Source organism: Noviherbaspirillum autotrophicum, from assembly GCF_000818395.1.
GTDB classification, from domain to species: Bacteria; Pseudomonadota; Gammaproteobacteria; order Burkholderiales; family Burkholderiaceae_D; genus Noviherbaspirillum; species Noviherbaspirillum autotrophicum.
On the sequence record NZ_JWJG01000028.1, the window covers coordinates 4,140,945 to 4,256,287 of the forward strand.

Genomic DNA, 115,343 nt, shown 5'->3' on the forward strand with positions numbered 1-115,343 from the left:
TGCGATCGGCCGCAAGCGCCCCCCTCGGCAAGGCCCTCCGGCGCATCGGCCGGTTTCCGGGGTATAGATTGCTCCGTGCGTGGAGCACATCAGATACAGCCCGCTCGACTCGAAAAAATCCCCTTGATTCCAGTCGAGTTCGATCGGCACATGCGCGCACCGATTCAAGTAGCCATATACGACATTGTCATAACGGACGACAAATCCGGTACTGTCTTCGCCTCCCGCCGTCACGGGAAAGCGCACACCCTTCCCCCCTTCCACCAGCTCGCTGGAGGCGCAGATGGGGATCGCTATATCGTCCATAGGGCAATCATGCATTTTCACTCAGCCAGGTGTGCAATTCGCCTACCGAATTGGCCGCATACAAAGGATTCAATGCCCGCAGTTCAGCGGCAGAATGAGCACCGTAGTGCACGGCAACACCTGACGCGCCGGCATTGATTGCCATTTGCAAATCATGCGTGGTATCGCCGATCATCAGGGTGCGACCAAGATCCTGCCCCAGTTCGCGCGTTAATTCGTGCAGCATGGCAGGATGAGGCTTGGAAAATGTTTCATCTGCGCAACGCGTGGCATCGAATACGGACAGTAGGTCAGCCACGTCGAGCGCACGGTTCAGCCCGACGCGGCTTTTTCCGGTGGCGACCGCAAGGAAATAGCCTTGCTGCGCCAAGTCTTCCAGCATTTCCCGTACTCCATCAAAAAGTGCCAGATCGTGATCCTTGGTCAGATAGTGATAACGATATCGCTCGACCATATGCGGATAATGCTTTGGATCGAGGCCGGGCAAAACCGCCTCCATCGCGTCATGCAAGCCCAATCCAATGACATACGATGCAGCCTTCTTGTCCGGGATCGGGAGTCCAAGATCTTTGGCCGCGGCTTGGATACAGGCAACGATCGTCGCCGTGCTGTCCATTAGTGTTCCATCCCAGTCGAACACGATTAAATCAAACTTCTTTCTTGCCATATATATAGTTAGGCAGCAATTGCTGCAAATTCATTAGATTATTACGAGTCGACCTGCGCGGAAAATTTGCCAAGGCTCTGAAGGAAATTCTCGCATTCCGGCGGCAACCCAGCCTTGAGCGTCACCGGAATGCCAGTATCCGGATGCAGAAAGGTGATCTGATATGCGTGCAAGAACATGCGCTTAAGCGCGATCCGCGATCCGTCCGCCTTCTGCAAGGCCTTGTTCAGGCCAAAGTCGCCATACTTGTCGTCGCCTGCAATCGGAAAGCCGGATGACGCAAGATGCACCCGGATCTGATGAGTGCGCCCGGTTTTCAATTCGGCTTCCAGCAACGCAAATTCGCCATAACGCCTGATCAGATTGAATACAGTATGTGACGGCATCCCGTCCGACTGCACGCGTACGCGACGCTCGCCTTCCGACGTCGTATATTTAAACAATGGCAGTTTTACATGCTGTCGGGAATTTTGCCAATCGCCATGCACCAAGGTCAGATAACGCTTATCGAGCCGGCCTTCCCGGATCTGTTCATGCAGGTTGGTCAGCGCGGAACGTTTTTTGGCCAGCAGTAAGATACCCGACGTTTCGCGATCGAGACGATGGACCAGCTCCAGGAATTTCGCCTCGGGCCGGGCGGCACGCAATTGCTCAATTACGCCGTAGCTCACTCCCGAGCCGCCATGCACGGCAACGCCGGCCGGCTTGTCAATCACCAGCAGGTGCGGGTCTTCCAGCAGTATCTTAAATTCCGCGCCTGGCACCACTTGAGTTGCCTTCTCAGCAACCCTCACCGGCGGCACACGCACGACATCGCCGGCCACAAGCCGGTATGTCTGATCGATGCGTCCCTTGTTGACCCTGACCTCGCCCGAGCGCAGGACACGATAAATATGGCTCTTAGGCACCCCTTTACAAATGCGCAAAAGAAAATTATCAATACGCTGCCCGGATTCTTCGTCAGAAATGGTAACCAGTCGAACTTGCGGCAAGACTTGTGAGGATTGGTTAACCAACCCTGATTCCTTTCGCCCCTCAGAAAATCTCGCTAAGTCCTTCATTTTGAATATATAATTGTTTCGCGTCGGTTACAGATCCAACGCGAGTGTAAGAATAAAAAGCACATTCTACACAGGGGCGTCTCCACCCGCCTCGCCAGATTGCAAAATCGATGGAAAGATGTGTACGCATCATTCACGCGCGAATCAGGGTTGCACCGCTGTTGCAATCGGGTAGCGCGCATGAATGCTGGACAAGATTGCTTGAATTGTAAGGATACGTCCGGCAAGCACTTCCTCTTGAAGGATGCTCGCTGGTTGATGTGGTTGGTTCCTGTTTGCCGATTTCGTTGAACCCGATGTTTCGTTTGGCTCAAATAAGCTGCTCATTGCCAGTCGCTGTGCCCGTCCCGGTCTCTGAACCGGTCGATATGCGCGGCGAGGATGAAGCACGCCGTCGGCATCCGTCCCAACCACATCCGCGCCCCGTTGCGACCGTTGCGCATTTCGCGCCCGCCGCACACTAAGGCAGTTCCCTCCCTCAAGCACTCCGACCTCGCGTACATCCCTGTACTTTAAAAAGCTGGCCTCAAAGGTCACGGAGTAAAAAAATGAAACGTATGTTGTTTAACGCTACGCAGCAGGAAGAGTTGCGCGTAGCTATTGTCGATGGGCAAAAACTCATCGACATCGACATCGAGACAAGCGGACGCGAGCAGCGCAAGTCCAATATCTACAAAGGTGTGATCACCCGCATCGAACCGTCGCTCGAAGCCTGCTTCGTCAATTACGGCGAAGAGCGCCATGGCTTCCTGCCGTTCAAGGAAGTGGCGCGCAGCTACTTCAAGGAAGGTGTGGATGTGCGCAATGCATCGATCAAGGATGCACTGCGCGAAGGCCAGGAAATCATGGTCCAGGTCGAAAAGGAAGAGCGCGGCAACAAGGGCGCTGCGCTGACTTCCTTCATTTCGCTGGCGGGCCGCTACCTGGTTCTGATGCCGAACAATCCGCGTGGTGGTGGCGTTTCGCGCCGGGTCGAAGGCGAAGACCGCCAGGAACTGCGCGAAACCATGGACAAGCTGGATCTGCCGAACGGCATGTCCGTCATTGCCCGCACCGCAGGCATCGGCCGCAATGTCGAAGAACTGCAGTGGGACTTGAATTACCTGATGCAGTTGTGGCGTGCGATTGAAGGTGCCGGCACGTCGGCGCCGGGCGCCTTCCTGATTTACCAGGAATCGTCGCTGGTGATCCGCGCGATCCGCGACTACTTCCAGCCGGATATCGGCGAAATCCTGATCGACACCGACGACATCTACGAACAGGCCCAGCAGTTCATGAGCCACGTGATGCCCGACATGGTGCACCGCGTGAAGCGCTACCGCGACGACGTGCCGCTGTTCTCGCGTTTCCAGATCGAACACCAGATCGAAACCGCCTATTCCCGCACGGTGCCCCTGCCTTCCGGCGGCGCCATCGTGATCGACCACACCGAAGCACTCGTTTCGATCGACGTCAACTCGGCCCGCGCCACCCGCGGCAGCGACATCGAAACCACCGCACTCCATACCAATCTCGAAGCCGCCGACGAAGTGGCGCGCCAGTTGCGCCTGCGCGACCTTGGCGGCCTGATCGTGATCGACTTCATCGACATGGAGAACGCGAAGAACCAGCGCGAAGTCGAAACCCGCCTGAAGGATGCGCTTCGCTATGACCGCGCCCGCGTCCAGATGGGCAAGATTTCCCGTTTCGGCCTGATGGAACTTTCGCGCCAGCGCCTGCGTCCGTCGCTGTCCGAAGGCAGCCATGTGACCTGCCCGCGCTGCAACGGCACCGGCCATATCCGCGATACCGAATCGTCCGCCTTGCAAGTCCTGCGCATCATCCAGGAAGAGGCAATGAAGGAAAACTCTGCCGCGATCCACGTGCAGGCGCCGGTCGATGTAGCCGCGTTCCTGTTGAATGAGAAACGCGGTGAAATCCTGAAGATCGAAACGCGCCATCGCGTGACGGTCATCCTGATCCCGAACAAGCACCTCGAGACCCCGCATTACAAGCTGGAACGCATCAAGCACGACGATCCGCGCCTGGAAGATGCGCAAGCCAGCTATTCCATGGCAGAGGAAGCCGATACCGATATCAGCTACGGCAAGCGCCAGAAAGAAGAAGTGCGTCCGCGCCAGGAAGCCGTGGTCAAGGGCATCACGCCCGACCAGCCGGCGCCGATCGTCGAACGCAAGCCAGTCGAGCCTGCGCCGGCTCCGGCACCGATTGCCCAGCCGGCCGAAGAAGGATTCTTCAGCCGCATGTTCGGCTTTTTCCGCCGCAAGCCGGTCGTACCGGCACCGGCTCCGGCCCCCGTAGTGGAAGAAAAACCTGCACAAACCCGCAGCGATCGCGGTGACCGCAATGGCCGCAATCGCAATCGTGGCCGAGGCCGCAGCGGCCGGGAACAGGAACGCGAAACGCCGCGCAGCGAAGGCCGTCAGGAGAATGTGAAGGCGACGACAGCAGCACCGGTCGCCGAAACCACGCAGCGCCCGCCACGGCCACCGCGTGAACCACGCGAGCCACGTGAACAACGCGAACCGCGCGAGCAACGTGAAGCGCGCGAAGGCGGCGAACCGCGCCGCGAACGCGCGGAGCGCCCGCCACGCCAGCGGGAAGAACGCAAGGAAGCGCCGGTGGACGAGCTGCTGAATGCAGCAGTCGAGCCGATTGCTCCTGTTGCACCAGTCGCGTTGACAGCGGTATCCGATACCGAAGCGCCTGAAGGCATTCCGTTTGCCGAAGACGGCACCGGCGAACAAAGCGAAGAACGCCGCCGTCGCCGTCGTCGCGGTGGACGCAATCGCAATCGTCGCGACCGTGAGAACGGTGAGGCCATCGCAGCCGGCGGCGAGCTGGAAGCCGCCGACGAAGCGGCTGCGGAAGAAGCGGCCGCACCGCAGGAAGCGGCACAGCCGGAAACTGCTGAAGCTGTCACTCCGGCGCCTGTGGTCCAAGAGCCTGCCGTACCGGCTGCCCCGGCGCCCGCAGTTGCCGAGGAAATTGCCGAGGAAAGCGTGCCGGTTCCGGCACCAGTGGAAGTCGCCGCAATCGAGCCGGCCCCCGAGGAAGCCGTCGCTGCAGCACAGGAAATTGCCACGCCGACAGCAACTGCTCCGGCAGAACCGGTTCCGGTCGCGGTAGCGGTGGAGCCGCAGCCGACGCCGGCAGCACCGGCACCGGTAGCGGCGCAGACGGAGGCGGCTCCTGCAGCCATGCCGCTGGATCATCTGCGCGGCATGCTGGCCGAGGCTGGCCTGACGCTGGCAGTCACCGATCCGGAAAAGCTGCGTGCAGCGCAGGAAGCTGCTGCGAAAATCGTTCCGCAGCCGCGCGTGCCGCGTGAGCGCAAGCCGTTGCCGCCGCAGTCGACCGAGCCGCTGATCCAGGTCGAAACGCGTCGTTAACCTTGCGTCCCGAAGCGCCGCAAGGCGCTTCGGGGGAAAAATAGCCACAATAAAAAAGGGAGCGCATGCTCCCTTTTTTATTCCAAGCCACCGTGCATCACCTTTTCCAATTCGACAAACCATGACGACTAACTCGCCCCGGCGTCCTGCGGCGGTCAGCATGGGCGCGGCATTCCGTTACTGGCTGAAGCTCGGCTTCATCAGTTTCGGCGGCCCGGCCGGACAAATCGCGCTGATGCATGCCGAACTGGTGGAGCGGCGCCGCTGGATTTCCGAGCACCGCTTCCTGCATGCGCTGAATTACTGCATGCTGCTGCCGGGCCCCGAAGCGACCCAGCTTGCGATATATATCGGCTGGCTGATGCATCGTACCGCCGGCGGAATTATCGCGGGTAGCTTGTTCGTGCTGCCGTCGCTGCTGGTCCTGATAGGCCTGTCATGGATCTATCTTGCATTCGGCCAATTACCGCTGATTGCTGGCGCGCTATATGGAATCAAGCCGACGGTGGTAGCGATCGTGCTGGCCGCGGCTTGGCGCATCGGGTTGCGCACCTTGAATGGCTCCTGGCTGATCGCACTGGCGGTGGCTGCATTTGTCGCCATCGCCGCCCTGCATGTTCCGTTTCCGGTCATTGTGATTGGCGCCGCCGTGCTTGGCATGATCGGTGGCCGGATCGTGCCCGCGCAATTCAGCCACCGCACAACTCATGCGGCGGCAAGCATGCCCTCGTTCGGGCCGGCGCTGATCGATGACGATACACCGACACCGCCCCATGCCCGTTTTTCCTGGATGCGGCTGGCAATCGTCGTCGGCAGCGGCATCGTACTGTGTGCCATCGCATGGGTTCTGATTGCGGTCCGCTATGGCGCCACCGGACCGCTGGCGCAAATGGGATGGTTCTTTACCAAGGCCGCGTTGATGACCTTCGGCGGCGCCTATGCGGTGTTGCCGTACGTTTATCAAGGCGCCGTGGAAACCTACCACTGGCTGACGCCGGCCCAAATGGTCGACGGCTTGGCGCTTGGAGAAACGACGCCCGGCCCCTTGATCATGATTGTCTCGTTCATCGGATTCGTCGGCGCCTGGAGCAAGTCGGTATTCGGTCCCGACAGCGTGCTTCTGGCCGGCGTCGCGGGCGCCTGCGTCGCGACCTTCTTCACCTTCCTGCCGTCGTTCGTGTTCATTCTCGCCGGCGGGCCGCTGGTCGAATCCACCCGCAGCGATATCCGGTTGAGCGCGCCGCTGATGGCAATTTCGGCGGCGGTCGTTGGCGTGATCGTGAGCCTTGCCGTCTTTTTCGCAGAACACGTGTTCCGATTGACCGAGGACGTGCGGTCCTGGGATTGGCTAGCGATCGTGATTGCTGCCGCCGCCACGCTCGCCTTGATGCGTTTCAAAACAGGAACAATCAAGGTAATCCTTGCCTGTGCACTGGCTGGGCTCGTGGTATCTTATCTGCGTTAGTCTCCGCCCCAGCGAACGCCGGCCTCCTGGCAATTGCAACAACACATGGCAGAAAAATTCATCCCCGTCGCCGACCACCGCAATGTCGTTCCCGTCGTGCCTTCCGTGCCGGAAGCACCGACCGGGCACCTTGCGGATACGCTTGCGCGCCCCTTGCAGGACTTGCGCATCTCGGTGACCGACCGCTGCAATTTCCGTTGTGTCTACTGCATGCCCAAAGAGGTGTTCGACAAGGACTACGCGTTCATGCCGCACTCGTCCTTGCTTTCGTTCGAGGAAATCACGCGCATTGCCAGGATCTTTGTCGCGCACGGCGTGCGCAAGATCCGCTTGACCGGCGGCGAACCGCTGCTGCGCAAGAACATCGAACACTTGATCGAAATGCTCGCCGCGCTGACGACGCCCGACGGCCAGGCGATCGATCTGACACTGACGACCAATGCATCGCTGCTCGCACGCAAGGCACAGGCATTGAAGAATGCTGGATTGCAACGCGTCACGGTATCGCTCGACGCGCTCGATGAATCGACTTTCCGGCGCATGAACGATGTCGACTTTCCAGTCTCGGCTGTTCTCGACGGCATCGCCGCTGCCCATCAGGCCGGGCTCGGCCCCATCAAGGTCAACATGGTTGTCAAGGCCGGGATGAACGATGCCGAAATCGTGCCGATGGCGCGGCACTTCAAGGGGTCGCCGTTTATCGTGCGCTTTATCGAATACATGGATGTCGGCGCCAGCAATGGCTGGAAAATGGATGAAGTAATTCCATCGGCGCAGGTGGTGCGGCGAATCAGCGCCGACATGCCCCTGGAACCGATCGATCCCAACTATCCGGGTGAAACGGCGCAGCGCTGGCGCTACGTTGACGGCAGCGGCGAAATCGGCGTCATTTCCAGTGTCACGCGCGCCTTTTGCCGCGAGTGCACGCGCGCGCGCCTGTCGACCGAAGGGAAGCTGTATACCTGCCTGTTCGCCACCCGTGGCCACGATTTGCGCGCGCTGCTGCGCGGCGGCCGCAGCGATGACGAGATCGCGGGCGCGGTCGCGCAGGTGTGGCGCGCGCGCGCTGACCGGTATTCGGAACTGCGTACGGCAAATACCGCCGGGCTGGAGCAGCCACTCAGAAAAGTCGAGATGTCCTATATCGGTGGATGAGCGCGGGGTTTCGCAAAGCATGCTTTGCGCCGCGCGAATCCGAACCGCTTGCAAGCGGCAAGGTGGATAGCCGCGATCCGACTCACGTCTTTGTAAATTCCGGACCGCACCTCGTCCCCCTATCCGCCCAGCTGCGACAACGCCTCCTCCGAACTTGCATACAGCCCGGGATCGGCCTGATGCCTGCGGAATGCCTTGCCAAAGTAGCTGCGCATGAAGGCGCTGCTGGTGTAGCGCGTGACGCGGCTGTAATAGTGTTCGGTCAGCTCCTGCACCATGTCGACGTACCCGTCCATCAGGTCCGGCAGGATCGAAAAATTATCGTAGTTCACTACGGCCGGCACTTTCCTGCCCAGTGGCCGCAGGCGCTCTTCGACAGCAGTGCGTATCTCCTCGATATCGGCGACGTTCTTCACCTCGTAGCCTTCGAAGTTGACGAAAAACAGGTTGCGCCGCGCGTCATACACCAGGCGCTGCTCGAGCGGCAGGTACAGGATGTCGTTGCGCAGCCCCATCGGTACCGGGCTGAAGATGCGTGCGTCCATGAGCTTCAACTGCGGGCTGACCACCGGCCGGAAACGCATTTGCGACAGTACGTCGCGCTCTAGGTCGATGCCTGGTGCGACTTCCACCACTTCCAGCCCCGCCAGCACCAGCCGGAACACGCAGCGCTCGGTTACATACAACACTGTCTGCCCGCGCTGCAGCGCGTATTCGCCACTGAAGGTGCGATGCTCAACCTCGTCGACGAACTTCGGCGCAGCACCCTCGTGCCGGATGGCGAGCTTGCCGTTGGCGATCTCCACGCTCAGCTTGCCGGCGGTGAACGTACCGACGAAGACAACCTTCTTCGCATTCTGGCTGATGTTGATGAAACCGCCCGCCCCCGCCAGGCGCGGGCCGAATTTGCTCACGTTCAGGTTACCGTGCCGGTCGGCCTGCGCCAGCCCGAGAAAGGCGACGTCGAGTCCGCCCCCGTCATAGAAATCGAACTGGTACGGCTGGTCGATGATCGCCTCGGCATTGGTGGCCGCGCCGAAGTTGAGGCCGCCGGCTGGTATGCCGCCGATCACGCCGGGTTCGGCGGTGAGCGTCACCAGGTCAAGGAGCTTTTCTTCCGCCGCCACGCTGGCAACGCCCTCGGGCATGCCGATGCCGAGGTTGACCACATTGTTCGGCTTGATCTCCAATAGCGCGCGCCGCGCGATGATCTTGCGCTCGCTCATTTCCATCGGCTTGATGGACGACACCGGGACGCGAATCTCGCTGGCGAACGCCGCGCTGTACGGCTCGATGAAGGTCTGCATATGGAACTCCGGCTTTTCCGCCACCACCACGCAATCGACCAGGATGCCGGGCACCTTCACCTGGCGCGGATTGAGCGAGCCGGCCTCAGCGATGCGCTCCACCTGCACGATCACGATGCCGCCACTGTTGTGCGCGGCCATGGCGATGGCCAGCGCTTCCAGCGTCAGCGCCTCCTTTTCCATCGTCACATTGCCATCGGGGTCGGCGGTAGTGCCGCGGATGATGCCGACGTTGATTGGCAGCGTCTTGTAGAACAGGTATTCCTTGCCGCCGACCGTCATCAGTTCGACCAGGTCGTCGGTCGTGACCGCATTGATCTTGCCGCCGCCGAAACGCGGGTCGACGAAGGTCCCGAGCCCCACATCCGTCAGCAGCCCCGGCTTGCCCGCCGCGATGTCGCGAAACAGGTGGGTAATCACGCCCTGCGGCAGGTTGTAGGCCTCGATCTTGTTGGCGATCGCGAGCTGCTGCAGCCGCGGGACCAGGCCCCAGTGGCCGCCGATGACGCGCCGTACCAGTCCTTCATGCCCGAGATGGTTGAGGCCGTGCTCCTTGCCGTCGCCCTGGCCGGCGGCATAGATCAGCGTGAGATTGCAGGGCGTGCCCTTGCCCAGCAGTTCCTCCTCGCTCTCGAGGAAGCGCTTCTCCAGCGCGACGGCGATGTTTTCCGCAAAGCCGATGCCGACGAAGCCGCCGGTGGCGATGGTATCGCCGTTGTGGATCAGGCGCACCGCTTCGGCGGCGCTGACAATCTTGTGGCGGTGCAGATGGCGCGACGCGCCGGCGATCTGCGCCAGAATGGGATGGGCCACGATTCCTCCTTCAACATGTGGCGCACCGCCATCCTGTGCCCTACCTGCGCGCAGAACGCCGGCGCATCAGCAGGTAAACCGCAGGAATCACGAACATCGACAAGAGCGGCGCAGTAATCATCCCTCCGACCATCGGCGCAGCGATACGTTGCATGATTTCCGAGCCGGTGCCGGCACCGACCATGATCGGAATCAAACCCGCGATGATGACAGCCACGGTCATTGCCTTGGGCCGCACGCGCAGCACGGCCCCGGCACGGATTGCGTCGAGCAAATCGGCTTCGCTGGTCTTGCCATCCATCACACGCTCTTCCCACGCATGCTTCAGATACAAGAGCATGATGACGCCGAATTCAGCCGAGACGCCGGCCAGCGCAATGAAACCGACGCCGCTGGCCACCGACAGGTGATGGTCCAGCAGCCACAACAGCCAGATGCCGCCGGCCAGGGCGAATGGCAGCGTGGCCATGATCAGCGCCGCTTCGTCGGCACGCCGGAAGGTCAGGTACAGCAGCACGAAAATGATGAGCAGCGTGGCCGGCACCACGATCTTCAGCTTGGCGGCGGCGCGTTCCATGTATTCGAACTGGCCGGACCAGGACAGCGCGTAACCGGCCGGCAGCTTCACCTCCCGGGCCACCGCTTCGCGCATGTCGCGCACCACCGATTTCATGTCGCGCCCGTGAATGTCGACATAGACCCAGCCGGACAGGCGCGCATTTTCGCTCTTGAGCATCGGCGGGCCTTCGTTGATGCGGATGGCAGCCACGTCCGACAGACGGATCTGCGCTCCGCGCTCGGTGAGCACCGGCAGCTTGCGCAGCCGCTCCACCGAATCGCGCAGCTCGCGCGGATAGCGCACGTTGATCGGGAAGCGCTGCAAGCCTTCGATGGTTTCGCCAATGTTGTCGCCGCCGATCGCAGCCGACACGATGCCCTGCACGTCGGCGATGTTCAGTCCATAGCGCGCCGCCGCGCCGCGGTCGATATCGACATCGACATAGCGTCCGCCGGTGAGGCGTTCGGCCAGCGCCGAACTCACGCCCGGGACCGCTTTTACAACGTGCTCGATCTCGACCGCGATGCGATCGATTTCCTGCAGGCTGGCGCCGGACACCTTGATGCCGACCGGGCTCTTGATCCCGGTTGCCAGCATGTCGATGCGGTTGCGGATCGGCGGCACCCAGATGTTCGACAGGCCCGGCACCTTGACGGTGCGGTCGAGCTCCTCGACCAGCTTATCCGGCGTCATGCCGGGACGCCATTGGTCACGCGGCTTGAACTGGATCGTGGTTTCGAACATTTCCAGCGGCGCCGGGTCGGTCGCACTCTCGGCACGCCCTGCCTTGCCGAACACGCTCTGCACTTCCGGCACGGTCTTGATCAGGCGGTCGGTCTGCTGCAGCAGCTCCGACACCTTGCCGGCGGATATGCCGGGCAAGGCCGACGGCATGTAGAGCAGGTCGCCTTCATCGAGCGGCGGCATGAATTCGCCACCCAGCCGGCTTAAGGGCCAGGCGGTCAGCCCGGCCACCAGCAGCGCCAGCGCAACGGTCGTCTTGGGATGGCGCAGCACGCGCTCCAGCATCGGCCGATAGGCGGCGATCAGGAAGCGGTTGAGCGGATTGCGCTGCTCATCGGGGATGCGTCCGCGGATCAGGTAGCCCATCAGCACCGGGATCAGGGTCACGGACAAGCCGGCCGCCGCCGCCATTGCATAGGTCTTGGTCCATGCCAGCGGCGAGAACAGGCGGCCTTCCTGCGCTTCCAGCGTAAATACCGGGATGAAGGACAGCGTGATGATCAGCAGCGAAAAGAACAGTGCAGGCCCGACCTCGGCGGCGGCATCCCCGACCACCTTCCATTGCTCCTCGCCTTCCAGCGCGTGTCCCGGATGGGCATGCTTCCATTGCTCGATATGCTTGTGCGCGTTTTCGATCATCACTACAGCGGCATCAACCATCGCGCCGATTGCGATGGCAATGCCGCCCAGCGACATGATGTTGGCATTCACGCCCTGATAACGCATCACGATGAAGGCGGCCAGCACGCCCAGCGGCAGCGACACGATGGCGACGAAGGCCGAACGCAGGTGCACCAGGAAGATCGCGCACACCAGCGCCACCACCACGAATTCCTCGATCAGCTTGTGCTGCAGGTTATTGACCGCGCGATTGATCAGGCTTGAGCGATCGTAGACCGGTACGATCTCCACGCCCTGCGGCAGGCTGGTCTGCAGGACCTTGAGCCTGGCCTTGACTGCGGCAATGGTTTCCAGCGCGTTTTTCCCGCTGCGCATCACGATCACGCCGCCGGCCACTTCGCCCTCGCCGTTCAGGTCGGCGATGCCGCGTCGCATCTCGGGACCGATCTGCAGGTGCGCGACATCGCCCAGCAGCACCGGCACGCCGGCGTCGCTGGTCGTCAGCGGAATTTTACGGAAGTCGTCGAGCGACTTCAGGTAGCCGGAGGCGCGCACCATGTATTCCGCCTCGCCCAGTTCCAGCACCGAGCCGCCGGTTTCCTGGTTGGCCTTTTGCACGGCTTCGGTCACCTTGGCATGCGTGACGTTGTAGGCGCGCAGCTTGCCGGGATCGAGCACGATCTGGTACTGCCGCACCATGGCGCCGACCGATGCGACTTCCGACACGTTGGGCACCGCCTTCAGCTCGTACTTCAGGAACCAGTCCTGCAATGCGCGCAGTTGCGACAGATCCATCCGGCCGCTCTTGTCGACCAGCGCATATTCGTAGACCCATCCTACGCCGGTGGCGTCCGGCCCGAGCGCGGCCTTGGCCTGCGCCGGCAGGCGCGACTGTACCTGGTTCAGGTACTCCAGCACGCGCGAGCGCGCCCAGTAGGGATCGGTACCGTCTTCGAACAGGATGTAGACGAAGGAGTCGCCGAAGAAGGAATAGCCGCGCACCGTTTTCGCACCAGGCACCGACAGCATCGTGGTGGTCAGCGGATAGGTGACCTGGTTCTCGACGATCTGCGGCGCCTGGCCGGGATAACTCGTGCGCACGATCACCTGCACGTCCGACAGGTCGGGCAGCGCGTCCAGCGGCGTCTTCGACAGCGACCACACGCCCCAGCCGGCCACCATCAGCGTGGCGAGCAGCACCAGGAATCGGTTGACGATCGACCAGCGGATCAGTCGGGCAATCATTTGTGCCCCCCGGCTTCGTGCTGATGCTCGTGTTCGTGTTCGTGTTCGTGTTCCTGCGGCGCCCCCGCTGCCTGCCGCGTCATTGCGGCGATCTCGAATTCGCCGTCGGCGGCCTGGCGGAAATCGAAACCGACGATATCGCCCACGGAGATGTTCTTCGGCAGTCCGCCGGCCGGCAGCTTGAAGTCCATCGTCATCGCATCCCACTGCAGGGATGCAATCGGTCCATGCGAGATGGTGATCGAGTCCTGGCTGATGAATTCAACCTTGCCCTCGCCGTGATGCAGCGGCAATCCGCCCTTCTTCGCCTCCGGCGCCTGGTCCGCGCCCATGCGGGTCGCGGTTCCCTTCAGGCTGGCTTCGGAATCGATCAGGAACTGGCCGGAGACCACCACCTTCTGGGCCGCATCGAGCCCCTTGCGGATCTCGGTCCGGCCATTCGCTTCGTCGCCGGTGTCGACATCGACCGGCGCGAACCTGCCATCGTCTTGCGCGACGATCACGACGCTGCGCCGCCCGGTCCGGATCACCGCTTCAGTCGGCACCAGCAAGACATCCTTGCCGGCCTCGGGAGCAAAGCCGACTGTGACGAACATGCCGGGCACCAGCTGTCCGGCGGTGTTGGCCAGTTCCACGCGGGCCTTCAGCGTGCGGGTGGACGGATTCACATCAGGCAGGATGGCGCTGACGCGGCCCTTGAACAGGCTTTGCGGCAAGGCCGCGGAACGCGCTTCGATTTCCATGCCGGGGCGCAGCCGGGATGCGGCATTCTCCGGCACTTCCGCATTCACCCACACCGTGTCGAGCCCGTTGATCCGGAACAAGGGGGCGCCGGCCATTACCGTCATGCCCTCGCGCGCGGCCAGCTCGGTGACGACACCGCTGATAGGCGCGGTGAGCGTCATGCGCGCATGTGTCTTGCCGCTGGCCTCCACCTGCCGGATCTGAGCTTCGGACATGCCGGCCAGTGCCATGCGCTGACGCGCGGCGGCCACCAGTTCGTCGCCGCCGCGCATGCGCCGCACCGCCAGGTATTCTTCCTGCGCCGCGATCCAGTCGGGCACATACAGTTCGGCGAGTGTCTGGCCACGCCGCACGCGATCGAGCGGCGCGCGTACCGCCAGTCGTTCAACAAAGCCGTTGCTGCGCGCTTGCACCAGCGCCACGTCACGCTCGTTGTAGGCGACGCTGCCGACCGCTTCCAGGGTCGCTGCCAGCCGCCCGCGGGTCACCAGCGCGGTCCGTATTCCCAGGTTCTGCTGCACACGCGGGCTGATACTAACCATGCTGCCGTCGCCGCCGGCATCGGCGTAGACCGGCACCAGCGGCATATCCATGTAGGGGGACTTGCCGGGCTTGTCGAACCTGGTACCCGGGACCATCGGGTCGTGCCAATAGAGAATCTGACGGCCGGTCGCCGGGTCGGTCATGCCGGCCTTCGGTTCTGCCGCCGCAGTCTGCGGCGGCACCTTCTGCGCGCCCTGGCTGACGCCCAGCCGGTACAGCCCGTAGCCGCCGGCGCCGAGCAGCGCGCACGCGCCGAGTGCGAGAACAATATCCCTGGTTTTCATTTGCTGTCCTTGTCCATCATTGTCCGGGATGCGGCGCCGCTCGCCGGAATAAGGAAATTGATCTGTGCCCACAGGCGGCCGATGTCCGCGTCGAGCTGCAGCGCCAGCATGCGCACGTCGATTTCATTGCGGCGCGCGGCCAGCACATCGGCCAGCCCAGCCTTGCCGCCACGATAGGCGGCCAGCACCACCGCCGAACGCTCCCGGCTGAACGGAATCAGCTCGCGCTCGTAGCGGGCGCGGCGCTCGCGCGTGCTTTCCCATTCGTTGAACATGGCCTGTATTTCGGCGACATGGGCGCGCAGCGCATCGTCGCGTTCCGCCCTCGCCTGCTCCAGTTGCTCCAGCTTCGCCGACAGCTCGCGATCCTGCCGGTTTTTCCGGTCCCACTGCAGCGGCATCGACACGCCGACCGAAATCATGTTGTCGTAAGATGGCCCGCGCTGGCTGAACATCACCTCCACGGCCCAGTCGGACTGGCGGTTGGCTTCTGCAAGGCGCGCTTCGGCCTCGGCAATGGCTTCCTGCCTGCCCAGTGCCGTAATTTGCGGATGGTGAGCGAGTTCGCCTTCGATCTCTGCACCGCTAAGCCGGACGCTGCTGGTGTCCGGTGCGCCTGAGAGCGCCGTACCGGCCGCCTCGCCAATCCAGCGCGCCAGCATCGTCTTGGCGTTACGCACGCGATTTCTGGCCTGAGCCGCCCGCTCTTCCAGCGCGGCCAGCCCGCTGCGCGCGTTGACAAGGTCGGCCTGCACGCCGCGTCCGCCACGGTAGGCGCCTTGAGCGGCTTCGACTTCCTGCCGGGCCTGAGCGATCTGCTCGTCGAATAGGCGCACCGTTGCTTCCGCGTAGTAGCTGTCGAGCCAGGCAAGTGCGGTGTCGCGTTCGATGGCGGCAGCCATGGCCGCCGTCTCAGCCTGGATTTTTTCCGCTTCGCGCACGAAACGTTCGGCCCGCCAGTGGCGCTTGTCGGCGCGAGTGAATTCCTGCATCACGCCGATCCGGCGCATGGTCATGGAATCGCGCGCGATGCTGTAGCGGTCCGGTCCTTCGACCGGCAAGTTGTCGATGCCGACCTTCAGCACGGGATCGGGCAACTGCCCCGCAGCGGCGGCCATGTCGCGCGAAGCCGAGGCGGCGTGATCCTGCGCCGCCAGCTTGCGCGAACGTTCAAGCGCGATACGTTGCGCCTGCTCCAGCGTGAGCGCATCGCCGGCGGCGAATACGGAATTGACGCAGGCAAGCCCCAGCAAAGCAGCGCCGCAAACAAGAAATGATCGTCCACGCAGGGACGCGTTGAGATGCAATGACATGAAAATCCTCCAGACAAGCGTCAGCCGGCCGTGCATAACAACAATGCTCGGCAATTCAAGCGGCCCGGGGTTTCAAATGCGCAAACAGCAGTGGTCTATCGCATGTGGCGGCGCGGTCGCCCGCGTCAGGACGACATCATCGGGAGGCGCGTGCCTGGGCTCCTGCCGCATGGCGGCAACGACGACTTCCCGCTGCAATGCGGCGGGAACGAACGGCTGAATGTCCGGGGATGGCGGCTTGTCGAGCAACTGACTGCCGGCCTGCTGATGCGCCTGGCACAGGTTCGGCTGCGCCGTATCCATGCCGTGGCAATCTTGCATGCCCTCATCGGCGGCTGCAGCGATCCGCAGGGGATCGATGCCCGGACAGGCATATGCCGCCACTGCCAGTTGCAGGAACAGCAGGCTGGCAAGCGCCAGAAGCGCGGCAAAGCGGCGAGTTTGATGAAACCGAACCATATGCGCCGATTTTATCAATAGACCTTGACGATGGCACTGCGCCGCAGCGCAATTGGCGCATCCAGATCAAGCAAGGGCAATATATTTCAGGCTTTATCGCTAACGTCCGGCACTTCCGGTGGCTTGGGCGATGCCAGTACCTTGTCGATCCGCTTGCCGTCGATATCGACGATTTCGAAACGCCAGTTTTCCCACTCGCAGCGGTCGCCCGTTTGCGGCAGCCTCCCGAGGAGGAGCATCATCATTCCGCTCAGCGTGTTGTAGCGCCCGCGCTCTTCTTCCGGCACGCCATTCATACTCAGGCGGTCCTTGAGTTCCGGCACCGGGATCAATCCGTCGAGCAGCCAGGAGCCATCCTCGCGTTGCACTGCCCAGGCTTCTTCGGCGCGCGGCGTCTTGAACTCGCCGGTAATCGCTTCCATCACGTCCTGCAGCGTGACGATGCCCTGCACCTGGCCGTACTCGTCGACGATGAACGCCAGCTGCACGCCGGAGTTCTTGAAGTTTTCCAGCAGCTCCATGCCGGTCAGCGATTCCGGCACAAAGACCGCCGGCTGCAGGTGCTCCGTCAGGTTCGGCTGTTCACCGCGCAGCGTCTGGGCCAGAAGCTGGCGCGCGCTGACTACCCCCAGCACCTCGTCCCAACCGCCGCGCAATACCGGATAGCGCGAATGATCGGTTTCTTCGAAGCGCTTGAGATTGGTCTGCAGCGAAACGTCCACGTCGAAATACACGACGTCACTGCGCGGCACCATGAGCGATGCAATCTGGCGGTCGTCCAGGCGGAACACATTGCGCACCATCTGGTGCTCATGGTGCTCGATCACGCCGGCGCTCGATCCTTCGGCCAGCAGCAGGTTGATCTCTTCCTGGGTCACGCTCGGCTCGGACCGCTCGCTCACGCCGATCGCATGCAATACCAGCTGCGTGGAGCCGGACAGGAAACGCACGAAGGGCTTCGAGATTGCCGCCAGCCACAGCATCGGCCGCGCCACCAGGCGCGCGATCGGTTCCGGGCTGATCTGTCCGACCCGCTTGGGCACCAGTTCGCCCAGCACGATGGAAAAATAGGTAATGCTGAACACCACCAGTCCGGTGGCGAAATACTGCGACACCGACTGCCGCATGCCGAGGCCCTGCAGCCAGAGCGCGAACGGCTGCGCCAGCGTCGCTTCGCCGACGATACCGTTCAAAATGCCGATTGAAGTGATCCCGATCTGCACCGTGGACAGGAAGCGATTCGGATCGTCGCCCAGCTGGATTGCGGCGCCGGCGGCCGTATCGCCGGCATCGGCCAGTTTTTGCAGGCGCGCCCTGCGGGCAGTGACCAGCGCAATTTCGGACATGGCAAACAAGCCATTCAGCAGAATCAAACCGAACAGGATCGCTATTTCCATATGTGTTGCGCGGCAAGGCGTGTGAAATGTGGAAGATCAGAGCTTGGCGCAGGCCGCCCGCCCGGCAGCACTGGCGTTTCTAGGAGCATCTTAGTCTTCATTCGCTTCGGATGCCTCGGTCCCCAACAACAGTTGCGCAGTTTCGGAAGGCAAGGCTTCCACCGACTTGAGCTTGCGCGACATCTGGCGCGTGCGGGTTTCCGCCTGCTCGATGTTCTTTGCAGCACGTTCAAGCGTATTCTTGGTGGCCGCCAGCACGTCGCCGAACTTGCCGAATTCAGTCTTGACCGCGCCCAGCACTTGCCAAACTTCGGACGACCGTTTCTCCAGCGCCAGCGTGCGGAAACCCATCTGCAGGCTGTTGAGCAAGGCCGACAGCGTCGATGGGCCGGCAATGCTGACACGACACACGCGCTGCAATTCGTCAGCTAGGCCGGGGCGGCGCATGACTTCCGCATACAAGCCTTCGGTCGGCAGGAACAGGATGGCGAAATCGGTAGTCAGCGGCGGCGACAGGTATTTTTCGGCAATGGTCTTGGCTTCGAGACGCACCGCCCGCTCAAGCTCCTTTCCGGCCGCGGCCACGCCGTCGGCGTCGGCCAGCTCGGCAGCTTCGGCCAAGCGCTCGTACTGCTCTTTCGGGAATTTCGCGTCGATTGGCATCCACACCGGCCGTCCGCAGTCCTCCTGCCCCGGCAGCTTGACGGCGAACTCGACACGCTCGCCGGTGCCCGGCACCGTCTCGACATTCTTGGCGTACTGGTCTGGCGTGAGCACTTGTTCCAACAGCATTTCCAGCTGCACTTCGCCCCAGGTGCCGCGCGTTTTCACGTTGGTCAGTACCCGCTTCAGGTCGCCCACGCCGATGGCGAGCTGCTGCATCTCACCCAAGCCCTGGTGCACCTTATCCAGCCGGTCCGACACCAGCTTGAACGATTCGCCCAGGCGCTGCTCCAGCGTGGCATGCAGCTTCTCGTCGACCGTCTTGCGCATTTCTTCCAGCCGTGCGCCGTTATCGGTCTGCAGGTCGCGGATCTTCGCTTCCAGCGTGGCGCGCACTTCCGCCATGCGCTGCGCGTTCGATTCGGTCAGCACCGTGAGCGACTGGTTGAGCGTGTCGCCGAAGCGCTTGAGCGCCGCCGACTGCTCTTCACGACCGCTTTGCGCCTGCGCTGTGATGGCTTGGCGCATCGCATCGAGCTGCTGGGCGTTCAACTCGCTCATCTTGGCAAGCTGTTGCGCAAACGAGTCGATCTGGTTGTTCTGAATCGTGGCCATACTGGTCAGCTGTGAAATCAGCGCTTGCTGGAATTGCCCGATATTGGCGCCCAGTTCCTGGCGCGTGCTCTGCGCCGTCGTCTGCACCTGGTTGCGCAATTCGCGCTCGACGCGCTCGCCGGTTTGCTGCTGGTGGCGCTGCAGATCGTCCTGCAATTGCAGCAGCTGGGGCGACACATCCTTGGCGCGGGTGCGCAACAAGATGACGAGTTGCAAAATAATGACTGCCGCAATCAGCAGCAGCGTAATGAGCGTTATTGCATTCATGAAAATATCCGTATAACAGGAAGGACGAGGAGCCAGGCTCCTTGCTCGTCAGATAGGCGGGCGTCAGCCAGCGCGGTTGCGCATCCAGTCGGCCGTCTGGTAGAACGACTGCATCATGCGCTCCTGCAGGCTTTCCTCAACGCCCACGTCTTGCATGGCCCACGCCATGCAGCGCAGCCACTGGTCGCGCTCGTCCGAGGCAATTGGATACGGCAGGTGCCGGGCGCGCAGACGCGGATGGCCAAAGCGTTCGATGTACATGTCCGGACCTCCCATCCAGCCGGAAAGAAACCAGTACAACTTGTCGCGTGAGCTATCCAGCGGCGTCGGGTGCATGGCACGGATGCCGGCGAATTCCGGTTCGAGTTCCATCAAGTCGTAAAAGCGGTCGACCAGTTCGCGCAGCTTGGTCGCTCCGCCAATCAATTCGTACGCCGTACGTTCTTGAGCTTCATCAATATTCATGGAAACGAATGATAGCGCATCGACCGATTGTGCGGATCATTCTGCTGTTCATTGGAACAGTCAATCGCCGGCCCTGGCGGACGCCTTATCAGGGGCGCCGAAGGGGCATTTTTCACCCTTGGCGATGCCGCGTTGCCTCACAAATTTGCATCCTTAGATCGCGCGCAACACCCTGTTTGACGCACAGCATTCTGCTTTTTGAGACGGCGCAAGCAAACCCTACTTAGCAATTTCTCCTTTGCTTTAGTGACTACCATTGTCTAAAAGGTAATAGCCTTTTGAGCAGCGAGAGCACTTCGGCGGCTTTATGTCGAAACCGCAACAAGCCTACCGCGCCGGGCCATCGCGGGTATGGATCTGTTGCAAACGATGAGACTCCAGAAACGCCATGCAAGATTTAATAAGCAATAATTCTTCCCGGATGGAATTATCGATGAGGCTGATGGATGTTGTGGCGCTTGAGCTTGCCGGCGCCGTCGCCAGCCAACTTCATTTTCAGGTTCCCTTGCTCGACGCAGAGCCGATTCATGCAGTGTTGCTCCATTTCTGCAGTGCCCTCGCCTTCCTCCTGTTTCCACAGCTTGAGCTGTATGGATCATGGCGCGGCCGCTCCCTGCCCGACCTGTTCCTGCGCCTGGCAGCGTCATGGGCGCTCGTGCTGATGATCGGGTTGTTCTTCAGCTTCATGATCCATCACGTCGGCCATGTGTCGCGGCTCTGGCTTTTCTACTGGTACGCCATAGGCGTTGCCATGCTGATGGCGTATCGCTCCGCGGTCTACTTCGTGCTGCGCTACTTGCGCACCAAGGGCTTGAACAGCAAGCGCGTGGTGCTTGTGGGCTATGGCACCACCGGACAGGAATTGCACCGTCGAGCACACGACCTCGACTGGGCCGGCTACGACGTGGTCGCGGTTCATGCTGCTCCGGAAGACGCCTGCAAGATTACCGATCCCACGATCGTACGCATCCCCGACCTGCAAAAAATCCATGAATACGTCGTGGCAAATCACATCCACGAAATCTGGATCACCCTGCCGCTGATGGAGTCGCCCAAGCTGCAGCAGCTGCAGTACCTGTTGCGTAATACGCTGGTCGACATCCGCTGGGCGCCCGACATCCTCGGCCTGCAAATGCTCAGCAACAAGATGACCAACTTCCTCGGCTTCCCGGTGGTCGATCTGAATCAGCCCATTTCGAGCGGGTTGAACGGTATCGTCAAGGATATCTTCGACAAGGTATTTGCGCTGGTTGCGCTGATCCTGCTGATTCCACTATTCGTGGTGCTGGCGGTGCTCATCAAGCAGTCATCGCCGGGACCGATATTCTTCAAGCAGCCGAGGCTGGGACTGAACGGAAAAAAATTCAACGTCTACAAGTTCCGCACGATGAAGGTCCACGAAGAACATGGCACGGTGACGCAGGCGACCAAGAACGATCCGCGCATCACGCCGATCGGTGCCTTCCTGCGGCGCACCAGCCTGGACGAGCTGCCCCAGTTTATCAACGTCCTGCTGGGAGACATGTCGGTTGTTGGTCCGCGGCCACATGCGCTGCAGCATAACGAGCTGTACAAGGATTTGCTCGAAATGTACATGCTGCGCCACCGCGTCAAGCCGGGCATCACCGGCTGGGCGCAGATACATGGGCACAGAGGCGAAACCGACACGGTGGACAAGATGGCCAAGCGGGTGCAGTTCGATCTGCACTATATCCAGAACTGGTCGTTATGGATGGATATACGCATCATTGTCTGGACTGCTTTCAAAGGATGGACGGGAAAGAACGCATATTGATGAGACGCAGAGCGTGAGTCCGGTCCCACCCTGGTGCAGCAGCCGAACCGGCATCCGGTCCCGGCAACAGCACTATCTTCCGCGCCGCCCGCGCCTGCGCGGCCTCAGATTGCAGAAGAAATGCTCAGCGAACCAGCAGGTCGCGCCAGCAACATGACACACGCCAATCATCCCCGTCGCACGGCTGGCTAAAATGCATGATGCATCGTGCCATGACAATTCAAGAGGAAGAGCATGAACAAGGAATCAGACAAGCGCATTTATGTTGCCGGACATCGCGGCCTGGTGGGATCGGCCATTGTGCGAACGCTACGCAAGCGCGACTACAGCAACATCGTTACCCGCACTCATGCGGAGCTGGACCTCACCCAGCAGGCGCAAGTACGCGCCTTCTTCGAATCGCAATCGATCGATGAAGTGTATCTCGCTGCTGCCCGCGTCGGCGGTATCCATGCCAACAATACCTACCCGGCAGAATTCATCTACGACAACCTGATGATCGAGGCCAATATCATTCATGAGGCGTGGCGCGCCGGCGTCAAGAAGCTGCTGTTCCTCGGCTCATCCTGCATCTACCCGCGCATGGCGCAACAGCCCATGAGGGAAGAATACCTGATGACGGGACCGCTAGAAGCGACCAATGAGCCTTACGCGATTGCGAAGATCGCCGGGATCAAGATGTGCGAAAGCTATCGCCGGCAGTATGGCGCCGACTTCCGCAGTGTCATGCCAACCAATCTCTATGGCCCCGGCGACAACTACCACCCGGAAAACAGCCATGTCATTCCCGCCCTGATCCGCCGTTTTCATGAAGCGAAAATGAATGGCGCGGAAAGGGTCCTTATCTGGGGCACCGGCACGCCTAGACGCGAATTCCTGTATGTCGACGACATGGCGGATGCCAGCGTCCATGTGATGGAAATGGAGCGTTCCATCTATGAGACCAATACGACGCCAATGTTATCCCACATCAATGTAGGCACAGGCGAGGACGTCACAATACGCGAGATTGCAGAGCTGATCAGCAAGGTTGTCGGCTATCAGGGGAACATCGAATTCGATACTTCCAAACCAGATGGTACGCCGCGCAAATTGATGGACACGTCGAAGCTGGCCCGGCTGGGATGGCATCCCAGTGTCTCCCTTCAGGCAGGGCTGATCGAAACCTATCGGCAGTTCCAGGAGAGCGTGACCGGCAATTAGGAAAGCGCAAGACGTATCGTGAAAACACCTGCGATTGCCGGCCTTGCGTGCCCGGCCCCGGCAATCTCCCCGCGCCGCCACGCCTTGCGGCTGTCTCTTCTGACTACCTCTTCTTTATCGGAGCTGAAAGACGATACATCGACAAGAAGCTGCATTCTCGCCCACCGCCTTTCACATCGCACAATCCGGTATGGATAAAAAAGCCAATCTATCAAGCAAGGGAATCACTGCCGTATTCTGGGGCAGCTTCGGTTCGGTATTGCGCGCACTGCTGCAGATCATTACGCAAATCATTCTGGCGCGCCTGCTCGGACCGTCCGAGTACGGGATTTTCGCCATTGCATCCATCGTCCTCAGCTTCAGCAAATTTTTCTCCGACGTCGGCATTTCCTACGGCTTGATCCAGAAAAAGACCATCAGCGACCTGGACATCAAATTCGTATTCACATGGCAAGTCATTCTCGGCGCGACAGTCTCCTGCATCGTGTATTTTCTGGCTGCTCCGCTGTCACATTTCTTCAACGAGGCGCGCGTCATCCCTGTCATCCGCGTCGCGTCCGTCATCTGCTTCATCACCGCGCTCGCGTCGCTCTCGATCAACCTGCTGAAGCGGGAGCTCGATTTCAAGTCGATCCAGACCGCGCAGGTCTTAAGCTATATCGTCGGCTACATTTTCATCGGCATTCCGCTTGCGGTGCTCGGCCAACAGGTCTGGGCGCTGATTGCCGCCTTCATCAGCAGCGAAGTGCTGAATCTGGCACTGATGTTCCGGAAATCGCGGCATCCGATCGGCATCGTGCTATGGCGGCGCGACGAAAGCCAGCTGGTCGTGTACGGCGCGCGCGTTTTCCTTACCAATGTCATCAACTGGATCATCGGCAATGTCGACCGCGTCATCATCGGGCGTGCCTTCCCAGCGGCGCAAATCGGTCTTTACTCGCTTTCGTACAACCTGGTGTCGAATCCGACGCTGACTATCATCGCCGTCATTCAATCCGCCCTGTTTTCCACCAGCGCGCGCGTGCAGGACGACTTCGACCGATTGCGCAAGGCGCTGCTGACGATGATGGGCGTTGTGACGCTGGTGCTGTTCCCGGTATTTGCGGGCATCGCCGTCGCCTCCGAAACAATCCTGCAAGCGCTCTACGGCAATGCATGGCTGGGAGCGGCCGACGTCCTGCGACCGATCGCGCTGGCCATGCCGCTATACCTGCTGCTGGGGATGGCAACGCCCCTGCTATGGGTTTCAGGACAAACACAAAAGGAATTCCTGATCCAGATCCCGGTCGCAATCGGCTTCGTGATCATAGCGGCATTTGCGGCCATGGTCTCGCTCGATACGGTCGCATGGGTCGTGTTCGGCATGTATCTCGTGCGCGCCACCGCGATCGTCGCAACCACCTGCCATGCGCTCGATCTCGGGTTACGGCGCGTCTTTCGGTCCATGCGGGGCGGCGTCGTTACCACTGCCATCACGGCCATCCTGATTGCCGTCGTCGATCTCGCCGCACGACAAACGGTGGAACTGCCGTTGCTGTGGCTCGGTGCCGACATTGTGGCCGGCTTGGCAGGAATGCTGCTGTCGCTATGGATATTCCCCAACCTGGTGAATCACCATGTTGCGCAACTCTTTGAAAAAATCGCGATGCGCCTGCCGAAACGCAGCAGCGAAAAGATCGTGCGCTTCCTGTACCGGGGGCACTTGAAAAGATCCATCTGAAAGGTCGAGAAAAATGGTTGACAATCAACTTTCCACGATGCTGCTCTATTTTTTCGGCGCCATCGTGATGTGTGGAATTGGAATGCTGGCAGTGGGCTTCTTTGTCGACATCAACCGGCATTTCAACAAGTGGCTGCTCGCCTTGATCAGTCCCGTCGTTCTTGCGGCAACTGCGGCCAGCAGCGTGCTTTCCGACCGCAACATCACGAATGCGGAATTCGAAATCGGCACCGCCTCGGGCGAAGAATCCGCCATCCTGGTCTGGCTGTTGCGACTGGTAACTGCCCTGGTGCTCGGCATTTGCATAGCGCGGCTGATTTCTACCTCACAGTCCCATGAAAGCCGGCCGCGGCAAGGCGGCGCCTTGTTTGCCGCCTTCTTGTTTTTTTACGTCACCAATGCCGTTCTCAACAATATTTTCGGCATCAAGCCTGTCTTCGACCAGCGTCTTATCTATCCGGCACTGGTCTTCCTCGTGGTGTATTTGAGTCGGGGCAAGGGTTTCACGCCAATGATCGACGCCACCAAATGGGGCCTGCTGTTGTTCTGCATCGCCAGCGTGGCCGCCATTCCGCTCTTTCCACAAGCTGCGGTTCAGCAAAACTATGCGGGCGTCCTGCCATCGATCCATATCCGCCTGTGGGGACTGGGCTCGAACCCGAACAGCATCGGCCCGCTTGCGCTGGTCCTGCTGCTCCTGCAGATTTACCGACCGTTTAGCAGCCGTCTGCTGCAGCTGGCCGGATACGTTGTGGGCTTGATCGTGCTTGTCCTGTCGCAGTCCAAGACGGCATGGTTTGCCGCAATCATCGCCATCCCGACGCTGTGGTGGGGACACTTGCTGTATGCGGCCGAAACGCGCGGCCGCCCACGCCATTCCGCGTATACGCTGCGCAGCTTTTCGCGTCCTATCCTGGCTTGCCTGCTCGGACTGGCAGCGGTGACGGCGCTGGCCTATATTTTCATTCTGGACCCGTTCGCCAAACTGGCCAACGATGAACAGGTCACATCGCTGACCGGGCGTACCGACATCTGGGCGCTCGCCATCGATACCTGGAAACAAAACCCGTTGTTTGGCTATGGAACCTCGATGTGGGACGTGGAGTTCCGCCGCTTGAGCGGAATGAATTACGCTTACCATGCACACAACCAGTTTCTGCAATCGCTGTCGGTTGCCGGCCTGCTCGGCCTGCTCGGGCTCCTGGTCTACACATTCGTGCTGTTTCGCCAGGCATTTGCATCGAATACGGCGACCCGGGGATTTTCACTCGCCCTGTTCTGGGTCATTTTCATTCGCTACTTTACTGAAGCGCCGCTCAACATGAGCAGCATATTCAGCGGGGAATTCGTCACCCACTTGCTGCTGTTCTCACTGGTGCTGACCAGGGGACGGGAACCTGCAGCCATACCGCATGCCCAGCACGATTACGAGCCGTTACAGAATTTACAGTGGCGATGATGTCCATATCTGTCAGGCTTGTGGGAAATCATACCGCTGCCAACGACATCGATGCATTCTTTACAGGAACGTTTCGACAAGCAGGACGCTGGTAATCCGTTCAACCTAATCTCGCTTCATTCGATTCTTCATGCGACCACTTACGTTTTCCATCATCACCTGCACCTGGAACAGCGAACCTTACCTGGCGCAGTCGATCCAGTCGGTGCTGGCACAGGACTATCCGCATGTCGAATACATCTTCGTCGACGGCGGCTCGACCGACGGCACGCTGGAGCGGATCGCGTCGGTGCCGCGCCCCTACCGCCTGCTTGAAAATGTCGGCGGCGGAATCAGCCGCGCGATGAATGAAGGCGTACGCATTGCCACCGGAGATGTAATCGCGCATCTGCATTCCGATGACTACTACACCGGCCCCAATGTGCTGTCGACGGTCGCACGGCATCTGGAGTTAAGCCGGAGAAACTGGCTGTTCGGCCGTATCCTGCGCGATGTCGGCGGCCAGCTGGAACCGGAAAAATACATTTCGCCGCGCTACAGCTATTCACGCCTGCTGCGCACCAATTTCATCCCCCATCCGGCCACCTTCGTGCGCCGCGAATTCATCCAGCAAGCCGGCGGCTTCGACACCCGGCTCAAGTACGCCATGGATTACGACCTGTGGCTCAAGCTGGGCGAACTGGGCGAACCGGTGCAGCTCGACGAACCGCTGGCGGCCTTCCGCGAGCATCAGGGCAGCCTGTCGACGCGCGAGCGCCTGCCCGCCCTCGACGAAGATTTCCGGGTGCGCCTGTCGCACGTCGGCGCCAATCCGTTCGCGCGCGCGCTTCACTATGCGCGCTATCTGGTACGCCGCAAGCGCATTCTCCAGGCCGGAGCCCATGCATGACGACACCCGCCGTTTCCCTGATCCTCGCCACCGTCGGCCGCACGGATGAGCTTGATCGCATGTTCGATTCCCTGGCGGCGCAGACTTTCGGGGATTTCGAGGTGATCGTGGTCGATCAAAACCAGGACGAGCGCCTGCGGCCGCATCTGGAACGCGCCAGGCAACGTGGTCTTGCCATCCGCCACCTGAAACAGTCGCAGCCCAACCTCGCCGCGGCACGGAACACGGGCATTGCCGCCGCCAGCGGAAAATGGGTCGGTTTTCCCGATGACGACTGCTGGTATGCGCCGGATCTGCTGCAGCGCGTCGTTGACCGTTTTTTGCGGCAGGACGAACCTTCCGGCGTGGTGGTGCGCTGGGTCGAGCAGGACGAGCAGCCCATGGTCGCCGGCAACCTGTCTTGGGAGCGTTCGAGCGCGTTTCGCGACATTCCGGTCAGCTCCATTACGCTGTTCTGCAGCCGCACGGTCTGCACCAGGATTGACGGCTTCGATAGCCGGCTGGGCGTCGGCCAGTGGTTCGGCGCCGGCGAGGAAACCGATTTCGTATTGCGCGCGCTGCGCACCGGGGCCGTGTTCACTTACGATCCCGCAGCCGAAGTGCACCACGCCGTTTCATCGGAGACGCCGGAGGCGACGCCGCAGGTGCGCCAGGCTGTGCGCTGCCGCGCGCGCGGCACCGGAGCGCTGTATGCGAAACATCATCTGCCGCTGTGGGTAATCGCGCGCGGCCTGATTGCACCGGTGCTGCGTCCGCTGTTGAAGGGCTCGTTCGGCGCCGACCTGGCGCTCGGCTGCGCCGTCATGCGGGGCCGCCTGGATGGGCTGCTCGGCTGGCACCGCCGCCAATCATGAGATAACCGTGACTTTCCAACTCAAAGACATGTACAAACCATACGACAATACCAATCGGCTGGTCAGCACGGAACACTCTTCATACGAGCCTACAAGTATCCGGAGCGCGCCTCCGATGAGGCTCGCGATCATCACCAACCATCCGCCGCCGTTCCGTATCCCGGTCTATGAAATCATCGGAAACATGCCCGGCATCGAACTGCAGGCCATTTTCTGCAGCAGGCGCGAACCGAACCGGCAATGGCGGCTGCCGCCGCTGCGCTTCAACCACGTGTTCTTGCGCGAACACTTCGTGACGCGCGGCGACAACTTCATTCACAACAACCTGGATGTACTCTCCGCCCTGCATCGCTTCGCGCCGGATGCGATCGTGACGACCGGGTTCAATCCGACCTATCTCTACGCATTCAGCTATGCAATGACAAAGGGGATCGCCCATGTTCCGATGACCGACGGCACGGACGTATCGGAGCGGGCGCTGAGCGCCTGGCACAAGCGGATACGCCGTTTCGTATATCGCCGCTCGCAGGCGTTCATTGCAGCCAGCGCCGGCGGGCAGCGCCTGTACGAAAGCTACGGCGTCGCTCCCCAGCGCTGCTTCCGTTCCTGCCTGTGCATCGATAACGAAGAGTATCTGCGCGACGCGACGCATGAAGAAAAGAAGTACGACTTCATTTTCTGCGGCCGCATCGTCGAGGGAAAGAACCCGCTGTTCGCGCTTCGGGTGGCGCACGAGGCCGCCAGGAGCATGGGCCGCAAAATCAGCATCCTGTTCGTCGGTTCGGGCAGCCAGGAGGACCGTGTCAGGAAAGAGGCGGCTCTGATGGCCGACATGGTGCAGGCGGATTTCAACGGATTTGCCGGGCAAAACGAGTTACCTGCGTTGTACCGCTCCGCGCGGCTCTTCCTGTTCCCGACCCTGGCCGACGTCTGGGGCGTGGTGGCGAACGAAGCGGCGGCAGCCGGCCTGCCCATCATCGTGTCGCCGCATGCCGGCGTGGCGGGAGAGCTGGTGCAGCACGGCGACAACGGCTTTGTATGCGAACTGGATGTCAAGCTGTGGAGCAGGCACGCGGTCCTGCTGCTGACACAACCGGCCGTCTACGAGCGCTTCGCCCTGCGCAGCCGCGCCCTGGTGAGCCAGTACACCTTCGAGCAAGCGGCAGCCGGCCTGGTGTCCGCATGCCGCGTGGCGCTGGACGGGAGTGAAACGGAAAAGCACCTGAGGCCCGTCAACGTAGTGAAAGGCAGCTGATGGCTGACCGATCCCGCTTGCAACGCGTCCTGAGCTGATCGAGGGCTGCCCATGAAAATCCTGGTTGCGCATAACGCGTACCAGCAGCGCGGAGGCGAAGACATGGTTGTCGATGCCGAAATCGCGCTGTTGCGCGGGCAAGGTCATCGCGTGAAGGTATACACGCAGCACAACGATGCGCTCAACGGCATGTCCCACAGCGCTGCGGCGATGGCGGCCGTCTGGTCGCGGCAATCGGCCGGCGAGGTCGAGCAGCTTTGCGATGAGTTTCAGCCGGAGGTCATTCATGTGCACAACACCTTCCCTCTCATCTCGCCGTCGCTGTATTGGACGGCATCGAGAAAAGGGATACCGGTAGTGCAGACCCTGCATAATTTCCGGCTACTCTGCCCGCAGGCGGTCTTCCTGCGCGACGGGAAAATCTGCGAGGACTGCATCGGCCGGGTGCCGTGGCGCTCCATCGCGCACAAGTGCTACCGCGAGTCGGCGGCACAATCGGCGGTCGTTGCCGGAATGCTTGTCACGCACCGTCTCATCGGCACCTACCGCGAGCGCGTGACGCGGTACATCGCCTTGAATGAATTTGCACGCAACAAATATGTGGAGGGCGGGCTGCCGCATGAACGCTTTCGCGTCAAGCCCAACTTCGTCGCGTCTTCCGCCATGCCGCAGTGGGAAACACGCAATGGGGGGCTGTACGTGGGCCGGCTTTCCTCCGAAAAGGGGTTCGAGATTCTGGCGCAGGCGGTACGCGGCCTGAACGAACATCTGCTGCAGGTCATCGGCGGTGGCCCGCTGGAAGCCATGGCGCGCGCCGCATTCGGTGACCGCTATCTCGGCTTCGAGCCGCTTACCCGGATCATGGAGCGCATGCAGGCGGCGCGCTATCTGGTGGTGCCCAGCATCTGCTATGAAAATTCCCCGCGCGCCATCGTGGAAGCGTTTTCCTGCGGCGTACCGGTCATTGCCAGCCGACTCGGCGCGCTGGCCGAAATTGTGCGGGAAGGCGTGACCGGCTTGCTGTTCAAGGCCGGCGATGTCATCGACCTGCGCGCCAAAATTGCGTGGGCAGAGACGCATCCGCAGGAAATGGTCCGCATGGGGCGCGCGGCGCGCGCCGAATACGAGGCGAAGTACACGCCGGAACGAAACTATGCAACTCTGATGGATATCTATAACGATGCAATTGCTGCGACACGAAGAGAGCCACATGCCGCGTAACGGACATGCCATACTTGAAGCCTTCATCGATGCCCTGACATGGGACGAGGCGATTGGCCGCATCACACAATGGGGCGCGGCGCGCGAGTCGCGCTACGTCTGCATCTGCAATGTGCACTCGGTGGTGACCACGACCCAGGACGTCGAATTCAAGGTGGCCGTCAACAATGCCGACATGGCGACGGCGGACGGCGCCCCCATCGCGTGGACCCTGCGCCGCCTCGGCTTCCCGTCGCAGGAACGCATCAACGGCCCCGACCTGATGATGAAGTACCTCGAGCAAGCCGAGCGGCTTGGCCAATCCGTGTTTTTCTACGGCAGTACCGACACTACGCTGGCCCAGTTGCGCACCGCGCTGTCGGCCCGCTTCCCGCGCCTGCGCATCGGCGGCACATACTCTCCCCCCTTCCGCCCGCTGACCAAGCAGGAAGACGAGGAGGTCGTCGAACTGATCAACGCCTCGGGCGCCAATGTCGTTTTTGTCGGCCTCGGCTGTCCGAAGCAGGAGATCTGGATGGCGGAGCACAGGGGCAGGATTAACGCGGTCATGGTGGGTGTGGGCGCTGCCTTCGACTATCATTCCGGTGTACTGAAACGCGCGCCGCTATGGTGGCAACAGCATGGGCTGGAGTGGCTGTACCGCCTCGCCCTGGAGCCGCGCAGGCTGTTCAAGCGCTACCTTGTCACGAATACCCTGTTCGTGATTGGCCTTCTGCGGCAATTCGCCACGGGGAAAGTTACGTACGGCGATGCGGCGCCATGATTCGCGTCGATGGCCATGCTTTCCATAGGCACGGCCATCCGCGTTGCTTGGGTCCGGGTTTCCGGACGCAGGCATTCTCAGCGTGCATTGGTTCCCCCTAGACGCGGCCTCCTGCGCTCTTTCGCTGCGCCGCCTGCTAGGCGCGGCAATCCTGCATGATCACCGGGCTGTAGGCGCGTTGTGCCAGCTGGTGGTTGGTGAGGCGATCGTGCAAGGCGACCTTTCCTGACACATACGAAAAGAAGGCATCGAGTTCCGGCCAGGCATGCAGCTCATCGATCTGCTTGGAGTGGCCCCAGAGATGAAACGCCGTGCCATGTTCGCATGCGTAATCGAACAAGGCATATAGCCGCTCGATCCAGTTCTCCGACTGCATTACATAGAACAGTGGCCCGACGCGCTTGAGCCAGTGGCCCGACTTGACGAAGTTGCGGATGTACACACCACGTTCGTGCGGATAGAACTGCACGGTGGTCGGCATTTCGAACGGCCTGTTGCCGGGATCGAGGCACAAGTTGACCGTGGTGCGTGCGTAGCGGAAGCCGCAAGCCTTGACGAGATCAACATCCTTGCGGCGATATTTTCCACCTGGGTAGCAAAATCCGGTCACCTCGGCGCCAAGCATATCCTCCAGCTGCCTTTTCCCCTCCGCGATCTGATAATAGGTGCGGCGCACATCCAGATTTTTCAGGTAATAATGGTCATGGGTATGCGATCCGATTTCGAAGCGGCGGGCCAGTTCCAGCAGCGCCTGGCGCGACATGACGTTGGAGCCTTCCCGATTCTTGATCGGAACAAAGAAGGTGCCGTTCAAACCATGCTTATCCAGCAGTTCTGCCATCTTCATGTCCAACGGATGGCCGTCGTCGATTGAACACGTAAATACAAGTCCCATCATGGCCCTGGTCTATAGTTATTGTAATGATTCGGCGTTACAGCGCCGGCATGATGCCGTTCATGTCTTCCACTGCAATCAACCATCCCACAGAAGGCGCGAGCTTGCCTTTCAAAGCCAGGCATCGCGCTTGTCGCCGCCCCAAGCATCGCATCGTCACTCAAAGGCAGCACCCCGCATCAGACCGGCATCTTGATTTTGACCGGCTCGCCTACCGAAAGGGAAAAGCGGCAAGCCTGAGCGATGCCATCGGCGGCGTTATCGTAGGTATATTCCCCAACGAGATGGAGGCTGCGGCGCGAAAACTCGTCCCAGAGATCCTGGCGCGACAGCAGCAGCGCGGCCTTTTCCGCCCACACATCCACGTTCAAGGGACAGACAAATCCGTTTTCTCCATCGCGCACCAGTTCGCCGCATACGCCGGCAGCGGGCGATACCAGCACAGGCAATCCAGCCGCGCAGGCTTCGTTTGCCACCACGCCCCACGGATCCCACAGTGTCGGAAACAGGAAGAGCCTGGATGAGCGGTACAGCCCGGGCAGCTCGCGCTGCGCGGCAAACCCATGAAAGGTCGCGTCCACCAGGTCGGCACTGGCGCTCGCTGCGGCGCGCACGCTTTCCTGCAGGCTGCCGGAACCGGCAAACAGGATGCTGACTTTCCGCCCCAACCGCCTGGCGGTTTCGGCTGCCACCCGGATGGCGAACTGCGGATTCTTGACCTCTTCGATACGACCGGAAAAGATGAAGTCGAAACACTTTTGCTGGTCCGGACGGGGCGAGAATGCCTTGTTGTCGATACACAGGCAAGACGTGAAGCAGCGCTCGGCGGGAATGCCGTAATTCTCGTAGTGCCGCTGTCCGCCGGCACTGGCCGGCATGAACGCACTCGATCGGGCGTAGATGAAGCGGCGCACCGCCTTATGCAGCCGGCTCAGTCCCTGCTCGGAGATGTCCGTGCCGTCGGTCATGGCGAGATGTGGCAGGCGTTTTATCCAGGCATAGGAAAATGCGTACAGATGGGTGGGATTAAAGCCATCGGTAATGACCACGTCGGGCCCAAATCCCTGCAGCGCGGAGACTACGTCCGGATTATTGTGAATGTAGCGGCCGTTGACGGTGACGAAGCGCTCGCGCAGGAAGACATGATCGAAGTCCAGCGGCGGCAGATCCCACTGGCGGTTCGGTTCGCGCCGCGCACAGAAGATCGCCTGGAAGGTAATGTCGGGCATATTCCCGAGACGGTGGAATACCGGAACACGGTAAGGCGGCGGCGTATTGGTGACAAGGGCAATTCTCAGCATCGATAGGTCTCGCTTGATAGTGACGCGCTTGACTATGCATGTCGAAAACGAACCGGCGTGGCGGATGTATCGGCGTTACTGCCTGCGCACTTCAATCCTTTCGATCGTCCAGGAAAATTTCTGCATGTTCACAAGCCATTGACAGCGGCTGCCGTTTTTGCGTGCAGCGTCGGGTACGCCTGTCGGGATGCGCTTCGCTTACCAAGCAGTGTAGGAGAGGACAGTCAGGCGACCGATGACGCATGTCATAGGAGGAACCGGATTTATGACAGCAATTGCGCCAGCTCATGCGGGTATCGAACCGCCGTGCAATCGGTCACTTGAACTTCCATGCCCGCACATAGTTCACCTCGAACGCATTGTCTTTCCCTTGAGGAGTAGTGTCGTCGGGAAGGCCAGATGCGCCGCCGAACCAGAGGTCGAGGATGATGTACATTGGATCGGACATGCTCACATGCACCGTCATCGTCGGCTTGCCGTCGAAATAAAAGGTTTGCTTGTGCGGCTCCCATTTGACCGCGTACTTGTGAAAGCCGGTCGAGAGATCGGTATGTGTCTCATACATCACGAAGCCTGCCGCCTTGCCTTCCGGATTCGTTTTGCCGTCACCGGGCCAGACCGTCGCGGCATACACGTTGGGATGGTACGTGCCGGTGCGGTCCATGAAGCCCCATCCTTCGCCGGCCGGATACGCTTCCATGATGTCGATTTCGGGGCGGCGTTCGCCGGGATGGGCAAACAGCCAGAAGGCGGGCCAGACGCCGCGCCCGCGCGGCAGCTTCGCTTCCATTTCGAAGTAGCCATAGGTCTGGTGATACTTGCCGTCGGTATCCAGGGTCCGATTGAAGAACTGGCCGGATGCGTCCCGCTGCGGCCAGATCTTTAATACGCCGTTTTCAACGGCATAGTTTTTCGTGGGATTGGAACGCTCATACCAGATGTGGTCATTCCACAGCCTGCTGTTGAAACGGTCGAACTCTTCGGAAAATGTCAGCACGTAGTCATCCGGGCTCTGGCCGTAGGGTGCGATCGGTTTCGACGCGCTCTGTCCTTCAGCCTGCGAGGACGGCTTTTTTTTTATCCTGGACGAGACGGGCAAGACATCTGCGCCAACTGCCTGCGACAGCATGGCGTACCGTGCGACGTGCATGAGGGATGGCAAGTACCGGGGGGGGTTGATGCTGACAGAAGGTCCGCAGGATCCGAGAATGACGGCAAGGCTGGCGCAGCACAGTACGGACATGAGGGGCAGTAAAAGTGGGCAATACGCACGATCATTTCCCGTTTCACATTGGCCGTGATTGATTATGCTCAATTGCAATCACTAGTGCCCCTCCTCCCGCACAACAGTGTGCGGCATTGCAATTGGCTGACACAAAAAAAGAGGCCAGCATTGCTGGCCTCCCAAGAATTGCATTCAATGTTATATCGATCGCTTGCGTGGTTCTTATTTGAATTTCCAGGCGCGGACGTAATTCACTTCATACGAATTGTCCTTGCCCTGCGGCGTCGAATTGTCCGGCGTGCCGCTGGCGCTGCCAAACCACAGGTCAAGCATGATGTACATCGGATCGTTCATGCTCACATTGACGGTCGTGACTTCCTTGCCATCAAAGTAATACGTCTGCTTGCCCGGCTCCCACTTCACCGCATACTTGTGGAAGCCAGCCGACAGATCCGTGCCTTCGGTGTACATCTTGAAACCCGCCTGGTGGCCGTCATAGTCGCCAACCCATACGGTGGCTGCATAAGTGTTCGGATGAGCAATGCCGGATGCATCCGTGTAGCCCCAGCCATTGCCGCCGGCATACGCTTCCATGATGTCCATTTCCGGACGGCGCTCGTTGATGTGGTTGAACAGCCAGAATGCGGGCCAGGTGCCCTTGCCCTTTGGCAGCTTCGCTTCCATCTCGAAGTAACCGTATTGCTGATAGTACTTGCCATCGGTATCGATGGTACGGTCGAAGAAGTTGCCGGATGCATCACGCTGCGGCCAGATCTTCAGCTTGCCGTCTTCCACTGTGAAATTCTTGGTGGCGTTCGACCCGGCGTACCAGATGTGGTCATTCCAGAGATTGCTGTTGAAGCTGTCGAACTCTTCGGAAAAACTCAGCGTGTACTGGCTCGCTTCCTGGCCGAATGGGGCGACGGCGGCTGGAGCCGGAGCCGGAGCCGGAGCCGGTGCTGGTGCTGGTGCTGGTGCTGGTGCTGGTGCTGGTGCTGGTGCTGGTGCTGGTGCTGGTGCTGGTGCTGGTGCTGGTGCCGGAGTCGTAGCCTGCGCCGGGGCGGGAACCGCTGCGACAATCGGCTGCGCCGTTGTTGTTGCCGTATCAGTAGAGCTTGCTGCATTGGAAACCGTGCCCTGCTCCAACGAGGATGCCGCGACTTGGCTCGAAGCAGAGGTATCGGTGCTGGCAGCCACGCCACTGTCGCCTGAGCCGCCGCAGGCAGCCAACAATACGGTTGCGCACGTACAAGTTAATGCGGCGATCGAGAAACGATGAAACGATGGTTTGGACAAGATACTTCCCTTTCACATGAACCGGGCTTGAAGATTCTCAAGCGCAAGAGTTTCCTCTGAGCATTGCAGCTCAGAAATAGTTCCGTGGGGAATGTGAAAACCAGCCAAATGTTTTTTGCAAGCGCGAACGCGCGGGCGAAAAAAAGGCCAGCATTGCTGCCGGCCTGGAATACCTTCCTGGGTATGGAGCAGGCAATTTGCCTGCATCCCGCACTACATTTTTTCTTGCTTATTTAAACTGCCATGCACGAACGTAATTCACTTCGTACGAATTGCCTTTTCCTTGCGGCGTCGAGTCGTCCGGCGTGCCGCTGGCGCTGCCAAACCACAGGTCAAGCATGAGATACATCGGATCGGTCATGCTCACGTTGACGGTCGAGACTTCCTTGCCATCGAAGTAGTACGTCTGCTTGCCCGGTTCCCACTTCACCGCATACTTGTGGAAATCGGCAGACAGATCGACGTCGGCCTTATGCATTTTGAAGCCGGCCTGATGGCCTTCGTAGTCACCCACCCACACGGTTGCCGAGTAGGTATTCGGGATAGCGACGCCAGATGCGTCCTTGTATCCCCAGCCGTCGCCGCCGGCATAGGCTTCCATCACATCCATTTCCGGGCGGCGCTCGTCGATGTGGTTGAACAGCCAGAAAGCAGGCCAGGTGCCTTTACCCTTCGGCAGCTTCGCTTCCATCTCGAAGTAACCGTATTGCTGATAGTACTTGCCGTCGGTATCGATGGTGCGGTCGAAGAACTTGCCGGACGCGTCGCGCTGCGGCCAGATCTTCAGCTTGCCGTCTTCTACCGCGAAGTTCTTGGTCGCGTTCGACCCGGCGTACCAGATATGGTCATTCCAGAGACTGCTGTTGTAGCTGTCGAACTCTTCAGTGAAGGTCAGCGTATAGTCGCTTGCATTCTGGCCAAACGGCGTCATTGCGGCGCCAGAAGCAGCAGTCTGTGGAATGGCACCTGAAGAAGAAGCATTCACTTCGGATGCGGCAGCAATGTTCGGCGAACCAGCGGCTTGAGAGACATCGGCACCAGCGAGATCACCACCGCCGCCACCACATGCAGTCAACAACGCAGCAGCGCAAGCGCATGCGGAGAGGGACAGGGAAAAACGGGAGAGAGAGAATTTAACCAAAACTAATTTCCTCATTTGATCTTTTAAAAGGGCCGGCAATTCTCGCCAGCAAGTACATCTCTGAGCCTTGCGTCAAAGAAATGGTTCCGGGAAATTTAAAGATTATGGGAAATTTTTTCCGCGTAGATACCTGCATAATGAATGCCGTTTGGAAACATTAAAGCGATGTTATGCACATTCGCTCAATACCCATTGCATTCATCAGTGCAATAGAAATCACCTCAATGGCATGTTCTATTTGGGAAATCTTGTGGCGCAAATGCCATGTGAAGCGGTCGCTAGTGGAAATGGGCGAGCAAAAAAAAAGGCCGGCTTTCATGCCGGCCTTGACGCTTAGGGAAAGAGTCATCTTTCCGGTGTGCCTGGTCTTACTTGAATTTCCAGGCACGCACGTAATTGACTTCGTATGAATTGGTCTTGCCGGTCGGAGTGGTGCCATCCGGCGTGCCGCTGGCGCTGCCAAACCACAGGTCGAGAATGATGTACATCGGATCGGCCATTGCTACGTTCACCGTCAGCACTTCCTTCCCGTCGAAGTAGTAGGTCTGCTTGTTTGCCTCCCATTTCACGGCGTAATTGTGGAATGCGGCGGACAGGTCGACACCGCTGTCGTACATCTTGAAACCGGCCTGATGATTGGCATAGTCGCCAACCCACACTGTTGCACCGTATGTCGTCGGATGCGCAATGCCGGATGCATCGGTATAACCCCAGCCATTGCCGCCGGCATAGGCTTCCATGATGTCCATTTCTGGCCTGCGGTCGCCAGGATGCGCGAACAGCCAGAAGGCGGGCCAGGTGCCCTTCCCCTTCGGCAGCTTCGCTTCCATCTCGAAATAGCCATAGGTCTGCGCATACTTGCCGTCGGTATCGATGGTACGGTTGAAGAAATTGCCCGAGGCATCACGCTGCGGCCAGATCTTCAATGCCCCGTTTTCCACGGCATAGTTGATGGTGGGGTTCGAGCTTTCGTACCAGATATGGTCGTTCCAACGACTGGTATCGAAACCACTGTTGAATTCCTCTGCAAAGCTTAGCGTGTACAGGCTGGCATCTTGGCCGAATGGGGCGACGGCGGCTGGAGCTGGAGCTGGAGCTGGAGCTGGAGCTGGAGCTGGTGCTGGTGCTGGTGCTGGTGCTGGAGCTGGTGCTGGTGCTGGTGCTGGTGCTGGTGCTGGTGCTGGTGCTGGTGCTGGTGCTGGTGCTGGTGCTGGTGCTGGTGCTGGTGCCGGGCTCTGCGTTCTCCATTGCCGCGACAAGCTCTTGAAGCCCCAGCTTGCTGCCGTCTGCCCCGGGCTAGAATCGGCGGCAGCCACGGGCGCTGTATCGCTGGCAGTGTCTTCGGCCCCGCCGCCGCAGGCAGTGAGCAGGACTGCGGCACATGCGCAAGAAAGTGCCGATATTGAAAAACGATAAAAAACAGATTGATCCACGTGAAGTCCTCCAAGGTGAATTGCTCCTGATTATTCTTAAGAGCAATAGTTTCCTGAGAGCACTTCTATTGGAAATTGGTTCCAGGTAACTTTTTCCGATCGCACGCGAGCGAGCACTAGGCGTTACCAAAAAAACATTTTGAAAAGGATGATCGACCTGACAGGTCAGCCACGTGCCGGCGCTGAAAATGGAAACGAACGTCCCCGAGGCACGAAATAATGAGAAGGAAAAATTGGCAGGCTAAGTTGGTGCCGCAAAGCTAAGACGCCTGCCAAAGAGGGGAAGTCTTTACCGGCTACAAATCCTCACCCGTCACATAAGAATTCTCAGGCGGCCTTAATGATGCGCGACGAAAACTGCCGCAATCGCCTGCCGAAGGGGTAAGCAAGGTCCCATATGGATGAAAGATGGCTGGTTTGCAGCCACAACTGACGCTGGAATTGGGAAAAAGGGCTTGCATCAAAACAGGTGCGGGGAATCTGGTCCAGCGGGCCGTTTGCCTTGGCCGCCTGACGCGACACCCCATACTGATATTTGAACCCTATTGCGGTGGCCACATCCCTCCATGCTGGCCGTGATAATCCCCAGGGCCATGCCAGATGCGAGAAGTGACTTTTCGGCAGCTTCAACTCCGATGCGAGTATATCCATCGACCTAGCAAGATCATGCCTGAGCTTTTCCTGTGAATAGTCAGTGAAATTGTTGTGCCAATGGCTATGCGACTGGCAGTCGACGATACCGCTCAATTGCAATTCGCGCGCCTGCTGCCACGAAAGATAATGTTCCGGATGTGCGATATTCGACAGGGGGACGCATTGATCGCCGGGATTGCGCAAGAACGCCGTGGACAGGAAGGCGATGGCCTTGAAGTCGAATTCGCGCAAGATATCGAGCGCCACGCTTCGGATACTTTCATAACCATCGTCGAAAGTAATCAGAAAGGACTTTGCCGGGATTGACCGACCGCTCACCATCATCAAGCCAAATTCGTCGGCTGACAGCGAGCGCCAGCCGCGTTCCTTCAGCCACTGCAGATGCTGCCGGAACAGCAAGGGCGAAGTGGACGTGCTGTACTTCGCATCGTCGATGCGATGATATAAGAGGATTGGAATCGGCAGGCTCAAGAGACATCCTTCAGGAACAAAGGGGGCAGGCCGGGGACAGCCGGCGCTGCTTGACGGCGGCTACTGAAAACCGGTCGGATTCATGCTCTGCCAGCGCCAGTGGTCGGCACACATTTCCTGCAGCCCCTTCCTCGCTTGCCAGTCGAGCACTTCGCGCGCACGCGTCGGATCTGCGTAGCACACTGCAATATCCCCCGGCCTGCGGTCGACAATTCGGTAAGGGACCGGGCGTCCGCTCGCCTGTTCGAATGTGCGCACCATCTCCAGCACGCTATAGCCGCGCCCGGTCCCCAGGTTCAGCGTGAAGCCGCGCCCGCTACGGAACAGTTCGGCCAGCGCCGCGACATGGCCACGGGCCAGATCCACGACATGGATATAGTCCCGCACCCCGGTGCCATCCGGCGTCGGGTAATCGTTGCCGAACACCGACAGTCGCTCGCGCCGGCCCACAGCTACCTGGGCAATGTACGGGACGAGATTGTTAGGAGTGCCGCGCGGATCCTCTCCGATCAGGCCGCTTGGATGCGCCCCTGCGGGATTGAAGTAACGCAACGTTCCGATGGCCCAGGAGGCATCTGACCGGCCCAGATCCTCCAGCACCTGTTCCACCATCAGTTTCGAACGGCCATACGGATTGGTGGTGGTCAGGCGGGCAGTTTCCTTGATCGGCACTGCTTCCGGATCGCCATATACGGTAGCCGACGAACTGAACAGAAAGCGCTTGACGCCGGCATCGCTCAACGCCTGCAGCAAGGTGATCGTGCCACCGACATTGTTTTCGAAATAGGACAACGGCTGGTCGACCGATTCGCCAACTGCTTTAAGGCCGGCGAAATGTATGGCCGCATCGATGCGATGGGTGCGCAGCAGCGCCGTGAGCGCCAGCCGGTCCCGCACATCCGCTTCGTAGAACGGTATGACGCAACCGGTGATTTTTTCGACGCGCCTGAGCGCTTCCGGCGAACTGTTGCATAAGTTGTCCAAGGCGACGACGGAATATCCTGCGCCGAGCAGCTCGACGCAGGTATGCGACCCGATGTAGCCGGATGCTCCGGTAACGAGGATAGTCTTGTGTTTACTCATCGTTGCCGGAGCTTTACGCCGCCTCCATGGAAAAATTTGTGCCGGCGCTCCTGACTTCCATCACGATGTGCTCCGCCAATCGGAATGCGAGGGCTGCCAGCGTAATCGTCGGGAAATTCGCGCCCGCCGTCGGGAATACCGAACTGCCTGCGACATACAGATTCGCCATGCCATGCACCTTGCAGTTGCGGTCGACAACACCATGTTTGGGAGAGTCATGCATCCGGGTGGTTCCCATGTGATGCCATGTTCCTTCGAGATCGGCGGGCCATTTCTTGCCCTCGATCGGCGGATCGAGCTCGACCTCCGCCACACCGCTGCGGCGCATATCTTCGGCAAGAATTTCCAGCGTTCGGTCGAAAGTGCGCTGCACATTGGACGTCAGTCGCCAGTCGACCCGCACCCGGTTCATACCGAGCTGGTCTCTTTGCGAGGGCGAAAGCATTACCCTGCTGTTCGGATCTGGTTCCGGCTCGACGATGAGCTGGAATTTGACGCCCTGGATAAGCCAGCGCGGCTGGAACAGGCGCGTATAGCCATAGGCCATGGTATCCAGCGGGTGACCCAGCATCGTCATCAAATCCTTGCTGAACTTCCAGCCAGCCTGCTCCTTCTTAAGAAGTGCCTGCTTGCAGCGGAATAAGGCTTGTGCGCCTTCACTCCCCTCTCCCGGAAACACCGACGAAAACCAGACGCGCGCGTTGAGCAGCCTTTCTTCCCGCAACGTGTCTGCGGTCAATGCAAACTGATGGGCGATGCACGTGCCATGCGCTGCCACTGCAGCGTTCATGTAGTGATACTTCACATCGGAAAGTTTGTTGCGGGACCATTGCTTCCCGAACTTGATGTTGCCGGAGAATAGACGAGGATGGTCCATGAAAAAGCGTCCGACCAAATCGTTCGCGTTGCCGAGGCCGGCGCGCTGGACTTTGTTCGATGCGAGCAGCATGCGGGCATTTTCGATGCCGCCAGTAGCCAGCACATACAGTTTTGCGGAAACCTTGATCCTGCGTCCACTCAGGGTCGCGACGTCAATGTGAGTGACCGACTGCCCGCTTTGGTCAGTGTCGATGTTGGTCGCATTCGCATAAAGGAACACGCGCACGCGCTGCGAACGCTTCAAGGTATCCCGGTACAGCTTGCCGAAACGCGCAGGCGGGCTGAACTGTGAAATCGTGTCGCGTACTTTGCCCGTCACGAGCGGTATGCGGCGCACATCGGGACGGTTGATTGAACGTTCCCAGAATTCGGGGTCGAAATTATTCGGGCCAAGCTTCAGGAGGGCATGGGTGCGCTCATAGTAAGGTGTCAGCTCGTTCAAGCCGATCGGCCAGCCGCTATGGGCAATCCATTCGCGCTTTTCGAAATCCCACGGATCAAGCGGACGGCACCAGCCTCCCCAGCAATTGCTGCTGCCGCCGAGGAAACGGCTGCGACTTCCATCTGCAAAGTTATAGCGCCATTCCCCGACGTCTTCGCCCCGGTACAGATCGCGGGTATCGTCGTCTGGATTGAAGCCGCCACTTTCAAGCAGGCACACTTCGATCCCCTTCTTGTCCAGCTCCATCGCCAGCGTGATGCCCGCCACCCCGCCGCCGATGATGCAGACTGTCGTTTCTACGACTGCGCCTTGCTCAACACGTCGCGTATCGATAAACATTATTGCTTTTTTCCCCAGGTTGATCTGACACATCCGCCGCTCGCGCATCCCTGCTTCGGAATGGCGTCTACGTACCTAAGAACCATTTCGCGGTCGCGAATTCACCTGTGCCGCCAGGGCCTCTGCACTTGACACGCTCCCCGCGTGGCATGGCAATCACACTCTTCCCAAGTTTTCGAAAGAGCGCGCCGAGTCGCGACACAGATAAAAAATAGGCCATGAGTCACTGATGGATATTGATATTCGTTATGAAGAATTCAAAAATCCATTTGCAACAAAGTGGAGACAGATGCGGAAAAGTCGACTTGCCGGATAAGCCTGCCTGGGGAGAAAACTGGTGGCGCACAATTGTGCATGTCGTGTTGCGCGTGCATGCAGCGCACGACGGCTATCGCAGTGCGAAGCGGTGATTTGGCACCATACAGGCGCAAGCGAACTGATCCATGATCATTTCACGGGCAAAGCGTCGCCACGGCTATAACGAACACCGCAGCGACGCGCACTGGCACAATGCCCCCTGTTGCCTCCTGTTGTCAGCGTTACCTAGAAGGGCAATGCAGCGTTCGCCTTGCCGGCGAGGATGACACGCTTGAATTCATTCTGGATGCGCCTGAGCGCCTCTTCCGACTCGCCTTCGAAGCGCATCACGACCACCGGCGTGGTATTGGACGAGCGCGCCAGCCCGAAGCCGTCCGCATACTCGACCCGCAAGCCGTCGATCGTCACCACCTGCTGTGCCCCCGGAAAGCGCGCTTCCTTTTGCAGCTTCGCAATCAGTTCAACGTTCTCGCCCTCTTCCAGCTTCAGCTGCAGTTCCGGCGTGCTCACCGATTGCGGCAAGGCATTGAGTACCGCCGACGGATCCGCGACGCGCGACAGCAATTCCAGCAGCCGCGCTCCCGCATACAAGCCATCGTCAAAGCCGTACCAGCGGTCCTTGAAAAACAGGTGCCCGCTCATCTCGCCGCCCAGAGGAGCGCCCGTCTCGCGCATCTTTGCCTTCACCAGCGAATGCCCGGTCTTCCACATCAGCGGCTGCCCGCCATGCTGTTTCACCCACGGCGCCACATGCCGCGTGCACTTGACGTCGTACAGAATCTCGCGCCCCGGATGGCGCATGAGCACGTCCTGCGCAAACAGCATCAGCTGCCGGTCCGGATAAATAATCTGCCCATCCTTAGTCACCACGCCCAGCCGGTCGCCGTCACCGTCGAACGCCAGGCCTATCTCCGCATCCGTGTCCTTCAAGCAGCGGATCAAGTCCTGCAGGTTTTCCGGATGGGCCGGGTCGGGATGATGGTTGGGAAAGTTGCCGTCGACGTCGCAAAACAGTTCGCGCACCTCGCATCCCAGCGCCCGGTACAAGTCGCCGGCAAAGGCGCCGGCCACACCGTTGCCGCAATCGATGGCAATCTTCATCGGCCGCGCCAGCTTCACATCGCCGGTGATGCGTTCCAGGTATTGCTGCCGGATATCGTGAGTGCGGTAGCTACCGTTGCCTTGCGCAAAGTCTCCCTTGACGATCGCCTGGTACAAGCCCTGGATCGTATCGCCGTAAATGGCTTCGCCAGCCAGCACCATCTTGAAGCCGTTGTAGTCGGGCGGGTTGTGGCTGCCGGTGACCATGATGCCGGACTGGGCATCGAGCACATGGGTGGCGAAGTACAGCATCGGGGTGGCGACCACGCCGAGGTCGATCACGTCGACGCCGGCGCGTTGCAGGCCGGAGGCCAGCGCCTTGGCCAGTTCGGGGCCGGACAGGCGGCCATCGCGGCCGATGACCACCGTTTGCTCGCCCTTGATGCGGGCAGCGGTGCCGAAGGCTTGGCCGATCTGGCGGGCGATGCCGATGTCGAGGGTTTTGCCGAGAATGCCGCGGATGTCGTAGGCTTTGAAAATTGATCGGGAGAGTAGCAGCATTATGCAATAACCGAATTAAACATACGATTAATCATAACCCAACAGACCAATCGGCGATATTGCATCAAGTTTTTAATTATATTTCTCAAATGCAATAGTTAATACTCGTGCTTCGCAGAATGATTGCAAATTACGCAATATCCGAAGCCCCCTCCGCGTTCGCGACTGTTTGCATTAATAATCTCTCCCAACTTTAGTCCCGTCTGCAACGATATGTTATTTACCACCAGAAATAAGCAGTTTTGAAAGTAGAATTTTTTAACATTGAATCGAGGAAGTCTTGCATGAAGAAGTCAAGTTTTTCGGAGAGCCCGATCATCGTCATTTTCTTAAGCAGATTGAGAGTGGTACGATCATCCCAAAGATGTATCGTGGACAAGGAATGAGTTCAGTGCAGTTTTACAAATGGTGCAGCCAGTATGGCGGCATGATTGCATCCACGATGGCGCGTTTGAAGGAACTCGAAGAAGAGAACTGGCGGCTAAAGAAAATGTATACCGAAATGTCGAAGAAAGGCTTAAGGCCAAAATCGTGGCCAAGGCAATGCCCAAAAATGGTAGCTTCGCAACAACACCGGGAGATGGGCTGCGCGCAAGACAGGAAAAAGCTGTGAGCATCTAGCCTGCTAGGCAGACGTTCCGCATTAGCCAAACTCTGACGCTAAACACCAAGGATCGAGGTTGACGGTTGAGCAGCTTTGCCTTTTAGAAGGCAGCGACTCGACGCTGCAATAGTTAGCAGCTTGTCGAGGCATGGCAATACTTGCATAATACGGGCTCGATTTTAAAACCAAAAAGCAACTTGTTACCCCCTAAGCCGGAAATAAATTAGAGATGAAAGTGCTAGTGGTGTTCGGAACCCGACCTGAAGCAATCAAAATGGCGCCGGTGGTTGAGGTTCTGAAAAAAAATCCTGCATTCGATGCAAGAGTGTGCGTTACGGCCCAGCATCGTGAAATGCTCGACCAAGTTCTGGCGCTGTTTAACATCCGACCGGAATTCGATCTTAATCTTATGCAACGCGGTCAGGACCTAACCGATATCACGGCGCGTGTCCTGATCGGCCTGCGAGATGTATACGCCCAATGGCGACCGGACGTCGTCCTAGTCCATGGCGACACCACTACGACTATGGCGGCGGCGCTGTCCGCCTACTATCAGCGAATTCCGGTCGCGCACGTCGAGGCAGGACTTCGGACGGGCAACCTATATTCGCCATGGCCGGAAGAACTCAACCGCAAGGTTGCGGGCGCGCTGTCGACCATTCACTTTGCGCCTACCAAGCAGGCGCAAAGGAATCTGCTGCGTGAAGGCATCAACGAGGAAACTATCCATATCACGGGCAATACCGTGATCGACGCCTTGCTGGAGGTCAATGACAAAATCCGCACCGATACGGCGCTGGCGTCTAGGCTCGCAAACCGCTTCCCGTTCCTAGACGCCAGCAAGAAGTTGATCTTGGTAACCGGCCATCGGCGCGAGAATTTTGGCAAGGGCTTCGAAAACATCTGTGCGGCGCTAGCCGAACTAGCGAAGCGTCCAGAAGTGCAGATTGTCTATCCCGTGCATCTGAATCCCCAAGTCCAGGAACCGGTAAACCGACTGCTCGGCGGACTGGCCAACGTGGTCCTAATCGAGCCCCAGGACTACCTGCCTTTTGTCTACCTGATGGGCGCCAGCACACTGCTTCTCACGGACAGCGGTGGTGTTCAGGAAGAAGCCCCGTCACTCGGCAAGCCGGTCTTGGTAATGCGCGAAACGACCGAGCGCCCAGAAGCCGTCGAGGCGGGGACTGTGCGTTTAGTAGGTACTGATCCTGCAAAGATCCAGCGTGAAGCGAATATCCTGCTTGATAATTCAGCAGCTTACGATGCCATGGCGCGCTCCCACAATCCCTACGGCGATGGCCGAGCGGCAGTAAGGATTGTCAACATACTTGAGAATGGAGTTTCGATTTAATGACCAAATTTGAGAAGATTGCCGTAGTGGGCCTCGGCTACATCGGCTTACCCACCGCTACTGTGATTGCCAGCCAAGGCGTTAAGGTGGTGGGCATCGACGTTAATCAGCACGCTGTTGATACAATCAACCAAGGTAAAATTCATATCGTCGAGCCCGACTTGGCAGGATTGGTCAACATCGTGGTACAGAAGGGCACTCTGGTTGCCCGCACCGCTGCTGAGCCGGCGGATGCGTACTTGATCGCTGTTCCTACGCCGTTCAAGGAAGGTTACAAGCCCGATCTCTCGTATATCGAAGCCGTTGCCGAGTCCATTGCGCCGCACCTAGTGCCGGGCAACCTGATCATTCTCGAGTCCACCTCCCCGGTTGGCACTACTGAGCAACTGGCAGGCTGGCTGGCCTCACATCGTCCGGACCTGACGTTTCCGCAACAAACGGGCGAGAATGCGGACGTCCAGCTTGCCTACTGTCCTGAGCGAGTCCTGCCCGGCCATGTTCTGCGTGAACTGGTGCAGAATGATCGCATCATCGGCGGCATGACACAACGCGCAGCAAAAATGGCGTCCGACCTCTATGACATCTTCGTGCGCGGCGAATGCGTGCTTACCGATTGCCGTACTGCGGAGATGACCAAACTGACTGAGAACTCGTTTCGTGACGTGAACATTGCCTTCGCCAACGAACTATCGCTGATCTGTCACGAGCTCGACATCAATGTCTGGGAACTGATCCGACTAGCCAATCATCACCCGCGCGTCAACATCCTGCAGCCGGGACCCGGGGTCGGCGGTCACTGCATTGCCGTCGACCCTTGGTTCATTGTTGATTCGGCCCCCGAGACATCGAAGATCATCCGTACGGCACGCCTAGTCAACGATGGTAAGCCGCAGTTTGTGCTGGACCGCATCGAAGAAGTCGCACGCAAGTTCACCAACCCCGTGATCGCCTGCCTCGGCTTAGCATTCAAGGCCGATATTGACGACCTGCGTGAAAGTCCTGCGATCGAAATCACCCATGCGCTGCAGGCCAAGGGCCTTGGGCGAGTACTCGCCGTCGAGCCGAATATTACCGAACTGCCGAGCTCGATGGCAGGGAAGGTGGAACTCGTATCGCTTGAACTCGCACTAGAGCAAGCCAATATTTTCGTCATCCTAGTCGACCACAAGCAGTTTCTCCATTTCGACTGGTCCAACGTAAACCAAAACGCCATCGTCGATACACGAGGCGTGCTTAGCCGGCACCTTGGCGCCACTATCTCTGGCTCATCAGCCTCCTCCACGACCCAGGCGACACGTTGCATTGCGTGACACCACTGTTGTGCGACAAACCTGCGATCGCTTGTTTGCTCGCACATTCACTATTTCACTCATGATTAGCCTATTGGTCCAAATCCTGACCCTACTTTGCGCTCTAGTCGTGAACTTCGCGGTGCCGGCGCTGTTCGGCCTCACGGAGTACGGGCTATTCCTGCAGGCAAACATTCTGGTATTCGTGTTTCAGAAGCTGACAGACATCGCCAACGAGCCGCTGCTTAGCAGACTCGATGCACCTGCGATCTTTCCGGTGTCGCTATGCGTCGGCGGGGGTGTGCTTGTTGTCTTTGCGACCGTGAACCTATTATATCCGCTAGGAAGTGTACTACTGCTCGCCGCTATGTTGCTTAGTTCGTGCGTGCTGCTGTCGATGTACGCGATGCGACAAGCCAAACGTATTTTGGTATATCTGTGCGCCTTCTTGTCCATGTTTGGTGTGTCGATCGTGCTAAACCTGACCAAGGTCTACGAAATGGATATCCAGCATATCCTGATTCTTACGAACCTTGTCCCTGCCTTGGTTGCAGCTGTCTTTTTGATTCCGTCATCCCGTGTATGGCCGGGCGCCGGAAGCCTAGCTGGAGTGGTGGGCAGCCTGTGGAAGTCAGTACCCTCGATGCTGTCGCTGACGTTGGTGTACAACCTTTTCACCAATATCTTCCCGTTCCTGCTGTCAAAGACATTACCAGCCGATAGCCTCGGTTTGTTCCGCGTAATGGCGTCACTTGTGCAATCTGCTACGAGTTTCTTTCCACTGAATATCAAGACGATTTTTGTTGCACTGTTACGTAGTGACGATCGAGAGCGGCATTACGCGACAATCATGTCATTCTCATTGTGCTACTTTGCGACGGCCGGGCTGGCAACCTATGCATTAGTAACCATCTTGCCGAAGTTCCAGCCATATACAGCGCTAGTTTGTAGCCTGCCAGTGCTCTACTGGGCAGTATTGTCGGAGCGTTATTTGCTGGCAATGAACAAGGTACGCTACGTACGTGCCATTAATATACTAGTAGGTATATCTTTCTTGATCGCGATGTTCTTCGTCAAGAATGTCCATCAGGCCATCTTGTGCTATGGGCTAGGTTTTTCGGTGTATGCTGCGCTGCTACTCTATGAAGTTTCCAACCGAATCCATTCCTTGGTCGCTATTTGGGTATGCGGCGTGGCGCCAGTGACTGCGTTCAGCCTCTGGCATACAGCATTGCCCGCCCTGATCTATCTTGTCGGCTGCCTAACACTGGCACTTGGCATCATCCGATTCAACCTGAATGACTTGCGCGCTCTCAAGGAGGCAATATGAACGCGATCCATCTCTATCGGATTGCTAACTGGTTTTATCATAAGCGCATTCCGGTCATCCCAGCAGCGATGAAGAACATTATGTTTCTTTTGTTTAATTCCTATATTCCGCCGAGTGCAACCATTGGAAAGGGTACCGTCTTTGCATATGGAGCAATCGGAGTCGTATTACATGCCGACTCAAAGCTGGGTTCGGGCTGTGTGATTGGACAAGGCGTGACAATCGGCGCAAGCGAAGCATTCTTTTCCGGCGAGCCCAACAAATGTCCAATCATTGGGAATAACGTTTATATCGGTGCAGGCGCTCGCATTCTCGGTAACATTACCATCGGCGACGGGTGCCAAATTGGTGCCGGAGCAGTTGTCATACGCGATGTGCCGCCACATTCGATAGTGGTAGGCGTTCCCGGCCGTGTAGTTGGTAAGACTCCTACGGATTACCTGGCTATCCGTTCCTGAGCGTCGTTTTACAAAAAATTCGAGGCTTCCAGACTTGCAAGAGCGAGACATAAGTAAAGAGCAAGACATGTATACAACAATTAGACAAGCATTATTGCCGCCATTTCGCTCCCCAGCGTTGGTATTGAGTGCCTCGGTCATCGCAGCGGCCCTCTTACAGCAAACCAGTTCCGTTGCCCACATTACGGCGCTGGTACTGGTTTTGGCACTGATTGCCGCCACCATGGCTGAACCGTGGCTCGGCATCCTTGCGCTGTTTCCGCTGGTCATTCCAATTGCGGCACCTTCAGAAGCACCGGGCATCAAGGAAGCTGCTTTTGCAATCCTGACAACGACCGTCCTTGGTAGGTCATTAATGGGAGCAATTGCAAGAGACGGGATTACCCCTTTGGCCAAGGAATTTGGTTTTCCCCTACTAATCGGGCTGGCACTGCTTGCAGTCAATCTGTTTGCCGCCGTAAACGTTGGCACTAACCTACACGATTGGGTACGGGGCGTAGTGCCTTACACGTTCTTGGTGATGACAATACCCATTACGTTAGAGTTGCGCGACGATATAAGGCGCGTGCATTGGATTGGAATTGCCATAGGTGTGGCAATCACGCTGCATTGTGTGCACGTGCTGGGCTACTACCTCTTAAACCGGATGTGGGAGTACCAGTGGTACGTAAATATCGACGGAGTGCTGACCCGCGTTACAGAGGAAGCGGCCAAGGCCGATCCCGAACACGTATTAGGTCCATTTATTGATCGTATTACGATGAAGCTTCCGAGCTCCACCGATGCGTTCATTCCACTGGGGGTGAGTCTCGGTTTCATCATCGCGGTCATCGCACCGGGGAGACGCGAACGTTGGTTTGGCATGGTGCTTGTCACGTTGGCGTTGCCGACCATTCTTGTGACTTACACCCGTAGTATGCTGCTGAGTCCCTTGCTAGTGATCTGTGGATTCTGCATTTATCTTGCGTTTTTCCGCCGAGCGCAATTGAAGTTTGCCGCATTGCTACTGGCCGGATTCTCGCTTTATGCGGTCGCCGTGATTTTCTTTTTCGGACTTGAGCTTGTTTGGCTCAAGCGTGTGTTGATGCTCTTGGATGCAGCTAAACAATCAATTGCATCTTTTGGAGCGTATTTCAATATAGGCGGGGGCGCAAGTAGTGGTACTGATAAGCAATTGAGTGGACAGTTGATGGCCTTGTCTTCATCGCCTGGTGCTATTGATGACAATGTCACGACGCGCATTGAGGAGTACCGGATTGCTTGGTCAATGTTTCTTGAACATCCAATTTTCGGAAATGGCCTAGGTACGCGCCACGAAATATCATTCGTCAGAAGCGCTGGCGACATCATTCGCCAATCAGTTGGGTATATTCACAACTGGCCACTCTATATGCTTATGGCTGGCGGGGTTCTCGGCTTCGTATTTTACGCGGTGCTACTGCTAGGGCCGGTTTTCCTTCGGGCAGGCACTGATTGTAAGGCAACGTTTGAGAAAGTGCTGCTACACAGTATGCCGGCGACTCTGGCAATTTACGGCCTATTCTTCGCTGTAGCTCGACTAATTACCTTCAATCTGCTAATCGCAGCAACATGGGGAATCTTGCTGGCCCTAGGTGTGTCGATCCCTGCGCTCGCCAATAGAGGAAAAGGGCGGTCAACACACCCCTTTGAACGTGGCGCTTCTAGCGTACGATCAGATTAAACACCTAACATGTCAGATTTAGATCTGGTGTTTGACGGTGTCATGTACTGCCTGGTGTGCGGCAGCGATAAGCACAACTATTACGACAGTACGTCAGACAACTTGTGTCTCGAACTGAATCGATATCTGCTACCGCACCAGCCGCGTACTCCGGCGATTTGCAATATGCGTCGTCTTTTCAAGGGCTGCCTCCCTGGCATTTCTTTCGCCGCAATTCAATACGCTAAGTCCCCGAAGCTATACCGCCCCTGGCACGACTATACATACAACGTCATCTTCAACGATTCGGGGATAGTTGCACGGAGAACCGGCGAGATTCAATGTTATCGCTTGTGGCCGCTTCATCGTTTCGCCTCGCCCCCCTATTTGAACAACGCTCAGCAGGTTCATCACGGCGGACGGAATTATGTTGTGGCGGTCGGCAAAGTGCACACCGACGGCTTTATCGTAACAATTGCCGGCGCAGCAGCCGCATTGGCACGGCGTCTGGCGCTGTTAATCCTGTGGAAGCCGTTGATGATTATGGCGCCCCAGGGTCTGAATATACGATTAGTACGAATGTCCTGACAATCTCATAAGCAAGGGGTAGAGTGTGTGCGGAATTAACGGTTTGATTTCCACTGGCGACTTGAATGGCCTAGAGGAATCGCTCCAGATCATGAGGCATCGTGGCCCGAATGCCACCGGCATCTGGCGTGGCAAGTCCGGGGGCTTCAATGTCGGATTGGGGCATTTGCGTCTAAGCATCATCGACCTGAGCGCGGCGGCAAACCAGCCGTTCCTCGCTGGAGACGGACAGACCATCCTGGTCTACAACGGTGAAATCTACAACTATCGTGCGCTACGCGAGGAATTGCGCAAGCATGGTTGTCATTTTTCGACAGAATCCGACACGGAAGTACTTCTGCAAGCCTATCTGATCTGGGGTATCGATTGCGTACGCCGTTTCGACGGGATGTTCGCATTTGCGGTGTTCGACGGCAGGCGCAACGAGCTGAGCATTGCACGCGATCCGCTCGGCATCAAGCCGCTCTATGTCTGGACCAATGATTCGAAGCGCGTCGCCTTCGCATCTGAAATTCGTGGAATTCGGGCACTGGCCGGCATTCCAATGGAGCCGGACGAGTCGACCTATGCCGAGTTTCTGCTCAACGGCTGGCTCTATGAACCAAAGACCGGTTTCAAAAATGTGGAAAAGTTGATGCCCGGTGAATATCGGACTTTCGACCTTAACACCGGTACAGTGCGTAAGGAAATGTACTATTGTCCACTGCAGCGCGCGGCACCGTCGCGTGACTTTGTCGAGCTGTTGAACGAGTCTGTGGAGTTGCAGCGCGTGGCAGACGTCAAGGTCGGACTCTTCTTCAGCGGTGGTCTGGACTCGTCCGTGCTGGCTGCGGCATCGGGGCCACTCGAGGGCCTGTTCGTGGAATATGCGGGCGACGCAGCCGACGCTAGCGACGCGGCATTTGCCCACGAGATTGCGAAGATGCTCAAACTGCCCGTTAAGACAGTGTGTCACGATCCCATTAGCGATGGTCCTGACGCAATCTTGGCGGATTTTCGCAATGTTGCGGCGAACACCGAGGAACTGATTGCAGACTACACATACAGCGCTTCGAGCCTGCTGTCGGCCGACGCACGCGCAAGTGGCTATACGGTGATGCTAAGTGGAATGGGTGGCGACGAACTATTTGCTGGCTATCCGCGCTACAAGTTGGCGCGCTATCGCCAGCTTTTCTATGGTTTGTCACCGCTGTTCAAGGTAGGAGCGTTTGCGCTGCGTCGCCACCCTTCCTTAGAAAAGAAGATCGAGCGGTTGCTGCGTTTTTCTGAGGAAGGCCGCTTTATTCGCGCCTACACAAGCCTGATCGGCTATTTGTCGGAGGTAGAAGTTTCGACGCTGATGGGCAAGTTCGATGCATGCGAGCCGTTCTGGCATTGGTGCGAAACGATGGGCAAGCGTATCGGACATCTGTCGCACATGAAGCAGGCGATGTACTTAGACCGCTATGGTTTCCTTGCGCACAACCTTATGGTGACTGATAAGTCGAGCATGCAACAAAGCATCGAAATGCGCGTACCGATTATGTCGAACGAACTGGCAGAACTCGGCTTTGCAATGAATGATGCCGAGCTGCTCAGCTACTCGGAAGGGAAGAAGCCGCTGCGCCGATTCCTCGAACACAGTCTGCCTGCACGGTTAATTAATCGCCCAAAGATTGGATTCAACCCACCGCTTGACGGCAAGATCCGCGCTCTAGGCAAGGATCTCATCTCGGATATTTTCCGTAATGGCCCACTCTCCGAAGTACTCGACGCCAATGTAGCATGCCGCATTGTCGATGCACACTTCAATAATGCAGGTAACCAGACGTACAAAATTTGGCAAATGCTCTATTTTAATTTCTGGCTGGAATTTCAAAATAACATGCGCACAGGTCAGTTTACAAAATGCAATTCAGTGATTGCCTGACCAATAAATAGATGACTTCACTTTCCTTGCTTTTTCATACTGTGCGTCATTTAAGAGTTAAGCAGATAGTCTACCGACTCTTAATGCGCATTCGCGAGATTCGCATCACACCGACACCGGCCCCTGCACTGGCCATCTGGAGTGCATCCTGGAATGCACCTACATACAAACTTCAATCGCTATTTCCACCAGTGGAGTTTTCGCTATTGAACGAAACTCATGCGATCACAACATCGGCCGACTGGGATCGGCCGGAGTGGTCACAACTCTGGCGCTACAACCTCCATTATTTTGACGACTTGGACAGTATTGATGCGCAGACCCGACATACCCTACAGCAGCAATGGATACAGCGCTGGATCGCCGAAAATCCGGCACCGCGTGGTACTGGCTGGGATGCTTATCCACTTTCGCTGCGGATCGTGAACTGGATCAAGTGGGGAGCATCTGGTGGCTCCTTGGACCAGTGCGCGCTTGACAGTCTAGCCTTACAGACACGCGTACTTGCCCAGAAACTCGAATATCACCTGCTTGCCAATCACCTATTCGTAAATGCCAAGGCACTGATATTCAGTGGGGCCCGTTTTGCGGGTCCCGAAGCAGATGCTTGGATGCGCAAGGGTCTAGCGATACTGGACGACGAATTGCACGAGCAGTTTCTTGCCGACGGGGCGCATTTCGAACTGAGCCCAATGTATCATTGTGCGCTGCTTTGGGATCTGCTCGATATGCTATATCTCGCACGCATTTCCGGCAATATACATTTGCAGGCGAAGGAGAAGGAATGGCGTGTCGTCGCTTCGCGTGCCCTATCATGGATGAATGCCATGTGCTTAGGCGACGATCAGATCAGCTTTTTTAATGATGCTGCATTTGATATTGCACCTGAGCCACGCGTTGTGCGTGAGTATGCTTCATTGCTCGAGGTCCAAGCCACTCCCCAAAAAGTATCAAATCCGGTTGACATGACCATGCAACGACTTGCTGATTCGGGCTACGTCCGCATAGACTGGCCCGACGCGACGGCCATTCTCGATGTGGCACGTGTCGGCGCGAACTATCAGCCGGGGCATGCACATGCCGATACACTGAGCTTCGAACTGTCTCTAGGTTCACAGCGTGTGTTTGTCAATACGGGTACGTCGCAGTATGGCACTAATTCTGAACGCCAGCGCCAACGAGGCACTGCGGCCCATACTACCGTAATTATCGATGATTTCGATTCGTCCGAAGTCTGGGCAGGCTTCCGTGTGGCGCGACGTGCTTATCCAATTGGATATGCGGAAGATTGCGCAAACGACCATGTGCGGGTTACATGTGCGCACAACGGCTTCATGCGTCTACGGGGTTCACCAATTCACAGGCGTACATGGGATGCCCGCGCAAAAACTATAACTGTCACCGATCAGATATCAGGCAAGTTTCGCCGGGCCCAGGCCCGCTATCATCTACACCCGGATCTCCGTGCCGCCATTGACAGTGATGTGGCAATCCTCGTGCTGCCTGACGAGCGATCAATTACGGTACAAGCTGAAGGTGGCACCATGGCCCTCGAAGCCTCTACTTGGCACCCGAAATTCGGAGTTTCCTGTCCCACACTGTGCCTGACAGTAACGTTCTCCGGCCCGCAGGTCACAGTTACAGCCCATTGGTAATAGGTATCGTGTCGACCCACATGAAAATCCTGATTCTAAGCTTCTACTATCCTCCCGATTTGTCCGCAGGTTCGTTCCGTACGGCCTCTCTTATCGAAAGGCTTTCGCCCAAGTTGCCTAAAGACGCTACTGTCGACATTATTACAACGCAACCTAACCGCTATCACGCTCTAACTGACGCAGCACCAAAGGAAGAATGCAACGGCAACGTACGCATACGCCGTATCATGCTGCCATCCCACAAGAGCGGGATGCGCGATCAGGCCAAGGCGTTCTCGGTTTTCTTCTACCGAGTACTTGAGATGACGGCAGCACAGAGATACGACCTTGTGTACGGCACGTCGTCACGCCTGTTTACGGCCGTGCTCGCGGCCGTTGTTGCACGTCGTGTCAGTGCACGACTGTATTTGGATATCCGTGACATTTTCGTCGACACCATGAAGGATGTTTTGCCAGCTCATCTAGCACGTCCGAGTCTGCCGTTCCTCAGTGCGATCGAGCGGTTTGCGATAAACAGGGCCGACCGTATCAATCTCGTGTCTGCGGGTTTTCTCCCTTGGTATCAGCAACGCTATCCGAATAAAGTGTTCGACGTGCATCCCAACGGCATCGATGATGCCTTCCTGCTACCGATGCCAACTGCGCCTACGCAGCACCGGGAACGCCCATTGGTACTCTATGCGGGTAATATTGGCGAAGGTCAGGGTCTCCACCTTGTGCTTCCCAAACTCGCCCAGCGTTGTGCGGATCGGTTCGACTTTCTCGTAATTGGCGCAGGCGGCCGACGTGCTGCCCTGGAAGCCGAGTTAGCCAAGGCCAAAGTCAGTAATGTTCTATTGCGCGACCCAGTACAACGTAACGATTTGATTCCCCTGTACCAGTCAGCTGATGTGCTCTTCTTGCATCTGAATGCATACGACGCGTTCCTAAAGGTGCTCCCGTCTAAATTGTTCGAATATGCAGCCATTGGCAAGCCGATTTTGGCAGGCGTTGCGGGTTACGCTGCAGAATTTATCCGAACTGAGATTCCTCATGCCGGCGTGTTTGCCCCATGTGATGCTAATGCGGGCGAAAATGCACTACGAGGTTTGAGCCTCGAGACCAAGCAATGCAGTGTTTTCATTAAGAAATATTGCCGCGCCAATACAATGGATCGGCTTGCAGATATCCTAATGTCAATGGCAAGGGAGAGTAGCCGAGGATGCAACTTATTGAAATCGGGAAAAACTCACGACTAAGTACCGGAAAGCATTGTCAGGCAAGGAATTGATACGAAAACGTAATCGCCAGCAGCCATTTAAATTTGTTTTGCCTACGGGAGTGCCGTCGTGCGATTTATCAGGAAGCTTTAGTGACTTGAAAAACACGCATAGCAAATTCTATCGCTAGGGGATCGTGTCGTTTGGTGCTACCGGAACTACTCATCGGCGAGCCCGATATTTTAAGTGATTGCTGATGGATGTAAACCATTTCAAATAGCATATGAATCCAGCAGAAGCACGTGCGTCATAGGAGTGCGCGTAAAAAGACGCACAGCACCACATTACGTCTGGCCGTAGATGTGTATCGCACGCTGCTCCGAATCATCATTATGAAAGCAGCACGGGCGGCTTGATCTGAAGTTGAAAGGACCCTTGCCGAATTTCCAGCGCACCACCTAATCGCTGACAGGAGAGACGACAGCGAGGTGATCGTTTAGCAGATACCATAATTAAGGTATGAGAGCGGTGATATCGTCGCTGAAAAACATATAGGCGCAACGATAATGCGACAAACACCTGTCCGTCAGAACTAACTCCCCGAAAATGCCTTTCTTAGCATCAACCAATGGAATGGCATTGACACTCTTTACACGAAGAACCTCCTTGCCGTCCTCGCCGACGCGTAGCCCGGGCGCCAAACCATATATAGCTCAGAATTTCATGACAGCACTATCCACCCACAGCAAAAAATAAAAACTACAGACAAAAGAGTTTTAAGAAAACATGCCGATCAAGACAACTACGTTGTCCTGCTGTAATCTCACTTGTAGAATGCGCAAATTATAATGATCAGCGAAAGATGGCAATGAACTGGTACTTCATTCACCCAGAGCTAAGACGGGAAAAGCGTGCACGGCAAAATTTCGAACAGCAAGCCTATGTGTGCATTTTTCCCATCCTCCCGGCGAAAAAGCTCTGCCGAATCAACCTAGCGCTTGTTGACAATCTGACGGACCGTAGTCAACCTGTTCGTCTAGTCTCGGATAATAAATTTCCACCTACATCCAAACAGGTCCTTAGCGTAGTCCTGCGTTACGTTGACCGCGCCAAGCGCACTGCTGATCTGATCCTATCGTATCCATAGATTATGCGGACCATTCTCGTTACTGGCGCCACCGGCTTTGTTGGAAAAGCACTGTGCGCACGCCTCGCCTCGGCGAACCTCCCCTTGGTCCAAGCTGTGCGCCGCGCCAGATCTGGCATTGCCGGCGAGATCGCTGTGGGCGACCTCGATGCCGGCACCGATTGGCGCGTTGCGCTCGCCGGCTGCGAAGCGGTGGTGCACTTAGCAGCACGTGTGCATGTGATGCGCGATATGGCGGCGGATCCGTTAGCGGAGTTCCGGCGAATCAATGTAGAAGCCACGCTTTCACTTGCACGCCAAGCCGCCGACGCGGGCGTGCGGCGCTTCGTTATGGTGAGTTCGGCAAAAGTGAACGGCGAATCAACGGACCTCGGACATCCCTTCACCGCGCACGACATCCCCGCACCCCAAGATGCATACGCCATCTCCAAATACGAGGCCGAGCAGGGTCTACGCGCACTTGCAGGAAAAACCGGCATGGAAGTGGTGATAGTGCGTCCACCACTTGTTTATGGTCCCGACGTAAAGGCAAACTTCGCGACAATGCTGCGCTGGCTAGCACGGGGTATTCCATTACCGCTCGGATCAGTCACCCATAACCGACGTAGTCTTGTAAGTATCGATAATTTGGTGGATCTACTAATGACCTGTCTCTACCATCCTTCGGCTGCAGGCCAGACCTTTTTGGCCAGCGATGACGAAGACCTTTCTACCGCCGAACTTCTACGCCGCCTCAGTGCGGCATTGGGCAGGCCGTCCCGACTCGTGCCGATCCCGGAATCGTGGCTCTTACTCGGCGCGCACCTAGCAGGCAAGCCAGGAATTTACCAGCGTCTTTGCGGGTCCTTGCAGCTGGACATTACACACACACGCGAACGCTTGGGTTGGAAGCCACCGTTTAGCGTGGATGAAAGCTTGTGGCGTGCTACGCACGAAGTTAAAACACGGGGAATGGATTGATGAAACGAGCGTTTGACCTTTTGCTGGGAGTAGTTGCACTGGCCGTGTTACTGTTGCCCATTACTCTGATTGCGCTGGCGGTTCGTCTCACCTCCGCTGGCCCAGTGTTCTATTGGTCTGATCGCGTAGGCCGGTACAATCGTATTTTCAGTATGCCGAAATTTCGCAGCATGCGAGTAGATACTCCTGTGGTGGCCACGCATCTGCTGTCCGACCCCAATACCTATCTGACTGCTATCGGCCCTTTTCTACGCAAGACCAGTCTCGATGAGTTACCCCAACTTTGGAGCATTCTGAAAGGCGACATGAGTTTTGTCGGCCCTCGCCCCGCGCTATATAACCAATACGACCTGATTGCCTTTCGCACTCAACAGGAAGTACATCAGTTGATACCGGGATTGACCGGCTGGGCTCAAATTAATGGGCGAGATGAGCTACCAATTACAGAGAAGGTCAAGCTGGATGTGGAATACCTTCGAAGGCAATCGTTCTCGTTCGACTTATGGATCCTCTGGTTGACCTTAGTGAAGGTGCTGCGCCGGGAGGGAGTGTCCCATTGATAAAATGAATATACCAATGACTTTGAATAAAATTGCATTACCCGTACTGGCAATGCCACGTACCGCCAAGCGCCTGGTAGTTCTTTTGATCGACTCCAGCCTTTGCGTACTGACGGTATGGCTGGCGTTCTATCTACGCCTAGGTGAATTTGTCACACTATCCGGTTCTGCGCTTGGGGCAGCGATTGTATCAGTATCAATTGCGTTGCCGCTCTTTGTCGTTTCAGGGCTGTACCGCGCAATTTTCCGCTATTCAGGTTGGCCTGCTCTTATGACGGTATGTAAAGCAACGTTTGCATATGGCCTAGCCTACGCAGCTGTTTTTACTGCGATTGGTATTCAAGGGGTACCACGAACCGTCGGCCTGATTCAACCCATGTTGCTTCTACTCACGGTTGGCACTTCCCGAATCTTTGCGCGATTCTGGCTCGGCGGCCTGTACCAAGGCCAGCTTAAACTAGCGGCCCTGCCTAAAGTGCTCATCTATGGTGCCGGTAAATCAGGCCGTCAATTGGCAGCTGCCATGGCTAACAGCCACGCCATGAGGGTTGTCGGCTTTTTGGACGACGACGAACGATTGCATGGGCACATTCTGAACGGGCTGACCATTTACAGTCCATCCGACTTGCCCAGCTTAGTCGCATCACTACATGTTAGTGATGTACTCTTGGCGTTGCCTTCGGCAAGTCGGAAGCGCCGCAACGAAATCCTAGCGGAAATGCTACAGGCGCATGTATCAGTTCGCACTCTACCCAGCCTGACAGAGCTAGCTCAGGGCAAAATCAGCACATCAGATTTGCGTGAACTCGACATTGACGACCTGTTGGGACGCGATCCGGTTGCACCTAATCACATCCTGCTTGGCAAGAATATTATTGATAAAGTGGTGTTGGTGACCGGAGCAGGTGGCTCGATTGGTAGCGAACTGTGTCGTCAAATTTTAAAAATTGGACCAAATACTCTCTTACTGATTGAGCAAAGTGAATTCGCGCTTTACGAGATCCATCAAGAGTTGCAGTCAAAACTTGACGGCTCTGCCGTCAAACTAGTACCACTTCTAGCCTCGGTACGCGATGAAGATCGCATGCAGGAAATCATGTCAACTTGGCGGCCTGATACGGTGTACCACGCTGCTGCCTACAAGCATGTACCGCTCGTAGAGCACAACCCAACAGAAGGAATCAAGAACAATGTGCTAGGCACGCTGACGGCTGCAAAAGCGGCGGCTGAACGAGGTGTTACAGACTTTGTCTTGATCAGTACCGACAAAGCGGTCCGTCCGACCAATATCATGGGAGCTAGCAAACGGTTGGCAGAGATGGTATTACAAGCGCTTGCGGCCACTTCGCAAAGCACAAAGTTCACTATGGTACGCTTTGGAAATGTGCTCGGCTCGTCTGGTTCTGTAGTACCCAAGTTTCGCCAGCAGATTCGTGACGGCGGCCCCATTACCCTGACGCACCCGGAAATCACTCGCTACTTCATGACTATTCCGGAAGCTGCTCAACTGGTGATCCAGGCCGGAGCAATGGCCAAGGGAGGTGACGTATTCGTACTGGACATGGGACAATCGGTCAAAATTATGGACTTAGCGCGACGCATGATCGAGCTCTCGGGCCTGACGGTAAAAGATGAATCTAACCCGGATGGTGATATTGAAATCGAGGTCACAGGCCTGCGCCCCGGCGAGAAACTTTACGAGGAACTGCTCATCGGTAACAACCCCAAATCAACCTCACATCCGCGGATCATGAAGGCTCATGAAGATTTTCTTCCTTGGCATGTGCTTGAGGAGAAGCTCAATGCACTTAAGCTTGCGCTTAATGTGAATGATGTCGGCGTGGCGCGCTTAATGCTTGAGCAACTGGTTACTGGCTATACTCCAAGCGGAAAAATCGTCGACTGGGTACATTTAGAGCACGAAGCGGATGCTGATGCGCGTGAAGAGACGGGGTGACGGTTGTGACCTGCTAAGAGTCATATAGCCACCCACAAAGTGAGTTTTCATGTTAATTTTGACATGGGACATACATGCAGAAGCGATTCACAGAAGAACAAATCATAGGTGCCCTGCAGGAGGCCGAGGTCGATGGCGCGGTGATCCGGGAGGTCCGCCGCAAGCGCAACATCACTGAGCAAACGTTTTTCCGCTGGCGCAACAAGTAATCAGCCATGACGGTTTTCGATACCCGCAGGCTCAAGGATCTGGAGTCGGAGAACAACGCGGCTGAAGGAGATCGTGACCGAACAGATGTTGGCCATTGAAGGCTTGAAGGAGATTGCCGAAAAAAAATGACGCCCCCGGTGACCACGAAGCCCTTGAGATCCTGAAGGCAAAGGGGTTCTCTGAAGGTGGAGCGTGTCGAAGTGCTGGGGTAAGCCGCCGGGTTGCGAGTTATGAGTTGCGTTAGCCGGCAAAGGATAAGGAGCTGGGTGCGCAGCTCATTGATGCATGTGGTCGCTATCCACGCTTTGGTTATCGGCGCATTGGCGTGATGATGGACCAAAGTATCGGACGGGTGTGGCGTCTGTTGCGAAGTCTGGGGTTGAATCTGCCCAAGCGTCGGCCTCGAAAGCGGCGCTGCGACAATGACATTCGGAGTCCGGGTGCGACGCAGCCCAACAGCGTCTCGTCGTATGACTTCGTGCATGACCGACTGGCCAACGACGGCACGTTGAAGATGCTGTGCGTGCTGGATGAGCATACACGCGAATGTCTGGCCATCGAGGTTGGCAAGTCGTTGCGCAATCAGGATGTGATCCTGACGCTGTCGCGGTTGATGCGGTTATATGGCAAGCCTGATTTTATCCGATTCGACAACGGCACGGAATTTACCGCCACAGCAGTGATGAAGTGGCTGCGAGATCAGAACGTCGGCCCGGCCTATATCAAACCCGGCAGCCCTTGGCAGAACGGGTTTGTGGAAAGCTTTAACGGCAAGCTGCGCGATGAATGTCTGAACCGGGAATGATTCGTAACACGCCGTAAAGCGAAAATCGCAATTGAGAAGTGGCGAGAGTTTTATAACAACGAGCGACCGCATTCTGCGCTCGGCAATCGGACACCGGCCTCGGTAGGCCGGCAACGATGGCAAAATCGGTGGGCTTGAACCAGAAGACTAACCTGCAGACTGGCTACAAATTCCAATAGCAGGTCACGACTTCTTTCAGCACTTCGTCGGTGATGGTGAAAATCAGATCTGGCGACTTGTCCAGCCCGTACAGCTGTTGCGGGTGGCACTGGATCTCGCGCACGCTCATTCCGCGTGCATACATGCTGATAACGCTGTTGTCGAAGCCCGGCAGGTGGCGCTAGTATTTACCAACGAGTTATGGCTCGAATGTTGCCTGCCGGTCGCACGGAATGTCCAGGCTCAGTTCGCCGTTGGGCGTGATAACGGTCTTGGAACTGAAGCCATTCCGATGGTTCCCGGCTCGGCCCTAGCTGGCCTCGTTACCGAGGTGGTGAGTCAGGCCGGCAGCTACAGCGGATTGCCTGAATATTTAGGGCAGTGTGATGGCAGGAACAAATGAAAGGATAAGGAATCGCAAGCTCATCGAGCTGCAGATGAGGTGCAATCATGCCTGCTCCCTATTCGATAGATTTGCGTTGGAGAATTGTTCGGGCTTGTGAACGCGGGACGCAGTCGCAACGCGAGGTGGCGGAGCTGGTTCAAGTCAGCCTGGCGACGGTGGAAAATATTCTGCGACTTTACCGGCGGACTGGTGATGTCTTGCCTCAGAGGCGTAAGCGACTGGGACCCGTGGTCTGGATTGATGACAAAGCGCGTGAGCAGCTGCGGCGATCGCTGGAAAATCAGCCGGACATGACGCTGGCGGAATTGCGGGAGCAATTGGCGTGCAAAAATGACCTTCGAGTAAGTACGTCGAGGATTTGCCGCGTGTTGCAGCAAATGGGATTGCGCCGAAAAAAAGGCGATCCATGCTTGTGAACGGGACACTGCGCGCGTATGTCAGGAGCGCCATCGGTATTGCCGGAAAATAGCTCGCTGCCCGGTAAAAAAGCTCAAGTTCATTGACGAAACCGGAGTGAACCTGAGAATGACTCGCCGCTTCGGCAGGGCGCTCTCTGGTAAGCGGGTGCAGGATGCAACGCCCAAAAATTATGGTCGCAACGTTACCATCATCGGCTCACTGTCCTGCTACGGGCTGAATGCAGTCATGACAGTGGAAGGCGCCACGGATGCGGCGGTATTTCGTGCCTATGTTTCCACGGTGCTGGCGCCGGTAATCCCCCCGAAAAAGAAGCGGATTTGAAAGTAGAATTTTCTCAACATTGAATCGAGGAAGTTTTACATGAAGAAGCCACGGTTTTCGGAAAGCCAGATCATCGCCATTCTCAAGCAAGCCGACGGCGGCACTCCAGTCCCGGAACTGTGCCGGGAACACGGCATGAGCTCTGCACTGTTTTACCGCTGGCGCAGTAAGTTCGGTGGCATGGACGCCTCCATGATGGCGCGGCTGAAGGAACTCGAAGAAGAGAACCGTCGCCTGAAGAAGATGTATGCAGAAGAGCGCCTGAAGGCCGAGATCGTCGCTGAGGCGCTGCAAAAAAAGTGGTAGCGCCATCTCGACGACGCGAGATGGCGCAATGGGCAGTGCAAGACAAGGCTGTCAGTATTCGAGTGGCATGCCGAGCGTTCGGCATCAGCCAGACCTGCTATCGGTATCAAGCGAAGCTGTCTTCAGAGAACAGCGAGATTGCAGACTGGCTGATTCGTCTGACGACGAACCAGCGCAACTGGGGCTTCGGCCTGTGCTTCCTGTACCTGCGCAACGTCAAAGGCTATGTCTGGAATCACAAGCGTGTCTACCGGATTTACCGGGCGCTGGAACTGAACCTGCGCATCAAGCCGAAGAAGCGTCTGGTGCGCGAGAAGCCGGAGCCGCTGTCCGAGCCGACGGCACTCAACCAGGTGTGGTCGATGGACTTCATGCATGACCAACTGTCGGACAGCCGCAGCATTCGGTTGTTCAATGTGATCGATGACTTCAACCGCGAGGGCTTGGACATTGAAGTGGATTTCTCCCTTCCGTCCGAGCGCGTGATCCGTTCGCTGGAGCGCATCATCGAATGGCGCGGCAGGCCTGATCGGATACGTTGTGACAATGGCCCGGAATACGTCAGCGCAGCACTGATGGCATGGGCAAATCGGCGCAGCATTCACGTCGAGTTCATTCAGCCCCGCAAGCCGCAGCAGAATATTTACATCGAGCGCTACAACCGGACGGTGCGTTACGACTGGCTGGCGCACTATCTGTTCGACACCTTCGAGGAAGTACAGGAATTCGCGACCCGTTGGTTATGGACCTATAATCACGAGCGCCCCAACATGCCCATCGGCGGCATCACGCCGAAACAGAAATTGGCCTTGTCCGCTTAGTTTCTACTCTCAGGCCGCTTCAAAAACGGAGGGATTACCCTGCAACTATAGGTGCCCATTTGGAAATGCCACAGGCAGTACTGGCTACATAATTAAGTCCGCCTATTACGAGAAATTAGCCGCCGGTATTCACATAAACACCACGATGGGCAATGATCCGCCACCCGCGCCCTCGCCCTCGCAGCGTCAATACTAATCAACGGTCTCCTTCAAGTGGCGATGCCAAGGCTCTACCGGCAGCCTTCGGAGTCATCAGCTGTCGCCCTGCCCACCCCGTCAATCGCCTACCGAGTTTAATACCTGGAAGTTCCACCCACTGATAACAGACGGCGGCAAGCCCGGTTGATATCACGATTCCGGCCGCAGCCAACATCACATTGACCAGCAATGCATGGGCCATCAGAGCCTCGGACGGCAGCAGATGCATGGTCATAACCGAGATGATATACAGCACCGGGAAATCGATCAGATAGAAGCTATACGAGATCCGCCCATAAAATCGGATAATCGGCGCATCCAACAAACGGAATACAGTGTTGTCTTTTCCGTGCAAAACTGCCGCCAAGAGCATAAACGCTCCGCCCGCTTCCATAACCATCATGACACCCGGTCGAGGGGCTATTCCTTTGGCGACCAGCATAATGATCACTGCCGTAAGAAAAACCGCCAGTGCATATACCTTGGAGGAACGAACCACGAATGCGAGCTTCGCCCCCCAAGCCGGCAACATCAACCCGAGATAAAACATGAACAGAAAATTCAGGAAAGAGATCGGTCCTGGCTTCAATACGGCCGGTATGGCAAGCAAGATCGCAAGGACAGGTAGGTGCCAGCGCATCGACACACACCGGTTCATCATATAAAGCAGGGGGAATAGCAGAGAAACGCCCATCTCGACCTGAAGCGACCAAGTGACGGGGTTGAGCCAACCATCCGCACTTGACCCGGCGGTGGTCAAGGTGAGATTCTTCACCAACAAACCAAGTGTGACAGGAAGATTATAAAAGCGGTTAAACCAGTCGGTAGCCAGCGGCTCGTGCTGCGCACGATAAACCGTCAACATGAGACCGATAGATAGCGCCGTTGCCCACAATGCGGGACCAATCCTGAATAGCCGCTGGATGATAAAGCTCACACTATTGCGTAGGGAATTTCCTTGCCACTTATCAATGGAGAGCCCCAGCACTAGGCCGCTCATCACAAAGAACAAAGAGACTGCCGCGCTACCGTTAGAAAGCACCATCAACAATCGGGCAATTGATTCACTCAAGGTATCCCCCTGCGGCAAATCCCTGTCCCAAATTGCCTCCTCCAACCCTGGGATAGAGATCACGCCAAGTGCGTGATAGATCGCGACCATGAGAGCAGCGATGCCACGAAGTGCGTCAATTCGATCGATATGCGCACGAGATGTGGGTTGCACTTGTTTCACGATTTTTATTCTTTCTAATTTACAGAGGCACCAAAAATGACACAACCTTGACCGGGGCATATCCCCTCCCCCAGCCCACACACAAACGTCGCCGAACAAGACAACTCGCCGCTTTTCATAACGATTACGATTAATGGCATTGCTAACTTCACGAGCATAGATCAGCTTGTCCTCGCACTGCCGAGCTGCACCTGCGTCTGTCTACAATTTGCTTTCCAGCACGAATGCCAGGAAGTTCAATAAATATATGTGCTGCACTGGCCACGAGCACAACAACAATTGCAATCCCACCTACCACTAGCGCATATGGAATCAGGCCAAGATTAGCCAAAACGCCTTGAGCTCGAAGGTATGTCAGCACCCAATACAAGAAGAGGCCATGAATGAGGTAAACGCCATAACTTATCTCGCCAAGCCACAGCATCCCTTTACACCGAAGAATGCCCCACATCGACGCGCCGCTAACGACTGCAGAAAATGCCACGGCAGCCAAAAAGGCCGGGGCGGTTGCACTTCCATCCTTAAACAGCAACAGACAGACAGCACATAGCGCTGCCAAACACCGATACTGCCAAGATCGAGTCACTTTGAAGAAATTCGGGTGTTTATAAAGAATTGCGATAAGCATTCCCAATACAAAATGTGTAAAGTAGAGACGACCAATTGCGATCGTCACTATTAACAAGACCACAGATAACAAAGCTGCAACTCGCACCGATTTGCAAGGTTTGAAGATCAGATATATGACAGGCAAGAAAACATAGAAGATCCACTCAAATTTGAGGCTCCAATTTACACCGGCGACAAGGATCCATGTTTTGTCCAATCCATTAATATCGGGACGAGCAAAGAATACAAAAGCCAGCCAATGAGCAATTTCCCCTATGACCTCGAATAAGGGTTCACGAAGCTCCCAGTTGGTAAGGGAAAATACGGAGAGAGCGACGAAAGCAACGAATATGACATAGAGGGGGGTCAGCCTCGTTATCCGTGTCAAAAATAAGGCATACCAGTTAACTGGCTTTCCCAAAACGACGCGAGAAGTAAATAGAAATGCCGTAATCATGAAAAATACGGCAACTGTTGTTGCGCCTAAGTGATTCAATAAAGCTGATTCACTCGACGTCCAAATTCCGAATGAGAAATAACCATATGCTGCGACAGAATGATGAATAAACACACCAAGAGCGAGCATCCCACGCAAACCGTCAATACTCCCGTATCGAGTCTCTGTTTTCGATACCGTTGTAGCCACCGTCACATTTATTCGAACTAAAATTGCGCTAAGTAGAAACGCCACCCCATAGATAACAAAAGCATAACCGAGTCCAAAAAAAAGACTATTTTCGAGAATATTTATAGGCATCTGAAATAAAGGATACGCGGATTCGAGGTGCGAGAGTGATAAGTGCAATAAAAGGAGCTAACATCGCCGAATAGATAACATGGCCGGCGATCACACTTATTCCCAAAAACAATGCCATCATGAATGCACTAAATCTCCCCTCATCATTACCATTCATCCAAAATTGTCGAACGCTCATCGCCAGCCAACCAATCCAAACCAAATATACCAATACGCCGAAAAATCCCGATATGTAAATCAGATCCAACAAGTCGTTCTCAAACGTCTCCAGTGCACCATCGCCTAATTGCCCTGCCCCGAAAAGTAGTTGAAAGAACGAACTCCTATCTAGCCACTTGGCGAAATCGCCAACCCTATCGATACGGCCGCTTGTCAGGAACTCAGCACTCCCAGAAGCTACCTCGAAGAAGAACTGCCAACGTTCTATCGCAACATCAAAGAGCGGCATCCAATACTCCGACGAAGCAATCAACGCAATAATTGCAAGAAAAACGATCTGCAGCTTACTAACGACCGATTGGTAGTAGTAAAGCGCGAATGCGACTACAAGTACAAATCCGATAAGTGATGTCTTACTGAGGGATAAGATAGCCACAAAGAAAAAAATAGCAATTAACAACAACAAGGTTAAAGTATTTTTCCGAAAAAAATCCTGCCACATGAAGAGGATGAGCGCGAATATCGCCACCATCGTCGCCGAAACTTCATTTCCAGCATAGAAAAATCCTTTGCTGCCGATAAGTTGCCCATCAATTGATTCGCCATATTGCCCAAAGCCAATGCCTAAGAAGCCTAAGAAAACGTTTGCGACTAGCACTGCTGCATTGACGGCCAAGATCCGATTAACTTGGGAAAAGGAGAGTGCGCAGCGCTTTACCTGAACGTCTAACACGGAGCACATTAGAATGGCCATCAGCATCTTCATATGGAACTGCATGTCCCCAAGTATTTGAGTGCCTTCAAAATTCCCGAATATAGCGTGCAGCGCTGACCATACAACCGCTATCAGCAAAAAAATTATGGGTGTGATTCGACTAATTCGGGCATTCTTCAGCACAATCAAAAAAAACAACCCGAGCGTGCCGAGCCGAAAAATCGAACTCACGGTTTGATTTCCCAAAAAATTGATGCCACTATTTTGAAAGTATCCGCTAATAGCATCTATAAGAAGCCATGTTATTTCAACAAAATACGCCAATTTCAAAAGCATTATTCAGCGCCCTTGCAAGTTCGCTTTTGCAATAAACAATGCTGATATCGACCTATCGGTTCGTCCACCGTAGGTTTTAATATGTATGCAAAGACTACATCTGCTATCATTAAGACGTAGTCAACTGAACGCACGTATTCGGACGCCATTGGCCCAACTCGAAAATAAAAGTAAGGAACTGCGTTTTTAAGATTACCTGCTTTAATAACCATCTGATATTTAGTCTTTCAACCCTAAGGTAGAAGGAAGATTTTTCATTACGTCGCTCTCTTTAAATCTATAAGCCATAGTGCGTGCATCATTTGAAATTGCATCTACGAAAGCAATGTCATTTTCAAGTTCACAAATATGGAACAGAGAGGTTTCAACAAAATTTGCAATAGGAATGCGAAAGCCATTCACGGCCTGCTCGATATACTCCGAGGCAGTTGGAAAATCTGCAGACAAAACCACACATCCGCAAGCCATTGCTTCAAGATTTACTAGTGCTAGTGATTCATTGAACCAAGTTGGAAAAACAAAATAACGGTGAGATAAAAACAGGTCGCGGTTTTGTGAAACAGTGGTTGCAGAAACAAATTGTGTGCAATCCGACAAGTTAGCCTCCGCTATTGCGCTCTCAATTATTTGCCGGTCTGGGCCGACACCAGCGATAGTAAAATTAAAATCCGGATATACCGCGCGCAACTTTTGTGCTAATTCAATAAATAGTCGCCAGCCCTTACCTTCAACTAACCTAGACAGAAATAAAGCTGAACGAGGTCTGGATGATGCAACTATCAACTTTGATGCAAAATAATCATCATGAACACCGCCAGAATAAAAAACCCTGGCTCCTTCAGACCTTCCATTGCCGAATTCGTTGTCGAAAATCTGCTTGAAATGCTCGGATGGCACCACCACAATTTTTGCCGCCATAAATAGCCTCGAGAGTATTTTTTGTAAGAATTCACCTCGTCGAGTAACTGGCACCAGGTCGTGGCCATGAAAATTTAGAACTAGTCGTACCCTCCGCAACATCAGCGCAGGGATACATACAAGGAGCGAATGCAGAGGTTGATGTACATAAACGCAATCATACCCCCGCTTCAATATCTTTACGTTTGCCTGAATGGCAAATCTAACGTAATCTAGAAGCTTAAATAGATAATTATGATGCTTAGGTAATGAAACAATATCAGTCTCAATACCGGCTGCAACTAGACTTTCTGCACAGCGCTGTACGAATCGACCATAGGTTTTATCCCGCCTAGACGGGTACATATTTGTAATCAAGAGAACGCGGCGCGACATTTTCTGTAGACCAGGTAAAAAGTATCTATGGCAGCGCCGAAGAAGATTTTCGGGTTTCGTTTCCGCATCCCGATTATCAGCTTTATTCCAATATTTGTTGCGAAGGTATCAACTAGCTTAGATTTATCCGTTGCCTGTTCTGAATGGACACGATACTGAATCACTGGCGTATGGTCGACTACCAGATGATAACCCTCGCTCGAAGCTCTCAACCATAGATGATAATCTTCACTGAACTCAAGGTTCCCATAGCCGCCTAACTTCAGCAAAGCTTCACGCCGCATGAATGCAGTAGGGTGAATTGGACCGCAAGCTTTCATCAAACCACGATCAGCTATTTTGCGTTGTCCAGTTAAACCGCCTGCAGCATCAATGATTTCTGCGTCGGAAAAGATAAAATCAGCTCCCGTCTTAGTGGCAATTTCATGTTGTGTGCGAAATCGGTTTGGCAGGCAAATGTCGTCTGCATCGAATCGTGCAATATACTCGCCTCGAGCAAGCTCAATGCCTCTATTGAGGGCGTAAATTAACGATGGCATTTCAGTGACTTCGACACGGACTTTGTCGCTGATCTTCGCTCGTACCAATACATCGACGACCGCATGGCGATTAAAGCCATTAGCCACGACAATTAATTCGGCATCATCATCACTGATCGCAAGTTCGACACTACGGACAGCCTGAAGGAGGAAATGGTCAGGGCGGTGCGCTGCCATAACAACAGAGTACTTCATCATTATGATGACACCTGAAACCAATCTTGCGGAATCAGATGGTTTGAATCTAAAGCCTTCGAAACAAACCATGGGTCGGGAGCGATAACAATCTTCTCCGGATTCCGATTTAACCACGCCCCCCACCAGCTAAAACTACTATTTGCACAAATGTTGTGTTTGCAAAGTGACATAAGATGTATATCGGCCTCCGGCCTTGCATTGTTTCCCTCAACGAAGACTACTTCGTCGGGAATGCGTATATTTTCACGCACCCATTCCATATCGTCCGAGAAGACAAAAAAATTTGCCGGCCCGATTTTTGACCGGATGATATTGATAGCCCTTTCGTAATACCCTAGGCTGCAAACGCCATGTATGGAGAGATTATGTGTATTAGACACATAATCTCCACGTCGGATATGGATAGCGACACTATTAGATTCAATTGCATCGCTCGCATGTCGACTGTTTTGAGCTAGCAATGGATTGCTTGGTTGGAACTCTTCAAGCAATATACTGCGGATATTTAAGAAGTACTTCTCCGATTGAAAATAGCCATTTAAATAGACCGGAGCATGCAGCTTCATAAATGCTGGATCGAAGCCAAGACCAAGCTCCGAGTAAAAACGGGTCTTAATTCCAAGCTTTTGAGTGTATCTCGCTACTCTTGCCCCCCATCTTGGGAACTTCCTAAGTTCAACGCTGCTTGCGATACGAGCACTGATCTTCCATTGTTGTAACCCATAATCTCTTAACGAATAATGTTTAAACGCGCTTAGGTCCAGGATCAAGTCGCTGCCGGTTCGCTTTGCCAATGCAAGTGCAGATGCATATTGGAACATTTGGTTGCCTAGGCCACCAATCAAACGGACTACAATCACCTCTTCATTCCCCCGTTCGCAAATTAACCGTCAATAATCGTTTCAAGGCATGGTTTTTCCATGTCAAAGCAAATACACAGATCATCGACAATGCCCCAATGCCGACGAGTATCTCGAACGCCTCGATATAGGATTTAGGTGTTAGAGGGAAAAACCAGCTAATCGGAGCGACGATAACTACGATTAAAACCGCCCATCCCCAACGAGAATAATCAATTTCAATTGACAAATCTCGCCGCATTCTCTCACCCATCGCAAGGAACATTACTACTGCCGCCAGGGGCAGTGCAACTAGAGATTGCTCTAACGACCAGTTGGCTACAGCGGCCATAACAAGTGACACTGTCAGAAATGCAGCACCTAGAGCATACGGAAGTACCAAAATGTTCATGCGGCGTTTTACCTGTGCACCACTACCGAGCACATTAGCCAACACTCGACAACATTCAACCAAGGCTCCCAAATAAACAAACTTGTAAACGCCACCGTAGGACGAGGCTACCAACAGCATAAGTAAAGCGGGTGCTGAACTTAGTGTGACAGCGACTAGAATCAAATATGCTGGGCCGATTGAATTCAGAAGGTCGGAAAACGCCTTGCCACCATCTGTATGAGACACGCCCGAAATTCTTCGGTAATAGAGTGGAAACAAATACTGCATCACTAAGGACTCGCACAGACCCCAGATTTGGTTTGCCAAACCAAAACCAACTGCGACAAATCCTAATGCAGAAAGTCCCCAATAGTGTTCGAGCAACAGCCTGTAGCCAGATAACTGAGCCCACATAAACCCGGTTGCTATCGCTAACGGCAAACAATAATCACGAATCGCGTCGGCAGTAAGGAGTGGCCAACTCCCGCGTTTAGTCATGGCCAGTGTACGGTGCAAAATGTTGCCGGCACCAAGCGCCCCTATTGCCGCTCCAACGGCTTGGCCTGCAAACCATGCCAATCCACTGTGCCAAATCGTAGTCAGTCCCCACGAAAGGCCAAGACTGCAACATACTGTTACTGTCGACCAAAATACCGAGGTTCCCCTTGCGCCGATCATATTGAGCAAAGAAATCCATGTTGAATTCCAGGTGATCGCAACCACCATGAAAGCAATTAGGATCATTCGTAAAATGCATTCTGATCGTGATAACGATTGCGAGAGAGACCAAGCACCAACGGTTAACGCGCCAATAAGCGCCACCAAGAACACATAACCGTGAAAACGTTGCAACCGTGCGAGCAAAGTGCCCTCATCCGCCCATTCATGTGTGTGCCGATTAATATATTGGCCAACAGGATTGACAAGAAATAGTCCACAAAAAGCTTGAAAGGTGGCTAGCACGGCGAATATGCCGTATTGATCAGGGTTAAGTAAAGATGTTGCGAAGCGTATAGAAGCAAGTGCAATAATCACACTGACGAGGCGTCCGCCGATCAGATAAAAAAAATCACTACGCACAACCGAGATCCTGCTCTATTGTTTTTACGACAGTCTCGGCAAAAGCTTGTGAACTAAAGCGGTACGCAGCACTACTATTAAGAAAATTAGCAATACTTTGCTGGTAACACCGGAATGTATCTTCTGACATTGAATTAATATACTCATATACCGCTGCCGTATCAGAGAATTCACGGCGGTCAATAAAACAATTTTTCGGAATATAATCAGTAATGTTATTAGCCCCCCAATAAACCGGCACGCACCCAGAAAAAAAGCAATCAAAAATCTTTTCAGTAATATAGCCGGGCAAATCCCTAACATTTTCGTAGCAAATAGCAAAACGAGTTCTAAGCAGAACTTCCCGCTTATGCTCCACCTTCCCACAGTAACTCGGAAATGGTGTCAAACCAACAAATCGCGATATGTAACGCCAAGCTTTCTTACTAAGTCTACCTATTACACCTGGCGCCGCTGCAGGCATATTCCATTCCGTCCCGTAAAGTCGAAAATCAGAGGGCGCATTCTTCTCAAACCATCTAATAACTCGTACACGTTCGCTATAAAGCTCACGTTCGTCCCAAAGATTCACTGCCTTGTTTCCGGCAATCATGCAACAAAGGTTATCGCGCTTAGCGAAACCATCCACATCAGGCAACATGATCGGATTCGGGAAATCCAATTTAATAAATTTCACCCCGTCAATCAGTGAATCGTTCCAGGTAAAAATTTTCCTATACCTGTTCCAATTATTGGGATCGTAATTCTCTGGCTTGATGCAATGAGTCTCAAACATCAGCAAATAATTTATGGGTGATGCCGATAATAACTGAACGTCTTGATGAATTTCAAAGGCAACTGGCTGATCACAAACTGTGTCGGCTGTGTCAATCATATAATTGATCGTAGCCAAGGCCTCCTTCAATTTCACATAAGGCTCAAAACAGTTGTCTCGGTTATTTGGATTGGAAAGATCAAAAATCAAATTCTTCGTTAATCCGCCGGCGCGTAAAAATGCATGTTTCATGCAACTTCCTTTTTACTCTCGAATGAGTGTACGAAGGTCGTTGCATCTTCCTCATCTAATTGCCACCATTCTGAGTCCAATAACTTTGTTCGCTGCGACTCATCGAATCGGAATTTAATTATCCTTGCGGGAACACCGGCGACTATTGCAAAAGGTGGGACATCATGTGTTACAACCGCGTTTGCAGCAACGACTGCTCCCACTCCGATGCGAACCCCTCGTAACACTACTGCATCCACTCCAATCCAAACATCGCTCCCAATTTCGCATTCACCTGATGTCAAGACGGACCATGGATTTACATAAAAACGTGACGAAGTTGATACTCGGTCCAACTGATGTTCACCTTGACCAATTGACACGTTATTTGCAATTGATACGTATCTTCCGATTTTCGCGGCAGTAATGCACGAATAGCAACCAACATATGTGTATGATCCTATTTCGCTTGTTCGATCAATTCGGCTTCCAGTCTGAACTTCGATATTTGAACCTTGGATTGCTTCGGAGGCGACATGAAGCGAATAAATGCGACATGACTTCGTTATCCAAGCTCTAGCGATGCCAGCCAAGTTAAAGAGTTTTCCTACCATGCCTGACACTCAATTGCACTAAAGCTCGTTAAGGACACGTCTAGCACATGGTGGGTCCTATTAAGAGAAACCACACGTGAACTTATGACAGATCGCTCTTGCACTGTTTCACTCCACGGATACAGCAATTTTGTAGCCATGATGCTTAAGTAATGCATGCTGCTTCGCCTTAGCCAAATCCGCAGCAACCATTTCTTTCACCATTTGATTTAAGGTGATTTCTGGCGTCCATCCCAATTTCTGCTTTGCTTTTACAGGATCTCCAAGCAACGTCTCAACCTCAGTTGGGCGGAAGTAACGTGGATCGATCTTAACTATCACGTCACCTACTTTCACTCCGGGCAGTTCATTTCCGGACAACGCTGCCACAACTCCTTGTTCGCTCACGCCGGAACCTTGCCACTGTAAAGTAATTCCCAGTTCGGCGGCCGTCATTTCAATAAACTGACGAACGCTGTATTGCACACCCGTCGCAATTACAAAATCATCGGGATTTTCCTGTTGAAGCATCAACCACTGCATACGCACATAGTCCTTGGCGTGCCCCCAGTCCCGTAGAGCATCCATGTTGCCCATGTAAAGACAGCTTTCTAGTCCTTGACTAATATTGGCAAGGCCGCGGGTGATTTTACGTGTTACGAATGTTTCGCCTCTACGAGGACTTTCGTGATTGAATAGAATGCCGTTGCAAGCATAAATGCCGTATGCTTCGCGATAGTTCACGGTGATCCAATATGCATACATCTTTGCAACGGCATAAGGGCTACGAGGGTAAAACGGAGTAGTCTCCTTTTGCGGAACTTCCTGAACCAAACCGTATAGCTCAGATGTCGAGGCCTGATAGAAGCGAGTTTTCTTTTCCAATCCAAGAATGCGAATGGCTTCTAGAAGACGTAACGTGCCAATACCATCAACATCAGCTGTATATTCGGGGCTTTCAAAACTCACTGCCACATGGCTTTGTGCACCCAAGTTATAAATTTCGTCAGGCTGTGTTTCCTGCACTATGCGGATTAAATTACTAGTATCAGTGAGGTCACCATAATGAAGCCGGAAATTGGCGTTTTGAATATGAGGGTCTTGGTAGATGTGATCAACACGTTCCGTGTTAAAAAGACTGGCACGGCGCTTAATACCATGAACGATGTAGCCTTTTTCGAGTAGAAATTCAGCAAGATACGAACCGTCCTGGCCAGTAATACCTGTGATGAGGGCAACTTTTTGTGTAGTCATAAATTTGAGCGTCAAGTATTCTCTTTTTACTTGCGCAGCGAGAGTCCATTAATCAAAAAATCTTCATAAGCTCGGGTCAAACCCTCATCCAGGCTTATTTTTGCCTCCCAGCCAAGTGAGTTTAGAAGCGAGCTATCCATAAGTTTGCGCGGCGCCCCATCGGGTTTGCTAGTATCGAACTCGATTTTTCCGTGGTATTCGACAACCTTTCCTACTGCCTCAGCTAGTTCACGAATTGTTATGTCCTCACCAAATCCAACGTTGACATGGCTTTGCATTGGCTTAGTATGCGCACCGTAGATAGCCTTATCAAGGTTCATAATATGAACGCAGGCATCGGCCATATCGTCAACATAGAGAAATTCGCGACGCGGCGTACCGCTCCCCCAAATCGTAACGGCGGGGCTATTCGCAACCTTTGCCTCGTGAAAGCGCCGGATAAGTGCGGGAATTACATGGCTGTTTTCTGGATGGTAGTTATCGTTCGGGCCATATAAGTTAGTCGGCATGACACTCCGGTAATCAACGTCGTGGCTTTGACCATATTGACGGTTATAACTTTCACATAGCTTGATACCGGCGATTTTTGCTACTGCATATGGCTCATTAGTTTCTTCGAGCTCCCCTGTGAGAAGAGCATTTTCAGTCATGGGCTGTGCAGCCAATTTGGGGTAAATACAGCTTGAACCAAGAAACAGAAGCTGCCTCACTCCTACACGCCAAGCTTCGTGGATGACGTTCGCTTCTATCATTAGATTTTGATAGATAAACTCGGCCGGATATGTGTTATTCGCATGAATTCCGCCAACCTTAGCAGCTGCCAAATACACTTGGTCCGGCTTTTCAATTTCAAAGAAGGTTCGGACAGCCGCCTGATTAGACAAATCCAGTTCAGCATGAGTACGTGTAACAATGTTGGTCTGCCCCCGCAGTTGCAGGGCGCGAATAATGGCAGAGCCAACCATCCCCTGATGACCTGCAACATACGTTTTGTAGTGAGTATTCATGGCTGTTTTATTATTGGACGCGCCCATAGGTATCCTCAAATCGAACAATATCGTCCTCACCTAGATAACTACCGGACTGTACTTCTATCATTTCAAGGTCGGTTTTGCCAGGATTGTGTAAACGATGCACTTCCCCAATAGGGATGTATGTAGACTGATTTTCAGAAAGTAGATAGGTACTATTTCCACACGTGACTTCTGCGGTACCTTTAACGACAATCCAATGCTCAGCGCGATGATAGTGTTTTTGCAAACTCAGGCTGGCCCCTGGTTTAACAGCAATTCGTTTCACCTGGAACCGCTCACCCATGTCGATACTGTCGTACCATCCCCAAGGACGCGCGACTTTTCGATGCAAGGTCGCCTGTGGGCTTTGGCGGGTTTCCAATTCAGTTACAACGTGCTTGACATCCTCTGCATGCGTGCGAGCTGCCACAAGTAATGCGTCTGCCGTATCAATAATCAGCAACTCCTCCGTGCCTAACGCAACAACTGGGCGATATGGGGCATGAATAAAAGTTCGGCGAGCTTGCACAGCCAACCCATGCCCCTCGATTCGATTGCCATCGCCATCTGGCTCAACTAATTCAGCAACCGCATTCCAACTTCCGACGTCGCTCCAAGCTCCATTGAAAGGCACGACAACTAAATTAGGATGATGTTCCATCACCGCGTAGTCGATACTTTGAGAACGGCATGTTGTAAACGCACTTTTTTCCGGACGAACAAATATCCTTGATCCATGTTCATCCTTAGTTGCAGATGCCATGGCCTTCTGACAATTTTGGAGAATGTCCGGTGCATATTCTTGCAATGCTTGAATTAGGGTGTCAGCGCGAGTCAAAAAAATGCCTGCATTCCAAAGAACTTTACCCTGAAGAATCAGCGCTTGTGCTTTTTCAGTATTAGGCTTTTCAATAAACCGGACAACCTTGTAACCGCCTCCATCTTCATTAGCCTTGTCGCACTCTATGTAGCCATAAGCCGTACTAGGGAAACTAGGCATCACACCAAACGTGACGATCGCCCCAGATTCGGCAGCTCTCCTGCCTTGCTCAATTACCCGTAGAAAAGCGTTTGTATCAGGAATATGGTGATCAGCAGGACAAAAGAGCAATAACTCATCCGCTTTTGCCTGTAGAGCTGCCAGCGCCATTGCAGCGGCAGTATTACGCGCGACGGGTTCAAGAATGATTTTTTCGCCTGCGTTAGCAGCTTGCATGGCTTCCGCCACCAGAAACCGATGATCCTCGGCTGCGATGCAAATTAATTTCGAAGCGGCAACCTCATTAATTTTTCCAAGCCGCTCAAGAGTCAGATGTAGCAGGCTCTTATTGTCAATAAGGGATACAAACTGCTTTGGAAAGCTTTTTCGGGAAAGTGGCCACAGGCGAGTACCGGATCCACCACAGAGAATGATTGGAATAATCATGGCTTTATATTTTTGATTACGATTCCGATTGAATCTGCCAACGCCAAGTACTGGCGCACATGTCCGCGAGGTTTCGCTTTGCGTACCACTGCAATTGCTCAGCAGCTTTATCGGCCATAGCAAAGCACATTGCAATATCCCCTGGACGCCGTTGAGTAATTTGATAAGCTACGTTTTTCCCGCTCGCGGCTTCAAAAGCACGCACCATTTCCAAGACGCTCGTTCCGCGGCCTGTACCTAGATTTATCGCATGCCACCCTTTTTGATGCTTTAAGAAATCCAGGGCAGCCGAATGGCCTTCGGCCAAGTCCATTACATGGATATAGTCACGAATACCGGTTCCATCAGGCGTTGGATAGTCGTTGCCAAACACATGTAGGCACGGAAGTTTTCCGATGGCCACTTGTGCCAGATACGGCATCAAGTTATTGGGGATACCACAGGGATCTTCGCCAATCAATCCAGATTCATGAGCGCCTACTGGATTGAAATAACGCAGGCATACAATACGCCAACTTGAATCCGATCTGGCGACATCGGCAAGCACTTCCTCAATATGCAGTTTGCTACGGCCATAAGGATTAGTGACACTTGTAGGATGATTTTCGTCAATAGGCACATATTGTGGATTGCCATAAACGGTGGCACTTGAACTAAAGACCAATGTTTTTACACCACATGAATCCATGCCCTGCAACAGGCTAATAGTACCCTGTACATTATTGGCATAGTAATCAATAGGTTTTACTACTGACTCCCCCACCGCCTTAAGGCCCGCGAAATGAATAACTGCATCGATGGAATATTGTTGAAGTGTCCTGCAAACCACATCAGTGTCGCGCACGTCACCTTTTACAATCGGGACAGACTTGCCGGAGATCCTTTGCAATCGAAGTATGACATCGGGCTGGCTGTTACAAAAATTGTCGATCACCACAACAGTATGCCCCTCGCTCATTAACGCAAGAGCAGTATGACTACCGATGTAACCGGCGCCCCCAGTAAGCAAAATATTCATGAGGCTGACCTCCCCTGAATAGTTTTCCAGGCCAGAGATAATTCTTGCCACCGTTGACTATTTTTTGGGTCACGGCGAGAGCGTCTATAACCTTCACATATAAATGCAAACATAACGCCAAGTGCACTACCACCAAATAAACCAGCAAGTGTGATCATTGCGCGTTTCGGTTTTGATTTTTTTTCCGCTGGAACTGCCTTATCTAGTAATTGAATTATTGATGAATCCTTCGCTTCCTCGATCTTCGCAAGCTCATATTGCTTAGCCAGAAGTTCGAAGATTGTTTCGTAATATTTGACGTCACGAAGCTTGCGCACGTACTCGATTCCAGCTTCGGGGATTCGTCCAGTGGATAGCATGAAGTCTCCGTCTTTTGACGGCCGATTCTTTTCCAGCTTGAGCAACTGTGCCTGCAGTCCACGCAGCTCTTCCTGTGTACGCAGCAGCTCGGGATTCTGCGCCGTAGCAAAGGTACGCATAGCGTTTAGCTGGACCTCCTTCGCTGCGATCGTGCCTTTGAGTTGCGCGACACTTGAGATAATCGCTTGTACCTGCCCTTCCGGCTGGATCATTCCGGTTTTTTCTTGCGTAGTACGAAGCGCCACCTCGGCATTAGCCAGTTGTTCTTTTGCGTCTTTTAACTGCCGCTCGAAAAAAAGGCGCCGTTGCGATGCCTCTGAAATTGCCATTGTCTGCGTGAGCTTGGTTAGTTCATCGACATAGGCGTTCGCCAAGTCCGCCGCAAACTTAGGATCTTGATCACTTGCAATAATCGAGATCAATCCATCTTTTTTACCATTTTCAATCTGAATCGACCGAGTCAAAGCCTGACGCGCGTCATCCATGGTTTTACTTTGATACCGTTCTTTCAGTTTAAAACGTGCGATAAGGCTATCGGCCACTGTGCGACTTTCCAGTATGCCAACATAAAGATCGCTCGGATTCTTTATGCCCGTAGCACCGCCGATCGCACCCGCCAATCCTCCCAGCTGTCCCAGCATCGCAGCCATTCCAGATGATTGTTGTTGCGGTGGCATAATTTTTGCCGTGCTCGTAAAAATTGGAGTCATCGCCAGTGAGGCTGCCAGTGCTATCGCCCCTCCCATAACTGGCAAGCCGAACACCAGTTTTTTGTGACGACCTAACGCAATCAGTACATCAACGAGATGAATGTCGCTTTCCCCCTCATACACTGGCACCTGATTAGGCATTTTATGTGCGACTTGCTCAGACATCATTTACTTCCACATAAGCTCCCGATATTGGGTATGAAAATCGATCACGTTAGTTTTTCAACACTTTGAGCCCAGCCGCGCCCAATCCAAACTGATAAAGAATAGTCGTCCATTCCTTCACGCTCTGCGTCCATGAGTTGCGATCGATTTTTTCCGGCACGACGACGGCATCACCCGGATTGACACGTGCGCCGCCCAATCCACCGAACCATCCGCTACTGTGCGAGCTTTGCGCAGTACCGTCGGCGTGCAGCAGATAAATCTCCGAGGTGTCCGCGGTTGCCGTCGGGCCGCCTGCAAGGCCGAGGTAGTCGTTGACGATGCGTTGCGGTTTGAAGATGAATGCGCTTTGCTGGAATACCGCGCCCATGACATCGACGGTGCCCGGCTTGCGCGGAACGTAGATAGCGTCGTCGCCCTGCAGTTCGAGGTCCGGCAGATTTTTCACCTGTGCGTCAGCATCGGACAGTTCGAGTACGATCCGCCCTTCCGCTTTGATGGAGCGCATTTTCTGTGCGAGCTGGCGTTGCCGCTCAAGCTCGGCGTTGACAGCTGCGATATTCTCTTTGTCAGTGGTGCCGGCTAGGCGCTGCTTGGCGTTTGATTCGATGTCCCGCTCGAAGCGGTCGGCCACTTCGTTGAGCTTTGCCTGCTGAGCGCGACGTACGCTCTCACGCGTGAGCTGCATCGCATAGAGATAGCCATCTTCGGTGATGCCGCCTAAGCGGGCGATCAGTGCGCGCAGGGTCTCGCCTTTTCGCAGCTGGAATACGCCGCTTTGCTTGATTTCCCCCGATACACGCACATACTCGTTGCGAACCTGTGCCTGGACAGGGACAGCGCCGGGCGAAAACACGCGCAGCACGTCAGCCGGTTGCAGTGGTATACCTGCTAGCCGGCTGCCGGCATTGCTGTTGTCAGCAATTAGGTCGGCGATGACCTGGTAATTGTTATTAACGTTTTTTTCGACCACGACTTGCTTTGATTCGGTTGCGGAGTCAAAGCCACCTGCCCATGCCATCAGGTCGGCAAGCGAAGACTGGCCTTTCAATTCGAAGATACTAGGCCTCTTCACATTGCCGGTCAACGCAACCAGCGGGCCGACTTCGGGGATATAAACCACGTCGCCGTCCTGTAGCGGCACGTCACGGCTTTTGTCGCCCTTGACCAGCATGTCATAGACGTCGAAGGTCGTGATCGTTGCGTCGCCACGCTTGACCTGAATATTGCGCATCGAACCAGAGGCATCCGGCCCACCAGAGGTAAACAGTGCGTTGAGAAGCGTGCTCATCGCATTGAGCGTATAGGTTCCCGGGCGGGCTGCATGCCCGACTACGTAAACCTGCACGGAGCGCGCCTGCGAAATGCTGGCAGTCAGTTCAAAGTTACTGAAGTTCTTACCGATCGCTTTTTTGAGGTGGCCTTGTAAATCGCGGTACTTCACGCCGGCGACTCGCACGGAGCCCACGCGTGGAATGTAGATTGCACCACTGCGGTCGACAGTAGCGCTCAGGTCAATGTCGACCATACCCCAACCGCGAATCTGCAGCTCGTCGCCCGGGCCGACTATATAGTCGGCATTCACCGGCACACCATTGAGCGATGTGAAATTGCTGGGCGCATCGACGAACAAGTCCGTGCCGAAAATCTCCAGCGACGTTCCCGCCACCTTTTCGACAAAAATTGCGAAGGTCGATTTTTCTCGTTTGGGCAAGGGATATGGCGGCATTCCTTGCTGCACTCGCATCTCACCGTTCACACGAGCATCTGCCCCAGTATTCGAGATGCGCGGGAGACCGGTTGTGCCGGCTGCAATGGTCGGTCCCTGACTCGCGTTAGCGGAAGCTGCCGTGGCTTGGTTGCTCATATCCTGAGGCCAATTCGACGGTGTTGCTGCTAGCGCCACGTCCGCCAAAAAGATCAGACCGCCTGCCAGCAGTGATACTGCGAAATATGAGTTTCTCATTCGTGATTCTTAAAATATTCAATAAATTTCGAGTAATCCGGGGAAGTTCAGTAGGTTTTTTGCCATGACACGCCGACTTCGCCCGGCCCGGCATTAAACGAAACTACCGATTTGCTATTGTCATGCTGTGCATTCCATAGCCAAGAGCCGGTCGCATAACCCAGAATGCCGCCGGCAGCCACATCCGAAAACCAGTGTTTTCTCGCTGCGACCCGGCCCATCGAACCAACGGCTGCCACACCGTATAGCCACTGTGCGTCGTATTCTTTTGCAAAGGGCGTCACCGCTGCGAATGCGATACTCGCATGATTGGATGGAAAGGATGCGTCGGAGCGCGTCGTAGCACGCGTCCACTGCCCGCGCTCTTCTTCCGGGCGGGCCCGGCCGACAACGTACTTGGTTCCGATGCTGGCACCGGCCGCTACTAGCGCTGACTGGAGCGAAACAACGCCTGTGTTCTGCATGCGCTCGTCGCCGAATGCCAGCGCCATGCCAGCAGCACCGACCGCCGCAAGTGGAACAGTTTTGCCGAACGTATCGAGGCCGCGACTCAGGCGCGAGCCGATATGGTCCTTTGCAATGCGGGCGATCGCCTTATCGCCAAGGGACGCTACCGCGAGTGCGCCGGCAGCGAGCCCGATGCCTTTCAATGCATCCGGAGCCGATGGCAGCGCCGAAGAGGAGCTTTCCAACCGCTGCCGCATCGCCGGCCACGGATTGTCCAATTTGTGTTCCGGCGGATTAACCGCCGGGTGGTTCTGTTCATCCGCACGCTCGGCGAAATTGCCCAAGCCGTCGATGGTTGTCATGTCGCGGCGCGGATTTTCCATTAGCTCGTACAAGTCGCCCGGAGACGCCACCATCTGGCCAACGTCGCGCGTCCAGGGAGAGATGGCGAAACCGGCACTCGCCTGCGTATCGCTGGTGAGCATGGTGCCCAACGGGATCGAGATGAATACGCCTTTGTCGTGGTATGGCGCCTCCGGCTTACCAGGTGACGTAATGTCGTTGCCATTAGTACGGGTGAACCATGCCCCCACCTCGATGCCGGACAAGAAGCGACGCTTGAACTCGCCTCGCACGCCGACATCCTTCGCCAGAAACCGGCCTGCCCGTGCGGTCGCAGTGATGCCATATGGCAGGCGATAGTGCACGGCGCCGAGCGCAGTGACCGTTTTGTAATCACGCTTGCCGAGCCAGCCTTTGAAGTCGCGCTGCTGCAACGCATCCATCGTCAGATCAAATGCCCAGCGGCTGTCCTTCGGCAGATAGAGAACCTGGCCACCGACGCCGCGATACATTTCTTCGTAGACACCACTGGACACGCGGACATACCAACGCTCGGCAGGTGTGGCATATTTGTTGAGCAGCAAGCGATACAGCTTGATGCGGCTGGCGCGCTTGTAGTCCGCCACGTCGGTGCGTACATGAGGTAACAGGCTGTTGGACGGCTGCGTTACATCGCTGACGTTCTCAGAAATTTTCAGGCCTAGGGCGCTGTTGAGATACAACCCTTCGCCCAGGCGCTTGTCATAATTGGAGGAGGCCACCAGTTCATAACGCAACGCGCCGCTCGGATCGTTAAAGAAGAAGCCCAGTTTGGGCACAATTTTGAAGCGGTTTGCTTCGCGGTCTTCCGACGCCAGTTGTACGACTTCGCCGTCACGACCGACAATGACATCCAGCCCGGCAGTATCCTTTATGCCGACCAGCATGCCTTCCTGGTCGGCATGGATCATGTCACCCTGGTTCGGGTAACGCACCAGCACCGTTTCAAGAAATGCCTCGCGCGGAATGCGGCCCGCCAGATAGTCGCTTAATTTTTCCAGATCAAAAAACTCGTAGGTCGCGACCGGCTGCTCGAGCTTGGTGTAGGTGACGTGAATGTTGCTAATATCCACAGGCGCAAACGCCAACGCGACACGCGTGGCGCGACCAACGGCGCGACCGAGATTGGAAATGCGACTGTTGGTGAGCGTCAGGTTCAGCGTATGGCCTTGCAGCTGAATCCGGATGTTCTTGAAGTCTTGCTTGGCGAGCGCTTCCACCAACGCAGCACCATACGCCGGGTCATGCTGCCATTCCTCTATCGAAGGGCGCCGATGATCGCCTTTCTCCTGGTAGTAGGATGGCTCGTGAATCTTGGGGACGAACTCCCGCTCGGAGAACGGAATGCTGACGAAAGCGTTGAGGCTGGAATTATCTTGGTGCCGTGCCGCCTGAACACCCAACCATCCCCAGCGGTATTCGACACCGACCGACGGTCCCTTGCGGCGCTGCCCGGCAAACGTTTCAGCGGCCCGAAAGTCCTTGGGATAGTTATTTGCGTCGTATTCCGCCACGAGGGACCAGCGCGGTAAATTCTCGGGCGTCCAGCGCATACCTGCAAAAAGACCCTCCGGTCTTAGCCGCCCGTAACCGACACTTGCCTCCAGATTCCTGCTACTGCCGAATGTCTTTGTCGCTACTGCGTATTGCCCTTTGAATAATTCTGTGCCCTGCAAATCAGTTGCGCCGAGCGCTACGGACGGCAGCCAGATGGTTTCATCCCACAGCTTGAGCTTGGCATCGATCACCTTGTCCTTATAACGGCCATAACCGCTGCCGTAGGCGTTCGGATCGTTGGTAAAGCCTGGGATGCCCGTTATTGAGACGTAGCGACCGGTTACCTGCAGAAAGGGAAGAATCGTTGATGTAGCCCACAAGGCGCCATACGGACTGTCGTATCCATAGCCAATGCTGAACGTGCCATCGGCTTCAACCGAGGCGCTGGGCATGTTGATATACCCGGACTGGCCCTGAATGGTCGGGGTCGCGCCAAATGCTTGCGCGCCGCCGATCGCAAGGCAACCATACCAAGCACATTTAATGGATTTTCGCAGCACTGATAACAAATCCGACAACCCTGAAATAGCTATCAGATCAATTCCACCCAATGGCAACCCAATAGCGTGGAATGTAGCGAAATCTGAACAGCAAAGACTCGATCAAGAAGGTGCACACCCCTGCTCCTTCGCACCGTCCTGCACCTGCCCTTGCCACACCAACGCGCTGTACGCAAAGATACGACAATGACAACAAATGGAAGCAGGTATTGATAATTATCAATAGTCCGCTAGTTTAGCACTGTTGCATTTGGAAAATAAGTGGTTCGCGGCATAATTGATACGCACGCAAGGTATTGTTTCTTAATAACTTTCGAGTAATTAATTACCCGGAAAAGTTACCCAAAATATGGGATGGACAAATGATCAAATGCACTGGCAGATCTGTGCATTTTTCAAACGGAGGTTTTTCAGGGACCTGACAAGGTTGGATTATTCGGTCGGAATGGTCTCGCCACCAACCCTATATTCGTTGGAGATTGAAACGGAAGATGGTATCCACTCATCGGACGCCCGTTTAGCCATACCCAGCACAGCAGAAAAATTAAGGGAGATCATACAACAAGACTTCAGCGTATTTTCCACGAGATACATTAATTATCTTTTCACCAACAATCTTCAGCGCATCGCCTAAGCGCAATATCATTGACATAAACACTGCCACGCGCCACGTGCATATATGGACGCCGCTTGGGCGAAACAGATATTTCCACACCTTCGGTTCCGCCAAACAAACCGGCATACAGCCTCGCATCCTGATGCACCACAACTGAACCAGCTTGTCCGTCGGGGCCTGCGATCAGACACAGACGGCCGCGTTTCTGCGTCTCGTCGAAGTGCTTTTCCTCATAGCTTGGCGTAAGACCAAACCGGTCTGGCTCGATCCAAATTTGCAAGAAATGCGCGGCGCTGTCTTGCGTAGGGTTGTACTCGGAATGCAGGACGCCGGTGCCTGCGCTCATGCGTTGCACATCACCGGGACGAATCACACTGCTGTTACCCATGCTATCCCTGTGAGCCAGTTCGCCGTCGAGCACGTAGCTAATGATCTCCATATTGCGATGACCGTGAGTACCAAAACCGGAACCCGGCGCGATGCGATCCTCATTGATCACGCGTTGTGGGCCGAATTCCATGTACTTCGGGTCGTAGTAGTCGGCGAAGGAAAAGCTGTGCCAGGAATCCAGCCAACCGTGATTGGCATACCCCCGTGCGTCACTTCTACGTATCTCGACCATTTTGCGCCTTCACGTCAATGCAATCATTTCGATTTGTTCCACTGTTTAAAGTTTTCCAATCATCCGCAACAGACGAGAGTGACGAAGCGCACGGCGAGTACCGGATGTAGCGGGTATCGCTGGAGGTTGTCGAGGAGGTATGCGCAATGGCTGACCTATCCCCGCATCAGCATGAGGAATCAAGCGAACAGCTCGGCCTGTGAAAGCGGAAGTCCCGCCTTATCTTTGGCCGATACGACTGGCTCGCCGTCGATAGGCCACTCTATGCCGATCGTCACGTCATTCCATGCAATACACCGCTCATGCTCTGGAGCGTAATAATCAGTCGTTTTATACAAAAAGTCTGCGCTGTCACTGATAACGACGAATCCGTGCGCAAAACCCGGAGGAACATATAACTGACGGCAATTATCTTCGCTTAGCGTGACACCAACCCACTGACCGAAAGTCGGCGAAGACTTTCGGATATCCACTGCCACATCAAACACTGCCCCCTTCACCACTCGCACAAGCTTGCCTTGTGGCTGACGAATCTGGTAATGCAATCCGCGCAACACCCCTTGTACGGAACGCGAGTGATTGTCCTGAACAAAGTCAACCTCCAAGCCGGTCACTTGACTAAACGCTTGCCGATTGTAGCTTTCAAAGAAAAAGCCGCGGCTGTCTCCGAAAACCCTGGGCTCTATAATAAGGACTTCCGGCAGACGTGTTGAAGTAATTTTCACGACGACACTTCCTCTTTCAAGATCCTGAGCAGGTACTCGCCATAACCGTTCTTGGTGAGCGGCTGCGCCAGCGCGTGCAGTTGTTCGGCGTCGATAAAGCCTTTGCGATAAGCGATTTCCTCAGGACAGGCGACTTTCAATCCCTGGCGATTTTCAATGGTTGCGATAAAGTTGCTGGCTTCGATCAGACTTGCGTGCGTACCGGTGTCCAACCATGCATACCCTCGCCCCATCATCTCGACCAAGAGTTGGGCACGTTCCAAATAGATACGATTGACATCGGTGATCTCCAATTCGCCGCGCGCAGATGGCTTAAGATCAGCAGCAATATCAATCACCTGCGCGTCGTAAAAATACAAGCCAGTGACTGCATAATTTGATTTCGGCTGCCTCGGCTTTTCTTCCAGCGAAATAGCGCGCCCCTGCTCATCGAACCCCACCACGCCGTAACGCTCTGGGTCGTTGACATGGTAGGCAAACACGGTCGCGCCGTCACGCTTGTTTGTCGCTCGTTCAAGCATGGGCTGCAAATCATGGCCATAAAAAATATTGTCGCCCAATACTAGCGCCGACGATGCGTTGCCAATAAAGTCCTTGCCAATGATAAAAGCCTGCGCCAGCCCATCGGGCTTCGGCTGTACCGCATACTGCAAATTCATGCCCCATTCTCTACCGTCCCGCAGCAATTGCTCGAATCGGGGCAGGTCTTGCGGCGTGGAGATGATCAGAATGTCACGAATACCTGCCAGCATCAATGTACTGAGCGGGTAGTAGATCATCGGCTTGTCATAGATGGGCAGCAGTTGCTTGGAGACTGCCTTGGTTACCGGGTAGAGCCGCGTTCCGGATCCTCCGGCGAGGATAATACCTTTGCGTAGAGTCATTATTGTTTTTCCAGGATTTCAGTAAGCATGCGCGCTACGCCGCTTTGCCAAGGCGGCATTTGCAAATTGAAGGTGGACTGCAGTTTGTTCGTATCCAGCCGGGAGTTATGTGGCCGACGCGCCGGTGTAGGAAAGGCGGTGGTTGCCACTGGCACGAGATTATCAGGAGTGACCTTGAGATTAACTCCCGCATTACAGGCAAAATCCAGCACGAATCTCGCATATCCGTACCAAGATGTCTCCCCTGATGCTACCAAGTGATAGAGGCCGGAAACCTGCGGATGAAGCTGCGCTATCCGAATCGCATGTGCTGTTATGTCGGCAATTAGGTCGGCACCAGTAGGTGCCCCGACCTGATCATTGATTACAGTGAGGCGTTCTCTCTCGCTGGCCAGCCGCAGCATGGTTTTTGCAAAATTTCCTCCACGTGCGGCATACACCCAACTCGTCCGGAAAATCAAATGATTGCAGCCCGATTGCTGTATCGCCTGTTCGCCTTCCCGCTTAGTCGCACCGTATATGCTGAGCGGTCCGGCAACGTCGTCTTCCCGCCATGGTTTTTCGCCGCTGCCGTCGAATACATAGTCTGTTGAATAATGAACCAGCCAGGCGCCGATCGCCTTGGCCTCTTGCGCCAATACCTCAGGCGCAAGGGCGTTGATGGCACGCACCAATTCAGGTTCGCTTTCAGCCTTGTCGACGGCAGTATGGGCAGCTGCATTAACAATGACGCCGGGCCTAATTTGGCGAACGGTAGCGGCCAACTCTTGCAACTTCGTGAAATCGCCGCACACATCGCCGCTTGTGACGTCCAGTGCAATCACGTCTCCCAAGACGGCAAGGCTACGCTGCAGTTCCCAGCCAACCTGCCCACTTTTGCCAAACAGGAGAATTTTCACTGCGTTCTCCCAGCATAATTTTTTTCCATCCACTCGCGATAAACGCCGGACTGGACATGGTCCACCCAAGCTTGATTGTCGAGATACCATTGCACCGTTTTTCGGATTCCGGTTTCAAATGTCTCTGCCGGTTTCCAGCCGAGCTCGCGCTCAAGTTTCCGAGCGTCAATGGCATAGCGACGATCATGACCCGGACGGTCCTGCACGTACTTTATTTGCTCGCGATAGGACTTGCCGTCCGTTCGTGGGCGCAGCTCATCCAAGAGAGCGCATATCGTATTAACGATATCAATGTTTGCTTTTTCGTTCCAGCCGCCAACGTTATAGGTTTCCCCAACCTTACCGGCTTCCAGTACACGGCGAATGGCACTGCAGTGATCCCTCACATAGAGCCAATCACGGATTTGGCGGCCGTCGCCATATACTGGCAAAGCTTTACCGGCTAGGGCATTGACGATCATGAGCGGGATGAGTTTTTCGGGAAAGTGGTAAGGCCCGTAGTTATTGGAGCAATTAGTCGTTAGCACCGGAAAGTGGTACGTATGGTGGTATGCCCGTACCAGATGGTCACTGGCAGCCTTGCTGGCCGAATACGGACTGTTAGGCTGATAACGACTTGTTTCAGTAAAGGCAGGGTCAGAGCTTGTCAGTGATCCATACACTTCATCGGTGGACACATGCAGAAAGCGAAATGCCTGCTTTTTGCCCGGATCGAGCCCATCCCAGTAAGCGCGCGCGGCTTCGAGCAAGTGAAAGGTGCCGACAATATTAGTCTGAATAAAAGCTTCGGGGCCGTGAATGGAGCGGTCCACGTGAGATTCGGCAGCAAAATTGATGATGGCACGAGGCGTGTACCGAGCCAAAAGGTTTTCCACCAAACTTAGCTCGCCAATATCGCCTTTGACAAAGATATGCCGGTCGTCACCCCGCAGGGATGCCAAATTCTCCATATTGCCGGCATATGTAAGCGTATCGAGATTGATAACCGGCTCATCGGAATGAGTAAACCAGTCCAAGACAAAATTCGAGCCAATGAAGCCCGCCCCTCCTGTAACGAGAATCATTTTCCACCCTTAATTTCTATTAACCGAGCCTAGCAGGCTTTACAGTATCAGCTATCCATAAATTGAATTTGATATGAAGGCTCACCCTTTCTTTTTGATATTTATGTGATTGCAAATTTGAAAGAGAATGAACCGTCAGATAAATTCTATTGTCTCGACTTGAGTTGCAGTATAAAGCTTCCTTCTCATCATTTTCCGCTCATCGACAACAGTCGTGATTTTGGGCAAAGTTTCTGAAAACGACATGACCTCATCGTATATCGGCCGCTTTGCGCCCTCCCCTTCCGGCCCGCTGCACAAAGGATCTCTGGTCGCCGCGCTGGCCAGCTATCTTGATGCGAAAGCACATGACGGCAGATGGCTGGTGCGCATCGAGGATATCGACGAGGCGCGTACCGTGCCGGGGGCGGCCGACGCCATCCTGCAGTGTCTTGGCGCGTTCGGCATGCGGTGGGACGGCGAAGTGGTGTGGCAAAGCCGGCGCAAGCCCTTGTACGAGGCGGCATTTGCGCGCCTGGGTTCGCACACCTATGCGTGCGGCTGCACGCGGCGCGAGATCGCGGACTCGCGCATCGGCGTGGCCAGCGATGGCGCGGCGGTATATCCCGGCACCTGCCGGCCGGGCCTGGCCGCGGGGAAGACGGCGCGCGCCTGGCGGCTGCGCGTGCCGGAGCATGCCAGCGCCTGGGTAGCATTCGAGGATCGCTGGATGGGAACGGTCACGCAAAACCTGGCGAGCGAGGTCGGCGACTTCGTGCTCAGGCGAGCCGACGGCTTCTGGGCATATCAGCTGGCGGTGGTAGTCGACGATGCGGAGCAAGGCGTCACCGACGTCGTGCGCGGCGCGGACTTGCTGGACTCGACGCCGCGCCAGATTTACCTGCAGCGCCTGCTTGGATTGCCGACGCCGCGCTACCTGCATGTGCCGGTGGTGACCAATGCCGAAGGAGAAAAACTGTCGAAGCAGACCGGGGCGCAGACGCTCGATCCGGGCAAGCCGCTGGAGGAGCTGATCGCGGCGGCGCGGTTTCTGCAGTTACCGGTTGAGGGAGTGCGTTCGCAGGAGGCGTTCTGGCGGGAAGCGATCGCGGGATGGGCGCGGCGGTTTAAGTGACCAGCCTCTCTCCCGCCAGCGGGAGAGGCAGTTCTTTTTCGAGTGACGTTTTTACCGCTTCGGCATCCCGCCAAGCAGCGCCGCCACCTTGGCCTTTTGCTTGGTTGCGCCCGGTTGCGAGGCGTCCTCGCGTGCCTCGTCCGACGCGCTCTGCGGCGCCGGCTCGTACGGCTTCAGGAACCACGGGTCGACCTTTTCCTTGCGCGGCGCGTAGCCGCTGCGTCCGTACGACGAACGCACCGCACCCTGACGCTCTTCGCTGCCGCCTTCATGGCGCGGACGGCGATCGGCCGAACGCGGCGGCACGAAGCCGGAGAGCTGCAGGCGTGAAATGGTGTGCTTGATCAGCTTTTCGATGTCGGCGAGCTGCCGCGCATCCTTGTCGGTAAACAGCGAGATCGCGTCACCCGAGGCGCCGGCACGGCCGGTACGCCCGATGCGGTGCACGTAGTCCTCGGCGTTGTATGGCAAGTCGAAATTGATCACGCAAGGCAGTTCGGCGATGTCCAGGCCGCGCGCAGCCACGTCGGTCGCGACCAGCACTTCGATGCCGCCCTGCTTGAAGGCTTCGAGCGCGGCCATGCGTTCGGCCTGGGTCTTGTCGCCGTGGATCGCTGCTGCCTTGACGCCTTCCTTTTCCAGATGGCGCGACAGGCGCGAAGCGCCGATCTTGGTATTCGAGAAAACGATTACCTGCTTCAGGCCGCGTTCGCGGATGATATGCGCCACCGCGTCGCGCTTGGCCTCTTCCTCGACCTTGTACAGCACCTGCGTGACATTGTCGGCGGTGGCGTTGCTGCGCGCGACTTCGATCGTCACCGGGTTCTTCAGGAAGCTGTTCGCCAGCTTCTTGATCTCCGGCGAGAAGGTCGCGGAGAACATCAGGTTCTGGCGCTCTTTCGGCAGCAGGTTGATGATGCGCTGCAGGTCAGGCAAGAAGCCCATGTCAAGCATGCGGTCCGCCTCGTCCATCACCAGGATCTGCGTCTGCGACAGGTTCACGGTCTTTTGCTGCACGTGGTCGAGCAAGCGGCCCGGGGTGGCAATCACGATTTCCACACCAGCACGCAAGGCGGCGGTTTGCGGCGCCATGTCGACGCCGCCAAACACCACGACGGAGCGCAGCGGCGTGTGACGCGAATAGGCCTTCACGTTATCCGCCACCTGGTCAGCCAGCTCCCGCGTCGGCGTCAGGATCAGCGCACGCACCGGATGGCGCGCAGGAGAGGCGCTGGTACTCGCATGCGCGAGCAGCAACTGAATGATGGGCAAGGAAAAACCGGCGGTCTTTCCTGTGCCGGTTTGCGCCGCGCCCATGACGTCGCGGCCTTGCAGGACAACGGGGATCGCCTCGGCCTGGATCGGCGTGGGATGTACATAACCTTGGTCGGCGAGCGCGCGCAAAATATCGGCGGACAGTCCGAAGTCTTCGAAGCGGACAGCCGGTGCGCCGGTTTGCGGGGTTGCTAACGGGGTGTGGGACATAGGTGATTTCAATAAGCCTGCTACCAGGCTGTCAGTAAGCGCGACGTCAATGAACTGTGCCGAAAAACGCCGCCTATTCGGTTACAGAGTCCACGCAACATGGCAGTGGTCAACCGCAGCATCGTTACGTAAAACAACCTTTCATTATACGCCTGCATGGAAGCACCGTTCATGACCCGCCAAGCCAGCGGGTTCCAGACGATTCGCACGGTGCGCTTTTCCTGTGACAGTGGCTGCAGGCAAAGATTGCAGGGAATTGTCGGCCGGCGTCCCAAAAGCAGATATTTTTCATTCATATCCTCTGACACTGCCATCGATACTTACAATAATAATTCCAGTTTGAGAAAATTAATTGAAGTTAATCCATTTTTAGACTAAAGTGTTTTTATCTCAATAACCTTTATATCCAGGCTGCTCATATGGGGATTCGCACTGAAAACGCGCATGCACCGGTTACGGCGGAAGCAATGTCCGCAGCGGCGGTACGCGCATTCGGCAATATCGCGCGCCTGTGGAACTTAGATACCGATGAACAGCTCGTCCTGCTGGGCAGCCCGCCACGCTCGACCTTCTATAAATGGAAAAAGCAGCCGGAGGCAGCCCATCTCGGTCGCGACACGCTGGAACGCATTTCTTACCTATTGGGCATCTACAAAGCCCTGCAGATTCTCTTGCCGGACGAAAAGGCCGCCGATAGCTGGATCAGGAAGCCGAATGCGGCGACGCTGTTCGGCGGCAAAAGCGCGCTGGATCGCATGTTGTCGGGCAATGTGGCGGACCTGTTCGTCGTGCGCCAGTATCTCGATGCCATGCGCGGCGGCTGGGCGTAACCGTGCCAGTGACGTATCCGCTGGCGCAAGTCGACTGGCATCCGGCCTATCGCATCGTCCCGACCCGCTTCCCCGCCATTAACCTGTTCGACCGCGTCGCGTCGCCGGACGACTTCGACGCCTTGTATGCGCTCGAAGCGATGACCAACGACCGCATCCGCGACGAAGTGGGCGCCATCGAGCTGGTGCCGCATGCGGAACGCCTGTATGGGCCGGGCAGCGGGCCGATCATGGCAGCCTTCACGCACCTGAACCCGGCCGGCAGCCGCTTTTCCGACGGCAGTTTCGGCGTGTTCTATGCCGCCAGGGACAAGGCGGCTGCGGTGGCCGAAACCCGCTACCACCAGGCGCGTTTTCTGGCAGCCACCAGCGAGCCGCCGATCCAGTTGCAGATGCGCGTATATCACGTCGAAGTGTCAGGCCGGCTGCATGACTTGCGCGACATGCAGAAAGACCATCCGGTCTATGATCCGGCTTCGTATGCCGCTTCGCAGGCGCTGGCGCGCGAACTCAGAGCGCAAGGCTCGAACGGCGTGACCTACCGCAGCGTGCGCATGGAAGGCCGCGAATGCGTTGCGGCCTTCAGGACGCTCCCCCTGTCGAACTGCCGGCACGCGAGCCAGATGCTTTATCAATGGGATGGCGCGCAGTTTTCGGATGTCTACGAGAAGGTAATGTAAGGCCGCGACGCTGGCCGACCGCACCTATTTGACGCGCTGCTTCTCCAGCTTGCGCGCGAGTGTGCGGCGATGCATGCCAAGGCGGCGCGCCGTTTCTGAAATATTGAATCCGGTTTCCGCGAGCACTTCGTGGATGCGCTCCCATTCGAGCGTCTTGATCGAAGTGGAACGGTTCGTCAGTTCGATGTCGGTATTGCCAGCGACATGGCCGAACGCCGCCTCGATATCGTCGGTGTTGGACGGCTTGGCCAGATACTGGCAAGCGCCGAGCTTGATCGCTTCGACGGCGGTGTTGATGCTGGCAAAACCGGTCAGGACCACGATCAGCATGTCCGGATGCCGCTGGTGCAGCATTTGCACACAGGCCAGGCCGGATGAATTGTCTTTCAGCTTCAGGTCGACCACCGCATGCGATGGCGCATGCTGCTGCAGCAGCGCCGCAACCTCGTCGGCATTCGTCGCATGCAATACCTGGTAGTTGCGGCGCTCGAACGAGCGGCCGAGCGTGCGCGCAAAGGCGGCATCGTCTTCCACGATTAACAGCAGGCGGTCAGGCGCCATTTCCTTGCCCCTCCTCCAGGGAGATCGATGCCAGCGGCAAGGTCAGCAGGATTGCAGCGCCGCCTTCGGCGCGGTTGCGCACAATCACCGTACCGCCCAACTTGCGCGCGACATTCACCACCAGGAACAGGCCCAATCCGCCGCCCGGACGTCCCTTGCTCGACTGATATGGCTTGCCGAACTGCGCCAGCATCTCGGGCGCGAATCCGGGGCCGGCATCCGTGATCAGCAGCTTCAATGCATCGCCCTCGCGCATGGCCTCCAGGCTGACCCACTGCGGCGATGCCTCGAAGGCGTTGTCGAGCACGTTGACAATCATTTGCTTAAGCGCGGTGTCGAATACCACGGGGATGTCCGGCTGGATGCGGTTTTCGTAACCGAACGCGACGACCGGCCGGCTGGCGCACCATTCTTTGACCAAATCGTTCAAGAAAGTGCCGATGGTTGTCCTGGCCGACGATTCGCCGCGCGCTTCGCCTGCAGACAGCAGGATGCCGCTGACGATGGACTTGCAGCGCTTCAACTGCGCCTGCATTTCTGTAATTTCCTCCAGCAAGTCGGCATTCCTGCTGAATTCCGGCATGCGCCGCCAGTCGCCGAGAATCACCGACAGCGTGGCCAGCGGCGTGCCGAGTTCGTGCGCCGCGCCGGAGGCCAGCAAGCCCATGCGCACAATATGCTCTTCCTCGGCCGCGCGCTGGCGCAGGTGAGCCAGCTTGTCGGCACTGGCGCGCAGATTGCGCATGATGCGCGTGATGAAGATCACCAGCAGCGATGCGATGAGGGCAAAGCAGATCAGCATGCCCTCGACATAGAGCGTGGGAAAGCTGCGCCCCTGCTGGATCGGCAATGCCAGCGGCGTGGAAAACAGCGACAGCCCGGCCAGGCACATTCCGGTGATGACGACAATGGTCCAGGTCGACCACGCCTCCAGCAGCACGGCGCTCAGAATGACTTGCAGCAGATAGAGGAAGGCGAATGGATTGGTGGTCCCGCCACTGAAATACAGCTGCGCCGTCAGGCTTCCCACGTCGACCAGCAGCGCGAAAAACAGTTCGCCGTTGGAAACGACACGGCGCTCCTGCCAGCGCAGATGGCTGGCGATGTTGAACGCGATCAGGCAGACCAGCACCGCGAGCATCTGCGGCAGCGGCAGGCGGATGTCCAGCGCGCCGGCGACGATGGCAATGGTCGTGATCTGCCCGATAACGGCGATCCAGCGCAGCTGGATCAACTGCAGCATGTTGTTGTGGCCGGCGACCTTTTCGACGCGCGCGGCGGCTGATTTTTCCCTTACCTCGGCCCGATTCAATGCCGTTTCAGTCTTGCCTGTCATGTTCCCCCACCCGATCCCTCTGCCGCGCGGCGCAAGCGACGCTCCTCGCGCCAGACCCACAGGCCGGCCGCTGCCACCATCAAGGCGAGAGCATACCAAGTCAGCGCATAGACCAAGTGGCTGTTGTGGAAGGAAATGACCGTCAGGCCGCCGACCGGGGCGATTTCCCCCGGCCCTGCGTCAGTGTGCGCCGGCGCGGCGTCCGCATCGACGAAGTATGGCGCAACCCGGCGCAGGCCGCGCGCAGCGGCAATCGCCTGTATGTCGCGCGAATGCCAGCGATCGGCAGCGGGATCATTGTTCCGCAGAAATGCGCCGCCGGGTTCGCTCATGCGCAGCAGGCCGCTAACGGTGACGGTCTGGTTGCCGCCGGCAGTCCGACTGCGGTTCGCCTGGCGCACGCTAGCGGCGGCCTCAACCGGAATAAAGCCGCGATTGACCAGCACGATGGCGCCGCCGGCACTGTCGGCCACGTGCAGCGGCGTCAGCAGCCAGTAGCCGCTGCCCAGTTCGGTGGCGGCCTGCACCAGGGCCGATTGTTCATGCATGAACCTGCCGCTGAGCTGCACATGGCGGTACTCGTCGGATTCGGCGCTGATGAACGGCCAGCGCTCTGGCCCGGGGGCAGGCACGGGAGCGGTATGCGCGCGCTGCTCGACGCGCTCGATGAGCGCCAGTTTCCATTGCAGCCGCTGCAACTGCCAGCTGCCGAGCGCGACGAAAGCCGCGAACGCCAGCGCTGCGCAGACGGCCAGCACCAGCAGCGTTACGAAAGAGCGCGGGCGCGGCCCGACCTCCAGCGAAGCCGCACCGCGCCCCTGCCCTGAACCATCCGTCATGGCATGTCGTGCATGTGGTGCATTTGGTGCGTGGCGTCGGGCGCCATGCCCGGCATCATGTTGTGATTCAAGTGATACATCACCCAGATCGAGCCAGAGAGCACGATCACCACCAGCACCACGGTGAAGATCAGCGCTAGCATGTTCCAGCCGCCTTCGGACTTGGTGTTCATGTGCAGGAAGTAGATCATGTGGACCACGATCTGCACCGCGGCAAAGCCGAGGATCACCATGGCGGTGGTGCTCGACCTGTCGAACACCTTGCCCATGACCAGCCAGAATGGAATCGCGGTCAGAATCACCGACAGCACGAAGCCGATCGCATAGCTTTTCAGGCTGCTATGGTCAGTATGATCGTCATGGCCATGATGGCCTGGGTCGTGCGTGTGTTGCGCGCTCATGGCAAGACTCCCATCAGGTAGACAAAGGTGAAGACGCCGATCCAGATCACATCCAGGAAGTGCCAGAACATCGACAGGCACATCAGGCGGCGACGATTTTCAGGGACGAGGCCGTGGCGCCTCAACTGGAACATCAGCGTCGCCAGCCAGACGACGCCGAAGCTCACGTGCAAGCCGTGCGTGCCGACCAGGCAGAAGAACGCCGTCAGGAATCCACTGCGCTGCGGACCCGCGCCTTCATGGATCAGGTGGGCGAATTCAGTCAGTTCGAGCGCCAGAAAGCCAAGGCCGAACAGTCCGGTAATGCCCAGCCACAGCATCGTGCTGCCCAGGCGCTTGCGCTGCGATTCGAGCATGGCGAAGCCATAGGTAATCGACGACAACAGCAGCAAGGCGGTATTGGTCGCCACCAGCGGCAGGTCGAACAGCTCGGCGCCGGTCGGACCGCCCGCGTAATTGCGCCCCAGCACCGCATAGGCAGCGAACAGGCACGCAAAGATCAGGCAGTCGCTCATCAGGTAGATCCAGAACCCGAGCAGGGTGCCGTTTTCCGGATGATGCTCGCGCACGTAAAAGCGCGCGCTGGTATCGCTCAGGGCGTCAACAGTGTTTGCGGTAATTTCAGACATAGCTTTCCAACATGCGGGTACGGGCATTCTCAGTGCGGACCACCTCGTCCGCCGGGATGTGGTAATCGCGTTTGTAATTGAAGGTATGGACAATGACGGCAGCCAGCGTCGCGGCAAAACCAAGGCCGGCCACCAGCCACATCTGCCAGATCAATGCGAAGCCGACGACCGTGCTGAGGGCGGCGATCACGAAGCCGGCTGCCGTGTTCTTCGGCATGTGAATCGGGACGAAGCCTTGCTGCGGACGGATATAGCCCTGCTTCTTCATGTCGGTCCAGGCATCCTTGTCATAGACACGCGGCGTGAACGCAAAGTTGTAGTCCGGCGGTGGCGAAGACGTAGACCATTCCAGTGTGCGGCCGTTCCACGGGTCGCCGGTGACATCGCGCAGCTCGTGGCGGCGCTTGAAGCTGACGTAGAACTGCACCAGCATCGAACCAATGCCCAGCGCGATCAGCACCGCGCCGAGCGCCGCGATCTGGAACCAGATCTGCAGCGACGGATCGTCGAAGTGGCTCATGCGGCGGGTCACACCCATCAGGCCGAGCACGTACAGCGGCATGAAGGCGAGGTAGAAGCCGACCACCCAGAACCAGAACGAGCACTTGCCCCAGAAGACGTCGAGCTTGTAGCCGAAGGCTTTCGGGAACCAGTAGTTGATCGCGGCAAAAATGCCGAACACCACGCCGCCGATGATCACGTTATGGAAGTGCGCGATCAAAAACAGGCTGTTGTGCAGCACGAAGTCGGCCGGCGGCACCGCCAGCAGCACGCCCGTCATGCCGCCGATGACGAAGGTGATCATGAAGGCGACGGTCCACATCATCGGCAGCTCGAAGCGGATGCGGCCGCGGTACATGGTGAACAGCCAGTTGAAGATCTTCGCGCCGGTCGGAATCGAGATGATCATCGTCGTGATGCCGAAGAACGAGTTCACGCTCGCGCCCGAGCCCATGGTGAAGAAGTGGTGCAGCCAGACGAGATACGACAGAATGGTGATGACCGCCGTCGCGTACACCATCGAGGTGTAGCCGAACAGGCGCTTGCCGGTAAAGGTCGGCACCACTTCCGAGAAGATGCCGAACACCGGCAGCACCAGGATGTACACCTCCGGGTGGCCCCAGATCCAGATCAGGTTCACGTACAACATGGAGTTGCCGCCCAGGTCGTTCGTGAAGAAGTTCAGGCCGAACATGCGGTCCACCGACAGCATTGCCAGCACGGCGGTCAGCACCGGGAAGGTAACGACGATCAGCACGTTGGTGCACAGCGCGGTCCAGGTGAATACCGGCATCTTCATCAGGTTCATGCCGGGCGCGCGCATCTTGACGATGGTCGCGATCAGATTGACCCCCGACAGCAAGGTGCCCACGCCGGCAATCTGCAAGGCCCAGATGTAGTAATCGACGCCGACATCCGGGCTGTACAGGATGCCGGACAGCGGCGGATAGGCGAGCCAGCCGGTGCGTGCGAATTCGCCGACGAACAGCGATGCCATCACCAGCACGGCACCCGAGGTCGTCATCCAGAAGCTGAAGTTGTTCAGGAACGGGAAGGCCACGTCGCGCGCGCCGATCTGCAGCGGCACCACGTAGTTCATCAGGCCGGTCACGAACGGCATCGCAACGAAAAAGATCATGATCACGCCGTGGGCGGTGAAGATCTGGTCGTAGTGATGCGGCGGCAGGAAACCGGCGCTGTCGCCGAAGGCGACCGCCTGCTGGGCGCGCATCATGAGCGCATCGGCAAAGCCGCGCAGCAGCATCACCAGGCCCAGGATCATGTACATGATGCCGATTTTCTTGTGGTCGATGCTGGTGATCCAGTCGCGCCACAGGTGGCCCCACAGGCGGAAATAAGTCAGCGCGGCGAACGCCGCCACGCCGCCGATGGCGACCATGAGAAAGGTGCCAATCAGGATGGGTTCGTGAAACGGAATCGCATCCCAGCTCAGCCGGCCGAAGATGAGCTTCGTCAGATCAATGTGGTCTTGCATCGTTACTCTTTATGGATTTTTGGAAATCGGGGCGGACGATTCGGCACCGGTCTGCGCGACGGCGGCTGTGACGCGCTTGCTGTCGGCCGCCATCATCTCGTCCATGCAGGTCGCGCCGGGCGCGACGCAGCGATTGACGATCGCGTGGTACAGGTCGGACTCGACCTTGCCGTAGCGGCGCACCGGTTCGCGCTCGCTGGGCTTTTCCAGCGCCAGGTAGTCGGTGCGCTTGAACTCGCCGCCGGCCCTGGCCTTCTGCACCCAGCTCTCGAAGTCGGCATTACTCATGCCGTAGTACTTGAAGCGCATGTGGGAAAACCCGGCACCGCTGTAATTGGCCGAAAAGCCTTCATATGCGCCGGGCTTGTTAATCACGGCATTCAAGGTCGTATCCATGCCCGGCATCGCGTAGATCTGGCCGGCCAGCGCGGGGATATAGAACGAATTCATCACGTTCGACGCGGTGATCTTGAAGCGCACCGGCACGTCCACCGGCGTGGCCAGTTCGTTGACGGTGGCAATGCCCTGCTCCGGATAGATGAACAACCACTTCCAGTCGAGCGCCACCACCTGCACCACCAGCGGCTTGGTATCGGGGGAAATCGGGCGATGGGCGTCGATGCGCTGCAGCGGACGGTACGGGTCCAGCAGATGGGTGCTGATCCAGGTCAGCAAACCCAGGGCGATGATGATTAGGAGCGGCGCGCCCCAGATGACCAGCTCCAGCTTGGTCGAGTGATCCCATTCGGGATCGTATTTTGCCGCCGCGTTGTTTTTGCGGTAACGCCAGGCGAAAAGCACGATCAAGGCGATCACCGGCACGATGATCAGCAACATCAGCAGCGTGGAGACAAGGACCAGGTTGGCCTGCTGAACAGCGATATCGCCGGATGGATTCATCACGACGGTATCGCAGCCAGCCAGCAACACCAGGGGCGAGAGCGGCGCTAGGCGACGGGCGTTTAACAGATGCATGAATGAAAGTAAAGGATACAGATCAAGATTATGCTAATCTAACCTCGCAAGCGGGCATTGGCGATTGGACATTTTGTCCTCCCCCTTTCCGGGAAGCCTCAAAAAGACCTGCCAATATCCAATTTGAGGAGCGACGAATGTCCAGTACCAGCATGCATGGCGGGACGCTGCCCGCCCATTTACGTTCGGCCGCACGCGATGCCGGCAACGCCGATCATTCCAACATTGCGCCGGGCGAAATCGCCGTCGGCGTGGTCATCGGCCGCGCCTCCGAATATTTCGACTTCTTTGTGTATGCCATCGCCTCGGTGCTGGTGTTTCCATCCGTGTTCTTCCCCTTCGAGCAGCGACTCGAGGGAACGCTGTACGCATTCACGATCTTCTCCTTTGCCTTTATCGCCCGGCCATTCGGCACCGTCGCCTTCATGGCCATCCAGCGCCGCTTCAGCCGGGAGCTGAAACTGATGCTCGCGCTCCTGCTGCTGGGCGCATCCACCGCCGGCATCGCCTTCTTGCCGACCTACGCTCATCTGGGGTCGGCAGCGATCGTGCTGCTGGCGATCCTGCGCATCGGTCAGGGCATCGCGCTGGGCGGCTCATGGGATGGCTTGCCGTCGCTGCTGGCGCTGAGCGCGCCAAAACGCCGCCGCGGCTGGTACGCGATGCTGGGGCAACTGGGCGCACCGGTCGGCTTCATCGTCGCGGCCGGATTGTTCTGGTTCCTGCTGTCGGCGCTGTCCAGCGCGGACTTCCTGGAATGGGGCTGGCGCTATCCGTTCTACGTCGCATTCGCCATCAACGTCGTCGCGCTGTTTGCCCGCCTGCGCCTGGTATCCACCGACGAATATGCGCGCCTGCTCGACGAGCGCGAGCTGGAACCGACCAACGCGCTGAAAATGGTCTGCTCGCAAGGACGCAATGTGCTGATCGGCGCGCTCGCGGCGCTGGCGAGCTATGCGCTGTTCCACCTCGTGACAGTTTTCCCGCTGTCCTGGATCACGCTATATTCGTCGCGCTCGATCAGCGACTTCCTGGCGATCCAGATGATCGGCGCCGCACTGGCGGCGGCCGGCGTGGTCGCCTCCGGCCTGATCGCCGACCGCTTCGGCCGGCGCACCACGCTGGGCACCCTCGCCGCCCTGATTGCGCTGTTCAGCGGCGTGGTACCGATGCTCATGGATGGCGGCGATCTGGGCCAGACCGTTTTCATCCTGGTCGGCTTCGCCCTGCTCGGCCTGTCTTATGGCCAGGCTTCTGGCGCTGTGACGGCCAACTTCCTGCGCAAATACCGCTACACCGGCGCCGCCCTGACCTCCGATCTGGCATGGCTGGTCGGCGCCGGCTTTGCGCCGCTGGTCGCGCTCGGCCTGTCGGCGCATTTCGGACTGGCGTATGTTGGCCTGTATCTGCTGTCGGGCGCAGTCGGCTCGCTGGCGGCATTGAGCCTCAATCGCGCGCTGGAAATCAGGGATTGACCAGCTGTCGCAAGCAGCAAAAACACGAAGGGTTGCAGGCCTTCGCCTGCAACCCTTTTTTCATGCGACGTCAGGAAGCCGCACTCCGCACTTGCATTGGCACGCGAGCGAGTTACTGGCCTGGCAATTGCGCGATGGCCAGCTTGAGCGCATCAAAGCAGGCGGGATCAAGCGCCGTGCCGACTGTTTGCGCCATCATTTCAAGCGTCTGCGGGATGGGAATGGCGCCGCGGTAAGGGCGCGCGGCCGTGATGGCGTCAAAGATATCGGCCGTGGTAATGATGCGGGTTTCAATGCCGATTTCCTCCGCCGTCAGGCCGCGCGGGTAGCCGCCGCCATCGAGCCGTTCATGATGGGCGCCGGCGACGCGGGCCAATTCTGAAAAGGCGCTAATGCGCGACAGGATGGTTTCGGTGTAAGTGGCGTGCAGCTTCACCGCATTCCACTCCTCCCTGTCGAGCTTGCCCGCCTTGTCGAGCACGCTGTTGCTCACACCCAGCTTGCGGACGTCGTGCAGCAGCGCGCCGCGCCTGAGCCAGCGACGGCGCTCGCATGACAGGCCGAGCGTTTCAGCGATCATGTCGGCATACAATGCCACGCGCGCGCTATGCCCGCTCGTATAAGGACTCTTCGAGTCCACCACCTGGCCAAAAGCCGCAGCGATATCGTCCAGATAGTCGTCATCCAGCGGCACCTCGTGGCCCGCCGGTTCCAGCGCCTGCACAGCCCGGTCGACCTCTTCCGACGCCAGCATGCGCCAGAAGGACTCCGCCTGCGCTACCTCCTCAAAGGATTGCACCAGACGCGGATCGAACCAGCGCCCCGCACGCGCGCGTACCTCGTCCAGAGCCGCCTGCCGGCCGCCGGCGGTATGAAAAACGTCGATCACCTGGGCCAGCAGCGCGATGCGGGCATAGACAGGGATAGCCTCTCCCGCCAGGCCTTCCGGCTTGCCTTTGCCATTGAAATGTTCATCGAGACTGTAGATGCCGCGCGCCACGCCGTCGGGAAAGCGCAGCAGCCGCGCGATCTCCGCACCGCGCTGGCAGCGCGTGGCAATCAGGTCATGCGCAATTTCGCTGCCGTCGCGCAGGATCGTCAGCACGCTGCGAAAGCGTTCGGCCAGCCCCGCCTTGAGGCCGGTGTGCGTGAGCACAAACGACAGCACTTGCGGCAGGCTATCGCCCACCGTCTTGAAATCGCGCTTGAAATGCAGGTCATCCGTGAGATACAACTCGCAGATACGGGCTGCGTTGCTGCTGCAGCCGAGGTCCTTGAGCAGCAGCGTGTAATACAGTTCCCACAACTGCTCCTCGGACAGCCCTGCGCTGCGCCCGATATGCATCCCGATCCAGCAACAGCGCACACAATGCCCGGGCGGCTGGCCTTCGGTAATATCGAGCGCATAACTGAGCGCACCAATGAGCTCCGAAAGCTGGAGGGCGGCGCTTGGTGGAGAAGATGGCTGTGCGCGGTATGAAGAATTCATGAAGGGGGAGATTTTTTCCTACGAGCAACAAATTGATTGTATGCGATTTGCAGGAAAACGCCGCAGCCCTCCACTACGCCAGGCAATAAACACAAAGTAACTGTCGCAAAAAAGAAAAAGGGGCTGCACTTGAGTGCAACCCCTTGATTTGTTTGGTGGGCCTCCCGTGAGTCGAACACGGCACCAACGGATTATGAGTCCGCTGCTCTAACCAAGCATGAGCTAGAGGCCCGGTAAACTTTCAATATCCGTCCCTGTTTTTTTACGTCAATGGGTCAGATTAAGGGTCAAAGATTATAACGCACGCGACATTCTTTTCTCCCGCATTCCAAGTGGAGTTCCGGTGCAGCCCATGATTTTTGGCCCTCGTCAAATCTTTCACTGACAATCGAGCCGGTTTCGCACTCCAGCGAATCCACAATAGCCTTTGCTGGTTTTCAAGACCTGTGCCTTAAAATCACTTGGCCACACGATAATTTAAATAGAATCAGGCAACAATGTGGAAGGTGGCAGGACCGGATACAGCGTACGGGATTCCCGACCTTGTCAAAGACTTTCGCCAACAAGGCAGACGCCATCCGTTGGGGCAAGGAAAAGGAGGTCGAACTGGAGCGAGGCAGCTTCATCTGCCCTCCCAAGGTGGAACGTACCGCCCTGCTCGACTTTCTACAGCGGTAGGCTCGCGCAACCCGGCGGCAATCGTCGGCGGCAACCGAAGTTGCTCAACTTCATTACTTGTCGAGGATTGAGCAGGCCTTTTGTCCGTGCTTAGCTCAACTTCAAGATCTATTCGGTGTGCTTTCCTCTTATGCTTATCAAGGCGATCGCCCCGGATGCCGCAGTAGCAGATTGGGCATCGCACCATCTCCGGCTTTGCCCCAATAAAATGTGCATTAAGTAGCGGTGCTTGGTCAGTTCTGCGCGAGGTAGCGGGCGCCGAGTCGCGCGGCCGAACCACCTGTTGCTGCTCTGTTCGGCTCACATTTTTTTCCGTTGATTGCTTCTGAGAATTAGCCTTTGCGGGCTGTGTATCTACCTCATGCACCTTTCTTAAATGCTTTTGTAGATGTCTTACAGAAGCATGGCAATACTGACATCGGACGACGACTTTGGCTTTGGCTTTGACACCAACAACTCGGTATATTGAATCCGGCGATCCGCGGCCGGCCCCGATCTCATCCAGGAGGCCCCAACCCCCGCATTTATAGCAATTTTGGTTCTCGCCCCCGCAACTACAAGGTCGTGACATCGCCGACTCCTCTTGCGCATGCTGTTGCAATTGTTGCAATTAAGGCTTTTGGCTGCTTTGCTTTTGCTCAGGTTCCACGCTTTGAACGTCCGAGACCGGACGGCGTTCTCGCTTAATCAACGCCAAGAGCCCTGAGAATGCAATCAGATGCTTTACTGCCTACCTAGTCGAGATGCGGCATCCCGATTCTTGTGCCAGCTCATGGACTTTTGCCGCGTGTCGACTCATTCTCACAAAAACACGCTACCTAAGCTGACATTTCGATCCATGCCGACGCTTTGCACATACGTAATGACGGTTGACTCAGGGCTCGCCCCGAATCCATATTGGGACTGGTGCACCCTCGCCGTCTGCACTCCAAACCGCCAGAGCGCGCGTCTTAGTGCTGGCGACTGGATCGCAGGCGTTTTAAAAGACCACGATCAGTGGCGCCTGGTGTACACGATGCGCGTTGCCGAGCGAATTCACATGGACGCGTATTTTAGAGACGAGCGCTTTGTCAAAAAGAAACCCGACTTGCGCGGCACGTGGCAGCAGCGGTGCGGAGACAACTTCTACAGCCTCAATCCAGACGGGATATGGGTTCAGCACAAGAATGTCTTCCACATTGGGAAGGAATTCCTCAAGAAGGACACGCGTCGTCCACACGTGTTTGTGTCTTCTGACTACTGGTATTTTGGGCGAAACGCGCCTTTGGTCCCGATCGAGTTTCACTCGATGCTCGGTGGCCGCGGTATCCGGGTTTCGCATCCACCACAGCTTGTTCAGAAATTTCTCTTATGGGTGCAATCCGGATATTCACCCGGCATTCATGGACTACCAACCCACAATCCAGAAATAGAAGACGTGCCAACGGCGGCGCCTTCAACACATACCTGCGGGGTAAGGCGAGCGGCCCCAGCGACAAAGTCTGGCGACGATGGCGTGGGCAATTCGGCATATAAGCGCCCCTCCTGCCGCCAGTAAATTAACCCATATGCTGTCCGCAATGCAATTAAGCACGCATGGTATCTGTATGGATTGCCCTCCGAATATCTTTGCAACCCCGGATCGCGCAATCGACTCTAAACGGTCCTTGCCAGTTTCAGTAAGCCGACGTTCAGCTATCGCCGCTTAGGACAAAGGTGGCTACTAAACCGGGGCGATTCAGTGTCTGTTTGAATGATGCCCTAGGAGCCAGATCACGATAATAGCGACAGTCACAACCCCGGGATAGACATGGCGACATTTATCGTAGCGAGTGGCTACGATAATGTCCCCGATAGCAATTGAGATTGAATGACATCGGGCTGCAGATCCGGATCTTCGTTGATAATGCACTTTCTAGGCAGCGACAAGAATCTGGTAAGCCGTGCACACCACGGATAACTCGCGCAAGGCGAATTCCCGTTTGTGTCCCTTACGCGTAGGCTAATGTGCGTATCTCCCAGCACGCCCTCGATCACCGAATTGTCATGCAGCGTGACAATCGTCGATCCGGGGCGTTCGAGATGGCGTCAAATGGAATTTCCACTGTACCGTCAGTGAGCGATTTATCGATCTGTCGGTAATACGAATATTCAGATGGCCGTGACAGGATTTGAGAAACCGCAACCACTTCTCATTAAGAGCGCCTAGATTCTAGGTTACTCTTCCTCGACTTTTAGTGGCATTACGTCACGTTAAACGTATGGAGCGCATATCCATACGGAAATGCATTCTTGCCGAGTTGTGCTTCGTCGGGGGCGCAAAATTTCAAGTAGCTATCCAATGGAGCTATTGCATGATGAAGGCAATAAAAAGCACCTTCGGACCTACGTTTCACCACTATATTTTTGCCTTTTTGGTAGCGACACTGGGGCTCGTTGCATGTGGTGGCGGAGGTGGTAGCTCGGCAGATACGGGAAGCAACGACATAGCCACCAACAATCCTGGATCTCCCAGTGCGGGTGGCATCAGTGAACAAACTACGCCTGTTCGAATTACTACAATGTCTACCGATGCCACCCTTGACCCGGCATTGCCAGCATCCATTGCGAAAGCAGTGACCAAAGTGGTGAGTCCAGTCGGTGAGGGTATCCCCAGTTCTACACTACCAATGTTGACGGCAGATAGTAATGGTGACTCGATGGTGTTTGCCATGGATGCCCAGGGCAATGTGCTATTGGCCGCTCGAACAAGGGATGCCAACACGGTTTTGAGCATTGAGTCTACTGCGATCTCTTTGGCAAGGCTGGCGATTGGCGTATTGCCGGACACAGTCAATGCAAGTCAAATAAACGAAGACATACGTGCCACCCCTTCTTTCAAGGACCTCGCATCAGCTATTGCCATTGCGCTGGAGAGCACAACGCCGCCTGCCTCGAACGCAGCTGTCCTTGACGCGATAACTGAAGTCCTTGTCCAGTTGAGGCCGTCTCTCGTTCAACGCTTGGAGGCGGCGCAAGCTTCATCCGCAACAACCCAGCTAGCCGCGGTAATGGTGTCGCCATCCGTAACATCGCCATTTCCCTTTGGGTTAAATGGCAGCAGTATTGATCAAGTAGAGGTTACGAATGACAGTTATTTGGTGAGCAATAAATCCCTTATAGCATGGAGCTTAACAAGTAGCGCAGCAAGCCAGCCTATTTTGCTCGAAGGTACGCAAACCTCTAGCCGACTTACCGGTTCCCCTAAAACCGTTACTCTTCCCAATAATGGGGGCAATGGCTTCAACTTAACGATCGAGCAGAATGAAGTCAGCTCACGCGCAACCATCATGACAATTGCATCTGATCTCATTTCGTTAGCGGCTGGTAATGTGGTTTCTTCGGATAAGGTAGCGAAATGCACCACAACCATTGCTAAAAAGTTTCTTTTACCCAAAGATATGGACCCAATTCTCAGTTCACCTAGCCTGTCCACCTTTACAAGCTACATTAGGAAGGTGGTTACGTTCGGCAACATCCAAAGCGCACTCAATGACTGCACGGATTTAGGAAATACGAAAAATGTGAACGAGACATTCGTCAATGGACTGACGGGCATTGTAGTTAATTTTTTTGATACGAAAAAGAAGGCTAATGATTTCGGCATCATGTTCGAGATTATTCAGTTTCGCACAGCCATAGGCTTGCCCGCACAAACAGTGGGAGTTTGTGAAAGCAGTAGTTCAGGCGGAGTAAGGATTGTCAACTGCGCCCGTAAATTCATGTTCGATCCAGAGCCGACTATCACTGTTGGGCAAACCACGACGCCGAATCTGGTTGCGCTCGATGCTAGCGACCAAAAAACGGCACGACCAGCGAATCTTCAGTTTTCATCCAATAATCCAGACATTGTGACCGTGGATGAAAAAACGGGCGCAGTCACGGCAGTAAAATCTGGCACGGCGCTCATCAAGATTCTCGATGTATCCACCGGCGTATCAAGCCTCGCTTCTGTGACGGTACAGTTTTCCTCCATCATTTCAGCGCAAGTCACGTTCACGCCGGAGACGCGTGCGAATGTGCCGGGAGTGAGTATCGGTATTCGCTACGGTTGTGACAGTAACTGCCCTGGAAATGTCAGGATCTACAAGGTCGAGGCTGCAATTACCTGTCAAGTGACTGAACGGTCGGATGCAGACGGCTCAATGCGCGTGGTTTCAAACGATGTGCTCGCCTTCGGGCGTGACATCGCGCCGCCGTTATCGCTTGGCATCCTTGGCAAAATCGGTTCGCGTCAAGCGAACGACTTTACCAAAGTGGGCGATGACTGGTTTATACCTGGGATCAGAAGTACAGGCCGTGTTACTGCAGTCTCGTGCAACGACTCCTCGAACCTCGGCAATACCTTCAACTATGTGGATGCGAATGGCGCGACCACGAGCTTGAACTTCGTGGTGAAGGGCGGCAGCTACAGCACTGGCTTTTAACGCGTACTGAAGGAGCTATTTGCGGGGAAATGCAAACGCAGGATGACGCAGGATGTCTCGTTCATCGCACATGTTCCAGCACCATTTCGCATCAACAGAGAAGCGATCATGAATAGTTGCTGCAGACGAGACTTCTTGCGACGATTGGCCCTCGTATTGGTAGCGGGACGATTCGGACAAGCTTTTGCCAACGAGGATGACGATGCCGGCAAAAAAAGCGGTCGAAATTCTGACATCATCTTGGTCGTGTTCTCAGCGAAGGATTGCGGTTTCTGCATGAGATGGAAAGGATCGCTTGGCGGACGCGGCGATCTTGAGCGATGGCCTGATAAAGAACAGATCCGCTATTACATCGTCGAAAAAGACACCCTTGCCCTCCCATTTTTGCCCGAGCATTTTCCGGCGGATCTGGACTGGTTGTGGCGCCGTCTCGAACGAAAAAACGCCAAGTTGGGCGTGCCCTCTTTTCGCATCTTTGTCGACCGCAAGCGTATCGCCAACGAATATGGCTACTCCAGCTGGGATACCAAAATCTTCCCACTATTGAAGGAGTTAGTCGATAAAAAGAAAAAAGGTGATCCGATTTAGGAAATACGGACCAGTCGAGGGGCCATTTTTTCTGCAAACTTGCTCGTTCGCAATCCAGCAACACGCGTCCATGAGCACTGGAATAGGAGGGGAACACGCCTATCTGGCAATTCTCGATACGTCCGGCGGTGCCCCTATACCGGTGTTGCACGACGGCCGAGCATCGGCCCTTCTTCAGAAAACCGATTTCGTCCGCCATGAGCACGCCGTCTTCATCGCACAGTGTCTGGGCAATGTAATCGACCAGATTATTACGCGGCCCGGCGCAATCCCACCGTGCCCGGTCCAGCAAATGTTGCACCCTGTAGGGTGACAGGTGATTCGACACATTGGCAAGCTGCCAGCCGTTCTTGCACTGCACCAGCCTGAGCAGGCCAATCAGATAATCCCGTGCCCGCTCCTGCATCTCGCGCAGTTTGAAGCGGCGTCCGATATAGGCAAACAGGTCAATCAGCTCCTCGACCCACGACGGGATGTCAATGGAGTATGGGGGAAGCTATCTAAGACGCTGGCCGGCTCGGTAGTGCGTTGGCGACAAACGCTTAATGGGGTCGAAGCGAGCCTTATACTCGTCCACCTCCCACATCCACGCCTCTACGATCCTGTATTGCGGGTCATACAGGATCCAGATCAGACGGTCCCAATCGTAGTTGGTTGCTTTGGGCACCATCGTCACAAAGCTTCCTGGCTTTCCACTTGGTCTGTTGCCTTTGATCTGGTAGCGCTTCCCCTCGAACCTGAAGTCATACCCACGCTGTACCGCGGTCGCGCCTTGCATGCAAACGGAATACTGCTCAATCGACATCCCAACTAGGCGAGCCGCATCATACTCGGACAACGTAGCGGTGATCATGGGAGCGTTTCCGAAAGCTCGTTCCCACGCGATAGCTGTCTCGACAAGTTGCTGACGTAAGTGCTCCACTCTGCTCGCGCAATTCAGGCGGGTTGATCCACGAACTTCTTTTCACGCCATAGCGCGGTCACAACATGCATTTGCTGATTGTAGTCTGTAGCCTTTCCATTCATCACTCGGCGCCACAACTCCATAGGTCGCATTGCAAGGGTTTCATCAATATGCAAGAGCGCCAGCCCCTCTTTCGCATATATCGCGTTCTTGTTTGACGTGGTGTACTGCCCTGGGCTGATGCCCTTGATGAGCCCGGCACCGGCAAGTCCAAGGAAAGTAGATTTTGGACAAGGCTTCTCGGCAGAGGAAGGTGTACCGCAAAATTCATGGGCTGCTATATCCCATGCTTCAGCTGGTGACGTGTTATTCGCTGCTAAAGTTGCAGCCTTTAACGCAGCTTTTTGATACTGCGTCAGTTTCCGGTAGTGGGTCATCGAATTCTCCTTGATCCTGTTGAAAACAGTACCCCTTTAGCAAAGAGAAGTGCTGATCTAGCTCCAGAATAATGTTTACCGTCTGCCAAAAAGGCGATGTGAGCATAGTGTACGTCCAACAGGATGCCAAATTTCAACTCAACTCATGAAAGGAAGGCCTCATGGCAAATCGTACTTACGCGGCCCCCAACAATCCGAACTGGCCGAGCCGCACCGGCGGAACATCCGGTAAGCACCGCGGAAACAAACCACCGAGCAAGTAATAACGGTAGTTTCGTGGCAAGCTCCATCAAGGATATGGGGCTTGCCATACACGTCTTGAGGCAAAGTGCAATGTACAGCAGCCATTCAAGCGGCAACTATCGCTAAAGGGTGAATTTCTGCTTATGGCCGCACCGCGCCGCGTCGTCGCTACTTAACCTCGCCTGCTTTATGTCAGGTTGCAGACCATCATTGTTCGATAGTGACCACGTGCAGTCGCCCCAAAGCCGAAGTCGCCCGTTCCAGAAAGCTGACATCCAACGCTAAGCTAAACGCGGTTCCTAAGACATGCCTTGCCTTGATAATAATCGCATCCTCTCGCTTCATCCGTTAAAGAACATCAGCGCTATCAAACCAAGAGAGATTGCGATATGCCATTTATCAAATGTGCGCATCTTTGATGGCGCTACGGTAGTACCGCATGCGCTCCGCCAGTTCGGCTTCGATCTGATCGAGGGCTCGCACTTCGGGGAACCCGGAGACGGCGCGATCTTCATTGATGTCCCGCAGAACGTCTTCTGGAACGAGGTCGTCTGCGAGGTAAGCGACGTCCTGAATAAAACTGGTCAAGTCAACCGCATCATAATCTTCGTCCACGGCTTCGAAAGCAGCTGCGAGCAGATTCAGGTGCGCGAGCGTAGGTAGGCCGGATTCCTGCCTCACCCCCATCGGATTCTGAAGCAGGCTTTCAACCAGCTGGGATGCTTTTCGCGGCGAGACGCCGGGAAGCCATGCAATCTCTGCGCTCAACCTGGTGCGCGGGTTCGTCAGGTCAGATCGCGCCTTCTGGCAAACATCGGAATCCAGTTCCAGCGACTTCTCTTCCGCCAACTCGACGATGCGCTTACGGTTGTCGCGTATCGTCACGCTCAAAACCGCGAACGCCGATTGATGCAGCGGGGTTGTGGTGAGGCGGGGAGCCAGTTGGCCCGGAATCGGTAGCGGCGCTGACGCAGTTAGTGCCTGTTCGACAGGCATCGCAGGCGACGGAATGTTCTTGATTATTAATGGGCACATGGTGCGGCTGGGAGCATATCGACACGCTTGCATTCTTCGGCAAAGCGACGCCATGTCAGGAGATTCTCCGCTTGATCGCGTGCGGTGCGTGTAGACACCCGGCCATCCAGATAATCGGCGTGCTTCTGAAAATGTTCATTGAACCGCTGGCCAAGCTCGTCCCCAACGAGGTCGGAATCTTGGAGGTTGAGGCGCCGCATCCAGCCGTTGATGGCGCTGGCGAAGTTCATCACTTGTTGTTTTGAGAAGCCCCGTGTAGTTTGGACGTTGGCAGCATGGGCTTTGAGTTGGCCGTAAGTAGTTTGGAAACCTGTCGTCTGAGTCGTCATGTTGTCTGATGCGGTAGGTAATAACGGTCTCGTTAGCTGCCAAATAACGGGGAACCGTACAAAAACCGCTTCAAATCACGGCTCCGTCAACATTCCTTCATTGTAACTTGGTTGACAAAATGCAAGACAAATGCCGTTAGTCCGTTCCTGCGTCCACTTGGGATGCTACAGAGGCTTGGACGAAGAAATAGTCGTCCTGCCACCGTATAGCTCATGCCACGCAAAATGAACGACCTTGAATTAAACTCGGCAAGGGATGAAAGCCGCCCGGCATGTAGCTAAGACTTCGGCTGCCAATCTGCCCATAACGAAAATTTCAGCGCTAGGTGCTTGCTAATTCGCCTGGAGCTCAATCTACGCAAATTTGTTTTCATGCTTCAGAAATACGAACTCGCCAACTTAGTGCCGCTGCTCGAAACAATCCGAAGAAGTGACAGGTATTCCGGTATGGACGGTGTAAATGTTCTTACAAACGCGGCTTTTGGCAACGATTACAACAAGGGCGAAGTGGTGCGCGAGCTACACCGTGCAAACGTCGCCGGTTCAAAGAATGACCGGTATTTCGCGCCTGACTTTTCGCATTCAAAGCAGGGATTTTCCTTTGGGCTAAATCCCTATACCGATTGGTCCTTGGCCCAACTAGAAGGACGGCCAACACACTACTACCTGTTTCTTGGACTGGACTGGTATTCCATCTCTGGATTAGGCAATACCAACCGGTGGTTTGAATATCTACGGAACCCCTTCGACGGTCCATACGACAAGGAAAATCCCTACGATAAATATTGGCACAACCTTTGGGCTTGGATAATGCGACGTTTTCGAGTCAGCGCATCAGGAGTCATGGCTTGGGACACTCCGATCGCTGAGGCGGATGCTGCGAAATTCGTTCGCACTGACGGCGGCGCATTTATCTTCCACAATCGCATTCCATATCTACGCCCCGCCGGTGAGGAAAGCGCTGGGTCGGATTGGTATGAAATGGAATGGAAGAAAGATTCAGTACGGCGTGATGCAACCGAAGATTTGCGATTGCTTCGCAAACTCGCCGAAGACAAAATCATTGCATTTTGCACCTGCACCGACTCTGTGAAAGCGCTGCGCGCTGCCGGCTATTTGCAGGATCAGATCATTTCGTGGCGAGCACATCCCTCACGAGTCTTTCATCCATCTGTTTTCAGCAAAAAGGATTTATGGTTCAAAGGGCGAAACCACTTCAAAGTGGATGCCTAGTTGCGCATCTAAGATCTAGTGCATCCGCACAACTCGTTGAATAGATCCCGATTTCGCAGGCACTTCTGGGCCTTGCATGGACTGCCCCGCATCCCATAGAAACTTCTGGCCTAGCCCAGCATAAAGGCGCCCGTCAAGATGAGTACCAATAGGAAGACGTACAGAGGGAGGTCGTGAAGTGTTGCAAGTGATGGATGAATAGCTCCGAGCACCTTAGAACCTGTTCAGTGTCTCCGTAATAACAATGACAGGAAGGCGAGCGCTACGAGTTGGGCGCTGGTTTCCAGTTTGCGCTCGCAGTTCTTCCACAGCCGTCGGCATTTCTCTAACCAGGCGAACGAACGCTCAACGACCCAACGTTTGGGAAGCACGGCAAAGTGATGCAGCTCGCTGCGCTTGACCACCTCGATTTTTGCGCCGAGGATTTGCCAGACCAACTCTTCATAGCGTGCGCCAGTATAAGCACCGTCCACGAGCACGGTTTTCACCTCACACAGCGTTTCGTCATTGAGCAACAACATCAACAGGGCGCCATTGCGGTCGGTCACGTCGGCGGTCGTCACTTCGATCGCATGCGGTAGTCCCTGCGTATCCACCGCCAGATGTCGCTTGATACCCGATACCTTCTTGCCCGCGTCATAGCCTTTGGCCCGCGCTGTATCCGTGTTCTTCACGCTTTGCGCGTCGACGATGCAAAAGCTCGTCTTTGCGGTGCGTCCATTCTCGATACGCTCGCGCCTGACCAGATTTTTTTAAAGCTTGCTCAAACAGGCTCGTCCCATCCGCCGCTGTACTGATCGTCCAGTGATCGAAGTAGTAGCGCACGATATTCCAGCCCGGGAAATCGCCCGGAATTGCACGCCAGGTACTTCCATTCTTTAGCAAATACAGGATCGCGCAGAAAACATCGTATAAATCCACCTTCCGTGGCGCTGTCCGGTGCTTCGCCCCCTCCAGCATCAGCCGGATAACTTCAAATTGTTCCCGGCTGACGTCGCTCGGATAAACTTTTCGCTCCATACCAGCTGCTCCGCATTCAGTGCATCTCCAGCGTTTGATTCAAAGACACTGAACAGGTTCTTAGAACCTAGGCACGATTGCCCATTGCGGTGCAACCGAATAGTCGGGCTTTACTGTCCTGTTAATAAAGGTATTCCATGCCGTCTGCGCATTTGGCACACCCGAAGTCGCTGCTACTGCCAGCGCAGGCTGCATATTGGATGGATAACCCTCAGAGGACCAAGCCCAACCATCCATCTCTCCAACCGACCATGTATAGCCACTACCATTGTCCCTTTCCTTCTGCGTACGCCAGTCAGCTTGTGCTTGGCTGTTGCACGGCTGGCTCAGATACAAGGCGCCCGTACTGTTTTTCAGCGCAGTTCCGTCGCTGTTGCGCATAGTCGACTGATACACGTCTGCTAATGTGGTAAAAAGTGGTGACGTTGCACTTGGACGCACAGACAGCGAATATGCTGCGCCGTCAATCCAGCAGAAGCCCGTTGCGGTCATGCGGCCGACTGGAAAAGTTGCCTTCCACTTTAATAACGGTGTTGCATTGGTGAACCCAAGATCCGACAGATAACCCGCCGCCCAGGTGAAAAAGTCGTCCTGCCATGGTGAAAGGCCGGTTCCAGGGCCGG

Annotated in this window: 95 protein-coding genes, 1 tRNA gene and 5 pseudogenes (2 of these 101 cut by a window edge); 41 read left to right on the forward strand and 60 right to left on the reverse strand. The window is 55.9% G+C overall.

All coding sequences use genetic code 11. From position 1 onward, the window contains the following. The 3 genes in view from TSA66_RS20520 to rluC are tightly spaced (at most 41 nt apart) and all read right to left on the reverse strand, a layout consistent with a single transcriptional unit that may run on beyond the window. Positions 1–306, reverse strand: the 5' portion of a protein-coding gene (locus TSA66_RS20520; RefSeq protein WP_040041356.1) for a Rieske (2Fe-2S) protein. The gene continues 66 nt to the left of window position 1, outside the view; the window shows 306 of its 372 coding nt (coding positions 1–306); it begins with the start codon at positions 304–306; its stop codon lies beyond the left edge, outside the window. 7 nt (positions 307–313) lie between these two features. Further along, positions 314–973, reverse strand: coding sequence for an HAD-IA family hydrolase (locus TSA66_RS20525; protein ID WP_040041357.1), 660 nt, complete (start codon positions 971–973; stop codon positions 314–316). Between the two features lie 41 nt (positions 974–1,014). Further along, on the reverse strand, positions 1,015–2,034 hold the full coding sequence (gene rluC / locus TSA66_RS20530; RefSeq protein ID WP_040041358.1) for a 23S rRNA pseudouridine(955/2504/2580) synthase RluC: 1,020 nt from the start codon (positions 2,032–2,034) through the stop codon (positions 1,015–1,017). A 548-nt stretch (positions 2,035–2,582) separates the two neighbouring features. Here rluC and TSA66_RS20540 point away from each other — a divergent pair. The 3 genes from TSA66_RS20540 (at position 2,583) to moaA (ending at position 8,046) form a co-directional block, all read left to right on the forward strand. Then, positions 2,583–5,426 carry an Rne/Rng family ribonuclease gene (locus tag TSA66_RS20540; protein WP_040041360.1) on the forward strand — a complete coding sequence of 948 codons (2,844 nt, stop codon included), beginning with the start codon at positions 2,583–2,585 and terminating at the stop codon, positions 5,424–5,426. Positions 5,427–5,547: 121 nt separating this feature from the next. Further along, complete coding sequence (gene chrA, locus TSA66_RS20545) at positions 5,548–6,891, forward strand: chromate efflux transporter (RefSeq protein WP_040041361.1); 1,344 nt, start codon at positions 5,548–5,550, stop codon at positions 6,889–6,891. Between the two features lie 45 nt (positions 6,892–6,936). Beyond that, positions 6,937–8,046, forward strand: coding sequence for a GTP 3',8-cyclase MoaA (gene moaA / locus TSA66_RS20550; protein WP_040041362.1), 1,110 nt, complete (start codon positions 6,937–6,939; stop codon positions 8,044–8,046). Between the two features lie 119 nt (positions 8,047–8,165). Here moaA and TSA66_RS20555 read toward each other — a convergent pair whose 3' ends face one another. The 8 genes from TSA66_RS20555 to TSA66_RS20590 all read right to left on the reverse strand — a co-directional run bounded on the left by TSA66_RS20555 (position 8,166) and on the right by TSA66_RS20590 (position 20,085). Continuing rightward, entirely contained in the window at positions 8,166–10,166 is a 2,001-nt protein-coding gene (locus TSA66_RS20555) for an acyl CoA:acetate/3-ketoacid CoA transferase (protein WP_269748402.1), read from the reverse strand. A 40-nt stretch (positions 10,167–10,206) separates the two neighbouring features. Beyond that, positions 10,207–13,335 carry an efflux RND transporter permease subunit gene (locus TSA66_RS20560; protein WP_040041363.1) on the reverse strand — a complete coding sequence of 1,043 codons (3,129 nt, stop codon included), beginning with the start codon at positions 13,333–13,335 and terminating at the stop codon, positions 10,207–10,209. Continuing rightward, positions 13,332–14,906 carry an efflux RND transporter periplasmic adaptor subunit gene (locus TSA66_RS20565; RefSeq protein ID WP_052452477.1) on the reverse strand — a complete coding sequence of 525 codons (1,575 nt, stop codon included), beginning with the start codon at positions 14,904–14,906 and terminating at the stop codon, positions 13,332–13,334. Before TSA66_RS20565 ends, TSA66_RS20560 begins: the two co-directional genes overlap by 4 nt. Continuing rightward, positions 14,903–16,219 (reverse strand): TolC family protein, encoded by a 1,317-nt coding sequence (locus TSA66_RS20570; protein ID WP_052452685.1) that lies wholly within the window; start codon positions 16,217–16,219, stop codon positions 14,903–14,905. Before TSA66_RS20570 ends, TSA66_RS20565 begins: the two co-directional genes overlap by 4 nt. Before the next feature lie 72 nt (positions 16,220–16,291). Further along, positions 16,292–16,678, reverse strand: coding sequence for a hypothetical protein (locus tag TSA66_RS27130; RefSeq protein WP_157691739.1), 387 nt, complete (start codon positions 16,676–16,678; stop codon positions 16,292–16,294). 86 nt (positions 16,679–16,764) lie between these two features. Next, positions 16,765–18,075 carry a hemolysin family protein gene (locus TSA66_RS20580; protein ID WP_040041366.1) on the reverse strand — a complete coding sequence of 437 codons (1,311 nt, stop codon included), beginning with the start codon at positions 18,073–18,075 and terminating at the stop codon, positions 16,765–16,767. 90 nt (positions 18,076–18,165) lie between these two features. After that, positions 18,166–19,620 carry a DNA recombination protein RmuC gene (gene rmuC, locus TSA66_RS20585; protein WP_040041367.1) on the reverse strand — a complete coding sequence of 485 codons (1,455 nt, stop codon included), beginning with the start codon at positions 19,618–19,620 and terminating at the stop codon, positions 18,166–18,168. A gap of 63 nt (positions 19,621–19,683) precedes the next feature. Beyond that, entirely contained in the window at positions 19,684–20,085 is a 402-nt protein-coding gene (locus tag TSA66_RS20590) for a group II truncated hemoglobin (RefSeq protein ID WP_040041368.1), read from the reverse strand. A gap of 433 nt (positions 20,086–20,518) precedes the next feature. Here TSA66_RS20590 and TSA66_RS20595 point away from each other — a divergent pair, with 433 nt between their 5' ends. The 9 genes from TSA66_RS20595 (at position 20,519) to TSA66_RS20635 (ending at position 31,244) form a co-directional block, all read left to right on the forward strand. Further along, positions 20,519–21,880 carry an undecaprenyl-phosphate glucose phosphotransferase gene (locus TSA66_RS20595; protein WP_232429502.1) on the forward strand — a complete coding sequence of 454 codons (1,362 nt, stop codon included), beginning with the start codon at positions 20,519–20,521 and terminating at the stop codon, positions 21,878–21,880. Between the two features lie 234 nt (positions 21,881–22,114). After that, entirely contained in the window at positions 22,115–23,083 is a 969-nt protein-coding gene (fcl, locus tag TSA66_RS20600) for a GDP-L-fucose synthase (protein ID WP_040041370.1), read from the forward strand. Positions 23,084–23,273: 190 nt separating this feature from the next. Next, the gene (locus tag TSA66_RS20605; RefSeq protein WP_040041371.1) at positions 23,274–24,803 is read left to right on the forward strand and encodes a lipopolysaccharide biosynthesis protein; all 1,530 of its coding nucleotides are present in this window, start codon (positions 23,274–23,276) and stop codon (positions 24,801–24,803) included. Positions 24,804–24,816: 13 nt separating this feature from the next. Then, positions 24,817–26,262, forward strand: a complete 1,446-nt coding sequence (locus TSA66_RS20610; RefSeq protein WP_040041372.1) for an O-antigen ligase family protein — start codon at positions 24,817–24,819, stop codon at positions 26,260–26,262. 130 nt (positions 26,263–26,392) lie between these two features. Continuing rightward, on the forward strand, positions 26,393–27,151 hold the full coding sequence (locus tag TSA66_RS20615; RefSeq protein WP_052452479.1) for a glycosyltransferase family 2 protein: 759 nt from the start codon (positions 26,393–26,395) through the stop codon (positions 27,149–27,151). Beyond that, complete coding sequence (locus tag TSA66_RS20620; protein ID WP_052452480.1) at positions 27,148–28,005, forward strand: glycosyltransferase family 2 protein; 858 nt, start codon at positions 27,148–27,150, stop codon at positions 28,003–28,005. The genes TSA66_RS20615 and TSA66_RS20620 overlap by 4 nt, the downstream gene beginning before the upstream one ends. A 115-nt stretch (positions 28,006–28,120) precedes the next feature. Beyond that, positions 28,121–29,260 (forward strand): glycosyltransferase, encoded by a 1,140-nt coding sequence (locus TSA66_RS20625; protein ID WP_040041373.1) that lies wholly within the window; start codon positions 28,121–28,123, stop codon positions 29,258–29,260. A gap of 51 nt (positions 29,261–29,311) precedes the next feature. Further along, positions 29,312–30,481: a glycosyltransferase gene (locus TSA66_RS20630; RefSeq protein ID WP_040041374.1), complete on the forward strand. Its 1,170-nt coding sequence runs from the start codon at positions 29,312–29,314 to the stop codon at positions 30,479–30,481. Further along, positions 30,471–31,244 (forward strand): WecB/TagA/CpsF family glycosyltransferase, encoded by a 774-nt coding sequence (locus TSA66_RS20635; RefSeq protein ID WP_040041375.1) that lies wholly within the window; start codon positions 30,471–30,473, stop codon positions 31,242–31,244. The genes TSA66_RS20630 and TSA66_RS20635 overlap by 11 nt, the downstream gene beginning before the upstream one ends. Before the next feature lie 136 nt (positions 31,245–31,380). Here TSA66_RS20635 and TSA66_RS20640 read toward each other — a convergent pair whose 3' ends face one another. The 4 genes from TSA66_RS20640 to TSA66_RS20655 form a co-directional block, all read right to left on the reverse strand. After that, positions 31,381–32,142: a polysaccharide deacetylase family protein gene (locus tag TSA66_RS20640; protein ID WP_052452481.1), complete on the reverse strand. Its 762-nt coding sequence runs from the start codon at positions 32,140–32,142 to the stop codon at positions 31,381–31,383. A 176-nt stretch (positions 32,143–32,318) separates the two neighbouring features. Then, on the reverse strand, positions 32,319–33,440 hold the full coding sequence (locus TSA66_RS20645; RefSeq protein WP_232429503.1) for a glycosyltransferase family 4 protein: 1,122 nt from the start codon (positions 33,438–33,440) through the stop codon (positions 32,319–32,321). 316 nt (positions 33,441–33,756) lie between these two features. Continuing rightward, positions 33,757–34,590, reverse strand: coding sequence for a glycoside hydrolase family 16 protein (locus TSA66_RS20650; RefSeq protein ID WP_040041378.1), 834 nt, complete (start codon positions 34,588–34,590; stop codon positions 33,757–33,759). Between the two features lie 297 nt (positions 34,591–34,887). Further along, on the reverse strand, positions 34,888–35,553 hold the full coding sequence (locus TSA66_RS20655; protein ID WP_084200049.1) for a glycoside hydrolase family 16 protein: 666 nt from the start codon (positions 35,551–35,553) through the stop codon (positions 34,888–34,890). 26 nt (positions 35,554–35,579) lie between these two features. Between TSA66_RS20655 and TSA66_RS28065 the strand changes: the two genes are divergently transcribed. Further along, positions 35,580–35,714, forward strand: coding sequence for a hypothetical protein (locus TSA66_RS28065; protein ID WP_269748419.1), 135 nt, complete (start codon positions 35,580–35,582; stop codon positions 35,712–35,714). An 83-nt stretch (positions 35,715–35,797) separates the two neighbouring features. Continuing rightward, positions 35,798–35,944 carry a hypothetical protein gene (locus tag TSA66_RS27430; protein WP_198358968.1) on the forward strand — a complete coding sequence of 49 codons (147 nt, stop codon included), beginning with the start codon at positions 35,798–35,800 and terminating at the stop codon, positions 35,942–35,944. A 246-nt stretch (positions 35,945–36,190) separates the two neighbouring features. Here the strand turns inward: TSA66_RS27430 and TSA66_RS25805 are convergent, their stop codons facing one another. Beyond that, complete coding sequence (locus TSA66_RS25805) at positions 36,191–37,141, reverse strand: glycoside hydrolase family 16 protein (protein ID WP_232429504.1); 951 nt, start codon at positions 37,139–37,141, stop codon at positions 36,191–36,193. Between the two features lie 329 nt (positions 37,142–37,470). Beyond that, positions 37,471–38,043: a glycoside hydrolase family 16 protein gene (locus TSA66_RS20670; RefSeq protein ID WP_232429505.1), complete on the reverse strand. Its 573-nt coding sequence runs from the start codon at positions 38,041–38,043 to the stop codon at positions 37,471–37,473. A gap of 122 nt (positions 38,044–38,165) precedes the next feature. Here TSA66_RS20670 and TSA66_RS27435 point away from each other — a divergent pair, with 122 nt between their 5' ends. Continuing rightward, positions 38,166–38,369, forward strand: coding sequence for a hypothetical protein (locus tag TSA66_RS27435; protein ID WP_040041382.1), 204 nt, complete (start codon positions 38,166–38,168; stop codon positions 38,367–38,369). Positions 38,370–38,862: 493 nt separating this feature from the next. On the opposite strand, the gene TSA66_RS25810 is transcribed toward TSA66_RS27435, so the two are convergent. From TSA66_RS25810 to TSA66_RS20695, 4 genes are all read right to left on the reverse strand, one after another. Next, a complete protein-coding gene (locus TSA66_RS25810; RefSeq protein WP_052452483.1) occupies positions 38,863–39,660 on the reverse strand; it encodes a polysaccharide deacetylase family protein in 798 nt (265 codons plus the stop codon). 60 nt (positions 39,661–39,720) lie between these two features. Next, positions 39,721–40,743: a UDP-glucose 4-epimerase GalE gene (gene galE / locus TSA66_RS20685; protein ID WP_040041383.1), complete on the reverse strand. Its 1,023-nt coding sequence runs from the start codon at positions 40,741–40,743 to the stop codon at positions 39,721–39,723. 13 nt (positions 40,744–40,756) lie between these two features. Continuing rightward, on the reverse strand, positions 40,757–42,403 hold the full coding sequence (locus tag TSA66_RS20690) for an FAD-dependent oxidoreductase (RefSeq protein ID WP_040041384.1): 1,647 nt from the start codon (positions 42,401–42,403) through the stop codon (positions 40,757–40,759). Positions 42,404–42,946: 543 nt separating this feature from the next. Further along, positions 42,947–44,323: a phosphomannomutase/phosphoglucomutase gene (locus TSA66_RS20695; protein ID WP_040041385.1), complete on the reverse strand. Its 1,377-nt coding sequence runs from the start codon at positions 44,321–44,323 to the stop codon at positions 42,947–42,949. Between the two features lie 284 nt (positions 44,324–44,607). Between TSA66_RS20695 and TSA66_RS20700 the strand changes: the two are divergent. The 14 genes and pseudogenes from TSA66_RS20700 to TSA66_RS20775 form a co-directional block, all read left to right on the forward strand. Further along, a pseudogene (locus tag TSA66_RS20700) lies at positions 44,608–44,932 on the forward strand (transposase); the annotation flags it as partial. A 224-nt stretch (positions 44,933–45,156) separates the two neighbouring features. After that, positions 45,157–46,281, forward strand: a complete 1,125-nt coding sequence (gene wecB / locus TSA66_RS20705; protein WP_040038459.1) for a non-hydrolyzing UDP-N-acetylglucosamine 2-epimerase — start codon at positions 45,157–45,159, stop codon at positions 46,279–46,281. Continuing rightward, positions 46,281–47,591, forward strand: coding sequence for a UDP-N-acetyl-D-mannosamine dehydrogenase (wecC, locus tag TSA66_RS20710; RefSeq protein ID WP_052451945.1), 1,311 nt, complete (start codon positions 46,281–46,283; stop codon positions 47,589–47,591). Before wecB ends, wecC begins: the two co-directional genes overlap by 1 nt. Positions 47,592–47,700: 109 nt before the next feature. Then, complete coding sequence (locus TSA66_RS20715) at positions 47,701–48,900, forward strand: hypothetical protein (RefSeq protein ID WP_198358637.1); 1,200 nt, start codon at positions 47,701–47,703, stop codon at positions 48,898–48,900. After that, complete coding sequence (locus tag TSA66_RS28070; RefSeq protein ID WP_040038461.1) at positions 48,897–49,358, forward strand: serine O-acetyltransferase; 462 nt, start codon at positions 48,897–48,899, stop codon at positions 49,356–49,358. Before TSA66_RS20715 ends, TSA66_RS28070 begins: the two co-directional genes overlap by 4 nt. A 67-nt stretch (positions 49,359–49,425) precedes the next feature. Further along, the gene (locus tag TSA66_RS20725; RefSeq protein ID WP_084199100.1) at positions 49,426–51,060 is read left to right on the forward strand and encodes an O-antigen ligase family protein; all 1,635 of its coding nucleotides are present in this window, start codon (positions 49,426–49,428) and stop codon (positions 51,058–51,060) included. 9 nt (positions 51,061–51,069) lie between these two features. Beyond that, complete coding sequence (locus TSA66_RS20730) at positions 51,070–51,627, forward strand: hypothetical protein (RefSeq protein WP_040038463.1); 558 nt, start codon at positions 51,070–51,072, stop codon at positions 51,625–51,627. A gap of 25 nt (positions 51,628–51,652) precedes the next feature. Next, positions 51,653–53,536 (forward strand): asparagine synthase (glutamine-hydrolyzing), encoded by a 1,884-nt coding sequence (gene asnB / locus TSA66_RS20735; protein WP_084199102.1) that lies wholly within the window; start codon positions 51,653–51,655, stop codon positions 53,534–53,536. A gap of 11 nt (positions 53,537–53,547) precedes the next feature. Then, positions 53,548–55,191: a heparinase II/III family protein gene (locus TSA66_RS20740; protein WP_040038464.1), complete on the forward strand. Its 1,644-nt coding sequence runs from the start codon at positions 53,548–53,550 to the stop codon at positions 55,189–55,191. A gap of 20 nt (positions 55,192–55,211) precedes the next feature. Next, positions 55,212–56,429, forward strand: a complete 1,218-nt coding sequence (locus TSA66_RS20745; RefSeq protein ID WP_052451956.1) for a glycosyltransferase family 4 protein — start codon at positions 55,212–55,214, stop codon at positions 56,427–56,429. 1,111 nt (positions 56,430–57,540) lie between these two features. Next, positions 57,541–58,497 carry a UDP-glucose 4-epimerase family protein gene (locus TSA66_RS20755; protein WP_040038466.1) on the forward strand — a complete coding sequence of 319 codons (957 nt, stop codon included), beginning with the start codon at positions 57,541–57,543 and terminating at the stop codon, positions 58,495–58,497. After that, positions 58,497–59,057: a sugar transferase gene (locus TSA66_RS20760; RefSeq protein WP_040038467.1), complete on the forward strand. Its 561-nt coding sequence runs from the start codon at positions 58,497–58,499 to the stop codon at positions 59,055–59,057. Before TSA66_RS20755 ends, TSA66_RS20760 begins: the two co-directional genes overlap by 1 nt. A gap of 16 nt (positions 59,058–59,073) precedes the next feature. Continuing rightward, the gene (locus TSA66_RS20765; RefSeq protein WP_040038468.1) at positions 59,074–61,014 is read left to right on the forward strand and encodes a polysaccharide biosynthesis protein; all 1,941 of its coding nucleotides are present in this window, start codon (positions 59,074–59,076) and stop codon (positions 61,012–61,014) included. A gap of 74 nt (positions 61,015–61,088) precedes the next feature. Beyond that, a pseudogene (locus tag TSA66_RS20775) lies at positions 61,089–62,167 on the forward strand (IS3 family transposase). Positions 62,168–62,192: 25 nt separating this feature from the next. Here TSA66_RS20775 and TSA66_RS26380 read toward each other — a convergent pair. Continuing rightward, positions 62,193–62,543, reverse strand: a pseudogene (locus tag TSA66_RS26380) (transposase); the annotation flags it as partial. A 95-nt stretch (positions 62,544–62,638) separates the two neighbouring features. Between TSA66_RS26380 and TSA66_RS26385 the strand changes: the two are divergent. The 3 genes from TSA66_RS26385 (at position 62,639) to TSA66_RS20790 (ending at position 64,462) form a co-directional block, all read left to right on the forward strand. Then, positions 62,639–63,010: a helix-turn-helix domain-containing protein gene (locus TSA66_RS26385; protein WP_084199104.1), complete on the forward strand. Its 372-nt coding sequence runs from the start codon at positions 62,639–62,641 to the stop codon at positions 63,008–63,010. 82 nt (positions 63,011–63,092) lie between these two features. Continuing rightward, a complete protein-coding gene (locus tag TSA66_RS20780) occupies positions 63,093–63,335 on the forward strand; it encodes a transposase (RefSeq protein ID WP_269748340.1) in 243 nt (80 codons plus the stop codon). Positions 63,336–63,374: 39 nt separating this feature from the next. Continuing rightward, a protein-coding gene (locus TSA66_RS20790; RefSeq protein WP_094298970.1) for an IS3 family transposase occupies positions 63,375–64,462 on the forward strand; the annotation gives its coding sequence in 2 pieces (ribosomal slippage) (positions 63,375–63,624 and positions 63,624–64,462; 1,089 coding nt in all). A gap of 196 nt (positions 64,463–64,658) precedes the next feature. Here TSA66_RS20790 and TSA66_RS20795 read toward each other — a convergent pair. From TSA66_RS20795 to rfbB, 21 genes and pseudogenes are all read right to left on the reverse strand, one after another. Beyond that, entirely contained in the window at positions 64,659–65,894 is a 1,236-nt protein-coding gene (locus tag TSA66_RS20795) for an acyltransferase family protein (protein WP_157691522.1), read from the reverse strand. Between the two features lie 148 nt (positions 65,895–66,042). After that, complete coding sequence (locus tag TSA66_RS20800) at positions 66,043–67,260, reverse strand: acyltransferase family protein (RefSeq protein ID WP_084199109.1); 1,218 nt, start codon at positions 67,258–67,260, stop codon at positions 66,043–66,045. Then, positions 67,235–68,470 (reverse strand): O-antigen ligase family protein, encoded by a 1,236-nt coding sequence (locus TSA66_RS20805; protein WP_040038473.1) that lies wholly within the window; start codon positions 68,468–68,470, stop codon positions 67,235–67,237. Before TSA66_RS20805 ends, TSA66_RS20800 begins: the two co-directional genes overlap by 26 nt. 219 nt (positions 68,471–68,689) lie before the next feature. Next, positions 68,690–69,763: a glycosyltransferase family 4 protein gene (locus TSA66_RS26390; RefSeq protein WP_084199111.1), complete on the reverse strand. Its 1,074-nt coding sequence runs from the start codon at positions 69,761–69,763 to the stop codon at positions 68,690–68,692. Beyond that, positions 69,742–70,500, reverse strand: coding sequence for a glycosyltransferase (locus TSA66_RS20810; protein WP_040038474.1), 759 nt, complete (start codon positions 70,498–70,500; stop codon positions 69,742–69,744). Before TSA66_RS20810 ends, TSA66_RS26390 begins: the two co-directional genes overlap by 22 nt. Then, on the reverse strand, positions 70,500–71,360 hold the full coding sequence (locus TSA66_RS20815; protein ID WP_040038475.1) for an alpha-1,2-fucosyltransferase: 861 nt from the start codon (positions 71,358–71,360) through the stop codon (positions 70,500–70,502). The genes TSA66_RS20810 and TSA66_RS20815 overlap by 1 nt, the downstream gene beginning before the upstream one ends. A 4-nt stretch (positions 71,361–71,364) precedes the next feature. Beyond that, positions 71,365–72,813, reverse strand: coding sequence for a lipopolysaccharide biosynthesis protein (locus tag TSA66_RS27140; protein ID WP_157691523.1), 1,449 nt, complete (start codon positions 72,811–72,813; stop codon positions 71,365–71,367). Continuing rightward, positions 72,806–73,819 carry a glycosyltransferase family 10 domain-containing protein gene (locus TSA66_RS20825; RefSeq protein WP_040038477.1) on the reverse strand — a complete coding sequence of 338 codons (1,014 nt, stop codon included), beginning with the start codon at positions 73,817–73,819 and terminating at the stop codon, positions 72,806–72,808. The genes TSA66_RS27140 and TSA66_RS20825 overlap by 8 nt, the downstream gene beginning before the upstream one ends. Continuing rightward, positions 73,816–74,412, reverse strand: a complete 597-nt coding sequence (locus TSA66_RS28075; RefSeq protein ID WP_084199115.1) for an LbetaH domain-containing protein — start codon at positions 74,410–74,412, stop codon at positions 73,816–73,818. The genes TSA66_RS20825 and TSA66_RS28075 overlap by 4 nt, the downstream gene beginning before the upstream one ends. 108 nt (positions 74,413–74,520) lie before the next feature. After that, entirely contained in the window at positions 74,521–75,645 is a 1,125-nt protein-coding gene (gene gmd, locus TSA66_RS20830; RefSeq protein WP_040038478.1) for a GDP-mannose 4,6-dehydratase, read from the reverse strand. 26 nt (positions 75,646–75,671) lie between these two features. Beyond that, positions 75,672–76,652 (reverse strand): GDP-L-fucose synthase, encoded by a 981-nt coding sequence (fcl, locus tag TSA66_RS20835; RefSeq protein WP_040038506.1) that lies wholly within the window; start codon positions 76,650–76,652, stop codon positions 75,672–75,674. A 10-nt stretch (positions 76,653–76,662) separates the two neighbouring features. After that, the gene (locus TSA66_RS20840) at positions 76,663–78,084 is read right to left on the reverse strand and encodes a mannose-1-phosphate guanylyltransferase/mannose-6-phosphate isomerase (protein WP_040038479.1); all 1,422 of its coding nucleotides are present in this window, start codon (positions 78,082–78,084) and stop codon (positions 76,663–76,665) included. Between the two features lie 16 nt (positions 78,085–78,100). Continuing rightward, positions 78,101–79,102, reverse strand: coding sequence for a UDP-glucose 4-epimerase GalE (gene galE / locus TSA66_RS20845; RefSeq protein ID WP_040038480.1), 1,002 nt, complete (start codon positions 79,100–79,102; stop codon positions 78,101–78,103). After that, a complete protein-coding gene (locus TSA66_RS20850) occupies positions 79,099–80,340 on the reverse strand; it encodes a GumC family protein (RefSeq protein ID WP_198358639.1) in 1,242 nt (413 codons plus the stop codon). Before TSA66_RS20850 ends, galE (TSA66_RS20845) begins: the two co-directional genes overlap by 4 nt. Positions 80,341–80,386: 46 nt before the next feature. Continuing rightward, positions 80,387–82,243 (reverse strand): SLBB domain-containing protein, encoded by a 1,857-nt coding sequence (locus tag TSA66_RS20855; protein ID WP_198358641.1) that lies wholly within the window; start codon positions 82,241–82,243, stop codon positions 80,387–80,389. 107 nt (positions 82,244–82,350) lie between these two features. Continuing rightward, entirely contained in the window at positions 82,351–85,188 is a 2,838-nt protein-coding gene (locus tag TSA66_RS20860) for a YjbH domain-containing protein (RefSeq protein ID WP_232429354.1), read from the reverse strand. Positions 85,189–85,732: 544 nt separating this feature from the next. Then, positions 85,733–86,426 (reverse strand): annotated as a pseudogene (locus TSA66_RS20865) (pirin family protein). A 179-nt stretch (positions 86,427–86,605) separates the two neighbouring features. Further along, the gene (gene rfbC, locus TSA66_RS20870) at positions 86,606–87,151 is read right to left on the reverse strand and encodes a dTDP-4-dehydrorhamnose 3,5-epimerase (RefSeq protein WP_040038481.1); all 546 of its coding nucleotides are present in this window, start codon (positions 87,149–87,151) and stop codon (positions 86,606–86,608) included. After that, positions 87,148–88,035 carry a glucose-1-phosphate thymidylyltransferase RfbA gene (rfbA, locus tag TSA66_RS20875; protein WP_040038482.1) on the reverse strand — a complete coding sequence of 296 codons (888 nt, stop codon included), beginning with the start codon at positions 88,033–88,035 and terminating at the stop codon, positions 87,148–87,150. The genes rfbC and rfbA overlap by 4 nt, the downstream gene beginning before the upstream one ends. Further along, positions 88,035–88,934: a dTDP-4-dehydrorhamnose reductase gene (gene rfbD / locus TSA66_RS20880; protein WP_040038483.1), complete on the reverse strand. Its 900-nt coding sequence runs from the start codon at positions 88,932–88,934 to the stop codon at positions 88,035–88,037. Before rfbD ends, rfbA begins: the two co-directional genes overlap by 1 nt. Continuing rightward, entirely contained in the window at positions 88,931–89,998 is a 1,068-nt protein-coding gene (rfbB, locus tag TSA66_RS20885; RefSeq protein ID WP_040038484.1) for a dTDP-glucose 4,6-dehydratase, read from the reverse strand. Before rfbB ends, rfbD begins: the two co-directional genes overlap by 4 nt. Positions 89,999–90,242: 244 nt before the next feature. Here rfbB and gluQRS point away from each other — a divergent pair, with 244 nt between their 5' ends. After that, complete coding sequence (gluQRS, locus tag TSA66_RS20890; protein ID WP_040038485.1) at positions 90,243–91,112, forward strand: tRNA glutamyl-Q(34) synthetase GluQRS; 870 nt, start codon at positions 90,243–90,245, stop codon at positions 91,110–91,112. 51 nt (positions 91,113–91,163) lie between these two features. Here the strand turns inward: gluQRS and TSA66_RS20895 are convergent, their stop codons facing one another. Beyond that, entirely contained in the window at positions 91,164–92,597 is a 1,434-nt protein-coding gene (locus TSA66_RS20895) for a DEAD/DEAH box helicase (RefSeq protein ID WP_040038486.1), read from the reverse strand. Between the two features lie 419 nt (positions 92,598–93,016). Here TSA66_RS20895 and TSA66_RS20900 point away from each other — a divergent pair, with 419 nt between their 5' ends. Further along, positions 93,017–93,427, forward strand: a complete 411-nt coding sequence (locus tag TSA66_RS20900) for an MbcA/ParS/Xre antitoxin family protein (protein ID WP_052451951.1) — start codon at positions 93,017–93,019, stop codon at positions 93,425–93,427. Further along, positions 93,418–94,107, forward strand: a complete 690-nt coding sequence (locus TSA66_RS20905) for an RES family NAD+ phosphorylase (RefSeq protein ID WP_084199119.1) — start codon at positions 93,418–93,420, stop codon at positions 94,105–94,107. Before TSA66_RS20900 ends, TSA66_RS20905 begins: the two co-directional genes overlap by 10 nt. 24 nt (positions 94,108–94,131) lie before the next feature. On the opposite strand, the gene TSA66_RS20910 is transcribed toward TSA66_RS20905, so the two are convergent. Genes TSA66_RS20910 through cyoA form a run of 7 tightly spaced genes read right to left on the reverse strand, consistent with a single transcriptional unit; the run spans position 94,132 to position 100,844 of the window. Further along, positions 94,132–94,668: a response regulator transcription factor gene (locus tag TSA66_RS20910; RefSeq protein ID WP_040038488.1), complete on the reverse strand. Its 537-nt coding sequence runs from the start codon at positions 94,666–94,668 to the stop codon at positions 94,132–94,134. Continuing rightward, positions 94,658–96,004 (reverse strand): ATP-binding protein, encoded by a 1,347-nt coding sequence (locus TSA66_RS20915; protein ID WP_040038489.1) that lies wholly within the window; start codon positions 96,002–96,004, stop codon positions 94,658–94,660. Before TSA66_RS20915 ends, TSA66_RS20910 begins: the two co-directional genes overlap by 11 nt. Then, positions 96,001–96,843 (reverse strand): SURF1 family protein, encoded by an 843-nt coding sequence (locus tag TSA66_RS20920; RefSeq protein ID WP_040038490.1) that lies wholly within the window; start codon positions 96,841–96,843, stop codon positions 96,001–96,003. The genes TSA66_RS20915 and TSA66_RS20920 overlap by 4 nt, the downstream gene beginning before the upstream one ends. Next, positions 96,840–97,244, reverse strand: coding sequence for a cytochrome o ubiquinol oxidase subunit IV (gene cyoD, locus TSA66_RS20925; protein WP_040038491.1), 405 nt, complete (start codon positions 97,242–97,244; stop codon positions 96,840–96,842). The genes TSA66_RS20920 and cyoD overlap by 4 nt, the downstream gene beginning before the upstream one ends. After that, on the reverse strand, positions 97,241–97,873 hold the full coding sequence (cyoC, locus tag TSA66_RS20930) for a cytochrome o ubiquinol oxidase subunit III (protein ID WP_040038492.1): 633 nt from the start codon (positions 97,871–97,873) through the stop codon (positions 97,241–97,243). Before cyoC ends, cyoD begins: the two co-directional genes overlap by 4 nt. Then, positions 97,866–99,869 (reverse strand): cytochrome o ubiquinol oxidase subunit I, encoded by a 2,004-nt coding sequence (gene cyoB, locus TSA66_RS20935; protein ID WP_040038493.1) that lies wholly within the window; start codon positions 99,867–99,869, stop codon positions 97,866–97,868. Before cyoB ends, cyoC begins: the two co-directional genes overlap by 8 nt. 9 nt (positions 99,870–99,878) lie before the next feature. Continuing rightward, positions 99,879–100,844 (reverse strand): ubiquinol oxidase subunit II, encoded by a 966-nt coding sequence (gene cyoA / locus TSA66_RS20940; protein ID WP_052451952.1) that lies wholly within the window; start codon positions 100,842–100,844, stop codon positions 99,879–99,881. A 137-nt stretch (positions 100,845–100,981) separates the two neighbouring features. Here cyoA and TSA66_RS20945 point away from each other — a divergent pair, with 137 nt between their 5' ends. Then, positions 100,982–102,319, forward strand: coding sequence for an MFS transporter (locus TSA66_RS20945; RefSeq protein ID WP_040038494.1), 1,338 nt, complete (start codon positions 100,982–100,984; stop codon positions 102,317–102,319). 112 nt (positions 102,320–102,431) lie between these two features. On the opposite strand, the gene TSA66_RS20950 is transcribed toward TSA66_RS20945, so the two are convergent. Together TSA66_RS20950 and TSA66_RS20955 are read right to left on the reverse strand one after the other, a co-directional pair. Next, positions 102,432–103,808: an HD-GYP domain-containing protein gene (locus TSA66_RS20950; RefSeq protein ID WP_052451953.1), complete on the reverse strand. Its 1,377-nt coding sequence runs from the start codon at positions 103,806–103,808 to the stop codon at positions 102,432–102,434. A gap of 153 nt (positions 103,809–103,961) precedes the next feature. Then, positions 103,962–104,040 (reverse strand) — tRNA-Ile (locus TSA66_RS20955). Between the two features lie 311 nt (positions 104,041–104,351). Between TSA66_RS20955 and TSA66_RS28080 the strand changes: the two genes are divergently transcribed. The 4 genes from TSA66_RS28080 (at position 104,352) to TSA66_RS27875 (ending at position 109,519) form a co-directional block, all read left to right on the forward strand. Continuing rightward, the gene (locus tag TSA66_RS28080) at positions 104,352–104,486 is read left to right on the forward strand and encodes a hypothetical protein (RefSeq protein WP_269748339.1); all 135 of its coding nucleotides are present in this window, start codon (positions 104,352–104,354) and stop codon (positions 104,484–104,486) included. Between the two features lie 838 nt (positions 104,487–105,324). Further along, positions 105,325–106,023 carry an Nmad2 family putative nucleotide modification protein gene (locus tag TSA66_RS25815; protein WP_269748341.1) on the forward strand — a complete coding sequence of 233 codons (699 nt, stop codon included), beginning with the start codon at positions 105,325–105,327 and terminating at the stop codon, positions 106,021–106,023. A gap of 796 nt (positions 106,024–106,819) precedes the next feature. Further along, positions 106,820–108,931, forward strand: coding sequence for an Ig-like domain-containing protein (locus TSA66_RS20965; protein WP_157691524.1), 2,112 nt, complete (start codon positions 106,820–106,822; stop codon positions 108,929–108,931). 42 nt (positions 108,932–108,973) lie between these two features. Beyond that, on the forward strand, positions 108,974–109,519 hold the full coding sequence (locus TSA66_RS27875) for a hypothetical protein (RefSeq protein WP_040038496.1): 546 nt from the start codon (positions 108,974–108,976) through the stop codon (positions 109,517–109,519). 25 nt (positions 109,520–109,544) lie between these two features. Here the strand turns inward: TSA66_RS27875 and TSA66_RS28255 are convergent. The 5 genes and pseudogenes from TSA66_RS28255 to TSA66_RS27145 form a co-directional block, all read right to left on the reverse strand. Beyond that, positions 109,545–109,925: pseudogene (locus TSA66_RS28255) on the reverse strand (transposase); the annotation flags it as partial. A 90-nt stretch (positions 109,926–110,015) separates the two neighbouring features. Beyond that, complete coding sequence (locus TSA66_RS20980) at positions 110,016–110,372, reverse strand: hypothetical protein (RefSeq protein WP_232429355.1); 357 nt, start codon at positions 110,370–110,372, stop codon at positions 110,016–110,018. 83 nt (positions 110,373–110,455) lie between these two features. Then, complete coding sequence (locus TSA66_RS20985) at positions 110,456–110,860, reverse strand: DUF6979 family protein (protein ID WP_052451955.1); 405 nt, start codon at positions 110,858–110,860, stop codon at positions 110,456–110,458. Between the two features lie 642 nt (positions 110,861–111,502). Next, a complete protein-coding gene (locus TSA66_RS27445; protein ID WP_040038499.1) occupies positions 111,503–112,099 on the reverse strand; it encodes a hypothetical protein in 597 nt (198 codons plus the stop codon). Between the two features lie 26 nt (positions 112,100–112,125). Continuing rightward, complete coding sequence (locus TSA66_RS27145; RefSeq protein WP_157691525.1) at positions 112,126–112,467, reverse strand: hypothetical protein; 342 nt, start codon at positions 112,465–112,467, stop codon at positions 112,126–112,128. A 372-nt stretch (positions 112,468–112,839) separates the two neighbouring features. Here TSA66_RS27145 and TSA66_RS21000 point away from each other — a divergent pair, with 372 nt between their 5' ends. Next, positions 112,840–113,700 carry a hypothetical protein gene (locus tag TSA66_RS21000; RefSeq protein ID WP_040038501.1) on the forward strand — a complete coding sequence of 287 codons (861 nt, stop codon included), beginning with the start codon at positions 112,840–112,842 and terminating at the stop codon, positions 113,698–113,700. Between the two features lie 224 nt (positions 113,701–113,924). Here the strand turns inward: TSA66_RS21000 and TSA66_RS21005 are convergent. After that, positions 113,925–114,720 (reverse strand): IS5 family transposase gene (locus TSA66_RS21005; RefSeq protein WP_408639473.1). Its coding sequence is split into 2 segments (ribosomal slippage): positions 113,925–114,444 and positions 114,443–114,720, totalling 798 coding nucleotides; the frame shifts between segments, so codons are not numbered across the junction. A gap of 60 nt (positions 114,721–114,780) precedes the next feature. Further along, positions 114,781–115,343, reverse strand: part of the annotated coding region (locus TSA66_RS21015; RefSeq protein ID WP_232429506.1) for an RIFT barrel domain-containing protein (this coding region is incomplete at its 5' end). 1,620 nt of the annotated region lie beyond the right edge of the window; 563 of its 2,183 annotated nt are in view.

Excerpts from the sequence above, each read along its gene's own strand:
- TSA66_RS20945 (WP_040038494.1), top strand. The coding sequence starts at position 100,982 with ATGTCCAGTACCAGCATGCATGGCGGGACGCTGCCCGCCCATTTACGT.
- rmuC (WP_040041367.1), bottom strand. The coding sequence starts at position 19,620 with ATGAATGCAATAACGCTCATTACGCTGCTGCTGATTGCGGCAGTCATT.
- TSA66_RS20605 (WP_040041371.1), top strand. The coding sequence starts at position 23,274 with ATGGATAAAAAAGCCAATCTATCAAGCAAGGGAATCACTGCCGTATTC.
- cyoC (WP_040038492.1), bottom strand. The coding sequence starts at position 97,873 with ATGTCTGAAATTACCGCAAACACTGTTGACGCCCTGAGCGATACCAGC.
- TSA66_RS20950 (WP_052451953.1), bottom strand. The coding sequence starts at position 103,808 with ATGAATTCTTCATACCGCGCACAGCCATCTTCTCCACCAAGCGCCGCC.
- TSA66_RS20590 (WP_040041368.1), bottom strand. The coding sequence starts at position 20,085 with ATGAATATTGATGAAGCTCAAGAACGTACGGCGTACGAATTGATTGGC.
- TSA66_RS26390 (WP_084199111.1), bottom strand. The coding sequence starts at position 69,763 with ATGTCGCGCCGCGTTCTCTTGATTACAAATATGTACCCGTCTAGGCGG.
- wecC (WP_052451945.1), top strand. The coding sequence starts at position 46,281 with ATGACCAAATTTGAGAAGATTGCCGTAGTGGGCCTCGGCTACATCGGC.
- TSA66_RS20620 (WP_052452480.1), top strand. The coding sequence starts at position 27,148 with ATGACGACACCCGCCGTTTCCCTGATCCTCGCCACCGTCGGCCGCACG.
- fcl (WP_040038506.1), bottom strand. The coding sequence starts at position 76,652 with ATGAATACTCACTACAAAACGTATGTTGCAGGTCATCAGGGGATGGTT.
- TSA66_RS25815 (WP_269748341.1), top strand. The coding sequence starts at position 105,325 with ATGCCGACGCTTTGCACATACGTAATGACGGTTGACTCAGGGCTCGCC.
- wecB (WP_040038459.1), top strand. The coding sequence starts at position 45,157 with ATGAAAGTGCTAGTGGTGTTCGGAACCCGACCTGAAGCAATCAAAATG.
- cyoB (WP_040038493.1), bottom strand. The coding sequence starts at position 99,869 with ATGCAAGACCACATTGATCTGACGAAGCTCATCTTCGGCCGGCTGAGC.
- fcl (WP_040041370.1), top strand. The coding sequence starts at position 22,115 with ATGAACAAGGAATCAGACAAGCGCATTTATGTTGCCGGACATCGCGGC.
- TSA66_RS20645 (WP_232429503.1), bottom strand. The coding sequence starts at position 33,440 with ATGCTGAGAATTGCCCTTGTCACCAATACGCCGCCGCCTTACCGTGTT.
- TSA66_RS20570 (WP_052452685.1), bottom strand. The coding sequence starts at position 16,219 with ATGTCATTGCATCTCAACGCGTCCCTGCGTGGACGATCATTTCTTGTT.
- TSA66_RS20740 (WP_040038464.1), top strand. The coding sequence starts at position 53,548 with ATGACTTCACTTTCCTTGCTTTTTCATACTGTGCGTCATTTAAGAGTT.
- TSA66_RS20805 (WP_040038473.1), bottom strand. The coding sequence starts at position 68,470 with ATGCTTTTGAAATTGGCGTATTTTGTTGAAATAACATGGCTTCTTATA.
- TSA66_RS28070 (WP_040038461.1), top strand. The coding sequence starts at position 48,897 with ATGAACGCGATCCATCTCTATCGGATTGCTAACTGGTTTTATCATAAG.
- TSA66_RS20650 (WP_040041378.1), bottom strand. The coding sequence starts at position 34,590 with ATGCACGTCGCACGGTACGCCATGCTGTCGCAGGCAGTTGGCGCAGAT.
- TSA66_RS28065 (WP_269748419.1), top strand. The coding sequence starts at position 35,580 with ATGGGGCGACGGCGGCTGGAGCCGGAGCCGGAGCCGGAGCCGGTGCTG.
- chrA (WP_040041361.1), top strand. The coding sequence starts at position 5,548 with ATGACGACTAACTCGCCCCGGCGTCCTGCGGCGGTCAGCATGGGCGCG.
- TSA66_RS27145 (WP_157691525.1), bottom strand. The coding sequence starts at position 112,467 with ATGACGACTCAGACGACAGGTTTCCAAACTACTTACGGCCAACTCAAA.
- TSA66_RS20755 (WP_040038466.1), top strand. The coding sequence starts at position 57,541 with ATGCGGACCATTCTCGTTACTGGCGCCACCGGCTTTGTTGGAAAAGCA.
- cyoD (WP_040038491.1), bottom strand. The coding sequence starts at position 97,244 with ATGAGCGCGCAACACACGCACGACCCAGGCCATCATGGCCATGACGAT.
- TSA66_RS20630 (WP_040041374.1), top strand. The coding sequence starts at position 29,312 with ATGAAAATCCTGGTTGCGCATAACGCGTACCAGCAGCGCGGAGGCGAA.
- TSA66_RS20540 (WP_040041360.1), top strand. The coding sequence starts at position 2,583 with ATGAAACGTATGTTGTTTAACGCTACGCAGCAGGAAGAGTTGCGCGTA.
- TSA66_RS20900 (WP_052451951.1), top strand. The coding sequence starts at position 93,017 with ATGGGGATTCGCACTGAAAACGCGCATGCACCGGTTACGGCGGAAGCA.
- TSA66_RS20915 (WP_040038489.1), bottom strand. The coding sequence starts at position 96,004 with ATGACAGGCAAGACTGAAACGGCATTGAATCGGGCCGAGGTAAGGGAA.
- TSA66_RS27435 (WP_040041382.1), top strand. The coding sequence starts at position 38,166 with ATGGGGCGACGGCGGCTGGAGCTGGAGCTGGAGCTGGAGCTGGAGCTG.
- TSA66_RS27445 (WP_040038499.1), bottom strand. The coding sequence starts at position 112,099 with ATGCCTGTCGAACAGGCACTAACTGCGTCAGCGCCGCTACCGATTCCG.
- moaA (WP_040041362.1), top strand. The coding sequence starts at position 6,937 with ATGGCAGAAAAATTCATCCCCGTCGCCGACCACCGCAATGTCGTTCCC.
- TSA66_RS20825 (WP_040038477.1), bottom strand. The coding sequence starts at position 73,819 with ATGAAACATGCATTTTTACGCGCCGGCGGATTAACGAAGAATTTGATT.
- TSA66_RS20635 (WP_040041375.1), top strand. The coding sequence starts at position 30,471 with ATGCCGCGTAACGGACATGCCATACTTGAAGCCTTCATCGATGCCCTG.
- TSA66_RS20840 (WP_040038479.1), bottom strand. The coding sequence starts at position 78,084 with ATGATTATTCCAATCATTCTCTGTGGTGGATCCGGTACTCGCCTGTGG.
- TSA66_RS20745 (WP_052451956.1), top strand. The coding sequence starts at position 55,212 with ATGAAAATCCTGATTCTAAGCTTCTACTATCCTCCCGATTTGTCCGCA.
- rluC (WP_040041358.1), bottom strand. The coding sequence starts at position 2,034 with ATGAAGGACTTAGCGAGATTTTCTGAGGGGCGAAAGGAATCAGGGTTG.
- TSA66_RS20850 (WP_198358639.1), bottom strand. The coding sequence starts at position 80,340 with ATGATGTCTGAGCAAGTCGCACATAAAATGCCTAATCAGGTGCCAGTG.
- gluQRS (WP_040038485.1), top strand. The coding sequence starts at position 90,243 with ATGACCTCATCGTATATCGGCCGCTTTGCGCCCTCCCCTTCCGGCCCG.
- TSA66_RS20615 (WP_052452479.1), top strand. The coding sequence starts at position 26,393 with ATGCGACCACTTACGTTTTCCATCATCACCTGCACCTGGAACAGCGAA.
- TSA66_RS20725 (WP_084199100.1), top strand. The coding sequence starts at position 49,426 with ATGTATACAACAATTAGACAAGCATTATTGCCGCCATTTCGCTCCCCA.
- gmd (WP_040038478.1), bottom strand. The coding sequence starts at position 75,645 with ATGACTACACAAAAAGTTGCCCTCATCACAGGTATTACTGGCCAGGAC.
- TSA66_RS20565 (WP_052452477.1), bottom strand. The coding sequence starts at position 14,906 with ATGAAAACCAGGGATATTGTTCTCGCACTCGGCGCGTGCGCGCTGCTC.
- TSA66_RS20640 (WP_052452481.1), bottom strand. The coding sequence starts at position 32,142 with ATGATGGGACTTGTATTTACGTGTTCAATCGACGACGGCCATCCGTTG.
- TSA66_RS20695 (WP_040041385.1), bottom strand. The coding sequence starts at position 44,323 with ATGCTGCTACTCTCCCGATCAATTTTCAAAGCCTACGACATCCGCGGC.
- TSA66_RS27130 (WP_157691739.1), bottom strand. The coding sequence starts at position 16,678 with ATGGTTCGGTTTCATCAAACTCGCCGCTTTGCCGCGCTTCTGGCGCTT.
- TSA66_RS20760 (WP_040038467.1), top strand. The coding sequence starts at position 58,497 with ATGAAACGAGCGTTTGACCTTTTGCTGGGAGTAGTTGCACTGGCCGTG.
- TSA66_RS28075 (WP_084199115.1), bottom strand. The coding sequence starts at position 74,412 with ATGGTAGGAAAACTCTTTAACTTGGCTGGCATCGCTAGAGCTTGGATA.
- TSA66_RS20800 (WP_084199109.1), bottom strand. The coding sequence starts at position 67,260 with ATGCCTATAAATATTCTCGAAAATAGTCTTTTTTTTGGACTCGGTTAT.
- galE (WP_040038480.1), bottom strand. The coding sequence starts at position 79,102 with ATGAATATTTTGCTTACTGGGGGCGCCGGTTACATCGGTAGTCATACT.
- TSA66_RS20910 (WP_040038488.1), bottom strand. The coding sequence starts at position 94,668 with ATGGCGCCTGACCGCCTGCTGTTAATCGTGGAAGACGATGCCGCCTTT.
- TSA66_RS26385 (WP_084199104.1), top strand. The coding sequence starts at position 62,639 with ATGCCTGCTCCCTATTCGATAGATTTGCGTTGGAGAATTGTTCGGGCT.
- TSA66_RS20730 (WP_040038463.1), top strand. The coding sequence starts at position 51,070 with ATGTCAGATTTAGATCTGGTGTTTGACGGTGTCATGTACTGCCTGGTG.
- TSA66_RS20920 (WP_040038490.1), bottom strand. The coding sequence starts at position 96,843 with ATGACGGATGGTTCAGGGCAGGGGCGCGGTGCGGCTTCGCTGGAGGTC.
- cyoA (WP_052451952.1), bottom strand. The coding sequence starts at position 100,844 with ATGCATCTGTTAAACGCCCGTCGCCTAGCGCCGCTCTCGCCCCTGGTG.
- TSA66_RS21000 (WP_040038501.1), top strand. The coding sequence starts at position 112,840 with ATGCTTCAGAAATACGAACTCGCCAACTTAGTGCCGCTGCTCGAAACA.
- TSA66_RS20810 (WP_040038474.1), bottom strand. The coding sequence starts at position 70,500 with ATGATGAAGTACTCTGTTGTTATGGCAGCGCACCGCCCTGACCATTTC.
- rfbA (WP_040038482.1), bottom strand. The coding sequence starts at position 88,035 with ATGACTCTACGCAAAGGTATTATCCTCGCCGGAGGATCCGGAACGCGG.
- TSA66_RS20895 (WP_040038486.1), bottom strand. The coding sequence starts at position 92,597 with ATGTCCCACACCCCGTTAGCAACCCCGCAAACCGGCGCACCGGCTGTC.
- TSA66_RS20980 (WP_232429355.1), bottom strand. The coding sequence starts at position 110,372 with ATGATCACCGCTACGTTGTCCGAGTATGATGCGGCTCGCCTAGTTGGG.
- TSA66_RS27875 (WP_040038496.1), top strand. The coding sequence starts at position 108,974 with ATGACGCAGGATGTCTCGTTCATCGCACATGTTCCAGCACCATTTCGC.
- TSA66_RS20625 (WP_040041373.1), top strand. The coding sequence starts at position 28,121 with ATGAGGCTCGCGATCATCACCAACCATCCGCCGCCGTTCCGTATCCCG.
- TSA66_RS20525 (WP_040041357.1), bottom strand. The coding sequence starts at position 973 with ATGGCAAGAAAGAAGTTTGATTTAATCGTGTTCGACTGGGATGGAACA.
- TSA66_RS20765 (WP_040038468.1), top strand. The coding sequence starts at position 59,074 with ATGACTTTGAATAAAATTGCATTACCCGTACTGGCAATGCCACGTACC.
- TSA66_RS20610 (WP_040041372.1), top strand. The coding sequence starts at position 24,817 with ATGGTTGACAATCAACTTTCCACGATGCTGCTCTATTTTTTCGGCGCC.
- TSA66_RS20560 (WP_040041363.1), bottom strand. The coding sequence starts at position 13,335 with ATGATTGCCCGACTGATCCGCTGGTCGATCGTCAACCGATTCCTGGTG.
- rfbB (WP_040038484.1), bottom strand. The coding sequence starts at position 89,998 with ATGATTCTCGTTACAGGAGGGGCGGGCTTCATTGGCTCGAATTTTGTC.
- TSA66_RS20580 (WP_040041366.1), bottom strand. The coding sequence starts at position 18,075 with ATGGAAATAGCGATCCTGTTCGGTTTGATTCTGCTGAATGGCTTGTTT.
- TSA66_RS20595 (WP_232429502.1), top strand. The coding sequence starts at position 20,519 with ATGAGGCTGATGGATGTTGTGGCGCTTGAGCTTGCCGGCGCCGTCGCC.
- TSA66_RS20965 (WP_157691524.1), top strand. The coding sequence starts at position 106,820 with ATGATGAAGGCAATAAAAAGCACCTTCGGACCTACGTTTCACCACTAT.
- TSA66_RS20985 (WP_052451955.1), bottom strand. The coding sequence starts at position 110,860 with ATGACCCACTACCGGAAACTGACGCAGTATCAAAAAGCTGCGTTAAAG.
- galE (WP_040041383.1), bottom strand. The coding sequence starts at position 40,743 with ATGAGTAAACACAAGACTATCCTCGTTACCGGAGCATCCGGCTACATC.
- TSA66_RS20690 (WP_040041384.1), bottom strand. The coding sequence starts at position 42,403 with ATGTTTATCGATACGCGACGTGTTGAGCAAGGCGCAGTCGTAGAAACG.